Origin of the sequence: Streptosporangium sp. NPDC049046 (assembly GCF_040649155.1) — a bacterium.
GTDB lineage: Bacteria > Actinomycetota > Actinomycetes > Streptosporangiales > Streptosporangiaceae > Streptosporangium.
This window is the reverse complement of the sequence record NZ_JBEZEZ010000002.1, coordinates 342736-453070: the sequence shown is the minus strand read 5'-3', so window position 1 is coordinate 453070 and position 110335 is coordinate 342736. Positions and strand designations below refer to the sequence as shown.

Annotated in this window: 92 protein-coding genes and 1 pseudogene (1 of these 93 cut by a window edge); 26 read left to right on the top strand and 67 right to left on the bottom strand. The window is 70.2% G+C overall.

Annotated features, from left to right (window positions below):
• The first annotated feature begins 712 nt into the window (after positions 1–712).
• Positions 713–3871: a M14 family zinc carboxypeptidase gene (locus AB0B96_RS04400; protein ID WP_362896412.1), complete on the top strand. Its 3159-nt coding sequence runs from the start codon at positions 713–715 to the stop codon at positions 3869–3871.
• Between the two features lie 155 nt (positions 3872–4026).
• Positions 4027–5085 (top strand): DUF916 domain-containing protein, encoded by a 1059-nt coding sequence (locus AB0B96_RS04395; protein WP_350946483.1) that lies wholly within the window; start codon positions 4027–4029, stop codon positions 5083–5085.
• 86 nt (positions 5086–5171) lie between these two features.
• Here the strand turns inward: AB0B96_RS04395 and AB0B96_RS04390 are convergent, their stop codons facing one another.
• Positions 5172–6434, bottom strand: coding sequence for an adenosylhomocysteinase (locus AB0B96_RS04390; RefSeq protein WP_362896410.1), 1263 nt, complete (start codon positions 6432–6434; stop codon positions 5172–5174).
• Positions 6435–6508: 74 nt separating this feature from the next.
• Positions 6509–7936 carry an adenosylhomocysteinase gene (ahcY, locus tag AB0B96_RS04385; RefSeq protein WP_362896408.1) on the bottom strand — a complete coding sequence of 476 codons (1428 nt, stop codon included), beginning with the start codon at positions 7934–7936 and terminating at the stop codon, positions 6509–6511.
• Between the two features lie 219 nt (positions 7937–8155).
• Here ahcY and AB0B96_RS04380 point away from each other — a divergent pair, with 219 nt between their 5' ends.
• Positions 8156–8497 carry a MerR family transcriptional regulator gene (locus tag AB0B96_RS04380; protein ID WP_350946480.1) on the top strand — a complete coding sequence of 114 codons (342 nt, stop codon included), beginning with the start codon at positions 8156–8158 and terminating at the stop codon, positions 8495–8497.
• 67 nt (positions 8498–8564) lie between these two features.
• On the opposite strand, the gene AB0B96_RS04375 is transcribed toward AB0B96_RS04380, so the two are convergent.
• From AB0B96_RS04375 to AB0B96_RS04355, 5 genes are read right to left on the bottom strand one after another with little or no spacing between them, the layout of a single operon-like run.
• Positions 8565–9494: a cation diffusion facilitator family transporter gene (locus tag AB0B96_RS04375; RefSeq protein WP_362896429.1), complete on the bottom strand. Its 930-nt coding sequence runs from the start codon at positions 9492–9494 to the stop codon at positions 8565–8567.
• A gap of 48 nt (positions 9495–9542) precedes the next feature.
• Positions 9543–10649: an SIS domain-containing protein gene (locus AB0B96_RS04370; protein WP_362896406.1), complete on the bottom strand. Its 1107-nt coding sequence runs from the start codon at positions 10647–10649 to the stop codon at positions 9543–9545.
• Positions 10646–10819: a Trm112 family protein gene (locus AB0B96_RS04365; RefSeq protein ID WP_350946478.1), complete on the bottom strand. Its 174-nt coding sequence runs from the start codon at positions 10817–10819 to the stop codon at positions 10646–10648. The genes AB0B96_RS04370 and AB0B96_RS04365 overlap by 4 nt, the downstream gene beginning before the upstream one ends.
• A 4-nt stretch (positions 10820–10823) precedes the next feature.
• A complete protein-coding gene (locus AB0B96_RS04360) occupies positions 10824–12179 on the bottom strand; it encodes a phosphomannomutase/phosphoglucomutase (protein WP_362896404.1) in 1356 nt (451 codons plus the stop codon).
• 47 nt (positions 12180–12226) lie between these two features.
• The gene (locus AB0B96_RS04355) at positions 12227–12595 is read right to left on the bottom strand and encodes a DUF3499 domain-containing protein (RefSeq protein ID WP_362896402.1); all 369 of its coding nucleotides are present in this window, start codon (positions 12593–12595) and stop codon (positions 12227–12229) included.
• Positions 12596–13003: 408 nt separating this feature from the next.
• Here AB0B96_RS04355 and AB0B96_RS04350 point away from each other — a divergent pair, with 408 nt between their 5' ends.
• Entirely contained in the window at positions 13004–13459 is a 456-nt protein-coding gene (locus AB0B96_RS04350; RefSeq protein WP_350946475.1) for a metallopeptidase family protein, read from the top strand.
• A gap of 156 nt (positions 13460–13615) precedes the next feature.
• Here the strand turns inward: AB0B96_RS04350 and AB0B96_RS04345 are convergent, their stop codons facing one another.
• The 4 genes from AB0B96_RS04345 to AB0B96_RS04330 form a co-directional block, all read right to left on the bottom strand.
• Positions 13616–15031, bottom strand: coding sequence for a DUF5719 family protein (locus AB0B96_RS04345; RefSeq protein WP_350946474.1), 1416 nt, complete (start codon positions 15029–15031; stop codon positions 13616–13618).
• The gene (locus AB0B96_RS04340) at positions 15028–17910 is read right to left on the bottom strand and encodes a glycosyltransferase family 2 protein (RefSeq protein WP_362896400.1); all 2883 of its coding nucleotides are present in this window, start codon (positions 17908–17910) and stop codon (positions 15028–15030) included. The genes AB0B96_RS04345 and AB0B96_RS04340 overlap by 4 nt, the downstream gene beginning before the upstream one ends.
• A 338-nt stretch (positions 17911–18248) precedes the next feature.
• A complete protein-coding gene (locus AB0B96_RS04335; RefSeq protein WP_037969494.1) occupies positions 18249–18509 on the bottom strand; it encodes a WhiB family transcriptional regulator in 261 nt (86 codons plus the stop codon).
• 228 nt (positions 18510–18737) lie between these two features.
• Positions 18738–21146 carry a hypothetical protein gene (locus AB0B96_RS04330; protein ID WP_362896398.1) on the bottom strand — a complete coding sequence of 803 codons (2409 nt, stop codon included), beginning with the start codon at positions 21144–21146 and terminating at the stop codon, positions 18738–18740.
• 251 nt (positions 21147–21397) lie between these two features.
• Here AB0B96_RS04330 and cofD point away from each other — a divergent pair, with 251 nt between their 5' ends.
• Both cofD and AB0B96_RS04320 read left to right on the top strand, forming a co-directional pair.
• On the top strand, positions 21398–22420 hold the full coding sequence (gene cofD, locus AB0B96_RS04325; protein ID WP_362896396.1) for a 2-phospho-L-lactate transferase: 1023 nt from the start codon (positions 21398–21400) through the stop codon (positions 22418–22420).
• Positions 22420–23739 (top strand): coenzyme F420-0:L-glutamate ligase, encoded by a 1320-nt coding sequence (locus tag AB0B96_RS04320; RefSeq protein WP_362896394.1) that lies wholly within the window; start codon positions 22420–22422, stop codon positions 23737–23739. The genes cofD and AB0B96_RS04320 overlap by 1 nt, the downstream gene beginning before the upstream one ends.
• A gap of 227 nt (positions 23740–23966) precedes the next feature.
• Here the strand turns inward: AB0B96_RS04320 and AB0B96_RS04315 are convergent, their stop codons facing one another.
• From AB0B96_RS04315 to AB0B96_RS04290, 6 genes are all read right to left on the bottom strand, one after another.
• Positions 23967–26576, bottom strand: a complete 2610-nt coding sequence (locus AB0B96_RS04315; protein ID WP_362896392.1) for a bifunctional FO biosynthesis protein CofGH — start codon at positions 26574–26576, stop codon at positions 23967–23969.
• A gap of 504 nt (positions 26577–27080) precedes the next feature.
• Positions 27081–27977: a DNA-3-methyladenine glycosylase 2 family protein gene (locus tag AB0B96_RS04310; protein WP_362896390.1), complete on the bottom strand. Its 897-nt coding sequence runs from the start codon at positions 27975–27977 to the stop codon at positions 27081–27083.
• A 23-nt stretch (positions 27978–28000) separates the two neighbouring features.
• Positions 28001–29095: an NDP-sugar synthase gene (locus tag AB0B96_RS04305; protein WP_362896388.1), complete on the bottom strand. Its 1095-nt coding sequence runs from the start codon at positions 29093–29095 to the stop codon at positions 28001–28003.
• A gap of 17 nt (positions 29096–29112) precedes the next feature.
• Positions 29113–30234, bottom strand: a complete 1122-nt coding sequence (locus AB0B96_RS04300) for a glycosyltransferase family 1 protein (protein WP_362896386.1) — start codon at positions 30232–30234, stop codon at positions 29113–29115.
• A 92-nt stretch (positions 30235–30326) separates the two neighbouring features.
• The gene (locus AB0B96_RS04295) at positions 30327–31244 is read right to left on the bottom strand and encodes a lysylphosphatidylglycerol synthase transmembrane domain-containing protein (RefSeq protein ID WP_350946466.1); all 918 of its coding nucleotides are present in this window, start codon (positions 31242–31244) and stop codon (positions 30327–30329) included.
• 109 nt (positions 31245–31353) lie between these two features.
• Complete coding sequence (locus AB0B96_RS04290; RefSeq protein ID WP_362896384.1) at positions 31354–32193, bottom strand: class I SAM-dependent methyltransferase; 840 nt, start codon at positions 32191–32193, stop codon at positions 31354–31356.
• A 123-nt stretch (positions 32194–32316) separates the two neighbouring features.
• Between AB0B96_RS04290 and AB0B96_RS04285 the strand changes: the two genes are divergently transcribed.
• Positions 32317–33441, top strand: coding sequence for a lysylphosphatidylglycerol synthase transmembrane domain-containing protein (locus AB0B96_RS04285; protein WP_362896382.1), 1125 nt, complete (start codon positions 32317–32319; stop codon positions 33439–33441).
• On the opposite strand, the pseudogene AB0B96_RS04280 reads toward AB0B96_RS04285, so the two are convergent.
• The 4 genes and pseudogenes from AB0B96_RS04280 to AB0B96_RS04265 all read right to left on the bottom strand — a co-directional run.
• Positions 33420–34502, bottom strand: a pseudogene (locus AB0B96_RS04280) (glycosyltransferase family 4 protein); the annotation flags it as partial. The gene AB0B96_RS04285 and the pseudogene AB0B96_RS04280 sit on opposite strands and share 22 nt — an antisense overlap.
• Positions 34503–35396 (bottom strand): glycosyltransferase family 2 protein, encoded by an 894-nt coding sequence (locus AB0B96_RS04275; RefSeq protein ID WP_350946463.1) that lies wholly within the window; start codon positions 35394–35396, stop codon positions 34503–34505.
• Positions 35397–35495: 99 nt separating this feature from the next.
• Positions 35496–36407, bottom strand: a complete 912-nt coding sequence (locus tag AB0B96_RS04270; RefSeq protein ID WP_362896380.1) for a permease-like cell division protein FtsX — start codon at positions 36405–36407, stop codon at positions 35496–35498.
• A 248-nt stretch (positions 36408–36655) separates the two neighbouring features.
• The gene (locus tag AB0B96_RS04265; protein WP_362896378.1) at positions 36656–38965 is read right to left on the bottom strand and encodes a hypothetical protein; all 2310 of its coding nucleotides are present in this window, start codon (positions 38963–38965) and stop codon (positions 36656–36658) included.
• Positions 38966–39166: 201 nt separating this feature from the next.
• Between AB0B96_RS04265 and AB0B96_RS04260 the strand changes: the two genes are divergently transcribed.
• The 5 genes from AB0B96_RS04260 to AB0B96_RS04240 all read left to right on the top strand — a co-directional run bounded on the left by AB0B96_RS04260 (position 39167) and on the right by AB0B96_RS04240 (position 46712).
• Positions 39167–40624 (top strand): hypothetical protein, encoded by a 1458-nt coding sequence (locus AB0B96_RS04260; RefSeq protein ID WP_362896376.1) that lies wholly within the window; start codon positions 39167–39169, stop codon positions 40622–40624.
• A 156-nt stretch (positions 40625–40780) separates the two neighbouring features.
• Positions 40781–42397 (top strand): LCP family protein, encoded by a 1617-nt coding sequence (locus AB0B96_RS04255; RefSeq protein ID WP_362896374.1) that lies wholly within the window; start codon positions 40781–40783, stop codon positions 42395–42397.
• Positions 42398–42644: 247 nt separating this feature from the next.
• Complete coding sequence (locus tag AB0B96_RS04250) at positions 42645–44801, top strand: acyltransferase family protein (protein WP_362896372.1); 2157 nt, start codon at positions 42645–42647, stop codon at positions 44799–44801.
• Between the two features lie 100 nt (positions 44802–44901).
• Entirely contained in the window at positions 44902–45990 is a 1089-nt protein-coding gene (locus AB0B96_RS04245) for a glycosyltransferase (RefSeq protein WP_362896370.1), read from the top strand.
• The gene (locus tag AB0B96_RS04240; RefSeq protein WP_350946455.1) at positions 45975–46712 is read left to right on the top strand and encodes an acetoacetate decarboxylase family protein; all 738 of its coding nucleotides are present in this window, start codon (positions 45975–45977) and stop codon (positions 46710–46712) included. The genes AB0B96_RS04245 and AB0B96_RS04240 overlap by 16 nt, the downstream gene beginning before the upstream one ends.
• Positions 46713–46956: 244 nt before the next feature.
• Here the strand turns inward: AB0B96_RS04240 and AB0B96_RS04235 are convergent, their stop codons facing one another.
• The 7 genes from AB0B96_RS04235 to AB0B96_RS04205 form a co-directional block, all read right to left on the bottom strand.
• Positions 46957–47832, bottom strand: a complete 876-nt coding sequence (locus tag AB0B96_RS04235; protein ID WP_362896368.1) for a sugar kinase — start codon at positions 47830–47832, stop codon at positions 46957–46959.
• Between the two features lie 13 nt (positions 47833–47845).
• Positions 47846–48727: a glycosyltransferase family 2 protein gene (locus AB0B96_RS04230; protein ID WP_362896427.1), complete on the bottom strand. Its 882-nt coding sequence runs from the start codon at positions 48725–48727 to the stop codon at positions 47846–47848.
• Positions 48728–48922: 195 nt separating this feature from the next.
• Positions 48923–49690, bottom strand: coding sequence for a CDP-alcohol phosphatidyltransferase family protein (locus AB0B96_RS04225; RefSeq protein ID WP_362896366.1), 768 nt, complete (start codon positions 49688–49690; stop codon positions 48923–48925).
• Entirely contained in the window at positions 49668–50708 is a 1041-nt protein-coding gene (locus AB0B96_RS04220) for an iron-containing alcohol dehydrogenase family protein (RefSeq protein WP_350946452.1), read from the bottom strand. The genes AB0B96_RS04225 and AB0B96_RS04220 overlap by 23 nt, the downstream gene beginning before the upstream one ends.
• 5 nt (positions 50709–50713) lie before the next feature.
• Positions 50714–51448 carry a phosphocholine cytidylyltransferase family protein gene (locus tag AB0B96_RS04215; protein ID WP_362896364.1) on the bottom strand — a complete coding sequence of 245 codons (735 nt, stop codon included), beginning with the start codon at positions 51446–51448 and terminating at the stop codon, positions 50714–50716.
• Positions 51449–51554: 106 nt separating this feature from the next.
• Entirely contained in the window at positions 51555–52178 is a 624-nt protein-coding gene (locus AB0B96_RS04210) for a DUF5941 domain-containing protein (RefSeq protein WP_362896362.1), read from the bottom strand.
• 171 nt (positions 52179–52349) lie between these two features.
• Complete coding sequence (locus tag AB0B96_RS04205) at positions 52350–53894, bottom strand: CDP-alcohol phosphatidyltransferase family protein (protein WP_362896360.1); 1545 nt, start codon at positions 53892–53894, stop codon at positions 52350–52352.
• 155 nt (positions 53895–54049) lie between these two features.
• On the opposite strand from AB0B96_RS04205, the gene AB0B96_RS04200 reads away from it, so the two are divergent.
• Complete coding sequence (locus AB0B96_RS04200) at positions 54050–55429, top strand: bifunctional cytidylyltransferase/SDR family oxidoreductase (RefSeq protein WP_362896358.1); 1380 nt, start codon at positions 54050–54052, stop codon at positions 55427–55429.
• Here the strand turns inward: AB0B96_RS04200 and AB0B96_RS04195 are convergent, their stop codons facing one another.
• A complete protein-coding gene (locus tag AB0B96_RS04195; protein ID WP_362896425.1) occupies positions 55430–56461 on the bottom strand; it encodes a glycosyltransferase family 2 protein in 1032 nt (343 codons plus the stop codon). It lies immediately after the preceding gene.
• A 66-nt stretch (positions 56462–56527) separates the two neighbouring features.
• On the opposite strand from AB0B96_RS04195, the gene AB0B96_RS04190 reads away from it, so the two are divergent.
• From AB0B96_RS04190 to AB0B96_RS04180, 3 genes are all read left to right on the top strand, one after another.
• A complete protein-coding gene (locus tag AB0B96_RS04190; RefSeq protein WP_350946447.1) occupies positions 56528–58021 on the top strand; it encodes an LCP family protein in 1494 nt (497 codons plus the stop codon).
• A gap of 57 nt (positions 58022–58078) precedes the next feature.
• Positions 58079–58447 (top strand): STAS domain-containing protein, encoded by a 369-nt coding sequence (locus AB0B96_RS04185; RefSeq protein WP_350946446.1) that lies wholly within the window; start codon positions 58079–58081, stop codon positions 58445–58447.
• A gap of 331 nt (positions 58448–58778) precedes the next feature.
• Positions 58779–59174: an STAS domain-containing protein gene (locus tag AB0B96_RS04180; RefSeq protein ID WP_362896355.1), complete on the top strand. Its 396-nt coding sequence runs from the start codon at positions 58779–58781 to the stop codon at positions 59172–59174.
• A gap of 160 nt (positions 59175–59334) precedes the next feature.
• Here the strand turns inward: AB0B96_RS04180 and AB0B96_RS04175 are convergent, their stop codons facing one another.
• From AB0B96_RS04175 to AB0B96_RS04150, 6 genes are all read right to left on the bottom strand, one after another.
• The gene (locus AB0B96_RS04175; RefSeq protein WP_362896353.1) at positions 59335–60309 is read right to left on the bottom strand and encodes a class I mannose-6-phosphate isomerase; all 975 of its coding nucleotides are present in this window, start codon (positions 60307–60309) and stop codon (positions 59335–59337) included.
• 182 nt (positions 60310–60491) lie between these two features.
• Positions 60492–61697 carry an ADP-dependent glucokinase/phosphofructokinase gene (locus AB0B96_RS04170; protein WP_362896351.1) on the bottom strand — a complete coding sequence of 402 codons (1206 nt, stop codon included), beginning with the start codon at positions 61695–61697 and terminating at the stop codon, positions 60492–60494.
• A 1-nt stretch (position 61698) separates the two neighbouring features.
• Complete coding sequence (locus AB0B96_RS04165; RefSeq protein WP_362896349.1) at positions 61699–62559, bottom strand: ketose-bisphosphate aldolase; 861 nt, start codon at positions 62557–62559, stop codon at positions 61699–61701.
• Between the two features lie 67 nt (positions 62560–62626).
• A complete protein-coding gene (locus AB0B96_RS04160) occupies positions 62627–63493 on the bottom strand; it encodes a carbohydrate ABC transporter permease (protein WP_362896347.1) in 867 nt (288 codons plus the stop codon).
• 1 nt (position 63494) lies between these two features.
• Positions 63495–64448 (bottom strand): sugar ABC transporter permease, encoded by a 954-nt coding sequence (locus AB0B96_RS04155; protein WP_350946440.1) that lies wholly within the window; start codon positions 64446–64448, stop codon positions 63495–63497.
• 55 nt (positions 64449–64503) lie between these two features.
• A complete protein-coding gene (locus tag AB0B96_RS04150; protein WP_362896344.1) occupies positions 64504–65802 on the bottom strand; it encodes a sugar ABC transporter substrate-binding protein in 1299 nt (432 codons plus the stop codon).
• 294 nt (positions 65803–66096) lie between these two features.
• On the opposite strand from AB0B96_RS04150, the gene AB0B96_RS04145 reads away from it, so the two are divergent.
• Positions 66097–66936, top strand: coding sequence for a DeoR/GlpR family DNA-binding transcription regulator (locus AB0B96_RS04145; RefSeq protein WP_362896342.1), 840 nt, complete (start codon positions 66097–66099; stop codon positions 66934–66936).
• A 29-nt stretch (positions 66937–66965) separates the two neighbouring features.
• Complete coding sequence (locus tag AB0B96_RS04140) at positions 66966–67310, top strand: hypothetical protein (protein WP_362896340.1); 345 nt, start codon at positions 66966–66968, stop codon at positions 67308–67310.
• Positions 67311–67379: 69 nt separating this feature from the next.
• Here the strand turns inward: AB0B96_RS04140 and AB0B96_RS04135 are convergent, their stop codons facing one another.
• The 5 genes from AB0B96_RS04135 to AB0B96_RS04115 all read right to left on the bottom strand — a co-directional run bounded on the left by AB0B96_RS04135 (position 67380) and on the right by AB0B96_RS04115 (position 75094).
• Entirely contained in the window at positions 67380–67793 is a 414-nt protein-coding gene (locus tag AB0B96_RS04135) for a YchJ family metal-binding protein (protein ID WP_362896338.1), read from the bottom strand.
• 213 nt (positions 67794–68006) lie between these two features.
• Positions 68007–70697 carry a ricin-type beta-trefoil lectin domain protein gene (locus AB0B96_RS04130; RefSeq protein WP_362896336.1) on the bottom strand — a complete coding sequence of 897 codons (2691 nt, stop codon included), beginning with the start codon at positions 70695–70697 and terminating at the stop codon, positions 68007–68009.
• 1152 nt (positions 70698–71849) lie between these two features.
• Positions 71850–72722, bottom strand: a complete 873-nt coding sequence (locus AB0B96_RS04125; RefSeq protein ID WP_362896334.1) for a DUF3037 domain-containing protein — start codon at positions 72720–72722, stop codon at positions 71850–71852.
• 4 nt (positions 72723–72726) lie between these two features.
• Positions 72727–73530 (bottom strand): HipA family kinase, encoded by an 804-nt coding sequence (locus AB0B96_RS04120; protein ID WP_362896332.1) that lies wholly within the window; start codon positions 73528–73530, stop codon positions 72727–72729.
• A gap of 400 nt (positions 73531–73930) precedes the next feature.
• Positions 73931–75094 carry an acyl-CoA dehydrogenase family protein gene (locus AB0B96_RS04115; protein WP_350946428.1) on the bottom strand — a complete coding sequence of 388 codons (1164 nt, stop codon included), beginning with the start codon at positions 75092–75094 and terminating at the stop codon, positions 73931–73933.
• Between the two features lie 162 nt (positions 75095–75256).
• Here AB0B96_RS04115 and AB0B96_RS04110 point away from each other — a divergent pair, with 162 nt between their 5' ends.
• A complete protein-coding gene (locus tag AB0B96_RS04110) occupies positions 75257–76558 on the top strand; it encodes a UDP-glucose/GDP-mannose dehydrogenase family protein (protein WP_362896423.1) in 1302 nt (433 codons plus the stop codon).
• A gap of 799 nt (positions 76559–77357) precedes the next feature.
• Here the strand turns inward: AB0B96_RS04110 and AB0B96_RS04105 are convergent.
• From AB0B96_RS04105 to AB0B96_RS04085, 5 genes are all read right to left on the bottom strand, one after another.
• Positions 77358–77594, bottom strand: coding sequence for a DUF397 domain-containing protein (locus AB0B96_RS04105; RefSeq protein ID WP_350946427.1), 237 nt, complete (start codon positions 77592–77594; stop codon positions 77358–77360).
• A 225-nt stretch (positions 77595–77819) separates the two neighbouring features.
• The gene (locus AB0B96_RS04100) at positions 77820–77945 is read right to left on the bottom strand and encodes a hypothetical protein (RefSeq protein ID WP_362502443.1); all 126 of its coding nucleotides are present in this window, start codon (positions 77943–77945) and stop codon (positions 77820–77822) included.
• Positions 77946–78040: 95 nt separating this feature from the next.
• Complete coding sequence (gene purE / locus AB0B96_RS04095; RefSeq protein ID WP_350946425.1) at positions 78041–78544, bottom strand: 5-(carboxyamino)imidazole ribonucleotide mutase; 504 nt, start codon at positions 78542–78544, stop codon at positions 78041–78043.
• Between the two features lie 231 nt (positions 78545–78775).
• Complete coding sequence (locus AB0B96_RS04090) at positions 78776–79933, bottom strand: 5-(carboxyamino)imidazole ribonucleotide synthase (protein ID WP_362896329.1); 1158 nt, start codon at positions 79931–79933, stop codon at positions 78776–78778.
• A gap of 95 nt (positions 79934–80028) precedes the next feature.
• Positions 80029–80976: a hypothetical protein gene (locus AB0B96_RS04085; RefSeq protein ID WP_362896327.1), complete on the bottom strand. Its 948-nt coding sequence runs from the start codon at positions 80974–80976 to the stop codon at positions 80029–80031.
• Positions 80977–81270: 294 nt separating this feature from the next.
• On the opposite strand from AB0B96_RS04085, the gene AB0B96_RS04080 reads away from it, so the two are divergent.
• Complete coding sequence (locus AB0B96_RS04080; protein ID WP_362896325.1) at positions 81271–81849, top strand: GtrA family protein; 579 nt, start codon at positions 81271–81273, stop codon at positions 81847–81849.
• Between the two features lie 114 nt (positions 81850–81963).
• On the opposite strand, the gene AB0B96_RS04075 is transcribed toward AB0B96_RS04080, so the two are convergent.
• The 9 genes from AB0B96_RS04075 to AB0B96_RS04035 form a co-directional block, all read right to left on the bottom strand.
• Positions 81964–83241: an ATP-binding protein gene (locus AB0B96_RS04075; RefSeq protein WP_362896323.1), complete on the bottom strand. Its 1278-nt coding sequence runs from the start codon at positions 83239–83241 to the stop codon at positions 81964–81966.
• 3 nt (positions 83242–83244) lie between these two features.
• Entirely contained in the window at positions 83245–83913 is a 669-nt protein-coding gene (locus AB0B96_RS04070; protein WP_012888073.1) for a response regulator transcription factor, read from the bottom strand.
• A gap of 250 nt (positions 83914–84163) precedes the next feature.
• Positions 84164–84646, bottom strand: a complete 483-nt coding sequence (gene bfr, locus AB0B96_RS04065; RefSeq protein WP_350946420.1) for a bacterioferritin — start codon at positions 84644–84646, stop codon at positions 84164–84166.
• Between the two features lie 15 nt (positions 84647–84661).
• The gene (locus tag AB0B96_RS04060; protein ID WP_350946419.1) at positions 84662–84841 is read right to left on the bottom strand and encodes a (2Fe-2S)-binding protein; all 180 of its coding nucleotides are present in this window, start codon (positions 84839–84841) and stop codon (positions 84662–84664) included.
• 322 nt (positions 84842–85163) lie between these two features.
• A complete protein-coding gene (locus AB0B96_RS04055; protein WP_362896321.1) occupies positions 85164–85781 on the bottom strand; it encodes an MBL fold metallo-hydrolase in 618 nt (205 codons plus the stop codon).
• Positions 85778–86863: an S-(hydroxymethyl)mycothiol dehydrogenase gene (locus AB0B96_RS04050; RefSeq protein ID WP_362896421.1), complete on the bottom strand. Its 1086-nt coding sequence runs from the start codon at positions 86861–86863 to the stop codon at positions 85778–85780. Before AB0B96_RS04050 ends, AB0B96_RS04055 begins: the two co-directional genes overlap by 4 nt.
• 76 nt (positions 86864–86939) lie before the next feature.
• Complete coding sequence (locus tag AB0B96_RS04045) at positions 86940–88067, bottom strand: adenylate/guanylate cyclase domain-containing protein (RefSeq protein WP_362896319.1); 1128 nt, start codon at positions 88065–88067, stop codon at positions 86940–86942.
• Positions 88068–88070: 3 nt separating this feature from the next.
• On the bottom strand, positions 88071–88586 hold the full coding sequence (locus AB0B96_RS04040; RefSeq protein ID WP_362896317.1) for a PH domain-containing protein: 516 nt from the start codon (positions 88584–88586) through the stop codon (positions 88071–88073).
• A 33-nt stretch (positions 88587–88619) separates the two neighbouring features.
• Positions 88620–89444 carry a biotin--[acetyl-CoA-carboxylase] ligase gene (locus AB0B96_RS04035; RefSeq protein ID WP_362896315.1) on the bottom strand — a complete coding sequence of 275 codons (825 nt, stop codon included), beginning with the start codon at positions 89442–89444 and terminating at the stop codon, positions 88620–88622.
• 153 nt (positions 89445–89597) lie between these two features.
• On the opposite strand from AB0B96_RS04035, the gene fdhD reads away from it, so the two are divergent.
• Positions 89598–90509: a formate dehydrogenase accessory sulfurtransferase FdhD gene (gene fdhD, locus AB0B96_RS04030; protein ID WP_362896313.1), complete on the top strand. Its 912-nt coding sequence runs from the start codon at positions 89598–89600 to the stop codon at positions 90507–90509.
• Between the two features lie 15 nt (positions 90510–90524).
• Here fdhD and AB0B96_RS04025 read toward each other — a convergent pair whose 3' ends face one another.
• The 3 genes from AB0B96_RS04025 to AB0B96_RS04015 form a co-directional block, all read right to left on the bottom strand.
• Positions 90525–93161, bottom strand: a complete 2637-nt coding sequence (locus tag AB0B96_RS04025; protein ID WP_350946413.1) for a phosphoenolpyruvate carboxylase — start codon at positions 93159–93161, stop codon at positions 90525–90527.
• Positions 93162–93359: 198 nt separating this feature from the next.
• Complete coding sequence (locus AB0B96_RS04020; protein ID WP_362896311.1) at positions 93360–94967, bottom strand: hypothetical protein; 1608 nt, start codon at positions 94965–94967, stop codon at positions 93360–93362.
• A complete protein-coding gene (locus AB0B96_RS04015; protein WP_362896309.1) occupies positions 94943–95728 on the bottom strand; it encodes an ABC transporter ATP-binding protein in 786 nt (261 codons plus the stop codon). Before AB0B96_RS04015 ends, AB0B96_RS04020 begins: the two co-directional genes overlap by 25 nt.
• Positions 95729–95842: 114 nt before the next feature.
• Here AB0B96_RS04015 and AB0B96_RS04010 point away from each other — a divergent pair, with 114 nt between their 5' ends.
• The 5 genes from AB0B96_RS04010 (at position 95843) to AB0B96_RS03990 (ending at position 100795) form a co-directional block, all read left to right on the top strand.
• On the top strand, positions 95843–97447 hold the full coding sequence (locus tag AB0B96_RS04010) for an acyl-CoA carboxylase subunit beta (protein ID WP_350946410.1): 1605 nt from the start codon (positions 95843–95845) through the stop codon (positions 97445–97447).
• On the top strand, positions 97444–97650 hold the full coding sequence (locus tag AB0B96_RS04005; protein WP_362896307.1) for an acyl-CoA carboxylase subunit epsilon: 207 nt from the start codon (positions 97444–97446) through the stop codon (positions 97648–97650). Before AB0B96_RS04010 ends, AB0B96_RS04005 begins: the two co-directional genes overlap by 4 nt.
• A gap of 101 nt (positions 97651–97751) precedes the next feature.
• Positions 97752–98693: an NYN domain-containing protein gene (locus AB0B96_RS04000; RefSeq protein ID WP_350946408.1), complete on the top strand. Its 942-nt coding sequence runs from the start codon at positions 97752–97754 to the stop codon at positions 98691–98693.
• A 159-nt stretch (positions 98694–98852) separates the two neighbouring features.
• A complete protein-coding gene (locus AB0B96_RS03995; protein ID WP_362896305.1) occupies positions 98853–100262 on the top strand; it encodes an AlkA N-terminal domain-containing protein in 1410 nt (469 codons plus the stop codon).
• Positions 100259–100795, top strand: a complete 537-nt coding sequence (locus AB0B96_RS03990) for a methylated-DNA--[protein]-cysteine S-methyltransferase (protein WP_362896303.1) — start codon at positions 100259–100261, stop codon at positions 100793–100795. The genes AB0B96_RS03995 and AB0B96_RS03990 overlap by 4 nt, the downstream gene beginning before the upstream one ends.
• Before the next feature lie 133 nt (positions 100796–100928).
• Here the strand turns inward: AB0B96_RS03990 and AB0B96_RS03985 are convergent, their stop codons facing one another.
• From AB0B96_RS03985 to AB0B96_RS03940, 10 genes are all read right to left on the bottom strand, one after another.
• Positions 100929–101852 carry a hypothetical protein gene (locus tag AB0B96_RS03985; RefSeq protein ID WP_350946405.1) on the bottom strand — a complete coding sequence of 308 codons (924 nt, stop codon included), beginning with the start codon at positions 101850–101852 and terminating at the stop codon, positions 100929–100931.
• Positions 101849–102478: a hypothetical protein gene (locus tag AB0B96_RS03980; protein ID WP_350946404.1), complete on the bottom strand. Its 630-nt coding sequence runs from the start codon at positions 102476–102478 to the stop codon at positions 101849–101851. Before AB0B96_RS03980 ends, AB0B96_RS03985 begins: the two co-directional genes overlap by 4 nt.
• Before the next feature lie 188 nt (positions 102479–102666).
• Positions 102667–105597, bottom strand: a complete 2931-nt coding sequence (locus AB0B96_RS03975; RefSeq protein WP_362896300.1) for a BTAD domain-containing putative transcriptional regulator — start codon at positions 105595–105597, stop codon at positions 102667–102669.
• 52 nt (positions 105598–105649) lie between these two features.
• On the bottom strand, positions 105650–106108 hold the full coding sequence (locus AB0B96_RS03970; RefSeq protein WP_350946402.1) for a flp pilus-assembly TadE/G-like family protein: 459 nt from the start codon (positions 106106–106108) through the stop codon (positions 105650–105652).
• On the bottom strand, positions 106105–106518 hold the full coding sequence (locus AB0B96_RS03965; protein WP_350946401.1) for a TadE/TadG family type IV pilus assembly protein: 414 nt from the start codon (positions 106516–106518) through the stop codon (positions 106105–106107). Before AB0B96_RS03965 ends, AB0B96_RS03970 begins: the two co-directional genes overlap by 4 nt.
• Entirely contained in the window at positions 106515–107045 is a 531-nt protein-coding gene (locus tag AB0B96_RS03960; RefSeq protein ID WP_362896297.1) for a TadE family protein, read from the bottom strand. The genes AB0B96_RS03965 and AB0B96_RS03960 overlap by 4 nt, the downstream gene beginning before the upstream one ends.
• Positions 107032–107280: a hypothetical protein gene (locus AB0B96_RS03955; RefSeq protein ID WP_350946399.1), complete on the bottom strand. Its 249-nt coding sequence runs from the start codon at positions 107278–107280 to the stop codon at positions 107032–107034. Before AB0B96_RS03955 ends, AB0B96_RS03960 begins: the two co-directional genes overlap by 14 nt.
• A gap of 2 nt (positions 107281–107282) precedes the next feature.
• Entirely contained in the window at positions 107283–108218 is a 936-nt protein-coding gene (locus tag AB0B96_RS03950; RefSeq protein ID WP_362896295.1) for a type II secretion system protein, read from the bottom strand.
• Complete coding sequence (locus AB0B96_RS03945; RefSeq protein ID WP_350946397.1) at positions 108211–109098, bottom strand: type II secretion system F family protein; 888 nt, start codon at positions 109096–109098, stop codon at positions 108211–108213. The genes AB0B96_RS03950 and AB0B96_RS03945 overlap by 8 nt, the downstream gene beginning before the upstream one ends.
• Positions 109095–110335, bottom strand: partial view of an ATPase, T2SS/T4P/T4SS family gene (locus AB0B96_RS03940; protein WP_362896293.1) — the 3' portion only. It continues 61 nt past the right edge of the window; only the last 1241 of its 1302 coding nucleotides appear in the window; its start codon lies beyond the right edge, outside the window — the gene reads right to left on this strand; the stop codon is at positions 109095–109097. Before AB0B96_RS03940 ends, AB0B96_RS03945 begins: the two co-directional genes overlap by 4 nt.

The following is a 110335-nucleotide window of genomic DNA, read 5'->3' as shown; positions in this document are numbered from 1 at the left end:
AGGTCAACGCCGACCTCGCCCTGCGCACCCCCGTCGACGTCACCGCCGGCGAGTACAACTCCACCCTCACGCTCTCGCTGTTCAACCAGTCCTGAGCCAACGGGTAGACGTTTCCGCCCGCCGCGACAAGATCACGTCCACTGTCGTGACGAGTCATGAGAGGGGAATCCGGCACCTGCTCCCACACCCGCCGGCACACCGTCACATGACGACCGACGACGACCGACGCGATACCCGCCGCCCTTCCTTCCGGCGGGTACGACACCGCTGGACGGGCGTGTCACGACTCGGCGCCGGTGGAACCCCCCGGTTCCACCGGCGCCACCGCCTTCCCTGACACCTGACCGTCCGCACCCCGGGTGCGCTCCACAGTCACCAGCCGGGGTCACCGGCCAGGGGCACCGTTCGATCCCCCATGTCCACGGGGGTTCGTGCGGCACCATCGACACGGCCTTAGGGCGCTATATACCGAAAAATCCTTAGAAACCATACCGTTATCTAAAAGTCCAAATTCGGGCTATATGACCGCTTGACGAAAAACGGAACGTTGCAAAAGACTGCCTTCGACTTGCGTGCGCCCCGCCAGGCCGACCCCCTACCTGGCAGCACGCCAGATGGAGGATCAGTGAGAGGCGCTGCCTACAGCAGACGAGTTCGACGTTCCCTCGTCTTACTCGCACTACCCATAGCGATCACTGTCAGCTCGCTCCCGGTGCTCGCCGATCCGGGCCCGCCGGTGAGCGACGTCGCTCCTGATCGGCTGCCCGCCACCGAGCAGAACGGCGTCGCCCTGATCAGGATCGTCGTGCCCGACCAGTCCGATGTGGACCGGCTGACCGACATGGGGGTGGACCTGGCCGAATACAAGAAGCCTCTGGACGACGGCATCGAGGTGCACGCCGTCCTCAGCCCCGAGGAGGCCGACAGCCTCAGGGACCAGGGCTTCGATCTTCGCGGCGTCATCTCCGACGAGAGCGACTTCGCCGCCAACAAGGTCGAGCGGTCCAAGGCTCTCGCCAAGAGCACCGCGGCCGAGGCCGCGGAGGACACTCTCACGGTCCTGCGCGCGGAGTGGTTCACCAGTGTGGACAACCAGCGCTTCCTGTCGGTCGAGGTGAAGTCGAGCGCGACCGACGCGCAGACCGTCCTCACCACCACCTGGGACAGCGGCAAGAACACCGCCCCCGACTCGGGCGGCACGGCGACGATGTCCCGCTTCACCGACGCCGGCCAGTACATGTACCACCGGTTCACCTCGCCGCTCGCGATCGACAAGGAGCCGTCCCAGGTCACGGTCACCAGCAACCGCGGCGGTTCGGTGACGGCGAAGGTGACCAAGTGGCTGGGGGCCACGCGCAAGGCACCGAAGCCGCACTACGTCTCCGACTTCGTCGACCGCTACATGGACCCGACCGAGATCACCGATCGGATCGTCGGTCTCGCCGCCGAGTTCCCGAAGATCTCGGAGATCGTCGATCTGCCGTACAAGACGAACGGCTACCGCCGGTCCGCCCAGGCGCAGTTCGGCACGGCCACGGCCTCCATCGTCTACCTGAACTCCAAGAGCTACGGCAGCGAGGGCGGCAACGACATCACCGCGGCGCTCGTCAACCCGAACACCGCGAACTCCCCGCTCTCGGTCACGGTCAACGGCAAGGACATCGTGGTCAACCTGGCCACGGACGCCTCCGGCACGATCACCAGCACCGCCAAGCAGGTGGTGGACGCCGTCAACGCCAACTCGGCGGCATCCGCTCTGGTGACGGCGAACACCTACCGCGGCAACGCGGGCGCGGGCGTGGTCGCCGCCGCGGCGGCCGTACGGCTCACCGACTTCCTCACGGCGCCGACGAGCGTGTCACGCGACCCGTTCCAGATGAAGGTCCTTCGCATCGGCAAGCAGCGGGACCGTTCCAAGACCGGCGTGTTCCTCTACTGCCAGGAGCACGCTCGTGAGTGGGTCACCCCGATCACCTGTCTGGAGGCCGCCGAGCGACTGCTGCGCAACTACGCGCAGGACAGAGAGACCAAGAAGCTCGTGGACGACCTCGACATCTTCGTGCTGCCGACCACCAACCCCGACGGTTCGCACTACTCGATGTACGACTACAACATGCAGCGCAGGAACATGACCAACCACTGCGCCGACAACGCGTCCGACCCCGCGCGCCGCAACTCCTGGGGGGTGGACCTGAACCGCAACTTCTCGGTCGGCGCCTTCTCCGACGGATACAACGGCGCCTCGGCGACCTGCACCAGCGACACCTACGCCGGCCCCGCCAAGCTCTCGGAGCCGGAGGCCCGCAACGAGGTGTGGCTCACCAACGAGTACCCGAACATCAAGTTCGCGATGAACACGCACTCCTACGGCGGCTACTTCATGTGGCCTCCCGGTGCCTACAAGACCGCCGGACGCGAGGTGCTGCCGCGGGTCGACTTCGGTACCGAGAACTACTTCTGGTCCGCTTCCGACCACATCCTGTCCGCGGTGCAGACCCACCGCGGCACGGCGATCTGGCCGGGCCGCACCGGTCCCGTCACCGACGTCCTCTACTCGGCGGCCGGCAACAGCGCCGACGAGCACTGGTACAACCGGGGCATCATCGGCTGGGACTTCGAGGTCGGCGCGGACATCTACGACCCGGCCACCCAGCGCTTCACCGCGGTCGGTTTCCAGCCGCCCTTCAGCGAGGGGCACCAGGAGGCGATGGAGTTCGCCAACGGTCAGATCGCCATCCTGGAGGTCGCCCGTGCCTTCGCCGAGGACCAGAAGCGCCCCACCTCCAGCCTGAAGATCACCGATAGGACCGAAGGCTCCACCACGTTCACCTTCGAGGTGAACGAGCCAGCCAACGTGTACTACACGCTGGACGGCACGCGGCCGACGTTCGACTCGCTCAAACTGCGGGCGGCGGGCATGCGTGAGGCGGCCCAGAAGATCACGGTCGACAAGACCACCGAGGTGTCCTGGTTCTCCGTCGACATCGCCGACAACGTCGAGAGGAACTACAAGCCGGAAGGCAACGGCGCGAACTACGGCAAGCAGACCGTGAAGGTCACCAACAAGGCGCCGGTGACGACCGCGACGGTCGCCCCGGCCCAGCCGGCCGGGGGCTGGTTCACCGGTCCGGTGTCGGTGACGCTGTCCGCGACCCCCGGGAAGGACGGGAAGCAGGTCGACCGTACCGAGTACCAGCTCGACGGCGGCGCCTGGACCACGTACACCGCGCCGGTCGCCATCACCGGCGACGGCTCGCACACGCTGGCCTACCGCTCCGTCGACAAGGGGGGCAACGTCGAGGCGACCATGACGCTCACCGTCAAGATCGACGCGACGGCGCCGACGACGACCTCGACGGTCGGCTCGCAGGACAACGGCGGTGTGCCGGTCACCCTCTCCGCGACGGACGAGACGTCCGGCGTGGAGAAGATCGAGTACTCCCTGGACGGCGGCGCCTGGACGACGTACACCGGGACGGTCATCGTCTCGGGGCAGGGGCAGCACGAGGTGCGGTACCGCGCCGTCGACAAGGCCGGGAACGTCGAGGAGATCAAGGCCGTCGAGGTGCCGGTCGCCCCGACGCTCCCGCTCACCGTGACGGCGGAGTCCCGTTGCGTGGGTACGACGGCGCACCTGGCGGTCACGGCCGTCAACAACGGAACCGCACCCGCCACCATCACCCTGTCGACCCCCTACGGCTCCAGGACCGTCGCCGACGTCGCCCCGGGCAAGCAGGCCTACCAGTCCTTCAACACCCGGACCGGGCAACTCGCCGCCGGTACCGTGACCGTCACGGGCGCCGCGACCATCAACGGCCAGCCGGCCACCTCCACCTACGACACCACCTACAACACGCTCAGCTGCGGCTGACCCGATCCCGACGCCGACCAGTGAACGCCATCTTGTTCAACCGGTCCTGAACCAATCGCGGGGCAGAACGCCACCCCCCGCTGTGCGTGTCCGGGACGTGTGCGAACCTAACCCACACGTCCCGGATGTTCACCATGAAACAGGAGATACCACCGTTGTTCACGAGCAGTTCGCGGAGGGCACTCGCCCTCTTCTCCGCCCTCTGCGCTGTCGGCGCGACCACCTTGACGGGATACGCCCTCCCGGCCGCCGCCGCGGGCCCGGGGGACATCACCTGGTCGGTCGCGCCGGCCGACGCCAAGGGCCCCGACGGCCGCAGCGCCATCGACATCGAGCTCGCCGGTGGGCAGGAGGTGACCGAGCACATCGCGGTCACCAATCGCTCCACCAAGGAGGTCGCCTTCGCGATCGACGCCAACGACGGCTACCTGACCGCCAAGGGACTGTTCGACATGCGGCCCTCGGACGCCACGCCGACCGACGGCGGGGCATGGATCAAGATTCCCGAGCGGGTGACGATTCCCGCCGGTGGCACCGCCGTCGTGCCGGTCAAGGTCTCGGTGCCGAAGAACGCGACGCCGGGTGATCACCCCGCGGGGGTCACGGCGTCCGTGGACACGATCTCCGGCCAGGTCAGGGTCCAGAACCGGGTGGGGGTCCGGATGAACCTCCGGGTGACCGGCGACTACGTGGCCAAGGTCGCCGTGACCGGCCTGCGGGCCGAGTACAAGGGATCGTGGAACCCGTTCTCCTCGGGGTCCATCGACATGACCTACACCGTCACCAACGAAGGCAATGTCCGGGTGGCCGCGGACACGAATGTCCAGACGTCCGGATTCGTCGGCGAAAGCGGATGGAAGGACACCTCCGACGCCAAGACCAGGGAGGTCATGCCGGGCGGCAGGCGCGAGTTCACCGTACAGGTGACCGGCGTCTGGCCGCTGGGACCGATCACCTCGCAGGTCGTGGCGACCCCCACGGTCGTGGGTGAGTCGATCCAGGGCGTCGCCGCCCAGCAGACCACGGTCGACACCTCGCTCTGGGCGTTGCCGTGGCCGCAGCTCGTCTTCCTCGTCCTCCTCGTTCTCGCCTTCCTCGTCGCCCGGACGCTGCTTTCCCGGCGCCGCAAGCGCCGCGAGCAGCAGGCCGCGATCCTGCGCGAGGCGAGCGAACTGATCGCCCAGTACGGCAACAAGCCGGAGAAGTCATCGTGACATCGTGACAGCGTCGTGGCAGGGGGTTCTCCCCGGCCCGAGGCCGCGTGCGCGGCGTATCCCGTCTGTGACCGAGGGAAAGGAGGTCAGGAACCGAGCCGCCAGGAGTGGAGGTATTCCTCCTGGTCAACGGTGAGATCGTCCATCTCGATCCCGGCCGCGGCCAGCTTGAGCCGCGCCACCTCCACGTCGACCTCTCCCGGCACGTCGTAGACCCCCGGCTCCAGCCGCGCCCGCTCGCGGACCAGCCACGCCACCGAGAGCACCTGCGCGGAGAAGGACATGTCCATGACGGCGGCGGGATGCCCTTCGGCGGCGGTGAGGTTCACCAGGCGGCCTTCGGCGAGCAACAGGAGCCTGCGGCCGTCGGCGAGCACGTACTCGTCGGTGTTGGGGCGGACCCCCCGGTGGACGGCGTGCGCCAGGTCGTCCAGGGCGCGGACGTCGATCTCGACGTCGAAGTGCCCGGCGTTGGCCAGGATCGCCCCGTCCTTCATCTCCGCCAGGTGCTCACCCCTGATCACGTCGCGGTTGCCGGTGACCGTGACGAACACGTCCCCGGCCCGGGCCGCGGCCGCCATCGACCGTACGTCGTAGCCCTGCAGTAAGGCGTCCAGCGCCTTGACCGGGTCGATCTCGGTCACCACGACCCGCGCCCCCAGGCCCCTCGCCCGCTCGGCGACGCCCCGGCCGCAGTAGCCGAATCCGGCGACCACCACGGTCTTGCCCGCGAGCAGGGTGTTCGTGGCGCGCATGATCCCGTCGATGGTCGACTGACCGGTGCCGTAGCGGTTGTCGAACATTCGCTTGGTCCGCGTGTCGTTGACCGCCACCACGGGAAACCTGAGCGCCTTCTCCGCGGCCATCCGCCGGAGCCTGATGATCCCGGTGGTGGTCTCCTCACACCCCCCGGAGACCGTCTCCAGCAGCTCGGTCCGCTCGGTGTGCAGGATGTTGACGAGGTCACAGCCGTCGTCCAGGACGATGTCCGGCACGATGTCGAGCGCCTGGTGGATGTGGCGGTAGTAGGCGTCCATGGTCACCCCGGCCCGCGCGTGCACGACGACGCCGTAGTCACGGAGCGCCTCGGCGACGTCGTCCTGGGTGGACAGGGGGTTCGACGCGGCCAGCGCGATCTCGGCCCCGCCCGCCTTGAGGGTGCCCATGAGCACGGCGGTCTCGGCGGTGACGTGCAGGCACGCGGCGATCCGCAGCCCGTCGAAGGGCCGCTCCGCGGCGAACCGCTCGCCAAGGGCGGTGAGCACGGGCATCGCCCGCGCCGCCCACCCGATCCTCAGCTCCCCCGCGGCCCCCAGGGCGCGCTCAGCGCTGTCCACATCTCTCCCCATATCTACCCGAACCCCGAAATCGCCGGAAGGCCCCCGCGAAGCGGCGGGGGCCCGGCGAAACTCGACCGTGGGTGTCAGTAACGGTAGTGGTCGGACTTGTAGGGGCCCTCGACGTCCACGCCGATGTATTCGGCCTGGGCCTTGGTGAGCGTGGTGAGCTTCACGCCCAGGGCGTCGAGGTGGAGGCGCGCGACCTTCTCGTCCAGGTGCTTGGGCAGCACGTAGACGCCGACCGGGTAGTCGTCCGTCTTGGTGAACAGCTCGATCTGCGCGATCACCTGGTTGGTGAAGGAGTTGGACATGACGAACGAGGGGTGGCCGGTGGCGCAGCCCAGGTTCATCAGACGGCCCTCGGCGAGCACGATGATCTGCTTGCCGTCGGGGAAGCGCCAGGTGTGGACCTGCGGCTTGACCTCGGTCTTCTCGATGCCGGGGATCCGGGCCAGGCCGGTCATGTCGATCTCGTTGTCGAAGTGACCGATGTTGGACACGATCGCGTTGTGCTTCATCCGGGCCATGTGGTCGGCCGTGATGATGTCGAAGTTACCGGTCGTCGTGACGAAGATGTCGGCGATGCCGACGACCTCCTCCAGGGTGGTGACCTGGAAGCCGTCCATCGCGGCCTGCAGCGCGCAGATCGGGTCGATCTCGGTGATGATGACGCGGGCGCCCTGGCCCTTGAGCGCGTCGGCGCAGCCCTTGCCGACGTCGCCGTATCCGGCGACGACCGCCACCTTGCCGCCGATCAGCACGTCGGTGGCGCGGTTGAGGCCGTCGATCACCGAGTGGCGGCAGCCGTACTTGTTGTCGAACTTGGACTTGGTCACCGAGTCGTTGACGTTGATCGCCGGGAAGAGCAGCGTGCCGTTCCTGAACATCTCGTACAGGCGGTGCACACCGGTGGTGGTCTCCTCGGTGACGCCCTTGATGCGCGAGGCGACCTTGGTCCAGCGCTTCTCGTCGGTGACCGTGCGGCGGAGCAGGTCGAGGATGACGCTCCACTCCTCGGGGTCGTTCTCGTCGGCGCTGGGGACGGCACCGGCCTTCTCGTACTCGGCCCCCCTGTGGACGAGCAGGGTGGCGTCGCCACCGTCGTCGAGGATCATGTTGGGGCCGTCGTCACCGGGCCACGTCAGAGCCTGCTCGGTGCACCACCAGTACTCCTCCAGGGTCTCGCCCTTCCAGGCGAAGACCGGGACGCCCCGCGGGTTCTCCACGGTGCCCTCGGGACCGACGACCACGGCGGCGGCGGCGTGGTCCTGGGTGGAGAAGATGTTGCAGCTCACCCAGCGGACCTCGGCGCCGAGCGCGACCAGGGTCTCGATGAGCACGGCGGTCTGGATGGTCATGTGCAGCGAGCCCATGATCTTCGCACCGGCCAGCGGCTGGGCCGCGGCGTATTCCTTGCGGATGGCCATCAGGCCCGGCATCTCGTGCTCGGCGAGCTGGATCTCCCGGCGGCCGAAGGCCGCGAGAGAAAGGTCGGCGACCTTGAAGTCCATGTGGTTACCCCTCTGGTTGATGGGCGGCGTTCGCCTCACACCCTCGCCCGTCGCGCTCGTCTCGCGATCGTGCTTCGCTCTGGGGCCGGGCCCGCCGTTCCATCGGAACAGTCGATGTCTGGGAGTTTAGGCGGCCGGAACGGCTCCGCGCACCCTCTGAGCGGGTAACCTGACACAAGAATGTAAGCTTTTCTGGGAAATCACCGGAAAGAGGGCACCATGCGGATCACCGAGGCCGCCAGAAAGCTGGGCATGTCCCCCCGGATGCTCCGCTACCGCGAGGCACTCGGACTGCTGCCCCCGATCAGGGACCGGGGCGCGCACCGGCGGTTCGGCCCGGAGGAGCTCTCGGCCGTCGCCCAGAGCGTCGAGCTGGAGAAGCGGTTCGACGTCTCCCCCGCCGAGCTCGCCTTCGCACTGCGCACACTGAGCGAACCCGCGGTCGCACAGGCCGTACGGGACCTGGGGCTGCGGATCGGCCGCCTGCAGGCACCTCGCAGGGCACTGGACTTCGAGAAGGAGAAGGCGCTGCGCCTGCTCCAGCGCCGCACCCAGCGGTGACACCGCGAATCCCGGACGACTCCCACGGGTCCGGAGCCTGTCACGGCCCCGGACCGTCCGGTGGGACTCAGACGCGGTCGGCGACGCCGGCCCTGTCGAGATCGGGCTCCAGATAGATGACGCGCGCCTCGGGAACGGCGGCGCGGATGCGCTGCTCGGCCTCGTCGATGCCGCGGGCCACCTCGGCGGCCGTGTCGTCGTGGTCCACCGCGATCTTGGCGGCGACCAGGATCTCCTCGGGCCCCAGGTGGAGCGTGCGCATGTGGATGACCCGGGTCACCTCGGGCGCGCTCTCCAGGGCGTCCGCGATGCGGGTCTCGACCTCGGGCCCCGCGCTCTCGCCGATCAGCAGCGACTTGGTCTCGATCGCCAGGATCACCGCGATCACCGCGAGCAGGGCGCCGATCATCATGGTGCCGATGCCGTCCCAGACGGGGTTGCCGGTCACCACGGCCATCGTCACGCCGAAGAGCGCGAAGATCAGGCCGAGCAGCGCGCCCAGGTCCTCCAGCACGATGACCGGCAGCTCGGGCGACTTGGAGCGGCGGATGAACTGCACCCACGACTGCTTTCCACGGACGTGGTTGGACTCGATGATCGCCGTCCTGAACGAGAACCCCTCGGCGATGATCGCGAAGATCAGCACGCCGAAGGCCCACTGGGGCGACGTGAGCTCCTCGGGGGCGTGGATCTTGTGCCAGCCCTCGTAGAGCGAGAACACCGCGCCGATGGTGAACAGCACCACCGCCACCACGAACGCGTAGAAGTAACGCTCCCTGCCGTATCCGAAGGGATGCTGGGGCGTACGCGCCCGCTGCGCGCGCTTGCCGCCCAGGAGCAGCAGCGCCTGGTTGCCCGAGTCGGCCACCGAGTGAACCGACTCGGCGATCATCGATGACGAGCCCGTGAAGAGAAACGCCACGAATTTGGCCACGGCGATCGCCAGGTTGGCCGCCAACGCCGCGATGATTGCCTTAGTACCGCCGCCCGCGCTCACGGCAGCCTCCACTCAGCTGGTTGGTAGGGAAAGACAAGACAAGGGATCCTATTGCGAAACCCTGGCCTTGAGTCCTGTGATGGCCGACACAGTTGCCGGGTCGATCCCGTACCCGAGCGCGAGGTACGTACTCGCGAAATCTCCAAGCGCGATCAGTGTCGCGAGCCGCTCCAGCGGATGCGTCCCCTCCGCGGCGATCTGCGTGACCGGGACGCCGCGATCCTCCGCCAGCCGCACCGACGCCTCCCGCTGCCGTACGACCCGGGGGTGCTCCTCCACGTCGCGGAGCACGAACAGCCGGAGCGATCTGCCGCTCTCGTCGGCGAAGATGTCCCGCTGGGCGAGCGGGCCGTCGAGGACGGCCACCTGGTCGTGACCGGCCCCGGGCAGTTCGCCGTACATCGCCGGGTACTTACCGTTCGTATTGAGCGCACCGGCCCACCGGCGGGCCGCGACGGCGGCCAGCGGGGAGGATCCCCAGATCATCGGCACGGTCTCGGCGAACTCCATCGCGAGCGACTTGCCGGGATTGATGAACGACTCGCTCGCCGGGCGGCAGCGGTGGGCGAGGTCCTCAAGGCGCGTGGCCACCTCCTCGAACACCTCCTCCCCGGCTTCGGCCAGGCCGAGCCGGGCGGCGGCGACGATCAGCGGGACCGACGTCGCCCACACCGCGGCGCGCGCCTGCCCGCCGCCCGCGACGGGCACGAACGGCGCTCCCGCCTGCCTGGCGATCGCGTGCAGCGGCGAGTCGGGCCCGCCGACGGCGAGCAGGCGGCAGCCTCTGCGTACGGCCTCGGCGGCGACCGCGAGCGTCTCCTCGGTCCTGCCGGAACGCGACACCGCGATCACCAGGTCGGTCGCGCCGATCCAGCCGGGCAGCCGGTAGGACCTGACGGTCAGGATCGGCAGCGGGGCGCCGTGGCCGCACACCACGTCGAGGATGTCACCGGCGATGCCCGAGGGGCCCATACCGGCGACCACGACCGCCCGGGGCCTGCCGTCCTCGGCGAGCGAGGACAGGCCCGACTCCAGGGCGGCCCTGCGGGAGGTGCGGACCTGCGCGGCCGAGTCGGCCACCGCCCGTAACATGCCCGCCGGGTCGCCCTCGATCAGCCATTTCTGGTCGTCGAGCCGATCGGGCTCCCAGTTCACGACTTCCGGGCCTCGTCGACCAGCAGGACCGGGATGTCGTCCCGTACCGGATAGACCAGGCCGCACGAGGCGGAGGTGCAGGACAGCTCGTCCACCTTGGGATCGGCCCTCAGGGGGGACTTGCAGTTGGGGCAGGCAAGGATCTCCAGCAGCCAGTCGTCGATCTTCACTCGTTCAGCTCCTCACGACAGCAAGGACCTCGTCCCTGATCGCTGCCATCTGAATCTCGTCGGCCGCCTCGGCGTTCAGCCTGAGCAGCGGCTCTGTGTTGGAAGGACGGAGGTTGAACCACCATCCGGGGCCGGAGACGGTCAGGCCGTCCAGCTCGTCGAAGGTGACGCCTGCACGGGCGGCGAAGATCTCGCGGACCCGCTTCGTCGCCGCATCCTGGTCGGCGACCGTGCTGTTGATCTCCTCGGAGGCCGCGTACCGAGTGTATTCGGCGAGGATCTCCGAGAGAGGTTTCTCCTGCTCGCCCAGCGCGGCCAGCACGTGCAGCGCGGCCAGCATGCCGGAGTCGGCGAACCAGAAGTCCCTGAAGTAGTAGTGGGCGGAGTGCTCGCCGCCGAAGACCGCGCCGGTCGCGGCCATCTCGGCCTTGATGAACGAGTGACCCACGCGGGTGCGGACCGGACGGCCGCCGTGCTCGGCGACGATCTCCGGAACACCCCTGGAGGTGATCAGGTTGTGGATGATCGCGGCCCCGGGGTGCCTGCCCAGCTCGCGGACCGCGACCAGCGCGGTGATCGTCGACGGGGAGACGGACTCGCCGCGCTCGTCGACGACCCAGCAGCGGTCGGCGTCCCCGTCGAAGGCGAGCCCGATGTCGGCGCCCACGTCGAGCACGGCCTTCTGCAGGTCGCGCAGGTTGTCGGGCTCGATGGGGTTCGCCTCGTGGTTGGGGAAGGTGCCGTCGAGCTCGAAGTAGAGGGACGTCAGCTCGACGGGCAGCCCCTCGAACACCGTCGGGACCGTGTGCCCGCCCATCCCGTTGCCCGCGTCGACCACCACCCGCAGCGGCCGGATGCCCGACAGGTCGACCAGGGTGCGCAGGTGGTCGGCGTAGCCGCGCAGCAGATCGCGCTCTGAGACCTTCCCGCCCCCCTCGCCGCCGAGGGTGCCCGAGGCCAGGATCGCGGCGGCCCGCTCGCGGATCTCGACGAGCCCGGTGGCGCCACCGATCGGCACGGCGCCCGCCCTGCACATCTTCATGCCGTTGTAGCGGGCCGGGTTGTGGCTCGCGGTGAACATCACCCCGGGCAGGCCGAGGCTGCCACTCGCGTAGTAGAGCAGGTCCGTGGAGCCCAGGCCCGCGTTGATCACATCGGCCCCCCGCGAGGTCGCCCCCCGGGTGAAGGCCGCGGCCAGCGGCACCGACGACTCGCGCATGTCGTACGCCACCACGGCGGTCTTCGCCCCGGTCACCTCCACGAAGGCCGCGCCGACCGCCTCCGCGGTCTCCTCGTCGAGCTCGTCCGGCACGACGCCACGGACGTCGTACGCCTTGAAGATCTTGGCGAGGTCGCCCACTCCAGCTCCACCCCTTGCGTCGTGTCTCGTGCCCCAGCCTAGTAGGGTCAGCGGTCGCGCTGGGGCTGTGCGGAGCGAAGCACTCGCAGGTGACCTCGGCGGCCGACCTCGACCCCCTGGCCGACCGGCTCGGTGCCGCCGTTAGGCGTGGGCCTGGCCGCCTCGCGGACCGCGTTCGCGAGGGCCTCCAGGTCGTCCGTGCTCGGCGGCGCGCCATCGGTCGGCAGGCGCACCACCTCCCAGCCTCGGGGGGCGGTGAGCCGCTCGGCGTGCTCGGCACACAGGTCGTAACAGTGCGGCTCGGCGTACGTCGCCAAGGGTCCGAGAACAGCGGTCGAATCGGCGTAGACGTACGTGAGCGTGAAAACGGCAGGCTGACTGCACGCGGTGCGGGAACAGCGGCGGACGGGGCTCACGGTGGGACCGTATCCGGTAAGCGTCCGAGGCGCCACTATCTGAGCGCTCTTAACGAGCGTGTCGCCACAATTCGGACACGTGTCCCGGGTTCCACCTGCCTGTACGGCTTACAACCGTTCGCCGATTCTCGGTGTTTCTCCGGGAGGACCAACGAGCCGCCGCGGGCGGCGTTCCCCCGACGGGGTTCTCGTCTCACCGCCGTGCGCCTGACGCGAACGACAGGATCTCCCGCACGTCCCCTCCCTCCCGCGCCCTCCCCCTGCCGCTCCGCCACATCACTCCTGTCGTCCGCGCGCCTCTCCTCGGCATCCCCCGTCACCCGCGCCCCCACCGTCACCCCTTCCGTCCACCCGCACTCCGGTCACGGCACCTCCCGCCCTTGTCCGCGTCACGTCTAAGCTGGGGCCGTGAGCCCGGCACCCGGCAGACCCCGCCCTCCCCGCAGGCGCGACAGGCATGGTCGCGGCCTGCGCGGCCCGCTGGCGCCCTCGCACGTGCCGATCGCCAAGGCCCGCAGCGAGCGGTTCGACGATCTTGTCCTGGACGCCGTCGACCGGCTCAAGCCCCGGTGGGCCAAGCAGTTGTCCGCCGTGGAGTTCGCGGTCGAGGAGGTCCCGCCGATCAGCGAGCTGGGCGACGGTCCCGGACTGCTGAACGGCGACCCCATCCCCTTCGGACGCTCGGAGCCCGCCGCGGGGAGCCGCCCGGCCGTTGTGATCATCTACCGTCGCCCGCTGGAGAGCAGGGCGCGCGACCGCGACCACCTGGGCGCGATGGTGCACGAGACGGTGGTCGAGCAGGTCGCGGGCCTGTTCGGGCTCTCCCCGGAGTCGGTCGATCCCGGCTTCGACGATCACGACTGACCCGCCGCGCCGGAGAGGGCCGTCCCCGCCGCGTCCCGAGGCGGCCACGACCGACCCGGCACGACACGGGAGACCACGACGGTCCCGTGGCCTTCCCGCGCAGGACCCCGTTCAGGACAGGACGGTTCAGGGCAGGACGGTTCAGGGCAGGACGGTTCAGGGCAGGACGGTCGCGGCGGACTCGGCGATCGGCGGGACCAGCGCCCACAGGCGGGCAGGGGCGAGCGGCTGCACGGTCAGCGCGGGCCCGCCCTTGAGCCGTTCCTCCAGGACACGCCCCCCGTAGACCGGTCCCGACCCGGGCAGCGGTTGCACGACCACCGCGAAGGGCCCTTTCACCTTGGTGAGCGCGACCTGCTTGGTCCGCTCGGCGGGGATCTCCACCTGGAACGGCTCGCCCGGCTCGCCCTCGCGCGGGACCACCTGCACGCTCACCAGGCCCGCCGTGTCCGGCGCGGTCAGCAGCAGCCGGGAGCTCACCTTGCCGCCCGTACGGTTGTCGGCGACGACGCTGCCCAGGTCGATGGGGGCCGCCCCCGCCGTGAAGGCCACATCGGTCTTCGAACCGGTGCCGGTGGCGACGAGCCCGGCGACGATCGGGGTGTCCGAGGTGAGCACCAGCGCGGACGGCTGGCCGCCGATCCCGCCGGACAGGTCGAGGCTCGTCACGGAACCCGCGGGCACCTCGACGAGTTCGCGGCCCTGGAGCGCGTACGTCCCTTCGGGGGTGAGTGCCTTGACCTCCACCAGGGTGTCGAACTCCTCGGCGGAGGCGACGATCAGCTCGCGTTTCCCGCCGCCGCCGGGAATGCCCGGCACGACGACGCGGGTGGCGGGGGGCGCGGAGGCGGGCAGCCAGTCCACGCCCCGCCCGTCGTTCATGATCGCCCGTGCCGCGGCGGTGACCCGCCCCGCGCTGGTACGGACCTGGATCGCCACGACGAGCGCCGAGGGGGCGATGTCCACGACCTTGATCGAACGGCTCTGGCCCGGCTTGAGGGTGAACACGCCGCCCGAGTCGTCGAACACCGGCCCCTCGCCCGTGTAGACCATGATCTCCGCGATGGCCGGGGCGAGATCGGCGTTGGTCAGGTACAGCGTGACGTCCGCCGCGGCCGGCCCCGGCCCGACCAGCCAGGTGCTCGCCGTCGGCTCCGTGCAGCGTGTCCCCGCCAGTCCTCGCTGCTCGCCCGACTTCTCCCTGCGGGTCTGCGAGATCTCCAGACCGGCGGCCATGCTCCCGGTGGCCGCGACGACGAGGGGCGGCGACGAGGCCGGCACCTCGTCGTGCCAGAGACGTCCGGGGACGTCGACGGTGGCGAGGCTCTTGTCGCCCGTGACGAGCGTCGCGGAGCCCGGCTCCCGGCTGCCCGGCGGGACGACCACCCCGACGGAGGTGTCTCCGGGCGCCGGGCAGACGGCCGTCACCGAGGCGACGGGCACCTTCTCGAACCCCGGGGCGGTGACGACGACGGCCTGCGGCTGGGTGGCGTAGGCCACCCCGTACAGGGCGAGGAGGGCCACCAGGACCAGCACCAGCAGGCTGAACCGGTTCTCGATCAGGGATTTCACCGGGCGGCCAGCTCTCTGCGAGGTTCGGGCAGGTTCTGAGGGAGCGCGGGCTCGTCGGACTCGGTACGCGCCCCGGGTGCGGCCAGGACCAGGACGACCAGCACCAGCACGGCCTGGGCCCAGAGCCAGCGGCCGTGCCAGGGGTCTCCCGGCGGGGGCACCGGAAGGGCGATCGGCTGGGTGAGCCGCCACACGCCGACCGAGCGGGACAGGCTCATCCTCGCCAGCGAGGGCTGCGAGTCGAGCGCGTGGCTGATCTCCGGATCGACGGGCGCGGTCACCACGACGAACCGCACGCCGTGGGCCGCGAGGACCCGGGCGTCGTCACCGCCCCTGCCGGACACCAGCCCCGCCGCGGCGAGCCGGACCAGCTCCCTGGGCCCTTCGGGGACGGGGATGTCGGCCTCGCCGACCACCGGGGTGCGCCCGCGCAGCACGGTGAAGAGCAGACCGCCTGTCGAGGAGCGCAGCAGCAGGGTCCGCTCGCCGCCCGAGGAGTTGTTCGCGGCGAGGGCCGGCATGACGTCGCGTACGGTCCCTCGGAGCGGGCCGTCCACGCCCTTCACGATCCACATGCCCGCCGCGAGCAGCGGCGTGGAGAACGCGACCAGCACGACACCGAGCGCGGCGAGCCTGCGCACTCCCCCCGCGGCCCGGAACTCCACGATCCTGTCGGCGGTGAGCGCGGCCACCACGAGCATGCCGGTGGCGGCGAAGGCGAGCGGCACCCCCGGCCACGCGGGGGCCTCGACGTCGCCGTTGATCGAGGTGACGGTGGTCCTGCTGACCAGGATCGCCACCAGCACCCCGAAGAGCGCGACGCCCCAGCCGACCGCGATCACCATCCGGTTGCGGCGCATCAGCAGCGCGAGCAGGCAGGCGGCGAGGAGACCGCCGGTCACCCAGAGCGGCGGCATGCCGGGACCGCCGGGGCTGAGCAACAGCAGCGACCCGGCGGGCAGCGCGGGATCGACCAGCTCCGGCTGGTGCAGCCCGGCCTCCAGCAGCAGCTGCCCGGGATCGGCGACCACCTGGAGGAGCCAGGGGAACAGCAGGGCCACGGGGACGGCGAACGCCACGAGCATCGAGACCGCGACGCCCCTGCGCGGGAAGGCGAGCGCCGCCAGCGCGCCGAGGATCGCGGTCAGCGGGTAGACCAGCGGGGCGAAGGCCGTGCCGACGGCGAGGAGAAGTCCCAGGCCCCAGGCGGCGCGGCGGGCGCGACGGCGCTCCGCGGTGAGGACGGCGGTGGCGAGCGCCGCGTAGACGGGCAGCAGCACGAAGACCACCGCGGTGCCGAGCCGTCCCGCGGCGACCGCGCCGGTGGCGACAGGCAGGAGGGCGTACGAGGAGGCGAGCCAGACCCTGGTCCAGCGGCCGGGGATCATCGACCGGGTGGCCGCGTACGCGGAGATCCCCGCCAGCGGCACGCAGCCGAGCAGCAGCAGCGACACCGCGAGCCACGTCTTGCCGAACAGCAGCGTGGAGAGCACGGCCAGCACCGCCACGTACGGCGGGGCCCACGCGTCGGTGCCCAGTCCCACCTGGTGGTAGCTCGCGCGGTAGAGGTCCCACAGGTCGGAGGCCCCGCCGATCACCGGGACGAGCGCGCCGCCGCCCAGCCTGGCCCCGCCGGTCACCGCGCGCTCGGCGACCAGCGTCACCAGGACGAGCGCCAGGAAGAGCAGGACGCCGGGGTTTCCGAAGACGCGCTGCATCACCCCGGCGTCGGTGAGCAGCTCCTCGCCGTCCTCCTGCGCGTGCGGCGAGGCCGCCATGGCGTGGTGGCGTCCCGCGGACTCCACGAACCCGCCCCCGGCCAGGTAGCTCCGTGCCCTGTCGGCGAGCCGGCGGTAACCGGCGCCCGGCTGGGTGAGGAGCCGGCTCACCGCCGCGTACCCCTGCCTGCGGCCCTTCGCCCGCACCCGCCTTGCCTTGATCATCCGGATGGGGTGACCGAACACCGAGCCGAACGCGAGAAACTCGTCCAGCGCGTTGGCGGGCTGCTTGGCCACCAGGAACAGCACCGTACGGAAGATCGACCCGAAGGCGTTGCGTACCAGTGCCCACAGCAGCGGGCGCAGGGGCAGGTTCGCCATGACGACGAAGAGCGCGTTACGGCGGTCCAGGCGGCGGGGGTGGTCCCCGCTCGCGGTGATGCGGCGTCGCCGCCGGGTGGCCGCCTCCGCGTGCCAGGCGACCGCCCCCGTGACGTTCCGCACGCGGTGTCCGGCGTTCCTGACGCGCCAGCACAGGTCGAGGTCGTCGCGGAACAGCGGCAGGGCGGGATCGAGCCCGCCGACCTCCTCCCAGACGTCCCTGCGGACCAGCATGCCCGCGGTGGAGACCGAGAGCACGTCCCTGGTCCCGTCGTACTGCCCCTGGTCGAACTCGCGGGCCTCCAGCCCGGTGTCCCTGCGGCCGGTACGGTCGACGGTGACGCCGACCTCGAGCAGGAGTCGCCGGTCGAGCCAGTCGCGGAGCTTGGGCCCGAGCACCGCCGCCTTGGGGTCCTCGTCCGCGGCCTCCAGCAGGAGCCGCAGGGCGTGGACGTCCGGGGCGCAGTCGTCGTGCAGCAGCCAGATCCACTCCTGTCCGCCACCGGGACCGAGCCGGTCGAGGACCTCGGCGACGGCCTCGCCGAAACCGGTCGAGCGCGGCAGGGTGAGCACCGCCCTGGAGCCGAGGGCCGCGGTGAGCAGCGCGGCGCTGCCGTCCCTGCTGCCGTTGTCGACCCCGACGACCCGGTCCACCGGGCGGGTCTGTTTGAGCAGGGCTTCCAGGGTCTCCCCCAGCCAGCGGGAACCGTCGTGGGAGACGACGATCGCGGTGACGGTGTGGTGGGGGCGCTGGGGGTGCGGGGGGTCGGTGATGGACATATGTCCCGTGTTCAGGAGTGGCGGGAATCGGCGCGCTAACGATACGGCACCCTCTGTCGGACTATGTCTTACACCTGGTCGCGGGCATGAAAAAAGGGTCACGTGACCGACGGTCACGTGACCCCGTGGACATATTCGTCAAACGCCTCCGAGAGGCGTCATGCACTTCCGCCAGACCGATCAAGCCTCTTCGCCACCGCTTCGGCGCCTCGGTCTCGATCGGTTTTCATGGTGTTCATGGTGTTTGTCGTGTTCATAGTGTTCGTCGGTGCCCGGACGTCCAGAGCGTCCGGACGCCAGAGCGCTCAAGCCTTCCGGCCACCCGGTCTCCGGACGGCTCAGACCGCCTCACGCTTGATGCGGCGGCGTTCACGCTCCGACAACCCACCCCAGATTCCAAACCGCTCGTCGTGTTCGAGTGCGTACTCAAGACACTCGGCACGCACCTCGCAGGAGCGGCAAACCTTCTTGGCCTCGCGGGTGGACCCTCCCTTCTCCGGGAAGAACGCCTCCGGGTCGGTCTGCGCGCACAAGGCGCGCTCCTGCCAGCCAAGCTGCTCTTCAGCGATGCTCTCCTGTGCGATGACCAGGTCGGCCACTGCACACCTCCCTGCCGCAAGCCCGCAAAATTGGAGCCCCCCTATGAACGCCTCCCCCTTACCCACCCAGAGGAAGGCGTAACAACACGTGTGTAATTACACGCGTGTGCTCGGTGTGGCGTCAAGCGGCATGCTGGTATCCGGGGAAAGACCTGCTCTCCCCGGTTGTGGGTCGTGTGCCTGCCACGACGGCAATTGCACCAGGTGATCGCTTCGACCGCCAGGGGCTCAGTGCTCTCGGCGGTCGGAACCGTACCAGGACATGTTCTGATCCTGACCGGGGCCCACCCTCTCTCTATCCGCGGTTTCCTCATCCGTGACCTGACCTGGGCGTTGTTCGGGCTTGTAGATCGCCGTGGGGTCTATCGGCTGCGAGTCCCACGTCCTGGCCGCGGGCGAGGGACCGCTCAGCGGGTCTCCCTGGTAGGCGCTCGGGTCGAACCGGACCGTCGTCTCCGACTGGGGGTCCCACTGGTGGGACCCGTACGGCGCCTGGGAGTCCTGCGGAGCCTGAGGGGTCTGTGAGGGCTGGGGACTCTGCGGGGGTCGCGGGGCCTCAGGGGTCTGCGGGTGCCCGAACGGGCCCTCGTACCCCGGGGAACCGTACTCGGGAACGCGCAGCTGCGGCTCGGTGCCGCCCTGCTGGGCCTGCTGCTGGTAGCTCTCCGCCTGCTGGTACGCCTGGGCCATCTGCTGGGACCTGAGGTCCACCGGGTCGGGCGCCGGGTATGCCTGGCCCTGCTCCCCCTGACGGCCGAACTCGGCGCCGGAGTAACCGGTGAACGGCTGGCCGTAGTTCTCCGGCGGCTGCGGGAAGGACTGCGGCGGGCCGTCGAACGGCGGGTGCTGCCGGCTGTCCGCCGTCCGGCCCTGGTGCCCCTCGGCCTGCTGCTCGGGCTGGTGCCCGTAGCCGGGCGACTGCGGCTCCGGCTGCGGGTAGGACTGCGACTCCCGGTGCCCGCCGAAGCCCGGGACCTCGGACCGCTGGTAGCCCTGCGAGTCGGCGTGCGGGTATCCCTGCGGATCGGGCTGCGAGTAGCTCGGCTGCTCGGGTTGCGGGTAGCCCGGCTGCCGCGGCTCCTGATCGTACGCGGGAGAAACCGGCGAGACCGGGGACGTCGGAGGCTCGCCCTGGCGGCCGAAGAGCGGGTCGGACTGTCCGGAAGGAGCGGTCTGCCCATAGTCGGACCGCAGCGGGTCCGACTGATGACCGTACGCGGACGAGTCGGCCTGCCTGCCGAAGTCCTGCGTCCCCTGACCGTACGACGAGGACGGCGAGGGCTCTGAGTACTGGGAGTAGCTCGGCAGCCGAGGGCTGGAGTGCCGCCCGGATCCCGACGGCTGCGCCTCCTGGCCGTACGCGGGGGGAACCGGCGAGGCCGGGGACTCCGGGAACGCCGGGGACGCCGGGGATTCAGCCTGCCTGCCGAAGTCCTGCGACTCCTGACCGTACGACGAGGAGTCGGGGAACTGCGGGTAGCTCGGCAGACGGGGTTCCGTCTGGGCGTGCGGCTCCACCGGGGCGGCGTAGATCGGCGGGTCGTAGGCCGCGGCCGGGGGGTCGTACGGCTTGGCCGGGGTCGAGGGCTGGACGTCCGCCGCGACGTACGGGTTCGGGGTGTAGCTCTCCACAGGCGAGGCGGGCTGCGGGTGGTTCTGCTCCTGCTGCGCGTACCCCTGCGGCTCCTGCTGCTGGGACGGCTGAGCGTAGGGGCCGGGCTGGGCGGCGTAGGACTGGTTCTCGGCGGGCGGCGGGTAGGGGGCCTGGGAGTATCCCTCACCGGCCTGCGGCGCGGGGGACGCCTCCGGCCGGCCGTATCCCTCCTGGGCTCCGGTGGAACTGTGCGCGGGCGCCGGCGGGAGCGCGGGGCGCTCGTACGGGGGCTGCGGAGCCGGGACGGGCGGGGCCTCCTGCGGGTATCCCTGGCCGCCCTGCGGCCCCTGGCCCTGCGGATGGCCCTGACCCCCCTGCGGCCCCTGGCCCTGCGGGGGCATCTGCCCCTGGGGACCGTGGGGAGGGGGGCCGCCCTGGGCCTGGGGGTACCCGCCCTGCGGAACGCCCTGTCCCGGAACGCCCTGGGGGCCCTGAGGGCCCGGGAAGGGCGCCTGCTGCCCGGGGACGGGCGGCCGGCCGTAGGCGTACCCCTCCTGCGGGTCCGGGGAGTGGCCGAAGCCGCCACCGGCGCGGAAGGGGTCCTCGCGCGGGCCCGGCGGGATCGCCTTCGGCAGCACGTACAGCAGCGCGACCACGGTCAACGCGAGGGCGGGCAGGTTGACGAGGAAGAACTCGACCTTCCCCAGAAAGCCTTCCACGCCCCCGAACAGGCCGCCGAACAGGCCGATCAGGCTGAACAGCGCGGAGAGCCCGAGCGTGCCGGCCACGACGAGGGCCATCACCTTCAGCCGCTCGATCACCGGGCCGAAGTTGGTCGCCAGCAGCACGGCGCCCACGAGCAACGCGGACGCGACCGGCGAGGTGAACTGCCCCGTGAAGGCCGACGAGCGCTCGGCGAAGGAGGACGACGGCCCACCCCCGAAAAGCAGGCGTTCGATGCCGACGAGAACGCTCGCGGACCCGAAGGCGACCATGAGCCACGCGGCCGGTTCCCGGAGCCGACCTGCCTCGACATTGATCACAACTACCCCCAGAGGGTCTTTAGGTAAACCCGGGTCAGTTTTGCACATGGCTGACTTTGCTGCCGGTGGTCCCGGGAAGCCCACCAACCCCACAAGTACTTTGTTGACACCCTATAAGCCCACATTTCGGGCGTCCTACCAGGCGATCCGGCAGGGCGGGCACCCCGCATAACGATCATGAAAAGAGTAGTGTGAATCGCCCGCCGGTACCCCGACAACGGGTCAGGTGACCTAGTGGAACACTGGACGGCATGCGCATCGTCTCCCTCGCCGGCGGAATCGGCGGCGCCCGTTTCCTGCGCGGCCTGCTCACCGCGGCCCCCGATTCCGAGATCACCGTCATCGGCAACACCGGTGACGACATCAGCCTCTACGGCCTGCGGGTCTGCCCCGACCTCGACACCGTGATGTACACGCTGGGCGGCGGCATCGACGAGGAGCAGGGGTGGGGACGGCGGTCCGAGTCGCACGTCGTCAAGGAGGAACTCGCCGCCTACGGCGTCGAGCCGCAGTGGTTCGGCCTCGGCGACCGTGACTTCGCCACCCACATCGTGCGCACCCAGATGCTCGACGCCGGATACCCCCTGTCCGCGGTCACCGAGGCGCTGTGCGCGCGCTGGCAGCCGGGCGTACGCCTGATCCCGATGAGCGACGACAGGACCGAGACCCACGTCGTCGTCTCCGACGAGCGGGGCCGTCGCGCCATCCACTTCCAGGAGTGGTGGGTGCGGCTGCGCGCCTCGGTCCCCGCCGAGCAGATCATCCTGGTCGGCGCGGACGACGCCTCCCCCGCCCCCGGAGTGCTGGAGTCCATCGCCGCCGCGGACGCGGTCGTCCTCCCGCCGTCCAACCCGGTCGTCAGCATCGGCACGATCCTGCAGATCAAGGGCATCCGCGAGGCCCTTGAGGGCAAGACCGTCGTCGGCGTCTCGCCCATCGTCGGCGGCGCCCCCGTCCGGGGCATGGCCGACGCCTGCCTGACCGCGATCGGCGTGGAGACCACCGCGCAGGCCGTCCTCGAACTGTACGGATCACCGCTGGTGGACGGCTGGCTGGTCGCGGAGGAGGACGCCGGGGTCGCCCTCGACGGCGTCGACGTCGAGGCCCGCCCGCTGATCATGCACGACGTCGAGTCCGCCGCGGCCATCGCCCGTGCCGCCCTGGACATGGCCGTACGGCTCGCGGGCCGGCGCGCCGCCCCTCCGGCGCCCTACGAGGGTTCTCCCGCCGCGAACGGATCCGGCGCGTCCGCGACCCCCGAGGAAGGTGTGTGATGAGCCGGTTCAGGCGCGGGCAGGAGGAGTCCTCGGACGTCAAGGTGGAGGTCTTCGCGGTTCCCGGCATGCCCGAGGTGCGCGAGGGCGACGACGTCGGCGAGCTGATCGCCACGGCCCTGCCCGACCTGCGCGACGGCGACATCCTCGTGGTCACCTCGAAGATCTCCAGCAAGGCCGAGGGCCGGGTGCTGCACGACGCGACCCGTGCCGAGGCCGTCGAGGCGGAGACGCGGCGGGTGGTCGCCCGCAGGGGTGAGACCGTGATCGCCGAGACGGCGCACGGGTTCGTGATGGCCGCCGCCGGGGTCGACGCCTCCAACACCCGTCCCGGCACGGTCGTCCTGCTGCCCACCGACCCGGACGCCTCCGCCTCGGCCGTCAGGGCGCGCGTCAGGGAGCTGCTCGGTGTGTCGGTCGGCGTGGTCATCTCCGACACCTTCGGCCGCCCGTGGCGTAACGGCCAGACCGACCTCGCCGTCGGCCTTGCGGGGGTGACGCCCGCGCTCGACTACCGGGGCATGTCCGACGACCACGGCAACCCGCTCGAGGTCACCCTGACCGCCGTCGCCGACGAGTTCGCGGCGGCCGGGGACCTGGTCAAGGGGAAGGTCTCGCAGACCCCGGTGGCGGTGATCAGAGGTCTGGCGGAGTACACCACGGAGGAGGACGGTCCGGGAGTCGGCGAGCTGCTCCGCCCGTCCGCCGAGGACATGTTCCGGTACGGTTCGCGCGACGTGGTCTTCGCCCGCAGGACCGTCCGCGAGTTCTCCGCCGACCCCGTGGACGGCGCCAAGGTCCGCAGGGCGGTCGAGGCCGCGATCGCCGCACCCGCCCCGCACCACACGACCCCGTGGCGGTTCGTCCTGCTGGAGTCGGCGGAGACCCGCGAGAAGCTGCTCGACGCGATGCGGGAGGCCTGGATCACCGACCTGCGCGGTGACGGATTCTCCGAGGAGTCGATCGCCAAGCGGGTGAGGCGGGGCGACGTGTTGCGCGCGGCCCCCTATCTGGCGGTGCCCTGCCTGGTGATGGACGGCTCGCACACCTACGGCGACGCCCGGCGCGATGCGGCCGAGCGGGAGATGTTCGTGGTCGCGACCGGCGCGGGGGTGCAGAACTTCCTGGTCCAGCTCGCGGTGGAGGGCCTGGGATCCGCCTGGGTGTCGTCCACCATGTTCTGCCGCGACGTGGTCAGGCAGGTCCTCGACCTGCCCCTGGACTGGGACCCGATGGGCGCCGTCGCCATCGGCCATCCCGCCGCCCCGCCGAGGGACCGCGCCCCCAGGCTCGCGTCCGACTTCGTCGTCGTCCGCTGACGGGAGCCACCGGGTCGGCCGTTCGGGCGGACCCGGCGACGCGACCGCCGCCGGCGACAGACGTACGCGTGCCTGACGCCGGCGGCACGTCGGCGGCGCTCGACGTCGGCTGCCGCGCGGTGTCCGCCGGATGACGACAAACCGGGACCTCTCCCTACATATGCCTACAGAGGGAGTGCCGATTGCGCCGACGAACCTTCCGCGAAGACGGCCAGACGTAGAACTTGTCAAGGCTTCGCCGAGGGCTCCAGGGAGAGCAGCGGAAGCGCGTTGGGGCGGACGCTGCGGCAGACACCGTCACTCGCCCTCGCCGCGGCCACCCGCTCGGCGTCCGGCACACCGTAGGAGGTGGTCCGCTGCCGGAGCGGCCTCCCGGTCGGGGCGACCATCGCCTCGATCTCACCGATGGTCTTGAAGGAGCCGTTCTCCGACCCGGCCATCCTGCTGATCGTCTCCTCCATCAGCGTGCCGCCGAGATCGTTGACCCCGCCGAGCAGCACCTCGCGGCAGAGCTCGTCCTGGAGCTTCACCCACGAGCACTGGACATTGGCGATCGCGCCGTGCAGCAGGACGCGCGCCAGCGCGTGCACGGCCCGGTTCTCCCGCGCCGTCGGCCCCGGACGGGCGATCCCCGCCAGGTAGATGGGCGCGCTGTGGTGGACGAACGGCAACGGCACGAACTCGGTGAACCCGCCGGTCTCCTCCTGGATACGGCGGATCAGCCGGATGTGCCGCACCCAGTGCCCGTGGTTGTCGACGTGGCCGTACATCATCGTGGAGGTCGTCGGAATGCCGACCCGGTGCGCGGTGGAGATGACCTCGACCCACTCCCTGGTGGGAAGCTTGCCCTTGGTCAGCACCCAGCGGACGTCGTCGTCGAGGATCTCCGCCGCGGTGCCCGGGAGCGAGTCGACGCCCGCCTCCTTCGCGGCGACCAGCCAGTCCTCGACGGACAGGTTGGTACGGCTGGCACCGTTGATCACCTCCATCGGCGAGAACGCGTGGACGTGCATCTCCGGCACCCTGGCCTTGACCGCCCTCGCGATGTCGAAGTACGCGGTGCCGGGCATGTCGGGGTGGATGCCGCCTTGCATGCACACCTCGGTCGCCCCGGCCTGCCAGCCCTCCCAGGCGCGGTCGGCGACCTGCTCCAGGGAGAGGGTGTAGGCGTCGGCGTCGGTACGGCGCTGCGCGAAGGCGCAGAAGCGGCAGCCGGTGTAGCAGACGTTGGTGAAGTTGATGTTCCGGTTCACCACGTAGGTGACCTCGTCGCCGACGGCCTCCCGGCGCAGGCCGTCGGCGATCCGGCAGAGCTCGTCCAGCGCGGCGTCGTCGGCGCCCACCCCGTTCTGGTCTCCCGCGAGGTCCAGCAGGACGAGCGCCTGGGCGTCGCTCAGGCCCGCCGGGTCGCTCTCGGCCCGGTTCAGGGCCTCCCGCACGTCGCCCCGCACGGCCGAGGTGGCCGCGGGCAGACGCTCCCTGAGCGCCTCCCAGTCGCCGTACACGCTGTCGAAGTCGTCGCGGCGGTCGGCGCCGCGCCCCTCGGTGTCGACCGCCGTGTGCAGGTCGACGCGGCCCAGGGAGACGAAACCGCCGTCGGGCTCCTGCCAGGGGCGGCCGGTCAGGACCGCGTCCTCGCGGGCGAGCCCGGTCTCGGGGTCTGCCAGGGCTGCGACGTGCGCGTTGAGCCTCGGGTCGAGCCAGGGCTCCCCGGCCAGCACGAACTCGGGGTAGATGGTGAGCCGCTCGCGCAGCGCGAACCCGGCCGCGGCCGTACGGGCGGCGAGGTCGTCGATCTGCGGCCAGGGCCGCTCGGGGTTGACGTGGTCGGGCGTGAGCGGCGAGACGCCGCCCCAGTCGTCGATACCCGCCCTGATCATCAGCTCGTACTCGGAGTCGACGAGGTTCGGCGGGGCCTGCACCCTCATCTTCGGTCCGAGCACGAGCCGGGTCACCGCGATCGTCGCGGCCAGCTCCTGCAGGTCGGCGTCCGGCATGCCGCGCATCGCGGTGTCCGGCTTGGCGCGGAAGTTCTGGACGATGATCTCCTGGATGCCGCCGTACTCACGCGCCACCCTGCGCAGCGCGAACAGCGACTCGGCGCGGTCGGCGACCGTCTCCCCGATGCCGATGAGGATGCCGCTGGTGAACGGCACGTTCGTCCGCCCGGCGTCCTCGAGCACGCGCAGCCGTACGGCGGGATCCTTGTCGGGCGAGCCGTGGTGCGCCTGCCCCTTCTCCTCGAAGAGCCGCCGTGAGGTCGTCTCCAGCATCATGCCCATGGAGGGCGCGACCGGCTTGAGCCGCTGCAGGTCCCGCCAGGTCATGACGCCCGGGTTCAGGTGCGGCAGCAGCCCGGTCTCCTCGAGCACCCGCACGGCCATCGCGCGGACGTAGGACAGCGTGTCGTCGTAGCCGTGCGCGTCCAGCCACTCGCGGGCCTGGTGCCAGCGGTCCTCGGGCCGGTCGCCCAGGGTGAACAGCGCCTCCTTGCACCCCATCGCCGCGCCCTGCCTCGCGATCTCCAGCACCTCGTCGGGGCTCAGGAACATGCTTTCCAGCTTGTGCGGGGCGGCGGCGAACGTGCAGTAACCGCAGCGGTCGCGGCACAGGCGTGTCAGGGGGATGAAGACCTTGCGGCTGTAGGTGATGATCCCTTGCCGGCCGACCGCCTCAAGGCCGGCGTCCCGCACCCTCCCCGCGTGGTCGAGGAGGGTCTCCAGATGTTCGTCCCGCGCGTGCAGCAGGACGGTGGCTTCGCTGATGTCGAGAGCTTTGCCGTCGCGGGCCCTGGCCAGAGCCCGGCGCATCGCGTTGTCGGTGGGGTTGGCGCTCATGACCGCACAGTACGACGCGAGACGAGAACGCGGGGCGGCGGGTACCCGCTCACGGCCCCCGGACTCCCAGTACAGGCCCCGGGCCCGATGCCCGCCCCACTCGAATGCCCGGACGCCGGACGCCGGCGCAGGCCCCGTCCGGGCGCCAGGACACCGCCCGCACCGGACGACGGCGAAGGCCGGACACTTCAGCGCTTCTAAAGCATGCCGTCAAGCAAGTCTCGATAGACGTAAATACTTGCAGATGCATAAATTAGAGACGTCAACCGGAACCCCGCCCCCGCGGGAAACCCGCCCCGATCCTCCGTGGGACCCCCTCGGACCTCACCCGACAGGAGCCGACAATGCTCTGGTTTCTCCTCGCCCTCGCCGCCGTCGCCGCCCTCGCCCCGCTGATCGGAGCCGACACGCGCGACAGCCTCGACTGGCAACGCGGCGAACCCTTCCCCGACGAGGGAACCCGCAGAACGACCGGTGATCGCGCACCGGCATCCGAGGGAGCGCTCAGAACGACCGGTAGTCGCGCACGGGCATCCTCGGCCCGCGAGCGGGTGGCCGCACACCGCCCAACCCCAGCAGCCGGCTGACCCGGTGCCGGTGCCCCCGGTAGGGAGCGAGCAGCCGCAACATCCGCGCGTCGTCCACCCGCTCACCGCTGAGCGACCAGCCGACCAGCGCGGGCAGGTGGAAGTCGCCCACCGAGATCGCGTCCGCGTCACCGTGCGAGCGCTGGCGCACCTCGGCGGACGTCCACACCCCGATCCCGGGCAGCGCCCTCAGCAGCCGATCCGCGTCGGCGCTGCCCCCGACCGCCTCCAGCCTCCCCGCGTACCGGGCGGCGTTCGCGATCGTCCGGGCCCGCACCGCCTCCGCCCCCGCGCGGTGCCAGTCCCACGAAGGAATCGACCACCACACCTCGGGTGGCGGGAAGACCCTCATCCCATCGGGCGCGGGACCCGGCGCGGGCTCGCCGTAGCGGCCCAGCAGCCACCGCCACGCCCGCCGCGCCTCGGTGGACACCACCTTCTGCTCCAGCACGGCCGGGACCAGCGCCTCGAGCACCCGTGAGGTCCTGCCGATCCTCAGCCCCGGATGGCGTCTCGCCGCGTCACGCAGCACCTCGTGCCCGGGAACGAACCCCGAGACGTCGTCACCGTCGCCCAGCAGCGCGGGGAGCGTCTCCAGCATCCACTCCGCCCCGGGCCCCCACGCCGAGGCCGCCACCCGGCCGCCCGTGAGGGCCACCCGTAGCGTCCCCGGCCCGTCGGGCGTGCGCGAGGTCCGCCAGAAGGCCCCGCCGGGCACCGACCTCAGGGTGGGGTCGCCGCTTCCGCGCCGGTGCGGGTCGAGTGAGAGCGCCAGGTCGACCGGCCAGGGCGGGCACCACTCGCGTTCCCTCACGAAGGTCCACGCGCCCCGGACGCTCAGATGTCGCTGGAGAAACGGATCGCGAACTCGGGAAGCACGACGCCGGGCCAGACCCGGCTGCCCGCGAGCAGTTCGTTCCCCGAGCCGACCACGGCGCCGTCGCCGAGGACGACGTCCCTCAGGACCGCTCCAGAGTTGACGCGCGCGCCGATGCCGACCACCGAGTCGACCACGACCGCGCCCGAGTGAACGACGCAGTCGTCCCCGAGCACACTGCCGCTGATCTGCGCTCCCGACTCCACGATCGCGCGGGCGCCGATCACGGAACCGCCGGAGACCTTCGCCTCCGGCGAGATCATGGCGCCGGGCAGGGCGAGGAAGTCACCGGTGGGTCCCGGCAGGGCGGGCGAGGCGAGACGGCCGAGCACCAGGTCGCGGGAGCCCTTCACGAAGGCCGCGGGCGTGCCCACGTCGAGCCAGTAGGAGGCGTCGGCGTAGCCGAGCACCAGGGCGCCGTCCTCGATCAGGCCGGGGAAGGTCTCACGCTCGACCGAGACGACCTCGCCCTCGGGGATCGTGTCGATCACCGAGCGGGTGAAGACGTAACATCCGGCGTTGATCCGGTTCGTCACCGGGTTGGGGGTCTTCTCCAGGAAAGCGGTCACCCGCCCTTCCTCGTCGGTGGGCACGCACCCGAAGCGTGAGGGATCCTCCACCTCGGTCAGGTGCAGGGTGACGGCGGCCCTCCTCGCCACGTGCGTCGCGATCTGGTCGCCGATGTCGTGACCGGACAGGATGTCACCGTTGAGCACGAGCACCGGGTCGTCGGGACCGCAGGTGAGCGCCTCGGCGGCGTTGCGGATGGCTCCGCCGGTGCCGAGCGGGACCTCCTCCGTCATGTATTCGAGCGCGAGGCCGAACGCCTCGCCGCCTCCGAACGCCTCGGAGAACATCTCCGCCCGGTAGGAGGTCGCGAACACGATGCGCCGCACCCCGAAAGCCCTCGCCCTGGCGAGTTGGTGGGCGAGGAAGGGCACCCCTGCCGTGGGCAACAGGGGTTTCGGTGTGCCGAGCGTCATCGGACGCAGGCGTGTCCCTCGTCCACCGACAAGGAGAATCGCCTCTAGATCGGGCAAGGGGGTCTCCATCATGCCGAGAGGTTAACCCACTACTCGATCGCGCGCTGATAGGAGAGCAGGTGCGCCTCCGCCGAGGCCTCCCAGGTGAACTCCTTGGCGCGGGCGATCCCGGCGACGGACAGCGCCTCCCTGCGCTCGGGCGAGGAGAGCAGCGTGCGCAGCGCCTCGGCGATGCTCTCGGCGTCCGGCTCGGTGTAGGCGACCGCGTCGCCCCCCACCTCGGGCAACGAGGTGCGGTGGGTGGTGAGCACCGGCGCGCCGCAGGCCATCGCCTCGAGCACCGGCAGCCCGAAACCCTCGCCCCGAGAGGGGAAGGCCGCGACCACCGCACCGCCGAGAAAGCCGCACAGGTCGGAGAACGACAGGAAGCCCGGACGCAGCACCCGCACGGTCGAGGGGACCTTCTCCACCGCGGCGTCCACCTCGGCGTCGCGGATGCCCCCCGCGAGCACCAGGGCGGGCGGGTCGGGGATGTTCTCGACGGCCCGCACGAAGCCGCGGATCAGGTTCGGCACGTTCTTACGCGGCTCCAGCGGGCCGAGGAAGGCGACGTACGGGGTGCCGTGCAGGCCGAGCCGGTCGGAGGCGTGGGTGATCTCCCGCTCGGACGGCGGGTGGAACAGCGCGGGATCGACGCCGTGGTAGGCGACGTCGATGCGGGTCGGGTCGGCGGAGAGGATCCTGATCAGCTCGTCCCTGGTCGCCTTGGAAGGCACGATCACCCGGGCGGCGTGCCGGACCGCCGTGCGGGTCGCGGCCCGGAAGAACGCCGCCTTGACCGCGTCGTGCTGCAGGGGCTCGGTGAAGCAGGTGAGGTCGTGCACGGTCGCCACGGTGGGCAGGCCGGGACTCAGCGGGATCGAGTAGTAAGGGGCGTGGATGACCTGGGCGCCGACCTGCCGGGCCAGAAACGGCAGACCCGTCTGCTCCCATGTCAGGCGGGCGGCCCGGTTGGTGATCCCGTGAGGCCCGGGCACAATCCGCGCGGAGGGTGCCAACCCGGCGTATCGGGCGGCGTCGGCGCGCTGGCAGACGACCGCGAGATCAGCGCCCGCTCTGTCCAGTGCGGCGACGAGCCCATCGACATACCTGATCAGCGCACCGCGATCGGCCGGAACCGCGGCCGCGTCGACGAGCACTCTCGGCGTCAAGAAGGATCGCCCCCCTCATGATCCACAGCGGGACGACCGTCCCCTTCCTCTTGTTTACTCTATTGCCAGAGTCGCTGAAACCGTGGGGGAAATCACACTGCTTTTCCCGAAGCGCGGTCCTTTCGGGATCCCTCGGCGCGGCGCGCGGTCAGGCCGGCGAGACCCGCGCAGAGAAGGTCTCCGAGGATGATCACGATCCGGGAGCAGAGCGCCACCGTGATCGCCGATCCCCGGTCCAGGACCGGCGCCAGCACGGCCACCATCGCCACCTCGCGCACCCCCGCCCCCGCCGGGACGACGAACGTCATGATCCCCAGACACCACGAGAGCGCGAACGCGCCGATCGAGAACAGGACCGCGGAAAGGCCGGAGGACCCGAGGTCGTGGACGATCGCCGCCAGGTGCAGCCCGTAGGCGATCCAGCCGAGCAGCGCCCAGCCCAGCGCGGTGAGCATGCCCCCGCGGGTGAGCGGGCGCTCCAGCGGCTCGCGCCCCAGCTTCCGCAGCCCGAACCCGAGGACCGCGTTCACCACCCTCGGCTCGAAGGCCACCGCGAGCACCGGGATGAGCAGGAACGCCCACGCGTACGGCGCCGCGGCCCCCGGCATCGCCGCCAGCAGGGTCACCCCCGAGACCACGAGCCCGCTGCCGAGCTGCACCGGCAGCGTCAGGAAGAACGCCGCCGCGCTCCGCGACCTGGGCACTCCCAGCTCCTTGCCCATCTCCATCTGGGCGATCACCGGCCACAGCGAGCCGGGAATGTACTTGCCCAGCTGGCCCACGAAGAAGACCTTCGCCCCCGCGCGCAGGGGCAACGGCGAGCCCAGGTCGGCCAGCAGCGCCCGCCACGTCATCATCCCGCCGCACAGCGCGGCGAGCACCGCGACGAGCGACAGCGCGAGGGACGTCCACGACAGCCGGGCGAACCCCGCGCGGATCTCCTCCCACTGGTCCACCACCACCCACGCGCCGAACCCGAGCGCGACGAGCAGGAACGCGACACGGGCCACCCGCCTCAGGGTGGACCTGCCGGATCCGGCACCCGCGGTCACGAGAGCCCCGCCGAGGTCACCGCGGCGGCACGCCCCGGGAAGGAGATGCGGCGGGCCCGCGAGGAGCTCACAGGGGGCGTACCGGCTCGGGCGGCCGGCGCAGGGAGGCCCCGGCCGGGCGGCGGTCGCCCCTGGTCGCCACCCACAGGTAGGTGGGCACCACCGGCAGCAGCGCCCGCAGCACCGGGCGGGGCAGCCGCGACAGCACCCCGCCCGCGACCCGTCCCACCACGCCGGGGAAGAGCTCGTTCCCGGCGAACGCGGCCGGGGTGACGAGCACGGGGAAGGTGTAGTCCCACACCCGCAGGCCGCGCACCATCTTCCGCAGGCCCCTTCTGGTGCGGTAGCGCTCGTAGTAGCTGTCGGCCCGGCCGAAGAGCCGCACGTAGCGGTCGGCGAGCGCGGGCGGCAGATAGGACAGGAACGGCAGCTTGTAGTGCGGCTCCATCACCCCGAGCCGGTTGCCCAGCCCCAGGTAGAGGACGCCGTCCTCGGAGAGCACCCGGCGCATCTCGGCCATGATCGCGTCAGGGTCGACCACGTGCTCGTAGATGTGGTTGAAGACCAGCACGTCGATCGAGCCGTCGGGGAAGGGCAGCGCGGTGCCGTCCGCGCACACGAACTCGACCCGCTCGCCGAACCTCTGGGACGCCCTGCGCAGGCCCGGAACGTCGATGTCGACGCCGAACGTGTGGCTCGCGCCCGCCGAGGCCAGCTCGTCGGCGATGAAGCCCGCCGAACAGCCGATGTCGGCGACCGTCAGACCGGCGAGGACGTCGGTGTCCCTGCCGAGGAAGTGCCCGAGCACAGCGACGATCTTCGCGGCCTTCCTGCGGCGCTTCTCCTCGTCCAGCATCGCCGCCTGGAACTCGGAGTACTCAAGCTGGGCGACCCGCTCGGCGCTCATCACTCGCTCACCGCTCCTCTTCTTCCCCTCCACGCGACTCCGCGACTTCGCACGACGCCGCCCAAGAGTACCGGTGACCCGCGACCCTACCGTCGGGTAAGCAGGCCGTCGTACCCTTGGCGGATGCTCAGCCGACTGCGGTCAAGCCGCCTCCTCCGGGTGCTGCTCGCGCTGGTCGCGGTGGGCTTCCTCGGGTACGGCCTGGTCAGGAACCGCGAGGAGACGACGGCCGCGATCTCCCAGCTGTCGTGGTGGTCCCTCGGCGGCTCCTACCTCTCGGTGATGGCCGGGATCGGCTTCATGGTGCTGGCCTGGCGGACGGTGCTGGCCGGGATGGGCTCGCCGCTCCCCCTCGGAAGCACCGCGAGGGTGTTCTTCGTCGGCCAGCTCGGCAAGTACGTGCCGGGCAGCGTCTGGGCGTACGCCGCGATGATGGAGCTCGGCCGCGACCACGACGTCCCGCCCCGGCGCATGTTCGGCTCCGTCTCCCTCGCCCTGCTGATCTCCCTGGGCTGCGCGCTCCTCGTCGCGGCGGTCACCCTGCGCGAGACCATGACCCAGGCGTGGTATCTGCTGGCACTGATCCCGGTGATCGCCGTCTGCCTGCACCCGGCCGTGCTCACGTTCGGGCTCAACCTGGCCCTGCGGATCGCCCGCCAGGAGCCCCTCGGCCAGGGCCGGCTGCTCAGCGGCGGGGCGGTGCTCCTCGCGGTCGCCCTCACGGTCACCGGCTGGCTGGTGTACGGCGCCCACCTGCTGCTCCCCATGGCCGACCTGGGCGCCTGGGGCGACTCCCTCTATCCGGTGGCGGTCGGCGCCTACGCGCTCGCCTGGGCGACGGGCATCGTCACGGTGATCGTCCCCGCCGGGATCGGCGTCCGCGAGGGGGCGCTGGTGCTCGCCCTGGCACCGGTGCTCGACTCCCCCAGGGCGCTGGTGGCCGCGGTGGTGTCGAGGGTGATGTTCACCCTCGCCGACCTGAGCTGGGCCGGGATCGGCTTCCTGTGGGGACGTCTCTCCCGTCCCGGGGGTCAGCGCGAGGAACCCGGGCCCGCCTCCGAGACCGGACCGGGCTCCGGATCCGGGCCGTCAGCCGGGGCCGAGACCGGGTCAGGGCCGGGAGCCGGATCCGGCTCGGGGACCGGGACCGCGTCCGGGCTCGGGTCAGGACCGGCCTCCGTGCCGGGAGTCGGGGCCGCCTCCGAGACCGCGTCCGGAACGGCGTCCGAGACCAGCGCCTCGACGTAGGAGGCCCAGTAAGGCTCGGGGTCGACGGCCTTGACCCCCGCGCGGAGCCGCTCGGGCTCACCAGGCCGGTAGAACGCGGTCAGCGCGGCACGCAGGCCCTCCACCGAGCCCGGTTCGACCAGCAGCCCGTCCACCCCGTCGGTGACGTGGTCGCCGAGCGTGCCCACCCTGCTGGCGATGACCGGCACCCCGTGCTCGTGGCCGAGCCACACCTGCTGGCTCGCCGTCCCGCTCCGGTAGGGCAGGACGAGCGCGTCCACGTCCGCGAACAGCCCCGGCAGGTCGGCCGAGGCCACGTATCCCGGCCGCAGCTCCACCCGCCCGTCCAGCCCCAGCTCGGCGGCGAGCGCCCGGGTCGTCTCCTCAAGGCCGCCCCAGAACTCACCGGCGACCCGCAGCGACACCCCGTCGGGCAGCGCGCGGACCAGCAGGTCAAGCCCCTTGTACGGCCTGACGAGCCCGAAGAACAGCAGCCTGTCGTACACGCCCTCGGCCGGCCTGTGTCCGCTGTGCCCGCCGTGCCGGTCGGCCCCCGACGGGAGGTGCGGCGCCATCTCGGCCACCCGCACCGGCGTGGCCGCCAGCTCGCGGGCCTTGCCCGCCTGCCCCTCCGAGTGGACGAGCACCGTGTCCACCCGGCGCAGCAGCGCCTTCATCAGCGGCGTGTCGTACGGCTTGCGCTCGTGCGGCAGGACGTTGTGGCAGAGCGCCACGACCCGGGTCCTGCGGCCCAGGCCGTACAGGATGCCCAGGTAGGGCGGGACCTGCACCGGGCTGAGGACGACGAGGACGACGAGGTCGGCGCTCCTGAGCCGCCGCCCGGCGCGGACCCAGCCGTCCGGACGGCGCCAGTCGAGGTCGCGCAGGACGTTCGGGAACGGCTCGCCGTCGGGCGTGTCGACGGTCTGCCGCCCCGGATACAGGAAGGAGGGGTACTGCGCCCGCCACGACTCGATCACCACGTCGTGCCCCGCGGCCCGCAGCCGGTGTGCCAGCTCGGTGGTGTGCGCGGCCCCGCCGCCCTTGTAGGGGTACGTCGGCCCGATGACGGCGATCCGCATCTACTCGCTCCTGGAGCGCACGATGAGGTCGGCCAGCAGCGCCAGCGAACCGATGAGCAGGCCGGACAGGAAGATCACGATGGTGTTGCTGGTCAGGTAGAACCCGTAGCGGACGATGTCGACGACGCCCTTGACCAGGCCGATGCCGACCAGCCAGAGTGCGGGCGGCATGAGGACCTTGAGCGGGTTGAAGTACATCACCATCCGCAGCACCTGCAGGATGTAGCGGTAGGCGTCGGAGACGAAGCTGAACTTGGACTTGCCGGCCCGCTTGCTGTAGCCGATCGGCAGGTAGTAGACGTCGTGCTGGTTCGACAGGAACGACAGCGTGATCGTCGTGACGCAGGAGAAGCCGGGGGGCAGCAGCCGCAGATAGGGCTTGGCGACCGACTTGCGGAACGCCCGCAGCCCGCTGTTGAGGTCGGGGATCTTCTGCCCGGCCAGCCGCTCGGCCACCTTGCGGATGAACCACTTGGCCGGGACCCGCAGAAACTTGTGCGAGCCCTCCTCGCTGGTCCGCGCGCCCACGACCTGGTCGATCGTCGGGTCCTTCTCCAGGATCTGGACGAGCTCGGGGATCCGCTCGTTCGGGTACGTCATGTCGGCGTCGGTCCACACGACGATCTCGCCGCGCGCCTCCTGCGTGCCGATCCTGCGCACCGTGCCGGAGCCGCCGTTGCGGTGGAAGGCCCTGATCCGCATGTTCGGGAACCTGGGCGCGGCCTCCTTCAGCCTGGCCAGGGTCTCGTCGGTGGAGAAGTCGTCGACGGCGACGAGCTCGTAGGTGTATCCGCTGTGGTCCATCGCCTCGCAGATGCGCTCGACCTCGGCGATGACGTGGTCCTGCTCGTTGTAACACGGCAGGACGATGGTCACGTACGGCGTTGCGTCCACGGCTGATCCACTCTCGGGCTCTCGGGCATGCTCTCGACGGGCGAGGATACTCTGCCCGGACAGGCCCCGAGCGCACATCGCCTTCTCAGACGGCTTCCCCTAGCATTCGTCGGCGACTCCCAACCAGAAACATCCTTCGTCCAGGCGCCCGGCCGATCCGACGCCCGCCATTCCCTTGACGGCGCCCACGACCTCCGGAGCGGTCCCCGGATCCGCGAGCCTGACATAGTAACTTTCGGGAAGGGGAGACTTGTCGGACTTGCTCCCCCACACGTACGCAAACGCCCGGCGGGCGTGGGCGACGTCCTCGAAGTAGACGCTCTCGCTCTGCCTGAGGGCGAGGAGTCTGTCTCCGACGGCCTTCCGCTCCTTGGCCGTGACCGGCCCCCGCCCCTTGCAGGCGAAGATCGTCCCCTTGCGTCCGCACAACGAGACGAAGACGTCGGCCTTGTCCTTCCAGAAGAACTTTCCGAAGGTGATGACGTTGGCGACGCCGCGCATCCTGTTCATCGCGGATCGGAACGGCGCGATGTCGCGCCACCGGTGGAGTTCGCCCCTGAACGACTCCGGCATGTCCTCCTGCTGCAAGGCGGAGAGCAGGAGCTTGTTGTCGGCGTTCTCTTTCGTGAAGTTCGCGTACGCCTCCTCCTGGGATTCGAACTCCACCTCCGCCACCTCAGGCATCGCCCGCAGTTTCGCCTCAAGCGCACGTTTCTGCCCCGCCGTGATCGCCCGATTCCGGCACTGCTTGAAAGGGTCCTCTTCATGACAGATGAAAACACTGAATGTGACGCTCTGGGGCCAGTCGTCCGGCGGCGGTGACACCGTCTTGTTGCCGGGCCACGGCCCGCCGGGGGACATGGCCCCCTGGGCGGTGCCCTCCATGAGAGGTGAGCCGACACTTCCCCCCGCCCCCAGCACCACGGCGGCGGCCACCACCCCGGCCAACAGGCCACGACGAACTCCGGCCCATGCCCTGGCGGGCGCCTTTCCGGCTTCGAGAGGCGTCATGCCGGAAGGCACGTGGCCAGAATCTCGCGCTCCGCTGCTCACAGCGCTCCCATCATCCGAACCGGCCAGGTTTGCCGCATTCACGCTGTCGCCCACAGCGATAACTCGATATTCAGCTCAATATCCTGACAGAGATGACCATCTTTTGATCATCATCTTTGGATATTCCAGGTCGTGGCGGACATCCATTCGGAGCAGGACGAGCCCGCGCTCCGGCTCCCCACAGGACGACTCGTCGACTCCGTCGCTCACGTGTCGGTGTTCGCACGCGGGACGGCCATCCAGACGTCGGCGGCGAGGGACCAGGTGCCGTTGGGCGGGGTGACGAGGGAACGGTCGTCCTGGCGGGTGCGGAGGTTCATGATGTGGACGGGGGCGCCGTATTGGGAGAGCTGGCGGGACTCGGCGGCGAGCAGGACCGGGGTGCGGCCGACGGAGCGGATCCGGGCGGCCAGGCGGGCGACGTCGGCGGCCTTGGGAAGGTCGGAGCGATAGATGGTGAGCCTGGCTGCGGGAAGGCCGCAGACGCCCCGGACGACCTGGGTGAAGCGGGCGGCGGTGACGCGCTCGACGACGAGCACCGAGGCGCGGGGCGGGAGGGCCGCGCACATGGCCTCGACCGCGGCGAGCTCGTCGCGGTCGACCGGGCTGAACGCCGTCCCCCCCGAGGTGATCACCGGCGGGACGAGGAAGAGGACCGCGCCGACCGCGACGAGGCCCCTGCGCACGCCCTGGCCGTACCCCGACCTCCGGACCCTGTCACGCGTCCAGCCCAGGCCCCAGACGGCGAGCAGGATCAGGCCGGGGATGACGACGGGGACGAGCCGCCGGGCGGCCCACGGGTGGTCGGGGGTGATGCCCGGCCGGTAGAGCGTGGTGACCGTGGTCCAGCCGATCACGGCGAGCGGCAGCAGCCAGCCGGGCGCCGTCCCCTTGACGAGCCTGCGCGCGAGCACCGCCGCGGCGAGGGTGGCCATGATCGCCACGGGGAGTCCGACGTACCAGATCACCCAGTGCGCCGAGTTCTCGTAGTAGAGCCGGGAACCGTCGAGCGGCAGGCGCTCGACCCGCTGGACCCCCTCGATGAACTGCGCGGTCATCCGGTCGCCCGAGGTGACGGGGGGCCGGATCACGGTCTCCAGCCACGGCCGGGCGGCGAAGGCCGCCGCGACCAGCACCACCAGTCCGGCGGCGATCTCGGGCAGTCTCCCGATCCCGGCCATCCGCCGCGACGGCGCCGCGAGCCACGGGGCGAGCACCGCCGCCACCACGGTGAGCACCACGACCGCGCCGCAGACGGCGAGCAACGGGATCAGCGAGTCCGACAGGTACTTCAGGTACGGCCTGGACAGCAGGTATGCGGCGGCCAGACCCAGTCCGGTCCCCACCGCGAGCCCGCCGAGCAGCGGCATGCCCAGCCGTCCCCCGTCGCGGTTCCCCGCCCGGCTCAGGGCGATGAGCAGCCCGGCGTAGACGAGCACCGGGAGCACGTCGCGCAGCCCGTCGATCCTGATCAGGATGGCCAGCCCGAACACCAGCCCCGCCAGGGCTGCGCCCGTCCGGGCGCCCGTTCGCGCCATGCCCTCGCCGGGGCCGAGACCAGGGCCGGGACCGGGACCGGGGTTGAGGCCGGAGGCGAGGCCGAGGTCGGAGGCGGGGGCGAGGTCGGAGGCGGAGACGGGGGTGGGGGTGGGGCTGAGGGCGGGGGCGAGGTCGGAGGCGGAGACGGGGGTGGGGGTGGGGCTGAGGGCGGGGGCGGGGGCGGGGGGCATGTGCGGCGGGGCGCCGGCGCCGACGGTGTGGGAGCGGAGCCTCACCTCGGCGTCGTACAGCAGCGCGAGACCGCCGAAGAGCAGGACGAGGGACGGGATCTCGCTGAAGGTCGTCCGCGAGGTGTAGAGGATCGGCAGGCAGACGGCGAAGACCAGCGCGGCGAGAGGTGCCCAGCGAGCCCCGGCGAGCCGGGCGACGACCCCCGCGAGGACGAGCACGGCCGCCGCTCCCAGCACCGGCGGTACCAGCAGCAACCCCGCGATGTCCCCCAGCCAGGCGCCCACCACGTGCAGCATCGGCGCGCCCGGCATGAACTGCGGTACGACCGCGCCGCCGGAGACGTAGAAGCCCACGCTGTCGAAGTGGAGCGCCGGGTCGGTGCCGCCGAAGGCCCAGTCCTGGAAGGGGATCGGCAGCGAGCCGTGCCTGGCCAGCCAGATGCCGTACTGCGCGTAGGTTGCGGGGTCGCGACGGACGATCAGCTGTTCGCCGTGGAGCAGGCCGTTGAAGATCCCGGAGGCGAGGGCGACGGCGACCACCCCGGTCACCTGCCAGGCGGTCGCCTCGACGATCTCCGGCAGGCGGCGCAGGCCGTACCGGCACAGCAGCGCGATGGCCACCAGCCCCAGCGGGACCGCGACGAGCGGCCGGAACCAGCCGAGCAGCAGCAGCGGCAGTCCTGCCAGCAGCCAGCCCGCCAGGACGAGCACGGGCACGACGGAGACCACGGCGAGCACCCTGCCCGCCGAGGGCCTGTGTGTACGGTCCAGCCAGCCGATGGTCATGACCGAACCGAGCGTAGTGCCACCTCCCGCCCGCACCGGGCACGCCGGGCCCGGCCGGACACGCGTCCGGGCGGGCACCGGGTTTCCGGCGAGGCCCGACCGGGGCCGGGCGGGCACCGGAGCGCGGACACGAGGGCCGGTGCGAGCACGGAGCCGAGGGAGAGCCGGTAGCGTACGCGCAGCGTGCGAGGAGGGGGACGAGTGATCGGGTGGGTGCGGGGTGGTCGCGGGGGCGCGGGCGGTCGCGGGTTTCCTGAGCGCCGCGGGCTCCCCGGTCGCCGCCGGCTCACCGACCACCGCTGGTTCCTGGCCGTGCTCGGCGCGGGGATCGCGCTGCGGGTGATCACCATGCTCGGCTACCGGCCCGCGCTCTGGTTCCCCGACTCCTACACGTACGTCGTCACCGCGCTGAAACCCCGGCCCGACCTGGTCCGTCCCGCCGGATACCCGATGTTCATGCGACTGCTCGAACCGTTCCACGAGTTCGCCGTCGTCGTGGCGGCCCAGCACCTGCTGGGGCTGCTCATCGGCGTGCTGGTCTATCTCACCGCGCGGCGGCTGCGGGCGCCGGGCTGGGCCGCGACGCTCGCGGCGGTCCCCTCCCTCCTGGACGCCTACCAGATCCAGCTGGAGCACCTGCTGGTCTCCGACACCCTGTTCGCGGTCCTGGTCGTGTCGGCGGCCTGCCTCGCCGTGCGTGACTCCGTCGGATGGCGTACGGCGTGCGGGATCGGACTGCTGCTCGCGGCGGCGACGCTGACGAGGACCGTCGGGCTGCCGCTGGTGGCACTCTTCGCCGCCTGGCTGATCTTCAGGGAGCGGGGGCGGGTGCTCGCGGCCGGCGTGATGATCGCCGCCGCGACGGTGCCGATCGTGGGGTACGGGGCCTGGTTCTACGCGACGTACCAGCGGATCGGCATCGTGGGCGCGAACGGCGTCTTCCTGTACGGCAAGACGATGACCTTCGCCGACTGCGACGTGATGCGCCCGCCGCCCGACCTGGCGGTGCTCTGCGATCCCCGCCCGCCGCACCTGCGGCCTCCCGCGCAGGAGTACGTGTGGGCGCAGGACTCCCCGCTGGTCAAACTGCCAGGCATCACCTTCACCCGGACGAACGACACGCTGGCCGGGCGGTTCGCGTCACTGGCGATCATGAGCCAGCCGCTGGACTATCTCGGTTCGGTCGCCTCGGAACTGGCCCGCTCGTTCACCGTGGGCCGCCCGGTCTACCCGGATCAGGAGATCTACGACTACTACCGGTTCCCCGCGACACCGCCCGCGCCGCCGGGGCGCTATCCGGCGACGGTGGGCGCCGAGGCCGCGAAGCGCTACGAGCGGGGACCGATCTCCACCCGGATCGTCGAACCGTACGCGGGCTGGATCCGTACCTATCAGGGAGTCGCAGGACTGCCTGGCGCGGCTGTCCTGGTGATTCTCCTGCTGCCGCCCGCGGCGGCGTGTGTCCGGCGCTTCCGCCCGGAGTCCACGGCGTGGGCGCTGCCCTGGTCGGTGGCGGTGGTGCTGCTGGTGCTGCCGCCGGCGGTGGCGGAGTTCGACTACCGGTACGTCCTGCCGGCCGTGCCTGCCGCCTGCCTGGCAGCGGCACTTGCCGTACGTAAACCTAATTTCAGTAACATTCCTACTAATGTCCGTATTTGAGTATGCTGGCCGCCGGATCCAAACATGGCGGTTGTCAGGGGGCGGTCTTGGCCAAGTTCGCATCATCATGTCTCCTGGCGCGCATCTCGTGATCTACCCTTTGGGCTCGATGACCGAGCATGAGCACCGGACGACGCCGCCGAGCGGAAGGATCGCATGAGCGACCACCGGCAGGCGGCCGTCAGAGACCGCCGGAGCGAACCGACCTCCCCCGGCCACCGCGGACCGCGGCGCTCAAGAGGGGACGCCCCGCCCCAGGGCCCGCCGGGAGACCTCCCGCCGCCTCCGCAGGAGAAAGCACCGAAGGGCCGGGGCCGCAAGCAGCGGCGGCTCAGTATCGGCGCCTGGGCCGGCATCGCGGCGACCGGAGTGCTGGTGCTCAGCACCCTCGGCGGCTACAAGGTCTACCGCGACACCCTCGGCGAGTTCCAGACCGTCGACCTCAGCGGCAAACTCGGCCAGAACCGGCCGGCTGCCGTGAAGGGCGCCCTCAACGTGCTGATCGTGGGCTCCGACACCCGCGAGGGCGACAACCTGAAGTACGGCCAGAAGATGGCCGACGCGGGCAAGCGCACCGACACGATCATCCTCATGCACGTCTCCCCCGACCGCGACAAGGCGACCTTCATCAGCTTCCCCCGCGACTCGGTCGTCGAGATGCCCCCCTGCAAGTCGGAGACCGGCGCACCGGTCGCGGCCCGCACCGAAATGATCAATGCCGCCTACAACGAGGGCGGCATCACCTGCACGATCACCACGATCGAGGCGCTCACCGACATCCGCATCGACCACTTCGTCGAGGTCGACTTCACCGGCTTCAAGAACATCGTGAACGCTCTCGGCGGCGTCAGGATCTGCCTGACCAAGCCGGTCGACGACAAGAAGTCCAAGCTCACCCTCCCCGCGGGCTGGCACCTCCTCGCGGGCGAGAAGGCGCTGGGCTACGTCCGGCTGCGCAACTACGGCGACGGCAGCGACATCGGCCGCATCAAGCGCCAGCAGGTCTTCCTCAGCCAGGTGGTGAAGAAGGCGACCAGCAGCGAGCTGCTGACCGACCCCGCCAAGATGCTGAACTTCATCACCACCGCCGCCAAGTCCGTCCGGATGGACGAGGAACTGGCCAAGGACACCAACACCCTGCTCCAGATCGGGCAGAGCGCCCAGAAGCTGACCGCGAGCGGCGTCAAGCTGATCACCGTCCCGTGGGGCCCCCACCCCGACGACCCGAACCGGGTCGCCTGGGTGCAGCCGTACGCGAACCAGCTGTTCGCCGCGATCAAGAACGACACCGAGGTCACCCCGCCCCCCGACCCCAAGGCCAAGCCGGCCGTCAAGCGCGAGCAGGTCAGGCTCCAGGTCTTCAACGGCACGGACACGCCGAACAGGGCGAGGGAGGTCGCCGCCGAGCTGGCCGACCAGGGGTTCGTGGTCACCCATGTCGGCAACGCCCGCCCGGCGACCGCCAACGTGCCCACCACCACGGTGCGCTACGCCAAGAAGGACGCCGCCGACGGCGCCTCGTACGGCGACGCGGTGGCCGCCAGGCTCTCCGGCGACAAACGGACCCCTGTCGCGGGCAAGATCAAGCCGGTCACCACCGAGAAGTACGTCCCGGCCGTGGCGCCCCCGCCCACCCCGGAGGGCAAGGCTCCGACCGGGCCGGTCATCCAGCTCGTCATCGGCGCCGACTGGCCGGGCGTCCGCGCCCTCCCGAAGATCCCCGACGCCCTCACGGACAAGGTCGTCGACAGCAAGACCAACCCCTGCAGCTGAGACGCCTCCCCTCACCCCCGGCCGCCCCGCGGACACGGCCGGGCCCGTGACCCCGTGGACAGTCACGATTACCCGAGAACCGTCCGAATCAAAGTGCATGCGTGCGACAGAGGGCGCACAGTCGGTTTAGGGTTGGTCAAGGCGGCGAGGCGAACACCTGCCCGCGTCCCCGACCCTTCCCCTGGGCGCCCCGCCGATCTGCCCGACACTTCCCCCGGTCTCCGACAGATAGCTGAGCCTCCCCCTCGTGAGCGACATCCGACCCTTCCAGGTGCCTGCCCCCCAGGACGACGGCGGTTCCGACCCCGGCTCCGATGGGGCCAACGGCGGGCAGGGCAGGAGGTCCGCTCCGTGGCCCACGCCCGGCCAGGCGCAGGCGTCCGGTGGATCCCAGCCCTCGTGGCCGGAGCCACCGGGACCGGTCACCTCCGGCGGGGCGTCCCGGCGCGACGCCGGGGACGGCCGCGAGGAGAGCCCCGGCGAGGTCACCGAGTGGGGGGGCTACCCGGCGTATCGCGAGCCCCACCCCGGCGGGACCCGTGCCGGCGGACCCTCCGCCGGCGAATCCCACCCCGGCGGACCCCACTTCGGCGAGACCCACCCCGGCGAGCCTCGTCCCGGCGGGTCCCCCTTCGGTGAACCCCGGCCCGGCGGATCCCCGTTCGGCGAGTCCTACTTCGGCGAGCGTCCCGGCGGCCCCTCGTTCGGCGGGGCCCACGGCTCCCACGACCCGCTCGACCTGTCGAAGCCCCTCGCGCCCGAGCCGGTCGTCCAGGACCCCTCGTGGGACCGCGAGGAGCCCGGCTGGGCACAGGACGGCCCGTCGTGGACGCGGGAGTCACCGTGGGCACAGGAGACGCCGTCGTGGGCGGAGGGGCCCACCCCTCCGCAGGGCGCCCCCCGTGCGCCGTCCCCCCGGCCCGACTGGGCCCCGCCACCCATGACACCGCGCGTCCCCGCGCCGGCCTCCCCACCGCCAGGAGCCGCGCACCCTCAGGATCCCGGCTGGACGCCCGCTCCGGGGCGGCCCCGGTTCCCCGAGGAACCTGAGCTCTCCGGGCTTCCCGGACGTCCCAGGCTCCCCGGGGAGCCCCAGGCTCCCGTGCGGTTCCCGGACGCGGAGACCCCGAGACCTCGGCAGGAGCCGCGACCGTCCGGTGAACGCCCCTTCTCGTACTGGGAGAACACCGCCAGGGACGGCGGCCCCTCGTACTGGGAGAACACCACGAGGGACGGCGGTCCCTCGTTCTGGAACCAGGGACCGCGGGCCGAGCAGGAGCTGCGGGCGGAGCGTGAGCGCGAGACGGTCGCCGAGGAGGAGCCCCCGGCCCCTCCGGTCAAGAAGAAGCGCGAGCCGTACCTCGACAACGTGAAGTTCGTCCTGATCGCCCTGGTGGTGATGGGCCACTCGCTCGTCCCCACTCTGAAGGCGCACTCGTCGGAGGCCGCGTACCTGTTCATCTACACGTTCCACATGCCGGCGTTCGTGCTGATCAGCGGTTATCTGGGACGCAACTTCTGGAACTCCAACGCGAAGATCAACAAGCTGGTCGACACCCTGTTGATCCCGTACATCGTCGTGGAGATCGGTTACGCGCTGCTCCGCTACGGGCTTGGCCAGAAGTGGACGCTGACGATCATTGATCCGGCCTGGCTCAACTGGTACTTGGTCGCCCTTGTCCTCTGGCGGATCTCCACGCCCATCTGGACGCGGATGCGACAGCCCCTGCTGGTCGCGGTCGTCATCTACCTGGTCGCGGGCTTCTCGGAGATCTCCGGTGACTTCAGCATCGACCGCTTCTTCGGCCTGCTGCCGTTCTACGTGCTCGGCCTGCTGCTCAAGCCGGAGCACTTCGACCTGCTCAAGCCCCTCTGGGTCAAGATCACCTCAGCGGTCGTCCTCATCGGCGCCGCCGGGGTGGCGATCCTCATCGCGCCCCACGTCCCGCGCGCGCCGATCTACTTCCGCTACAGCTTCAAGGCGATGGACATGTCCTGGTGGGTGGGCCTCGGCGTGCGAGGCGCCCTGCTGATCGCGGCACTCGCCATGACGGTGGCGCTGCTCGCGCTGATCCCCCGGGGTGAGACCTGGTTCTCCGACCTCGGCACCCGCACCCTGTACGCCTACCTGCTCCACGGCGTCGTGGTGGTCATCGCCAAGGACCAGGGCTGGCTGAGCTTCCCCTGGCTGTACGGCCCGCTGGGCGTGGCGGCGATCGCGTCGAGCTCGCTCGCCCTCGCCATCGTGCTGTGCCTGCCCGAGACCCGCAAGCTCTTCAAGTGGATGCTCGAACCCCGGCTCGTATGGCTCTACCGCCGGCCGTCCCCTCCCCCCGCCGCTACCACCGCACCAGCCGAGGGCGCACCCGCCGCCAAGGAGAGTTCAGCCTCAGTTCCCCGCTAATTAACGCAACACATCCGGTGATGACGGAACGAACACTCAACATCGGGACATGCGGGTATGCGTCGCGACGATCGCTCATCACCCAGAGGACGCCAGGATCATGCATCGGCAGATCCGGGCGCTCCTCGACGCCGGGCATGAGATCACCTATGTCGCCCCCTTCACCGACTGCAACGTCACCCCGGATCCCGGTATCCGCGCGATCGACGTACCCCGGGCGATCCCCAACCGCCGCAGACGCGCGCTGAAGGCCGCGCGGGGGGCTCTCAAGCGCGGGGTGGAGGGCGCGGACCTGCTGGTCGTGCACGACAGGGAGCTGCTGTTCCGCCTGCCCAGGCACCGTCCCGTCACCGTCTGGGACGTGCGCGGGGAGATCGGGGACGGCTGGGGCGCGACCGCCGCGCTCGGCCTCACCCTCCCCGGCCACCTGAGCCGCGCCCTGCCCGCGCTCGCGCGCCGGATCGGGGCCTCCCCGGAGCACCGCCTGCACCTGATCCTGGCCGAGGAGTCCCACCGGGAACGGCTCTCCGGCCCCCACCAGGTCGTTCCCGACACCGCCTACGTCTCCCCGCGCCCGCCCGCGCCGCCCGGCAGAAGCCGGGTGGTCCACGTGGGCCACCTCTCCAGGGCCGGAGGCGTGGGCGAGCTGATCGAAGCGGCGAGGCGGCTGCTCCCGCACGGGATCAGGCTCGACCTGATCGGCTCCGCCGACGTCCGCGTCAGGCCGCTGCTGCGGGACGCGCAGCGGGAGGGCCTGCTCGACTGGTACGGCTACGTGCCCAACCGGCACGCGCTGCGGATGGCCGAGGGGGCGATCGCCGGCCTGTCGCTCCCGCACGACGCACCCGGCACCCGGCCCGTACCCGCCAAGATCATCGACTACATGTCCAGGGGAGTCCCCGTCGTCACCACCCCCCTGCCCGCCGCCGCGTCCATGGTCGAGAAGGTCGGGTGCGGCGTCGTCGTACCCTTCGGGGACGCCGAGGCGACGGTACGCGCGGTGCTGGCGCTGCGGGACGACCGGGAAGGGGCGGCCGAGATGGGAGCGCGCGGCCACGCCGAGGCCCTCGCCCGCCACAACTGGCCGGATCACGCGGGCGCCTTCGTCGGGCGGCTTGAGGAATGGGCCGGCAAACCAGTGACGTCCGGCCGGGAGATTGGTGTACTGGAGGCATGGCACGCCATCTGATCCAGGGGCGCGAGGTCACCATGCCGGTCCGCGTCCGCGACGTCATGGTCTGCAGCGCGTCCTACCTGGTCCGGGCGGACGCCGCGCGGGCCGTGATCGCCTACTCGCACCTGGACGTCGCCGAGGTGTTACCCCGCAAGGCCCTGTGCACGCTGGTGTTCGCCGACTACCGCGACGGTGATCTGGGCCGCTACCACGAGTTCGGCGTCGCCTTCCTGGCGAGGCCGCCCGGCGCGGGCCACGTTCCCGGCGGGGGGCTGCGCGCGAACCTGTCCGAGCTGCGCCGCACCGGCGCCGGGGCGTTCGTCCACTGGCTCCCGGTCGACCAGGACTTCACCTTGGAGGCGGGCCGCGCCATCTGGGGCTTCCCCAAGGAGCTGGCCGACATCGACCTGCGGATCTCCTCCCCCTACAAGCGGTGCGTACTGCGCAAGGACGGCCGCCTGGTGCTGGACCTGCTGATCAAACCCGGCGTCCCGGTGCCGGGCACCGGGATGATGACCGCCCTCGACGCCTACAGCCACCTGGACGGCGTCACCCGCCGCATCCCGTGGTCGCTCTCTCCCCGCGGGGTCCGCACGCGTCCCGGGGGCGCTCTCATCCGCCTGGGCAACCATCCGATCGCCAAGGAGCTGAGCGAGCTCGGTCTGCCCAAACGCGCCCTGATGACGAGCACGATCTCCCACCTGGCCATGACCCTCGGTGAGGCCAAGGAGCCCTGAGGCTCCTCGTGAGAGGCCCGGCCGGACAAGGCAAGGCCCGTCCCGGCCCGGCGGAGCGCTCGGAGACCCTCGCCCGGCGAGGAATCGGGCACCGGAGCAGGCACCGGGCCTCGAAAAGGCCCTGACCCGCCCGCGCACGGCGAGAAGCCGCGCGGATCGGCGGGTCAGATCCTGTCAAGGACCCCGCGGTCGGTCAGAGGTTGGGTCAGACCCCGCCCGGAGGCGCTCACCCACATCCTCACCGTCAGGTGTCGAGCTCCAGGAGGGGCAGTTCGGCCCTCGTCGGCAGGCCCTGCCAGTCACTCGGCCCCGACGAGGCGAAGGCCGCGAGCAGGCCGCCCCTGCGCAGCCGGTCGGCCGGGTGAAGACCTTCGAGCAGCGCGCTGAGATAGCCCGCGACGAAGGCGTCCCCCGCGCCGTTGGGGTCGACCACGGGCGCGGAGAGGCTCGCGGCGTCGTGGCGTACTCCGTCGACCCGCACGCTCGCCCCTCGGGCACCGCGCGTCACGATGACCTCGCGATCCCCGGTGAGCGCGGGCTTGACCAGGTCGAGCTCGCTCTGCCGGACGAACAGCACGTCGGCGGAGCAGGCCAGCACGCTGAGGATCTCCTCCGCCTCGCGCAGGTCGGGCCAGAGCTGGTCGTGGTAGTCGATCGCCACCGAGACCGCGACCCCGGCGGTCCGCGCGGCGCGTACGGCCGCGTGCATGGCGTCGCGCGCGCTCAGCGCGGCGGTGATCCCGCTCACGTGCAGGATGCGCGAGGCCGCGATCCGGTCCACGGGAACGTTCCCCTGGGCCAGCCTGACGCCGGTGCGGTAGTAGGTGACCCTCGCCGCCTGGCCGAGCCTCGACTCCTTCAGCAGGATCCCGGTCGGGGACCCCTCGTCCACCCTGGCGTCGGAGACGTCCACGCCCTCGCCGCGCAGCACGGTGAGGATCCTCGCTCCCAGCTCGTCGCCGCCGACCTTGCCCAGCCAGCCCACCCGGTGGCCGAGCCTGGACAGCCCGACCGCGACGGTGAACTCGGCCCCGGCGACGTCCAGCCTGGCCTCGTGCTCGTGGCGGATCCGGCCGCTGGTGACGACGCCGAACGCCTCGCCGAGGGTGTATACGTCCACTGCTGATCGGAGGTCAGACGATCGGTGGACGGCCGAGGCGGAGCATCCGCCAGGCGGTGTTCCAGCCCATGGGGCGACGCTCTCCCGCGGGCTCGCGGAGCCCTTCCGTGAAGCCCTTGAACCAGGCGCGCAGGGCGGGCCTGGAGCGCTCGCGGACGAGGGTGAGCACCATCCAGTTGAGGAGGTAGAGCCCGGCCAGCGGCCATGGAAGGTTGCGCCGGGCGAGCCAGACCCGGTTGCGGGCGTTGAGGCGGTAGAAGTCGGTGTGCCGGGTCGGGGGGACCTGCGGGTGGTACATGACCGTCTCGGCGTCGTACTCGATGCGGTATCCCTCGCCGAGGAGCCTCCACGCCAGGTCGGTCTCCTCGTGGGCGTAGAAGAAACGCTCGGGGAGCCCGCCGACCTGGAGGAAGGCCGAACGGCGGATGGCGCACGCGCCGCCCAGGAAGGTGGTGACCGGAGAGGACCGCTCGGGGTCGCCCGCGCGCAGGCGGGGAACGTGACGGCGCTGGCCGATGCCGCCCTCGGGGTCCTTCACCCGGAAGGAGACGACCGCGAGGTCGTGCTCGGTGGAGAAGCGCTCCCGCAGGTGGGAGACGAGCCCGGTGTCGGCGTACCAGCCGTCGTCGTCGAGGAAGAGGACGACGTCGCCGGAACACTCCTCGACGCCTCGGTTACGGCCCGCGGGAATGCCCGCGTTGTGGTTCAGCCGCACGCTCCTGATCGAGGCCGAGGACCCCGCGGGCACGGTGGCCGAGAGTTCGGGGACGTCCGCGCCGTTGCCGACGATGACCACCTCGACGTCACCGTCGACCTGGTTCAGCGCGGACTCGACCGCGCGGTCCAGCTCGGGGACACGGTTGCCCATGGTGAGGATGACGCACGAGATCTTCAACGGGTCATCGTCCTGACGCGTCGAGAGCACGTACGGAGCATACTTTCATGATCACCGAGTCTGCTGGGTCGGGAATTCTGGCAGGGCTGGAGTTTCCTGGTATACCGGGGCACAAGCGTATCGGAACCGCCGACGAACACCCGCCAAACAGCGGTGTGTTCGCACCTACGACGCGCCCGGACGCCATCCGGTTCCTCATGAAAGCCGCCTGGACGCCAGAATGCTGATCAGATGCAGGATCATCTGCAGCACTGCGACGATCACGCAGGCCACCACGAGGATCCTCGTCGCCGCCAGCCCTCCGTTGATCGCGTCCCAGATCGCGGCGACCACGATGAGGAGTGACAGCTCGACCGCCTGCACGATCCGGTGGAACTTCAGCGCCGCGGCCGCCTTGCGCGCCATGCCCAGCCCGCGCGACCGGAAGTGCTCGGCCGAGGCCTCGGTCGCCGCGACCAGCCCGGAGCGGGCGCGTGCCACGTCGACCAGGTCGGTCTCCGCCTTGATCAGAATCGCGCCGAGCGCGGCGGCGAACCCCGTCACGGTGTACCAGTCGGGCAGGACCTCCGACGCCCGGAAGCCCAGCCCGATGAGGATCGCGGCCTCGGCGAAGTAGTGGCCGACCCGGTCGAGGTAGACGCCCGTGATGGAGGTGCGCCCGGTCCAGCGGGCCAGCTCGCCGTCGGAGCAGTCGAGCAGCAGGTAGAGCTGGACCAGCAGGGCCGCGAGGACGGCCGCCCAGAGTCCGGGCAGCGCGAGCACGGCTCCGGCCAGCAGGCCGGTGAAGATCATCAGCCAGGTGGTCTGGTTGGGTGTGATCGGCGTCTTGGCGAGGAACCAGGTGACGTAGATCGACAGCTTGCGCATGTAGAGAGCGCCGGCCCAGTGCTCGCCGCTGTTGCGGTCCATGGTCGTGTGCGGCTGGGCCACCGCACGGAGCTCAGCGACCGACGGCCCGGACATAATCCTCCACCCGATCGCGAATCTCCGGCTCCGACAGGCGCAGGTGCTCAAGAATCGTGTAGCGGCCGGGACGCGTGGCCGGGGCCAGCGCGACCGCCTCGGTGAACTCGGCCGGGGACAGCCCCACATCGGCGGGGGTGACCGGCAGCTCGTGCCCGCGCAGGCAGTCGACGACCTGATTGAGCCTCCGTGAGTCCTCGCGGAGGAAGAAACAGAACGCGGCACCTATCCCGGCGAGCTCGCCGTGGTTGGAGGTGCCGGGAAAAAGCTGATCCACGGCATGCAGGATCTCATGATCTCCGCCACTCGAAGGACGTGAGGAGCCGGCGACCACCATCGACATGCCCGACAGGATAAGCGCCTCGGCCAGCACGGTCAGGAACGCGTCGGACTCGATCGAGTCGGATCTGCCGATCACCGCCTCCGCCGCGGTGCGGGCCATCGCGCAGGCCAGGCCGTCGATCGGCTCCCCGCGCTCGCCCGCGCCGAGCTGCCAGTCCTCGATCGCCGAGAGGTTGCTGACCACGTCACCGACCCCGGACCTGACCAGCGAGGCGGGCGCGTCGTGCACGAAATCGAGATCGACCATGATGGCGAGCGGCATGGGGACGCCGAAGGAGCCCTTGCCTCCGTCGTGCGTGAGCGAGGCCACCGGCGAGCAGATCCCGTCGTGCGACAGGTTGGTGGCCACCGCCACCATCGGGATCCCGGCCAGCGACGCGGCGTACTTGGTCACGTCGATGGTCTTGCCGCCGCCGATGCCCACGACCGCCTCGTACGCCCCCTTGCGCAGGTCGGCGCCGAGCGAGATCGCCGCGTCGACCGATCCGTCGGGCACCCGGAAGACCTGGGCCTGGCCGAGCGAGGGAGTGATCACCGAGGCGATCCTGTCTCCCTGGCCCGCGCCCACGGCCACCGCCACCCGACCGGAGGTCGCCACCCTGCTGTCGGCCAGCAACGTGCCGAGCTGGGCGACGGCGCCCCGGCGCACCTCCATGGACAGGGGCGCCGGGAGCATCCTGGCTAGTATCGGCACGCGATCTCCCGCGCCTTGGCGAGGTCGTCGTGGTTGTCTACCTCGACCCACGGGACGTCGCCGATCGGAGCGACGGCGATCTTCTCACCGCGGGCGACGAGCTCCTGGTAGCCGTCCTCGTAGTAGAGCTGCGGGTCGCGCTCGAAGGTGGCCTGGAGGGCGTCGGCGAGGCGGTCGCCGATGCCGGAGCGGATGAGCGTGGCGCCGATGTACTCACCGGCGGCGGCGGCCGGGTCCATCAACTTGGTGATCAGCCGCAGGTGGCGGTCGTCGTCGAGGGTCACCTTCATCTCCTCGTCGGCGAGCTTCTTGACGTCGTCGACCGCGAGCAGGATGTCGCTGGTCACCGGCGCGGAGAGCAGCGTCTCCTCCACCGAGACGGGGTGCACCGTGTCACCGTTGACCAGGAGCACGCCCTGGTCGAAGTAGTCGCGCGCGCACCACAGGGAGTAGGCGTTGTTCCACTCCTCGGCCTTGTCGTTGTGCACGAGGGTGAGCTTCACACCGTGCCGCCGCTCCAGCTCGGCCTTGCGCTCGTGTACCGCCTGCGCCTGGTAGCCGACGATGACCACGACGTCACGAAGATCGGCCGCCGCGAGGTTGCGCAGCGAGATGTCCATGATCGTGGTGTCGCCGTCGACCGGCACGAGCGCCTTGGGCAGCGTGTCCGTGTACGGCCGCAGGCGTCGTCCGGCCCCGGCGGCCAGCACCATTCCCAGCAACGTGCACTCCTCATTCGGGTGAGAGCCTCCCGGCGGGCACTCCTAGGCCCCAAAGATTAGTTGCCTTCACGCCCTGATCGTGTAATCGGGCATTTGCCGGGCGTTCTCAATCGTGGGCGCCGAGGTCGGCCGCGTCCACCCCGAACCTCGGGGCGGCCAGCCAGCAGGTGACACTTTCCCAGGAGAAGAGGCACCACAGGTAGAGCGAGAGCAGGGCGAACATCAGCGTGACCTGCCCGGCGAGCCCGCCGAGGGCGATGAGCAGCATCCGGCCGTCCCAGCCGAGGCCGGATGTGGCCAGCCAGGCGGGCGGGTAGACCCGCTGCCTCAGCCGATAGACGACGTCGTAGTGGTGGAAGGCCATCGCGCCGAGCAACATGAAGATCAGCCACGGCGGCACGTCGTGCGCGAAGCCCACCGAGGCCACGAAGCCGTACTCGGTGAGGCGCAGGATCGGCGGCACCAGCCAGTCGAACCGGCCGTCGTGCGGATGGGAGCTGCCGGGACCGGCCAGCAGCAGCGCCACCGCCGGGGCGAACACCGCGGGTCCTTCGGTGCCGGCCACGCCGACGAGGAGCAGCACCCCGGTGACGAACATCCCGACGATCGCGGGCGGCAGCGGCGGGAGTTGCCCGGCCACCATGGCGCCCATGCCCCTCGACAGCACCCCGTCGTCCCGGTAGGCGACCACGGCGCTCCGCGGCACCGGCGCCATATGCACAGAAATCATGATCGCACCTGCTTCTTCCACTTACCTGAGGGTCGCCTGACGGGAGATCCGTCCGGGTGAGGAGAGACCCGAGGCGAGATTCGTCCCGGGTGAGGAGAGACCCGAGGACGGATTCGTCCCTCGTCCGGCGGGACATCCGTCCCCGCCGGTCATCGCGCCCGCGGCCTCCGGTCATCGGCTGAGCGATCTGCCGGTCCGGCCGAAGAGGACGTAGAGGGCCGCGATCCCACCCCAGACCAGCAGCGCGACGAAGGTCACCCGGGCGTTGAAGAAGGCCGCGGTCACCGCGATCAGGGCCATCCGTTCCCCGATGGGCAATACGATGATCTTCTTGAACCAGCGGGTGGGCGACGCCTTCTCCATGGTCCGCGAGAGCCACAGGATCGGGTTGCCGCCTCCTGTCCAGGCATCGTCCGCGGCGGCCGCCCTGCTCAGCGAGTCCGTCCTCCCCAGCGAGCCCGCCGCCCTGGTCCAGGCCGCGCCCACCCGGCTCGCGTCGGCCCGCGCGCCCGCGTACGAGAAGTCGATCATATGGCGGAGCATCTGCAGGATCATCGCGGCCACCGCGAGCGCCCAGATGCCGTCAGGGCCGCCACCCGCGACGTCCGCCCCCGCCGCGTATCCGACGGCGAGGCCCAGGTAGACGGCGTACTCCTTGACACGGTCGAAGGTGGCGTCCAGCCACGCCCCGAGCGGCGAGAAGGTGCGGGTGTAGCGGGCGAGCTGCCCGTCGACGCAGTCGAGCACGAACGACAGGTAGAGCAGGACCGCCCCCGCGATCAGCCCCGGCCTGGTGCCCTCGGAGAACCAGACCGCCGCGAGCGCGGCGAGACCGACGGATATGCCGGTGACCGCGTTCGGGGTCAGGCCGAGCCCGGCGATCGGCTTCAGCAGGTGCCTGGACCAGGAGCTCACCGCGTACGTGGCGAAGAAGCCGTCGTCGCTCTTGACCGCGGCGTCCAGCCTGGCCTCGTTCTCGTCGACCTCGGCCAGCCGGGGCACGGCCACGTCGGCGTCCGCCTGCACGGTCATCCGGTCGGCGTGGAGGCGGCCGAGTCTCGCCGCGCGCACCTGGACGCCGGAGCGGACGAGGCCGACCAGGAGCAGGCCGGGGACCTCGCCGCCGTCCATCGGGCCGAAGCCGCCCGCCTCGGCGAGCTCGGCGAGCGTCTCGGTGGTCTCGGCGAAGCCCGCGAGGTCGGGCACGCCGACCTGGAGCGCGCCCCTGAAGGTGCCGTTGGTCTCGCCCACCTCGTGGAAGGAGGTGCCGGCGGCCACCACCGACCTGCCCTCGATCCTGACCGGCGGTCGCGTCGGCCCCGGCGGCTCGTCCTTTCCGCCCACCAGCGCGCAGGTGTCGCGGGCCGGGTGCTCCACGAGCATGGCGAGCGCCTCGGTGTGCGCCACCAGGTCACCGGCGACCACCAGCACCGGCCCGACGGACGAGCGGGCCGCCTTCGCGACCCTGCGCAGGTCGTCGGCGAGCCCTTTCGGCCCCTCCGTCCCGATCATGTGGGTGCCGCCCGGCACGTGGATGATGTCACTGGAACGGGCCATCACGTGCACATCCCGTACGGGAAGCGTGGCGAGCTGGCCGGTCAGCCTGTCGAGGAGCGTCCCGGCGGAACATCGCAGGTCGGACGCCTCGGTGGTGGCGAGCACGACCGCGACCGCCTGCGAGGCGTCGGACGAGACGGTGGCGCGAGAGTCAGGCAATCCGGGCTCCTTCGTATCCGACGGGATCACCGTACGAATCGGGGAGTGCGCACTCAGCGTAGCTAGATCTTGACGGGATAGCACGGGAGCACGCCGGACGATCAGGGACACACCCATTACGCTCGCCATACCCGAACTGTCAAAGGAATCCGATCGTGGCCGAACGTGAACCGCGTCCCCGAACCGTCGGTGTGGTCCTGGCGGGCGGCGTCGGCCGACGCGTCGGCCACGACACCCCCAAACAACTGCTGGAGATAGCGGGCAGGACGATCCTCGAACACACCCTCGCCCTGTTCCAGGAGGCACCGGAGATCGACGAGATCATCGTCCTGATGGCGCCCGGCTTCACCGGCGAGGTGGAGCGAATCGTCGAGCGCAACGGCTTCACGAAGGTCGGCAGGATCCTGGAGGGCGGCGCGAGCCGCCCGGAGACCACCTGGCGAGCGCTGCAGGCCCTGGGTGCACAGGAGTGCCACGTGCTGCTGCACGACGCCGTACGGCCGCTGGCGGACAGAAGGATCATCGCCGACTGCGTCGAGGCGCTGAGGACCTTCTCGGCGGTCGAGGTGGCGATCCCGAGTTCCGACACGATCGTGGTGACCTCGCCGGGGCCGCACGGGGAGATCGTCAGTGACGTCCCCGACCGTGCCCGCCTGCGCCGCGTCCAGACCCCGCAGTGTTTTCGGCTCTCGGTGATCCGCGAGGCGTACGAGCGTGCCTTCGCCGATCCCGGCTTCGGCGACCGGCCGGCCACCGACGACTGCGGCGTGGTGCTGCGCTACCTGCCCGACGTGCCGATCCACGTGGTGCCGGGCAGCGAGCGGAACATGAAGGTCACGCACCCGGTGGACCTCTTCGTCGCCGACAGGCTCCTCAGGCTCGCCGCGAGCGAGGTTCCCTCCCGCTCGGACACCGCCCTGCGCGAGGCGCTGGAGGGCAGGACCGTGGTGGTCTTCCGCGCGGACGACGGCGCCGGCGCCGAGGTGGCGCGACTCGCCGGAGAGTACGGCGCCCGGGTGTTCCCCTTCCCCGGATCACCGGCCCCCGGCGAAGTGCGCGTGGACGACCCCCAGGCGGTGGCCGACGCGCTCGCCCGGGTCGTCAAGGAGACGGGCGGTATCGACTACGTGATCAGCGCGGCGGGCACGCCACCACAGGGCAGGCTCGACGCGGTGGACGACGCCACGATCGCCGGGACCGTGAACGCGGACCACCTCGGTCCCGTCACCGTCGCCAGGGCGGCGCTCCCCCGTCTCCGCGAGACGCGGGGACAGTTGCTGTTCCACTCCCCCTCTCCCGGTGGGGACGGGGCGGGCGAGGGCCTGCGCTCCTTCGCGGGAGCCGCCGTGGCCGGGCTGACCCTCGCTCTCGCCAGGGAGTGGACGGAGTACGGGATTCGGGTCAACTGCGTGGAACCCGGACGGGCCGGAGCCGCGACGCCGACGGGCCCGTTCTCCTCGCACACCGTCGCCCGCACCTCGCTGGACGTGCTCGCCTCCGGCGTCACCGGTCAGGTGATCGACTCCCGTCCTTGATCAGCCGCCCGCGTGGTCGGGCTTTCCCAGCCTTCTCGGGCTGGTGAGAAAACCCCAGCCCCACGACATGTGCATGGTGACGTAGACCAGCGGCAGCCGGACGAGCGCCGGGGTGGGCAGGCCGCTGCCGGTGATCGCGGAACCGGCGAGGATCGCCGCCAGGTAGCCGCCGGGGATCAACAGCCCCGGCCAGAAGAACGGGGAGACCACCAGGCCCGCCAGGATGGCGAGCACGGCGAGCGGAGGCGCCAGGTAACGCAGGTTGATCGTGCCCTCGTGGGTGCGGGCGACCACCCTGCGCCAGCGGCCGTAGTGGAAGTACTGCTTGGCGAGGGCCCTGAGGTTGGGCCTCGGGCGGTAGGAGACGCGCATCCGGGGCTGGAACCAGACCAGGCCGCCCGACTCGCGGATGCGGTGGTTCATCTCCCAGTCCTGGGCGCGCTGGAAGTGTTCGTCGTAGCCGCCGACCCGCTCCAGCGCGGCGCGGCGGAACACACCGAGGTAGACCGTGTCGGCCGGGCCGGCGGTGCCGCCGGTGTGGAACCGGGCGCCGCCGACACCGATCTTGGACGTCATCGCGCGGGCCACGGCCTGCTCGAAGGGAGTGACGCCCTCGGCCGCCATCACGCCGCCCACGTTGTCGGCGCCGGTCTCCTCAAGGGTCTCCACCGCGACCTGGAGGTAGTCCTCGGGGAGCATCGCGTGGCCGTCCACCCTCGCGATGATCGAGTTACCGGACGCGGCGATCGCCGCGTTGAGCGCGTTGGGAGTGCGGCCGGTCGGGTTGGGAACGACGATCACCCGAGGGTCGGCGGCGGCGATTTCGTCGGCGACTTCCTGGGTACGGTCGTGGGAGGGGCCGATCGCGAGCACGACCTCGATCGGTCCCGCGTATCGCTGCGACAGCACCTGACGCACCGCCTCCCTCAGATGGCGCTCCTCGTTCAGCACCGGGATGACGATGGAGATGGGGGGCCAGACACGTGTCTCGGAAGACGACGCCGGCGAGGGCGAGTCGGGGAACTGCTTCATGGCGTCGCTCACGCTACTGTACGAACGGGTACCTCATCGACCCAGCTGGAGCCTAGGGGGCCATGCATGCGCGACCCGGAGGAGGATTCGGGTGTGCACGTGGGCGGTGACGCCTACGGAAGCGTCCGGGTGGACCCGAGGCGTGTTCGCAGGTCGGCGAGGGGCGCCCGCACCAGGCGGCGCGGCCTGGTGATCGCCGGCGCGCTCTCCTGCCTGGTCCTGGGCAGTTCTGGAGTGACCTGGGCGTTGACCAACTACGCCACGAAGAAGATCGAGGCGGTCGACGCCGGGGTCCAGGGATCGCGGTCGAGCACCGGCGCGATGAACATCCTGGTGGTCGGGGTCGACAAGCGTGACAACCTCACCCGCAAACAGCAGAACCAGCTCAAGCTGGGCCGCGAGACCGGCGAGCGCACCGACACCATGATGGTGATCCACGTGTCGGAGGACCACCGCAAGGTCACCGTGGTCAGCCTCCCCCGCGACACCTGGACGGCGATTCCCGGCAACGGCGAGCACAAGATCAACGCCGCCTACCAGTTCGGCGGCCCGAAGCTCACGACGCGCACGGTGCAGGCCGTCACCGGCCTGACCATCCATCACTACGTCGAGGTCAACGTGCTGGGGTTCATCGAGGTGGTCGACGCCCTCGGCGGCATCTCGGTCTGCACCCCGGTCCCGATCAACGACCCGAAGACCGCGCTCAACCTGCAGCCGGGCACATACTCCTTCGACGGCGTCAAGGCGCTCGCCTACGCCCGCACCCGCGCCACCGCCCGCTCCGACCTCGACCGCATCGACCGCCAGCAGCAGGTGATCTCCGCGTTGCTGAACCAGGCGCTCAGCGGTGAGACGCTGACCAACCCGGTCAGGCTCGCCTCGTTCGTCGACACGGCTCTCGACACGATCCGGGTGGACGACGCGCTCCGCGGGGACCTGCTCGGCCTGGCCGACCAGCTCAAGGACGTCTCCACCGACGACGTGACCTTCGCCACGGTCCCGCTCGCGGACGTCGACTACAAGACGCCGACCGGTGAGTCCGCCGTCCTCTGGGACAAAGCGGCGGCCAAGGAGTTGTTCCGCAGGATCGCCGCCGACGAGACGCTCGTCAAGCCCTCCAAGCCCCCTAAGGCCACGCCCACCCCGACGGCCTCCCCCTCGGCTCCCGCGCTGACCGTCGCGCCCTCGCGGATCGCCCTCACCGTGCTCAACGGCACCACGATCACGGGGCTGGGCGCGCAGACCAGGGCGGACCTGCAGAGGGTGGGCTTCCTGGTGCCCGAGATCCCCGGCAACACCCCGCAGAAGGACTTCGACAAGACCGTCATCCGGTACGGCCCCGGCCGCGAGGACTCGGCACACACCGTCGCCGCCGCGCTGCCCGGAGCGGACCTGCGCCCGGTGGAGAGCCTCGGTGACAAGATCGAGGTGGTCGTCGGCCGGAAACACGAGCGGGCGAAGAAGGTCACCGTGCAGGAGACCGCCGCGCCTACAGCGGTCGCCACCCCTACCGCGACCCCGACGGCAAGAACAGCGACCGACAATATCTGCAAAAAGTGAGCTACGTGCATAACAACCTTCTGCCAGGGAAGCTGAGAAGGCACGGAGGTGATGATCGTGATCTCGACATTCGACGTTCAGACGTGGCGCAGTGGCACCTGTGTGGTCGTACAGGCGGCGGGCGAGCTCGACATGGCCGTGGCTCCGCGGTTGCGCGCGGAGATCGACCACGCCCTGGAGGACGCCGGAACCCCGAACCTGGTGCTGGACCTGACGGGCGTGCCGTTCTGCGACTCGGTGGGGCTGGGGGTCATCGTGGGCACGCTCACCCGGATCAAGGAGGCCCACGGTCACCTCATGCTGGTGGTGAGCCCCGGCATGATCACACACCTGTTGACGATCACGAATCTCGACAGGCACTTCGAGACGCGAGCCACCCTGCGCGACGCGCTCGACGCCATGGCCCCGAGCCATTCCGCGGGCTGACTCCGCCCAGCTCAGGCCCGCTTTCCCACCCGGCGCAGGACCCTCTCCCGCCACTCGGGAACCGCCCTGACGACCCTTCGGGGACACGGCTACAAAGCTGTTTCCTTGAATAGCTGGCACATATCCAGGTTGGCATCTACACTTCGCTTCGAAGCTACACGATCACGGAAAGCGATGGTTCGCACCGTTAGGGAGTATCGTGGCTTCAGATCGTCCATCCCCTCCGCGCCCGCACGACGCGGCCAGGGAGGCGGCGAGCTGAGGCCAGGCGTCCGAGCGACACCCCCTGGCCGGATACGTACATTCACGTCAGCCTGCAGGGAAGTGGGCGATGAACGCACTGCAACTCACGAGCGAGCACGCCGATGGCTTCGTGGTCATCACGGTGGCCGGTGAGCTCGACCTCGCCACCAGGCCGAAACTGTCGGTCTTCACCCAGGACGTCATCGACGCCCGCCCCGGTACGGTCATCATCGACCTGTCAGGCGTCACCTTCATCGACGCCTGCGGCCTGAGCGCGCTGATCGCCATCAGGCGGCACGCGCGCGAACGGGACACACCTCTGCTCCTGGCCGGAGCCCCGCCCGTGGTTCTCAAGCTCCTGAAGCTCACGAACCTCGACGCGTCCTTCACCGTGGTCTCCCGCTCGGGAGCGATGAGCCCTCCGCCGGGCTGTCCCGAGGCCGCCTCACATCCTCAGGCGGCCTCCCCTCTCGCCGACCGGTAGAAGCCGGCCCACACCGCCGCCCAACCGGAGAGGTTTTCCGCCCGGGATCGACTACTCCTCCCGGGTCGGGCGACTCTCCGTTCACCAGGGCCGGATCGAAGATCCGCGAGGTCCGCGGATGGTCAGGGCACTCGATGTGGGTCGGCCCGCGGTCATGTCCTCAGCCCGACGGCGGACGGCGGGGAGCGGTGGGCGCCGACATGTGGATCACCTCGATCTCGCCGTCCAGGAGAAGCGGGCCGGCCACGTACGGAACCAGCAGCGTGTCCCCCCTCCTGAGCGACAGGTCGTCCTTCCCGCCGGTCAGCCTTCCCACGCCCGACACCGCGACCAGGACGCCGAACCCCTGGTCCAGGCGGTCGCCGCCGCGCACGCGGCGTGCGGAGAAGAACTCGTCGGCGGCCTCGGGCAGCAGTCGCGCCGGAGTGCCCCGAAGCCCGTCCAGGCGCGACGGCGTCCACGCGCCGCGGTCGACGCAGCCCAGGGCGAGGTCGTAGTCGAGGCCGAGGTGGCCGTCCGACAGGCCGAAGCCCTCGTACTCCAGCAGTACGGAGAAGTCGGTCGGCTCCTGGATCTCGACCAGCAGGATGCCGTCGCCGATCGCGTGCGGCAGTCCTGCCGGGCAGAGGATCGCGTCACCGGCCGCGACCGGGACCTTGTTGGTGGCGGCGAGCATCCGCTCGGTCTCCTGGCCCGCCACCCAACCGGCCAGTTCGCCGGCCTCCACGTCCCGGGCGAAACCCAGGTGGACGTACGCGTCGGGCCGCGCGGAGACGATCACCCATGCCTCGGTCTTCCCGTAGGGCGAGGCCAGGTGCGCGTTCGCGAAACGGCGGTCGGGGTGCACGTGCAACGGCAGCCGCTGCCCGGCGTCGAGCAGCTTCACCAGCACGCCGGTGTCGGTGCGCCCGGGACCGAGCCACCAGGCGGGGTCGGCGGCGATCGCCTCGGCCAGCACCCGGCCGTCCCGCAGGGTGGACAGCCCGGAAGGGGCGAGCCCGAACCTGCTGGTCACCGAGCCCACCCAGTCCTCGGGGCGATCGGGCAGCGCCGGTGCACCGCGGAACTCCGCGATCCGGCCTGCGCCGCGGTAGAACGTCTCCGGCTGGTTGGCGGACAGTATCTCGATGGTCATCGGGCCTCCTTACGAGCCGACGCGCCGGGAGACGGTCATCGGTTTTCCATACGCGCCGGCGCGGCGAGAGATCGTCGGTTCTCCGTGCGCGCCAGCGCGGCGAGAGGCCGTCGGTTCTCCGTGCGCGCCAGCGCGGCGAGAGGCCGTCGGTTCTCCGTGCGCGCCGACGCGGCGAGCGATGGTCATCGGCGCTCCTCGCGGGCCAGCGCGGCGAGAAAGCCCCCGACGAACGTGTCCCCCAGCCCGACGGTCGTGGGGTTCTGGACGTCGAGCGAGAATCCCGGGACGCAGTGGACGGTGTCGCCCATCCGCTCGTGCAACGCCCTCGCGAAGGCGACGGACTCGATCCTTCGCGGTCGTCGGCGCAGCCGGTCGACGTCCTCGCCGGTGAAGTCGTCACCGTGGCAGTAGCGGGTCGCGGCCATCACGGTGCCGGTGTCGAGGGCGTCGGCGTACTCGCCCGCGCCTTCCCCGAACGCCGCCGCCCAGTACTTCGTGTGCAGCACCAGCGTCGGCACCGGGATGAGCGCGCGGACCGCCGTGAGCGCGGCTGCGACGTCCTCCGCCGAGAGCAGGTCGACCTGGCGTCCGAGGTACGACTGCATCTCGTCCTCGTTCAGCCCGTACACGTCGATCTCGTCGAGCAGCGCGTCCCTGACCCGGTGGCTGAAGGCGGGCTCGTGGTACGCCGCGTCCTCGAAGTAGGTCACCGCCCCCGGCGGCAGCCGCCGCATGTGCGAGCGCAGCTCGACAAGCCGCCGGTCGAGCTCCGCCTCGTCCTGCATCGCGTTGAGGCCCGAGATGAGAAAAACCTCCGCCTTGGCGAGCCGGTCGCCCAGGTCGTCGGTGAGCAGCATGTCGCCGTTGGCCGGGTCGTTGACGTAGATCAGCCGGTTCGGGAACGGCGCGGTGATGTCGAGGTCACCGCTCCGGATTCGCAGGCCCTGGTCGTACTGGACGATCAGGTGGGGGTAGAAGGTGTCCTCGACGCCGCTGGAGACGTAGTCGCCGTCCGCCGGCAGCAGCCGCCGGATCGTGTCGTTCACGCTGACCAGGTGGAGCGTCGACGGCACGCCCAGCCGGCTCATCAGGATCCCGGCCCGCACCGAGGTGCCGCCCAGGGTCGCCCGGTAGGGGAAACGGGCGGCGAAGGCCTCGAGCGCCGGGGCGGAGGCGACGAAGTGCTCGCCACCACGGCCCCGGGCCACGTATCCGAGAATGGACACCACGAGGTCCCGCTCGCCGGTCACGGTGGCCGGCGGCGACGCCGGTTCGGCGGCGGCGATGCCGTAGTCGGCGACCAGCCGCTCCAGGACGCCGGCGGTGAGCGTCAACTCGTAGTCGACGCAACCGCCAAGGCCGAGAACCACACGGGAGGCGTCGGCCATGTCAGTAGAGCGAGCCCTTGCCGGCGGCGCCGAACAGGTCGATCTTGTGGGCGGCGACCACCTTCATCGCCTCGACGCACGCGGGCTGGATGCTGTTCGGCTCGCGCAGCTTTCCGTCGGCGAGCATCTCGCGCATCTTGTCGTGGTACGCGACCTTGATGTCACTGGAGATGTTGATCTTGTTGATGCCGATCCGCGCGGCCTCGGCGATCTCGTCGTCCGGGTTGCCGGAGCCGCCGTGCAGCACGAGCGGAATCGGCAGCCGGCTCTTGATCTCCTTGAGCAGGTCGAGCTTCAGCTCGGGCTTCAGGTGCGCCGGGTAGATGCCGTGGTAGGTGCCGATCGCGATGGCGAGACTGTCCGCGCCGGTGACCTCGACGAAGGTGACCGCGTCGTCCGGGTCGGTGTAGATGATCGTGTCGGCGCCCTCCTCGGCCTCGCCGTCGGTCGCGCCGATCGTGCCGAGTTCGGCCTCCACGGAGATGCCGAGGGCGTGCGCGGAGTCGGCGACCCGCTTGGAGATGGCGATGTTCTCGTCGAACGGCTTCAGCGAGGCGTCGATCATCACGGAGGTGAAGCCGTACTGGATCGCCCGCAGGATCTGCTCGTAGGTGGCGCCGTGGTCCCAGTGGATCGCGACCGGGACGCTCGCGTTGTGCGAGCGCTCGATGATGCCGGTGATCATCTCGCGGCCGATGTGCCGCGCCTCGTCGGGGTGGATCCCGACGATCAGCGGCGCGTTCTTCTCCTCGCTGATCTCCACGATGCCCTTGAACATCGCCCAGTCGCTGATGTTGAACGCGGGCACGGCGAAACTGTGCTCGTTGGCGACGTCCAGAATCGCCTTGCCGGTCGTCAGCATTTCGGTATTTCTCCTTATAAATGGGGGTGTGTCTGGTTACTGGGGGGTGTTCAGCGGCCCGGAGGGATCAGGCCTTGACGGCGCCGGCGGTGAGCCCGCCGATGAACCGCCGCTGGAAGAGAAGGAAGAGGATGAGAACGGGGATGGAGCCGAGGATGCTCATCGCCATCATCTGGTTCCACTCGTAGGAGTGCTGGCCCATGAGCAGCTGGATGCCGATCGGCACCGTGCGCATGTCGTTGGTGCGGGTCAGCGTGAGCGCGAACAGATACTCGTTCCACGAGATCATGAACGTGTAGATCCCGACCGCGATCAGACCCGGCACCGAGACCGGCACCAGGATCCGCCACAGCGCGGTCCAGCCGGTACCGCCGTCCACCTTGACCGACTCGTCCAGCTCTCGCGGCAGCGTGTTCAGGTACGCGGTGATCATGATGATCGCGTACGGGAGGGTGAACACCATGTGCGTGAGGATGAGGCCGGGATAGGTGTTGTACAGGCCGAGCCCGACGACGAGCCCGAAGTACGGGATGACGAGCGTGATCGGCGGCACCGCCTGGACGCTGACGATCACGGCGTTGATGGTCCGCTGGAACGGGAACGTGAAGCGGCTGAACGCGTACCCGGCCAGGATCGCCACCAGGAGCGTGAGGACCGTCACCGCGAGGGCGACGATGTAGCTGTTGAGGAAGAACCGCAGCTGCTCGCCGTTGCCCAGGATCTCGCGGTAGGCGTCCAGCGAGAAACCCTCGGTGATCAGCTGCGGCGGGCTCTGGAAGACCTCTCCGTTCCCCTTGAACGAGGTGGAGAGCATCCACAGGACCGGCAGGACGGCGAACAGCGCGCCGAGGACGAGTCCCGTGACGACCCCGGCCTTCGCGAGGGTGTGCCGCGTCTTGACGGTCATCCTGACGCTGCTCTTGACGCTGGCCATCTCACCGCTCCCTTTGCTGGCGTACGTAGAAGAAGGCCAGGACCATCGTGAGCAGCAGTACGACCACGGCGGCCGCGGACGCGGTCGCGAACTCGTACTCGCTGAAGGCCTGCTTGTAGGTGTAGGTGCTGAGCATCTCGGTGGTGTTCAGCGGCCCGCCGCCGGTCATCATCCAGATCAGCGCGAACTGCTGGGACGTCCAGATCAGGTCGAGCACCGCCATGCCGATGATCACCGGCCGCAGCTGCGGGAGCGTCACGTTCAGGAAGCGCCGGAGCGGGTTCGCCCCGTCCACCGCGGCCGCCTCGTACAGGTCGGCGGGGATGCCCTGCAACCCGGCGAGCAGGCTGATCATGAAGAACGGATAGCCGGACCAGATGTTGACGAAGGTGACCGCCCAGAGCGCCGTGCTCGGGTCACCGAGCCAGTTCACACCCTCCTGGATGAGGCCCAGCGTCTGCAGCACATAGTTGACCACGCCGGCCGGGTCGAGCAGCAGCCGCCAGATGACCGCGATCACCGCGATCGTGAACAACCAGGGCAGGATGTAGACGATCCGGAAGACGGCCTTCGCGACCCCGCCCAGCAGCCGCGTGTTGAGCATCATCGCGAAGGCGAGGCCGAGGACGAGGTGGGCCACGGTGCTGACCGAGATGAAGATCGCGGTGTTCTTCAGCGCGGCCAGGAAGTCCGGGTCGGTGAGCACCTTGGCGTAGTTGGCGAACCCGGCGAACACCGAGTTCTCCTGGATGATCACGTTGTCCCGGAACGAGTAGCCGACCACCATGACGATGGGGACCACCATCAGGAGCACGATCAGCAGGATCGTGGGGGACAGATAGCCGTACGGGACCAGGCGCCGGGCCGGGGTGGAGCGGTCGCGGCCGGGGGCGGCCCGCCCCGGCGGCGGCGCGCTCTCCGGCGCGGTCATGGGTTCGACTTGCGCCGATGTCATCGCTGTCTCCTTGGTCAGGCGCCGCGCCGGCGGAGCGGCGCGGCGCCCGGGCGGACTACTCGATCACCGAGGACCAGGACTCCTGGGACTTCTGGAGGGCCTCGTCGACGCTCGTCTTGCCGGTCAGCACGAGCTGGAGCTGCTCGTCGAAGCTGCGCATCAGGTCCTCGGCCTTGGGCAGGCCGACGAACTCGTTGGCCGGGTAGCCCTGCTGGTAGATCTCGAAAGCGGTCTTGAACATCGGGTCACCGCCGCTGAAGTCGGGCTCCGCGTTCTTGTTGCCGGGGAAGCCGTTCGCGATCGTGCTGAGCTTCGCGTTCGCCTCCTGGCTCATCAGGTAGGACACGAACTTGAACGCCTCGGCCTTGTGCTCGGTGGAGTCGGAGATGCCGATGCCCCATGACGCGTAGGGGATGCCGCGCTTGCCGGTGTAGCCGTCCTCGGCGGGCAGGGCCGCGATCTCGAACTTCAGGTCCGGCTTGTTCTTCTTGATCAGGTTGATGTGCGCGAGCGAGTCGATCATCATGCCGACCTGGCCGTTGGTGAACTTCTCGACCTTGTCCTGCTCTTTCATGGTGAGCGAGCCCGGCGCGATGGCGTCGGCGTCGTTCAGGCTCTTCACGAACTCGACCACGCCCTTGACCTCGGGGCTGGTCAGGTTCGGCTTGCCGTCCTGCAGCATGCTGCCGCCCGAGGCCCACAGCCAGGACATGACGTCGTTCTGGATGCCGTTGGGCACCGCGGTGTCGAGCGGGAGCGCCCAGCCCTTGGCGTTGCCGCCGGTCGCACTGATCTTCTTGGCCGCGTCCAGGAACTCGGAGCGCGTACCGGGCACCTTCTCGATGCCCGCCTTGGTGAGCAGGTCCTTGTTGACGAAGAGCGGGTAGACGAAGTTGACCACCGGGATCATGTACGTCTTGCCGTCGAGCTGCACCTGGCTGGCGAGCTGGCTGTCGTCGTAGCCCGCCTCGGTCATCAGCTTGGACATGTCGGTGATCGCGCCCTGCTTGGCGAAGTCGTTCACCCAGGCGCCGTCGAGACCGACCACGTCGGGCAGGGTCTTGGACGCCGCACCGGTGAGCAGCTGCTGCTTGGTCGAGGCGTACGGCGCACTCAGCAGCTTGATCTTGATGTTCGGGTTCTGGGCCGTGAAGTCATTGATGATCTTGTCGAAATCCTCGGCCGGAAGCTCGGCCCCCCACCACTGCGCGAACTCCAGCGTCACGGTGCTGTCCGCACCGGCGTCAGCCGAGTCGCTTGTGCTGCCCGAGCCGCACGCCGCAACGAACGCGACCATCGCGGCCGCTGTCACCGCCCCTGTCAGTCGCCTCAGCCGGGCTGCGCGAATCGTCATGGCCAGCTCCTTCCACATCTAGATCTTTCTGTTTTCTGCTGTGTGGCGGTCACGTTAGCAGCGCATTACGAACGTAAACAAGAGAAGAACAGCAGAAAGCTGCGCACTATGGCAAAGTCTCGCGCCGCACGGCGAGGCATGTGTCTCGGCCACCTTCTTCGACCTGGAGATGAACAGGGAGATGCACGGCTTCGAGGACCCCGCCCACCCTTGCAGGTTTTCGCTGTTCTATGCTGCGATGCACGCGAGCGGGGTGCGTTTGTGGCATACTGCCGCACTACCGAAGGGAGATCAGTGAGCGGCGACAGGGACGATCGGCAGCGCCACCTACCTGCCGGACGCAAGGCCCAACTGGCCGCGTACGTCTCCGACACCGGGCAGGTCACGGTGAGCGAGCTGGCAGAGCGCTTCGGCGTCTCCATCGACACCGTGCGACGCGACCTCGACCAGCTGAGCGCCGACGGCATCCTCGTGCGCACGTACGGCGGCGCCGTCAGCCTGTCCACGATCTCCCGCACCGACCGCGCCGTCGACCAGCGACTCAACGAGCAGGAGAAGGAGAAGGAGAAGATCGCGGCACTGGCCGCGGCACTCGTCCAGGACGGCTCGACCATCATGATCAACGGCGGGACGACCACCCTCGCGTTCGCCCGCAGTCTGCGCCAGCACCGCGACCTCACGGTGGCGACGAACAACCTGCTGGTGCCCGGCGCGCTGCCGCCGACGGCGATCCGCGACATCTACATCTTCGGCGGCGCGGTGCGCTCGCTCACCCTCGCCACGATCGGCCCGGTCAGCTTCCGCACCAACACCGGCACCGAGCTGGACGTCAGCTGCGACCTGGCACTCATCGGCGTCGGCGCCGTCTCCGCGGACGCCGGCTACACGACGAGCAACCTCGCCGAGGCCGCGATGATGCAGGAGATGCTCGCCCGCGCGGCCCGCGTGGCGATCCTCGCCGACTCCTCCAAGTTCGGACGCCGGCTGTTCGCCCAGGTGTCGGAGCTCGGCGCCGCCGACTACCTCATCACCGACACCATGCCGCCGCCCGACCTGAGAGACGCCCTCGCCGCGAACGAGGTGGAGCTGATCACCCCCGCGGCTCCACCGAGGCCACGAGAGGCCAGGAGCTAGCCCGTTTCCCCCATGCGAAGGAGTAACGAATGGCACGTCCGGTGTCCGCCGGTTGGACCGGAGCGGTTCTCGCCGCTCTCCTGCTGACCGGTTGCTCCTCCGACCAGTTGGGCGATCGCGGCGGCAAGGAGAACGCGGCGCCGGACAAGGTGGGCGACGTCGACTACGTCGAGGTCTTCCGCAACGCCGACAATTTCCCCAACGTCGCCCGGATCTGCGTCGAGGGCCTCGCCTTCGCCAGCACGTCGAGCGGGGCACGCGGCGAGAGCGGTGTCGCCAACCCTGCGCTGCTCCGCATCCCCGAATGGGACACCACGTGCGCAAAGCACTCGAAAACCCCGCCGGCCCCCAGGACGAGCCCTTCTCCGGGCTGACCCGGGATCTGTGACTTCCTCGGCGGGAGTTCCGATCTCGAAGCACCTCGACGCCGGGGAACGAGGCTTTCAGATCGCCCCGACGTACACCCAGTCTCCCCTGTGCCGGACGAAGCGGCTGTGCTCCTCCAGGTGGCCCTCTTCGCCGTGCTCGACGTAGTGGGCGCGGAAGCGGACGGTGCCCTCGGTGTGGAAGGCGCTGCCGCCGGTCGTCTCCGTCACCTCCAGTCGCGTCCACCGCAGCCCGCCACCGAGGTCGACGGCGGGCGGGCGCATCGACGGGTGCCAGGTGCGCAGGAGGTAGCCGGCGTCGCCGACGCTGAAGGCGCTGAACCTCGACCGCATCAACGCCTCGGCCGTCGTCGCTGACGCCTCCCCGCGGTGCAACCGCCCGCAGCAGTCCCCGTACGGCGCGGGCAGCCCGCACGGACACGAGGCGGTGGGCGCGAAACGGACTCGGGACCGTGGATCACGTCGTGGCACGCCCTCCAGTATGCCCGCGCCCTCCACCAGGCCGGTTCCCGACGCCGGAAACCGGCCGGATCCGTTCCGCGGGCATGCCGCGTCCCGTTTCCCCGACCTGCTCCGACGGGTCGTATCGCCAACGCGGCATCGGCCTCGGAGAAGATCCCGAACGTCGCCACAGTGGGCCGCGGGCGGCGCGTACGACCGCCCGCGGCCCGGTGGGAGCTCACGTCAGTTGCGCAGGCTCCACTGCTGGTTCGTGCCGCCGTTGCACGCCCACAGAATCATCCTCGTACCGTTGGCGGTGCCGGCACCGTTGGCGTCCAGGCACAACCCGGACTGCACACCGGTGATGGTGCCGTTGGAGTTGACGTTCCACTGCTGGTTGGTCTGTCCGTTGCAGTCCCAGATCACGACCTGAGTGCCGTTCGAGGTGCCCTGGCCGTAGGCGTCCAGGCACTTGTTGCCGAACACCTGCAGCTGCTTGCCCGAGGTGTACGTCCACCGCTGGCCGGTGCCGCCGTTGCAGTCCCACAGCTGCGCCTGAGCGCCGTTGGTCGCCGTGCCGCCGTTGATGTCCACGCATCGACCCGACTGACCGCCCACGATCGTGCCGTTCTGCTGGTTGCTTCCGCCGCTTCCCTGCCTGACGAGCGATTTCGACTCGGCCGACCGGTTCCCCTGGGCGTCCACGATGTAGAGCCGATATTCACCGTTCGACGTCGGAACGGCGATGGAGGTCGCGGTTCCGCTCGCCCTGGTCATCGTGTTGCCGGCGGCGAAGGACGTCGTACCCAGGGGGGCGAGCCAGACCGACTTGCTCGCGTCGCCGGCGCTGCGGATGGGAATCGACGTCGCACCGGCGCTGACGACGGTGCTGGCGGGCAGGACGTAATCCGGCAGGGAAAGATTGCTCTGCGGAATGATGTTTCGGTACGCGTCCTCAAGTCCGGAATTCACCGCGATGCTGTACGCCTGCGACGGCCAGACGTAGTCGGAGGACACGAGGATGTCGTGGACCGTGCTGTTCGGCAGGTTCTTGTTGGAGACCTTGTTGATGGGGCCGTACGTCTGCGTGATGCTCAGATCGTGCTTGCGCCCGAAGTCGTCGGAGTTGATGAGCCACGTGATGTTCTTGTCCACGCTCAGGAGGTTGTCGCGGAAAACCATGTTCCCCGAGCCCTCGTCCGGGTGGAGTCCGTACTTGTGGCCGGACGGGACGCCCTGCATGTAGTTGTTGGTGATCGTGGTTCCCGGCTGGTTGCCCAGCGTGTAGACGGGAGCCGTGTCGCTCAGGCGCTGCACCGTGTCGATGAAGTGGTTGTAGCTGATGGTGTTGTTCTTCGCCGTGGTGGTCGGCCGGTTGGGCGCGATCGAGCCTGACGATCCGTCGAAGTTCCACCATCCCCAGCCGAGCGTCACACCGGACCACGGGGTCTTCTCGATGCGGTTGCGCTGGATGGACAGGCCGTCGGCGAAGTACGCCGAGATGGGGCTGTGCCCGTTGAACAACACGGCGCTGTCGTAGATGTAGTTGTTCTTGATCTCGATGTTCTTGGGTGCGCCTTCGACCTGGGCGGGATACTTCTCGCGGTTCGTCGAGGTGTGGTCCCCGATGTACACGTGCTGGGGATGGCCCACGGCGATGGCGGATCCGGCGATGTCGTTCGTGTAGTTTCCGATCAGCTTCGTGTTCACCACGTCGTTGACCATGTTGATTCCGTCGACGCCGGTGTGCTGCACCCGGTTGTTCTGCAGGACGAGCCCGTCGGCGTTCTCGATCTGGATGATGCCGGGCGCCATGTCGACGTTGCGGTAGTAGTAGACGTGGAAGTTCTGCCTGGCGTACGCCTGCGCGCCGAGGTTGCCCTGCTGGGCCTGCTTGAGCACCGAGCCGGCCACGTTGAACAGGTTCCAGTCGGAGTGCTGGACCGTGAGGCCGGAGAAGGTGATGTTCCGGGCGCGACTGCTCGTGGAGGCGCCGGCGACCCTGAGGAGGGTGGACACGTTGTTCGGCGCGAAAACCGTCGCGGTGGTCATGTTCTCGGAGCTCGCCTTGTAGTAGTACAGCGTCCGGCTCGTCTTGTCGAAGAAGAACTCGCCCGGCGCGTCCAGGAACTCGTAGGCGTTCATGACCTTGTGGCTGCCGTTGATCTGGGCGTTGCCGTTGAAGGCCCCCTGGGCGATGGCCGCTCCCGGCTGCTGGAACTGGACGATCCGGTTCGCCCCGTCAGAGGTGACCTGCCGGGCTCCCACGATGGCCGTGGTCCAGGTCGTCCCCGTCTCGATTTCGATGTCGTCCTGATTGGCGGCGACGGCGGGAAAATCATTCAGGTTGTACTTCACTCCCGCGCACTGCGAACCCGATTCCCACGCCCAGGACGCCTGCCCTGCCGTGATGCTGTAGGTGCCGTAGCATCCCGCGGAGTTCATCGTCTTCGAAGCCATGAACGCTCGCTTGTCGTTGACGTAGAGCGCGCGAAGCTTGTTGCTGCGATTCAGCGGGGCTTTCCAGATGTTGCCGCTGTGCTGCGTCCATCCGGTCACCTGAACGCCTCCGCTGAGGATCGGCGTCTCGTTCTGGTACGCGGCGTATATGACCCGGTAACCATTCGTGCCGGAGTCGGCCGACGTGAAGTCGACGGTGCTGCCGATCGAGTAGTTGCCCCCGCGGAGATACACGTAGATGTCGTCCGTCATGTTGGCGTTCACCGTACGGACGACGTCCCGCGCGCGCTGCAGGGTTCTGAACGGCGACGTGATGGTTCCGGGGTTGGCGTCGTTGCCGTCGGGGGCGACGTAGTAGGTCGCCTGGGCCGCCGCCGAGGCCGAGGTATTACCCACGAAGGTCGGCAGCACCGCGGCGGCGAACACCGCGAGCGCTGCTAACACCTTCCCAGTGGTGGACGAGGCTGACTTCACGCTCTGTTCCTTTCGCTGATTCCGAGCAGAGTGGTCGCCGCGTGATCACCCGTCGCCGTAGAACTCATCGGGGTGTGCCGTCGCGCGGATGTGACGCCTGTCTTGCGGTTGAGGGCATCGATCGGAGGGCTGTGCACCTTTCCGGCCCGAGGGTCGGCCCGCCCGCACGCCATGCGCGGCGATCGCCGGCAGAGCGTGGGACTCGGCAGGCTCGTCGTCGGCGAGGCCGAATGTCCTTGTCGCGGGATGAGCGGTGCCCGCCGTCTCGTGGCATCGAGCATTCGCCCCAGGCGGCTCACGGGCTCTCCGGTACGCGAAGGACGATCTCGTCGGCGCCGAAGGAACCCTGGTCGCCCACCCCGGCGCCGCGCTGACGAGGGTCATCGCCGCCGGGGCGCGAGAGCTCTCCTCATAGCGCGCCCCAAGAATCCGTGGCAGACGCAGCGTTACTATTTCGTAACGTATGACGTATGCCGACTGATGTCTGGGTGTAATGTCCCATTAACAGGGATGTCTCGCAATAGTCCACGGAGCGGGTGAGGCGCACCTTTGTCCATCCCGGCGCCACGACATCAGATGATCTTCCACGACACGGTGGACCTCTCGCGGGGCGCGGCAGAGGCCTGTCGCTCATGCGCACGATGCGACCCGGCGGACAGTGAGTCCGATCTTGCAGGTCAGGAGCCGATGTCTCCGTCGTCGCGCCGGTCGCCGACGGCTGGGCGCAGTCCTCCACACGGCGCTCGCGACGCACCGGATCCCTGCCGGATCAGCCCGCGCTCCGGGCAGAGCGGGGGAGGAAATCACTTACTTCGGCAGTGGTGAATCACCGTCGCCGATGTAACTTTCATCGGCGACGGCGATCACGTCCGCCGGTTCGCTCAATCTTGCGGTAGGTGCCGAAGGCCACCCCACACCGACCAGACCGAAACCCGGAGGCACACGCGAAACCCGGTCCATGGGCATGGTTCGGACCGGGTTTCCGCTGGTCGACGGTCTACTTGAAGAGCTGGCGGGCCATCACCATGCGCTGGATCTGGTTGGTGCCCTCGTAGATCTGGGTGTTCTCCGCTGCACACTCAGACAACCAGGGCGTGGGGCCTTCCTAGGAGGACGGCCCGCGCCGGACTTCAGCCAATCGGTTCTGCGCCATCACTTCGCCGCCAGCAAGGCTGCGGCGCGGGCAGGGACCGCATCGACGTCGTCAAGCGTGTGCACCGCCGCGTCAAGACCAATGAAGACTTGCTCTGCCTCTTCATACGCGAACTCTTGCTGTGCCGTCTCTGGGGGCACTACGACAATCTGGAGATCCACGTCGGAGGCTACCTCGCTGACCGAGTCCTGCGCGTCGATCAGGCGGGCCTCGTCGCCTCGCCGGAGTCGCTCTATGGCGTAACCCCATGCCTTGACCCGGGTGGAGAGGTCATCGATCGAGCTGATTTGGAAGGACCATGCTTGCGTGAGCTGAATTGCGGAGCCGTTGGCGACGGCGATGTCGATGAGAGAGTTCAGCCGATCCCCGATGTAGATCCGACATTTCGGCTTCAGTAGCGATCCTGGGATCTCCGCCCGATTGTAGGCGTCTTTCAGGTCCTGGACTGCCCTGATCCTGCTTATCGACTGCTGGCGCGGAGGCAAGGCGGGATCGATCATCATACTGTCGAAGATCATCGCTAGCGCCTCTTCGGCCCGTCTCGCGATGACGGGAGCGGGCGCGCTGAGTTGAACGGTATTGCGATGGTCTCGGCAGAGTCGATCAAGCCACGCTTCCCCGAGTGGTTCTCCCCTGTCCGCCTCCACCGCAGCCCTGGCGTCGGCGATCTCGCCTGTCACGCGGGCCATGAAGCGTTCAGATACCTCTAGAACCGGCTGCGGAGCAAACCTGCGGATCCGCTCGATGTTGGACAGGCGGCGAACGGCCCAGTCCCCGGTGACCGGATCCCCAGCGATGACCCCGACGTTCACAAATTCACCTGTCTGCGGATCGGGGAGACAGCGGATGATCGAGTACAGGTAGCGGCTCATCGATCTAACCCTCCCTCCGGATCAGGTTGCGCACCCGGCCCGCTACGACTGGAGCGCGGTATTCGAGGAACCAGCCCAGTGTGGCCAGTTCTTCATCGGTTGCTGGCCATGATGCTGGCACGCCGCACATGATGTTGACGAGAACTTCGCGGTCAATTTTCTCAAGGGCATCCGCTACCAGAGCAACCGCCTCCGCGTTTAGCCCATTCCGGACGTCTGGCAACTCGTTTGGCTCGTCCTTCGCGTCACGCAGGACCTGAGGCGAGATCTCTCCCGTGTTCGGCGGGAGATAAAGACCGTGATCATGAGAGTAGACGGTGTAGTCGTCTTCCAAGTCGTGTAGCCATTGCGGATCATCCCCGTAGCACCAGTCATAGAGCGCGTAGAGACCGACGTGCCGGCTGCGGTTGTCGTCACGCCGCCTGTGGCCGAGTCTGTCCCGCACTTCGTCGGCGTGCCGGATGGTTCGGCTCGCATGTCCTATCCCCGGAGTGAGTTCGACACCTCTGGCAATCCCATGCCCACGGAGCTCCTCCGGGATCCGGATGAGACTGCTCTGGCACACGGGTGCGCCGATGAGGGCTCCCACGCGGCTGACGACATACTCGGCCACGAGAGCGCCACGTGCCCAGTTCCGAGTGCAGCCCTCAAGGACCTTGACGAAGTAGTCGTGCCCGTCACCGGCCCTTACCTGAAAGGGTGAGCCCCACGAGGCCCGGCCGGGCTCCAGGACGGCGACAACCTGGAGTTCGTCGAAGTCGTCGTTGCGCCCGCCGACTCGTCCCGCCCAATCACTCTCGCCGACCACTTGGTCACCTTCCGCACGCAACCCAAAACCGTGAGTGAGAGTACAGGCGGGACGGACGTTTGCTTGTGGATTGGCGAACCTGCAATGGAAAATGTGACTCTCCGCACGTCACCGCGGCCTCCGATCACAAACCGGGGCTATCAAATGGCAGGTCGGCCGTCTCGATCAAGGCACTGGCCGAGCACCTCGGCTACGCCGATCCGGGGTTCGCTCTCCGTGTCCGCGCACACATGGTGCCGGCCTCACACGACCGCGCCCGCCAGGCCATCGACGACCCGTTGTCCTGGCCGCAGTTCCTCTCTCATGAAACAGGAAGGAACGGTGATCGTTCAGGGTGCGAAATCGGACGCCGGAAACCCCGTCACCGAACTCCGGTGGGCGGGGTTTCCGGCGTCGACAACTACTTCAACAGCTGGCGGGCCATCACCATGCGCTGGATCTGGTTGGTGCCCTCGTAGATCTGGGTGATCTTCGCGTCGCGCATCATGCGCTCGACCGGGTAGTCGCTGGTGTAGCCGTACCCGCCCAGGAGCTGGACCGCGTCGGTGGTGATCTCCATCGCGGCGTCGGAGGCGGCGCACTTGGCGGCGCTGGAGAGGAAGGTGAGGTCCTTCTGCGGTTCGCCGTGCATGGCGAGTTCCGACTTGGCGGCGGCGGCGTAGGTGAGCTGGCGTGCGGCCTCCAGCTTCATCGCCATGTCGGCGACCATGAACTGCACGCCCTGGAAGTCGGCGACGGCCTTGCCGAACTGCCTGCGCTCCTTGACGTAGCCGATCGCGTAGTCCAGCGCGCCCTGGGCGATGCCGAGCGCCTGGGCGGCGATGGTGACGCGGGTGTGGTCCAGGGTGGCGAGGGCGGTCTTGAAACCGGTGCCCGGCTCGCCGATCATCCGGGACGCGGGGATCCGCACGTTCTCCAGGATGACCTGGCGGGTCGGGGAGCCCTTGATGCCGAGCTTGCGCTCCTTCGCCCCGAAGCTGACGCCCTCGTCGCCCTTCTCCACGACGAACGCGGAGATGCCCTTCGCGCCGACGCCCGGCTCGGTGACGGCCATCACCGTGTAGTACTCCGACACCCCGGCGTTGGTGATCCACATCTTGGCGCCGTTGAGCACGTAGTGGTCGCCGTCGAGGACCGCGCGGGTCTTCATGGCGGCGGCGTCGCTGCCCGCCTCGGCCTCCGAGAGGGCGTACGAGAACATCGCGTCACCCCGCGCGACCGGCGGGAGATAGTCCCGCTTGAGCTCCTCGGAGGCCGCGAGCATCAGCGGAACGGTGCCGAGCTTGTTGACGGCGGGAATCAGCGAGGACGAGGCGCAGGCCCGCGCCACCTCCTCGATGACGATCACCGCCGCGAGGGCGTCGGCGCCGGCGCCCCCGTACTCCTCGGGGACATGCACGGCGTGCAGGTCCGCCGCGACGAGCGCCTTGTAGACGTCCCAGGGAAACTCCCCGGTCTCGTCGGCCTCGGCGGCGCGAGGGGCGATCTTCTCGTCGGCGAGAGCGCGGACCGTCTCGCGGAGCATCTCGTGCTCCTCGGGCAGTGCGTAGAGAGGGTAGCTCATGGGAAAATACTAGGACGTCCAACAAAACATGGAGCGCTCCACCCCATGTGGTATGCCCTGCGGCGTTTGCGCAGGTGGCAAAGTGGGACCACAAGGTGCCGATACCCTGTCGGCAAAGAATTGGGCAGAACGAAGGGAGCACCAGTGGCCTACCGCCTCACGATGGTGGGAACCGGATATCTCGGTGCGACGACTTCCGCGTGCATGGCCGAGTTGGGCTTCGAAGTCCTCAGCCTCGACGTTGACGCGGAGAAGATCGACCGCCTGCGGGCCGGCGATCTGCCCATCTACGAACCGGGCCTGCAGGAGATCCTGCGACGCAACCTGGCCAACGGCCGACTGCGCTTCACCACCTCGTACGAGGAGGCCGCGGCCTTCGGCGACGTGCACTTCCTGTGCCTGGGCACGCCGCAGAAACCGGGAGAGTACGCCGCGGACGTGTCCTATCTGGACGCCGCGATCGAGTCGCTCGCCCCCCACCTGGACCGAGAGTGCCTGATCGTCGGCAAGTCGACCGTCCCGGTCGGCACCGCGCAGCGCCTCGCCGGCAAGCTGGCCCGGCTCGCCCCCATCGGCGCGGGCGCCGAGCTCGCGTGGAACCCCGAGTTCCTTCGTGAGGGCTTCGCGGTGAAGGACACCCTCCACCCCGACAGGATCGTGCTCGGTGTCGCCTCCGACCGGGCCGAGAAGGTCATGCGGGAGGTGTACGCCTCCATGCTGGAGATGGGCACCCCGATGGTGATCACCGACTACCCCACGGCGGAGCTGGTCAAGGTGGCCGCCAACGCCTTCCTCGCCACGAAGATCTCCTTCATCAACGCGATGGCCGAGGTCTGCGAGGCCGCCCACGCCGACGTCAAGCAGCTCTCCCTCGCGCTGTCCTTCGACGACCGCATCGGCGGCAAGTTCCTCAACCCCGGTCTCGGCTTCGGCGGCGGCTGCCTGCCCAAGGACATCCGCGCCTTCATGGCCCGGGCCGGTGAGCTCGGCGCCGACCAGGCACTGACCTTCCTGCGGGAGGTCGACGCGATCAACATGCGCCGCCGCGCCCGCATGGTCGACCTCGCCCGCGAGCTGGCCGGAGGCTCCTTCCGCGGCTGTACGGTCGCGGTGCTCGGCGCCGCGTTCAAGCCCAACTCCGACGACATCCGCGACTCGCCCGCACTGGACGTCGCCGTCAAGATCAGCGAGCAGGGTGGCCGGGTCACCGTCTACGATCCCGTCGCCCAGGAGAACGCCCGCAAGGCCCACCCCGGACTCGCCTACGGCACCTCGGCCCTGGACGCGGCCAAAAACGCCCACGTCGTGCTGTTGCTGACCGAGTGGCAGGAGTTCGTCGCGATGGATCCCGAGGAGCTGGGTTCCGTGGTGATCTCCCGCAAGATCGTTGATGGTCGTAACGCCCTCGACGCCGAGACCTGGCGGGCCTCCGGCTGGCACTACCGCGCTCTGGGCCGCCCCTGAGCACAGCCCGTCATCCCGCGCGGCCGTCCCTTTCCGCCCCTCCCCTCGTCAGGGTCGTTCCGAGGCGACCCTGACGACACGGCCGGGCGTACATCCCTTTGCCGCATCTCTCCCGGGTCGAGGCATGTCGCCCTGAAGCGAACCCGCCGGTCTCGCCAGAACGGCGTGGACGTCGCGAGGTCCGCTCACCTGGCAGGCGGAGCGGACACGTCGGCGGGTTCCCGGTTCGTGCCGGATACGGGCCGGATGGTCGTCGACTTCTCGGATATCGCGTCGGTCGCCACTGTCTCTCAGGTCACCAGTTCCAACCGCCCCAGTGATACCTACGATGCCAGCGCCTGCGGCGATGGTAGTGACGGTGATGGTGGTAGTGCCAGTGCGGGTCGTGAGCCGGCCAAGCACCCCCCGGGAACATCGTGATACCCATCGGGACACCTCTCTCGTAGTAATCCCTCGGACATGACAATTACTACGATATTCGGCATTTCATGGCAAAAAACACCAAATCGCCCCCAAGTTATCCATATAACGCTTTTGGCAGCGATTACGGCGAAGTCGCTCGCACTGCAGCAGGGCGAGCCGCCTCACAGAACCAGCTCTTCCTTTTCTTTCGACAAAAGGGTTTTTACCCTCACCGGAGAGCGGTGGCCGAAGCGTGAACCCCGAGGGTGGCGCACCTTTCACCGGGTCGAACCGGCGGGCGATCCGATCGCGGCGACGAGAGAGAAGCCCTGGAAGCGCGCAGCAAGAAGGCCCCCGTCACCGACGAGGGCCTTTTGTCCGTCCCGATCCCGTCGGGTCAGTTGTCGAACTCGCCGAGTTTCACGCCCCCGACGAAGGCGTCCCACTCCGAACGGGTGAAGAACAGCTTCGGTCCGTCGGGATTCTTGGAATCGCGCAATACGTAAAGAGAACCCGACCCGGCCTTGTGGCCCTCCTCGGGAGCGTCGACAACGGCCACCTCGACGCAGGGACCGCTGTCGTCCCCCTCCGGGGCCGCCTTGCGCCAGACGGCGTTGCTGAGGTCTGCTTCCACGTCGTCATCACCCTCGCTATGTCGGCGGTCGCCCACAACGGGCGCGGTCATTCGCGCGGATCGCCCCCGCAACGCCGACAAGCCTCCGTCACGTCCCGAGGATGATCTCAGTGACGTGCCCTCCTGTGACGGCTCCGCGAACGGGTGGCGGGCTCCACGCACACAGTATCCGGGCCGTCCGAGACACCCGCAACGACGAAGAGACCAAGCCGGAGCACCAGGAAGTCAGCGCGTCGAGACGGAACTCACGGCGGAGTCGGTGGTCTTCTGACTCTCACCCATGCCCAGGCTTCCGAACACCGCCAGCACCGCCACCGTGAGCCCGAGGACGGCGCGGATAGCGTTCCTCATGATCCCCACCTCCAAAATCCGTGGAGATCTGCTCCTTCCCTCCGAGTCCTCATATATCCGTATTGTTGTCAAGCTATTGGCCAAAAGCGGCCGTATCAGGCGCCGAGCTGGGCGGCTTCGGCGCGAAGCTTCGCGCCCTTGGCATGGGCTTGGTCCTTGAGGGCGACCTGGAACGCCTCCATCTTCGCCCGCAGCCCCTCGTCGGCGGCGGCGAGGATCCGTACGGCCAGCAGGCCCGCGTTGCGGGCACCCCCGACGGCGACCGTCGCGACCGGGACCCCGGCGGGCATCTGGACGATCGAGAGCAGGGAGTCCATACCGTCGAGATACTTCAGCGGGACGGGGACGCCGATCACCGGCAGGGGGGTCACCGAGGCGAGCATGCCCGGCAGGTGGGCGGCTCCCCCGGCACCCGCGATGATCACCTTCAGACCGCGCCCGGCCGCCTCCGCGCCGTACGCGATCATCTCCTCGGGCATGCGGTGCGCGGAGACCACGTCGGCCTCGAACGCCACCCCGAACTCGGCGAGCGCCTCGGCGGCGAGTCTCATCACCGGCCAGTCGGAGTCGCTGCCCATGACGATGCCGACGGTGGTCATGCTTTCTCCCTGTGCCTCGTCGCGACCGGCCGGCCGCGCGTTCGCGTTGGTGTCCTGCCCCGCGGAGGGGGCAGCGGTCTTCTGTGTCGCCGAAACCTTCAACCGCCCGGGTCTTCCGGCGTTCGGGACCTCGGTGGTGCCGGGGTGTTCCGCCGGCACCACCCCGACGGCCCCCGACGGCCCCCGACTGCCGCCGACTGCCGCCGACGACAAGGTGTCCCGGAAGCGAGCTCAGGTGTATCTTCCCTCGGCGAGATAGACCGCGGCGTGCCTGGCACGCGCCCGGACCTCGTCAAGATCGGTCCCCATGGCGGTGACGTGGCCGATCTTGCGCCCCGGCCGCACCTCCTTGCCGTAGAAGTGGACCTTGATCCCCGGGTCGTGGGCCATCACGTGCTCGTACCGGGAGAAGATGTCGGGGTCGTCGCCGCCCAGGAGGTTCGCCATCACCACCACGGGGGCGGTCGGCGCGGGCGACCCGAGCGGAAGGTCGAGGACCGCACGCAGGTGCTGCTCGTACTGTGAGGTGCGGGCCCCGTCGATCGTCCAGTGGCCGCTGTTGTGCGGGCGCATCGCCAGCTCGTTCACCACCAGCCCCGAGGGGGTGGCGAACATCTCCACGGCGAGCAGCCCGGTCACGCCCAGCTCCTTGGCGATGGTCAGGGCGATCCGCTGGGCCACCGCGGCCCACTCGGGGTCGAGGCCGGGAGCCGGGGCGAGCACCTCGACGCAGATGCCGTCGCGCTGGACGGTCTCCACCACCGGGTAGCTGACCCCCTGCCCGTGCGGCGACCTGGCGACCAGCACGGCGAGCTCCCGCTCGAACGGCACGAACCCCTCGGCCATCAGCGGTACGCCGGAGGCGAGGACCTCGGTCGTCTCGCCCGCCGAGTGGCAGACCCAGACCCCGCGCCCGTCGTAGCCGCCCCTGACCGCCTTGAGCACGACCGGCCAGCCGTTCTCCGCGGCGAACTCCTCGACGTCGGCGACCGTCTCGACCCGCCGCCACGGCGGACAGGGAACGCCGATCGCGGTCAGCCGCTCGCGCATCACGGCCTTGTCCTGGGCGTGGACGAGCGCCTCCGCGCCGGGACGCACGGCGAAGCCGTCCTCGGCCAGGGCGCGGACGTGCTCGGTGGGCACGTGCTCGTGGTCGAACGTGACCGCGTCACACCCCTTGGCGAGATCGCGCAGGTCCGCCAGCGACCGGTAGTCGCCCAGGCGCACGTCGGCGATCACACGGGCGGCGCTCTCGTCGGGCGAGTTGGCCAGGACCCGCAGCTCGATGCCGAGGGCGATCGCCGCCTGCTGCGTCATCCGGGCCAGCTGGCCCGCTCCGATCACGCCGACGACGGGTCCGATGGGACTGGCCAAAGAAGGGCTGCTCACAGCGGTTAAGTTTACCGTCGCACGATGCGCGGCCAGGCGTCGGGCGGACGGCAGGTGGCCGGCGGACGTTGTGGCAGGGTCGTGACGGGGTGAGGTCAGTCCGCCGTGAGGGTGGCGAGGCCGCGGCGCAGGCCGGTGGTGGCGAGTTCGGCACCCTTGCCCATGATCTCGGTGGCGACGAGCACGACCTCGGTCCCGGTCAGCCTGGCGGTTCTGGTCCTGCCGGTGAAACCGCGCAGGTCGGCCTTGCCGTAGAGGGGGCGGGCCAGGGCGGAGCGCCCCTCACGGGCCCTCTGCCGGTGTTCGATCTCCAGGGCGTGGATGACCAGGGCACCGCCGCCGGGCAGCAGCAGCGCGCGCTGGGGGCCGACGAGCAGGCGGACCTCGGTGGTGAGACGGTCGGGCCGCACGCTCTGCGGGCGCCTGACCAGATCACCGAAGAGATCACGGGCCGGGTCGCCCTTGGGGAAGGTCACCCCGCTCACCCCCGCCGGGTCGGTCAGGTAGGCCAGGTAGCGCTGCGGCACAAGGCGGGCCTTCACCCCCACCGACGGGTCGTCGGCGGGCACCGCGCCCTCGGTCGGCTCGCGGACCTCGCCCCTGATCGGGATGGGGCCGGCGCCGAGCCGCCACTCGCCGCCCTCCTGGACGAAGAGGAAGTAGGCCGGGTCGGGCTCTCGGGCCAGGGCGACGAACCAGCGGTCCTCGCCGACGGTGCCCGGCAGGTACAACTCCGCCACGCTGTAGGACTTCCTGGCGGGGGCTGGGCGGCCGTTCCGGGTCGCCTCACAGGCACGACCGCCCAGCGCTCTCTCCGCCCAGGTGGTGAGCCTCTCGACCGTCGCGCAGTCCTTGTCGCGCCAGGCGTCGTCGAGCCTGCTCAGCAGCGCGAGGGCGTCGGTCGCCTCGCCGAGCTCCACCTCGGTGGACGCCTCGCGCGACGGGCCGCCGGCCTCGGGGGTGGTGACCCGCGTCTCGCTCCTCGCACCGCAGGCGGTCGTCATCGACAGGCCCAGGATCAAGGCGAGGAGTCGGCGGCGCAAGGGTGGATCCCCGGGGTAGTGGCCGTCGCGTACGGCAGTCCGTCTGGACCGACCACGGGAGGCGGAGCTGCCGAGGGCTTCCCGTGATCTACCGGGTCAGCGTAACGTCACCGCCCTCATTTATCCCGTGTTATGAGACATTTGTTGAAAAGGCACTTGCTGACGGATATCTACACCGACGAGTCAACCTCGCGCGGATCATGCCCCCTCACCGGTAACCTGACCCGAAGAGTGTTCGAGATCCTCCGAAGCGGCGGATCGGCGGCCGACCCCCGAAAGGACCGTGCAGGAAACGTGGAGTTTCTCCGACACGCCTACCGGCGGCTCGCCGACCTGGCGCGCGAGCTGGCGAAGTTCGGGACGATCGGCGCGATCGCCTTCGTGGTCGACACCGGCGGCACCAACCTGCTCAGGTTCGGTCTCGGCTGGGGACCGCTCACCTCCAAGGTGATCGCCACGATCGTCGCGGCGACCCTGGCCTACCTGGGAAACCGCTACTGGACGTTCAGGCACCGCGAGCAGAGCGGTCTCGCCCGCGAGTACTTCCTGTTCTTCGTCCTCAACGGCATCGGCCTGCTGATCTCGCTGCTGGTGATCGGCTTCGTGACCTACACCCTGGGCCTGCAGGACGTGCTGAGTTACAACATCGCCCTGCTCACCGGTACCGCCCTCGGGACCCTGTTCAGGTTCTGGTCGTACAAGAAGTGGGTCTTCCTGCCGATCTCGCCGCCCGTGGGGCAGGCGGAGCCCGTGCCCGGTAGGCCGCCCAACCGGTCGGCGGCGCCGAACAGCCAGGTCAACGGCCACATGTATCTCCTGGGCAAGTCGGCGGAAGAGAACACGCCCCCCACCGGCCCGCGCCAGTCCGGCTGATCCGCGCGTTCCCTCGCCCCGGGGTGATCGTCCGCCGCACCGGATCGGACGGCCACGAGATGGCACCCGCGGAAACGAGTCCTGCTTCGATCGGGGCGCGCCGGCCGGCCGCGGTCAGGCGGGCCCGCGGACGACGCGGTTCCTGACGGTCTCGCCCACCTGACGCAGGAAGAGCGCGAACGTCGCGGGACGCGCCTTCACGAGCTCCAGACGTCCGCCGTCCGCCGCGGCCTGTGCCCTGGCGAGGGGCAGGCCGAGCCCGGTGCCGCCGCCCCCGCTCACGTTCCGCTCGAAGACCCGCGGAACCAGGTCGTCGGTGATGCCCCTGCCCTCGTCGGCCACCTCGATCACGACGGACCTCTCCTTGGTGCAGGTGGTCACGGTCACCGTGCCGCCTCCGTGCTTCAGCGAGTTCTCCAGCAGGGTGGAGATCACCTGGCCGATGCCGCCACCGGTGCCCAGCGCCTGGAGCCCGCGCGTACCGGCCAGGCTGAGCCGCCGCCCGGCCCTGCGAAACGCGGGGCCCCACTCGATGAACTGCTGGTCGAGCAGCGTGTCGAGCTCGACGACCTCGGACTGTGCCTGACGCTGCCTTCTGGCGGTGGCCAGCAGCTCGTCGATCACGGCGGTGAGCCGTTCGGCCTGCACGATCGCGGCCTCGCCCTCCTCCTTGACGATGCCCGGCTCGTCGGCGGCGGCGACGATCTCCTCAAGTCTCATGGTCAGGCCGGTGAGCGGGGTGCGCAGCTGGTGGGAGGCGTCGGTGGCGAACTCCCGCTCCCTGGACAGGAGGTCGGAGATGCGGGTCGCGCTGCGGTCGAGCACCTCGGCCACCCGATCGAGCTCCTGGATGCCGTAGCGGTGCTTGCTCGGTCTGGCGTCGCCGGAACCGAGCCGCTCAGCGATCATCGCAAGGTCGCTGAGCGGTAAGCTCAGGCGGCGCGACTGCACTATGGCGAGCCCCACCGCGACCGCGAGGGCAGCCGCGGCGAGTCCCAGGATGAGGAACAACCACGCGCGGACCTCGCGCTCCACTCCCGTCCTGTCCCGGCTGACCGCGACGTACACGCCGTTCTCCGACTGCGCGTCCTCGGTCATCTTCTGGTTCTCGGGGGGCTCGGTGCCCACCGTTATCACCTGGGGCGGCGTCCCTTTCGCGTAAATCTGAATGTAGAGATCGGAATACTTGCGCTGCAGCTGGTGCTCGTCGACGGGCTGATCCTGGATCCGGGCGTACTCGACCTCCCCCAGCAGGCTTCTGGCGTGCGAGGAGAGCTCCTGGGTCGCCTCCTCCTCGATGAGCCGGTTGACCGCCACACCGAGGGGGATGCCGAGCAGCAACACCCCGATGACCGCGACGAGGAGGGTTGAGGAGAGCAGGCGGCGACGCATCCCCTACTCGCGCTCGAACCTGAAGCCGACTCCTCGAACGGTCGTGATGTATCGGGGCTTGGCGGCGTCGTCACCGAGTTTCCGGCGGAGCCACGAGATGTGCATGTCCAGGGTCTTGGTCGACCCCCACCAGTTGGTGTCCCACACCTCGCGCATGATCTGCTCGCGGGTGACCACCTTTCCCGCGTCCCGGACCAGGACCCTCAGCAGATCGAACTCCTTGGTGGTCAGATGCAACTCCTTGTCTCCCATCCACGCGCGACGTGAGTCGGCGTCGATGCGCACGCCCTGGACCACGGGCGTCTCGGACGTGCCGCGCCGCAGGAGCGCGCGGACGCGCGCCAGCAGCTCGGCGAGGCGGAAAGGCTTGGTGACATAGTCGTCGGCCCCGGCGTCGAGGCCCACCACCGTGTCGACCTCGTCGACACGGGCGGTGAGGATCAGCACGGGAGTCCCGTGGCCCTCGGCGCGAATGCGCCTGGCCACCTCCAGGCCGTCCATCTCGGGCAGGCCCAGATCGAGAACGATCAGGTCTATGCCACCCGACAGAGCCCGCTCCAGAGCCTGCGGGCCATCAGGGCTCACCTCTACTTGATAACCCTCGCGGCGCAGAGCTCGCGCCAGTGGCTCGGAAATCGAGGTGTCATCCTCGGCGAGTAGTACACAGGTCATGTTGCGATCGTAGGACCTTAGAGGATCGTTTCCCGGGTACAGCGCGCGGTTTGACTCGTCGTTGACCTATCCATTGACCTGGGCAAACACTGATAAATCCCGGATAGTCATCCCGCAACGGCCGAGGGCCACGGAGTAGGTCTCCCGCATTGGAAGTGCCTGGAAAGCACAGCGCCCCAAAAGGGTGCGGCGACAAAACAGAACACGCCCACCAGAGGGGATCTGGTGGGCGTGTTCATGCTTTATTACCTCAAGACGCCGAGGGCGGCTCTGCGTAGCGGGCGAGGTAGAGCTGCTCCCCGAGGCTCCCGATGAGACCCAGCTCGGTCTCCAGGTAGTCGATGTGGTGCTCCTCGTCCTCCAGGATCTCCTCGAAGAGCCGGGCCGAGGTGGTGTCGCCCTTCTCGCGCATCAGGATGATGGCGGGCTTCAGCCGGTTGACGACCTCAAGCTCGACGTCCAGGTCGGCGCGGAGCTGCTCGGCGACGGTCTGGCCGATGTGGAGGGTGCCCAGCTTCTGGTAGTTGGGCAGTCCTTCAAGGAAGAGGATGCGGTCGGTGAGCTTCTCCGCGTGGCGCATCTCGTCGATGGACTCTTCGCGGGTGTATTTGGCCAACCGGGTATACCCCCAGTTCTCCTGCATCTTGGCGTGCAGGAAGTACTGGTTGATCGCGGTCAGCTCCGCGGTCAGCTGCTCGTTGAGCAGTTCGATGATTTTCTTGTCGCCCTGCATGGCGGGCTCCTCGTGCTATGCGGTCGGCATCAAATCTTCAGACCGCTTCAGGATCGCACAGATTTTTCGCACGCAAGAAGCACAGTCGCCGCCGGCGCCCGTGGCATCGCGGATCTGGCGCGCGCTTCTGGCCCCTGCCGAGATGCAGTCGTGCACCTCGTTCTCGGTCACCGCGCGGCAGAGGCATACGTACACGGGAGTGCGACCTTTCTGGAGGCTACCATAGGTTAGGCACACCTAAACTAGCTCATTTGGTAAGCCTTGCCTATGTGAACTAGGGCACACGACCTTAATCTCTCTGTCATCGGTCCGAAGTTCCCACCCGGGCGGCAACCGGTCGACGTGCGGAAAACCTCACGACCTCAGGGCCACCTGGCGGGCGATCATCGGAAAAGGTCCGCCGGAAACCCGGGAAGGGGACCCGTGGACACGCCACCGGGACAGGGGGGCGGGAAACGCGAACGCGCCCCGGCGAAGGCCGGGACGCGTGAGCGGATCGAGTGCGGAAAGACGCGGGTCAGTGGCCCCTGGCGAGCCATTCCTCCAGGTGCCCGACCTCCGCGCCGATGGAGGTGGACTCGCCGTGACCGGTGTGCACGGCCGTCCCCGGCGGCAGGGTGAGCAGCTTCGCCGTGATCGATTCGATGATCGTGTCGAAGGAGGAGAAGGACCTCCCCGTCGCGCCGGGGCCCCCGTTGAACAGGGTGTCGCCGGTGAAGACCGCGCCGATCTCCGCCCCGTACAGGCAGACCGCACCCGGAGCGTGGCCGGGCGTGTGCAGCACGGTCAGCTCGACTCCGCCGGCCGAGAGCACCTGCCCGTCCTTGAGCGGGGTGTACGGCAGGTCGGTGTAGACCATCTCCCACAGCACCTGGTCGGCCGGGTGGAGCAGGATCGGCGCGCCCGTCCGCTCGGCGAGGTCGGCCGCCGCGTCGATGTGGTCGTTGTGCGCGTGGGTGCAGACGATGGCCTTGACCTCGCGGCCACCCACCCTCTCGGCGATCGCGGCGGCGTCGTGGGCGGCGTCGACGATCAGCACCTCGCTCGCCGAGCCGACGATCCAGACGTTGTTGTCGACGTCCCACGTCCCGCCGTCCAGCGAGAACGTTCCCGAGGTGACGACCTTGTCGATCACAGGATCACCACCGAACGCAGGACCTCGCCGCGGTGCATCTTCGCGAAGGCGTCCTCGATGTCGCCGAGACCGATCGTCTCGGAGACGAAGCGGTCGAGGTCGAGCCGCCCCTGGAGGTAGAGGTCGATGAGCATGGGGAAGTCGCGGCTGGGCAGGCAGTCGCCGTACCAGGAGGACTTCAGCGCGCCACCTCGGCCGAAGACGTCGAGCAGCGGCAGCTCCAGCGTCATGTCCGGGGTGGGCACCCCGACCAGGACGACGGTCCCGGCCAGGTCGCGGGCGTAGAAGGCCTGCCGGTACGTCTCCGGGCGGCCGACCGCCTCGATGACCACGTCCGCGCCGTTGCCGCCGGTGAGCTCCTTGACCGTCTCGACCACGTCGGAGGTGCGGGAGTTGACCGTGTGGGTGGCGCCGAACTCCTTGGCCCAGACGAGTTTGCGGTCGTCCACGTCCACCGCGATGATCTTCGAGGCGCCCGCCAGGGCGGCGCCGAGAACGGCCGCGTCGCCGACGCCGCCGCATCCGATGACCGCCACGCTGTCACCGCGGGTCACGCCGCCGGTGTTGATCGCCGCGCCGATGCCCGCCATCACGCCGCAGCCCAGCAGCCCGGCCACCTGCGCCGGTGCCGCAGGGTCGACCTTGGTGCACTGCCCGGCCGCGACCAGGGTCTTCTCGATGAAGGCGCCGATGCCCAGGGCGGGGCTGAGCGGCGTGCCGTCCTCCAGGGTCATCTTCTGGGTGGCGTTGTGGGTGTTGAAGCAGTACCAGGGACGGCCTCGCAGGCACGCCCGACACTCGCCGCAGACGGCCCGCCAGTTCAGGATCACGAAGTCACCGGGGGCCACCTCGGTGACGCCCTCGCCGACGGCCTCGACCACTCCCGCGGCCTCGTGGCCGAGCAGGAACGGGAACTCGTCGTTGATGCCGCCCTCGCGGTAGTGCAGGTCCGTGTGGCAGACACCACAGGCCTGGACCGTCACCACGGCCTCGCCAGGGCCGGGATCCGGCACGATAACGGTCTCCAGCGAGACGGGCTCGCCCTTGCCACGCGCGACCACGCCTTGCACGGTGTACGGCATGTCCTGCACCTCATCTGTCATGGTTTCGACCTTCACGGGGCCGCTTACCGATTGAACGGACTTGGGCACCCGGCAGTCAATGATTACCAGCCCGGCGCAACACGTAGGGCTGCACCACCCCCAGGCCACGGGCCGGCCGCTGGCGGATGCGGCCGATCTCGACACCGGGCGCGCCCTTCAGCGCCTCGGCCAGCCTGTCGTCGACGACGACCGTGCCGGGGCGGGCGATGGCGGTGAGCCTGGCCGCCAGGTTGACCGTCGTACCGAAGACGTCGCCCATGATCGGCAGTACCGGACCGTACGCGAGCCCGATCCGCACCTCGGGCCCGTACCTGCGAATCGCGCCGACCAGGTCCAGGGCGATCACCGCGGCCTTCCTCGGGTCGGCCGCCGTGAAGAACACCTCGTCCCCGAGCGTCTTGACCATCCGTCCCCCGTGCTCGGCGACCACGTCCGAGGCCCGTGACTCGAAACCCTCGACCAGCTCGGCCAGGCCCCGCTCGTCCAGCTCGCGCGAGACCCGGGTGAAGGAGACCAGGTCGGCGAAGCCCACCGCGAGGGTGAGCCTGTCCGGCACGATCTCGTCGGTGATGTCGGCGAGCGTGAGCAGGCGGGTCCCCGCGGCGGCGAGCTGGGCGCGCCAGATGTGGACCAGTATCTGCTCGAAGTCGGGGAGCAGCCGACGCGAGGTCTCCATGACCGCCGCCAGGTCCTCGTCGGTGGGGCGGCGGCCCGGGTCGAGCATCGCGCCGATCATGATCTCGGCCTGCCACTGCGCGAGCCTCGCCGTCGTCTGGCCGAGCGCCCTCGCCATCCGGATGACGGTCTGGTCGTCCAGCAGGTCGCCCTCCATCATCGCCCGGACCCGCTCCAGCACGGCCACGTCCGCGTCGGTGAAGGCCACGGCGTCGTCCGGAAGCGTGGCGAACCCCAGCGCGCGCCAGATCCGCTCGGTGAGCTCCTGCGGCACCCGGGCGAGGCTCGCCACCTGGATCCGGGTGTAGCGAGGAGACGCGCCGACGAAGAGGCGCTCGATCTGCTCGGCCGTCGGGCGTTCGGCGTGAGCCTGCGCGGCCTCCGGACGCCCGGCGCGGGCCTGCGCGGCCTCCGGACGCCCGGCGTGGGCCTGCTCGGCCGCCGGACGTCCGACGGGGACCTCCCTCTCCTCGCCGACCTCCCCCGGTTCTGGGAGATCACGCCCCACGGGTCACCGTCCGGGTTCCGAGGGCTCCCCGTCGAGCGCGTCGTCGAGCGCGCGGAACAGCTCGGCCCGGACCTCCTGGATGTGGGGGATGTCCCGCAGCGTGATCCGGCCCTGCTCGCTCGCCGACTCGACGACCAGCGTGCCGCAGCCCAGGAGCCTCTCCATGAAGGTCTGGTCGGCGCTGACCGAGTTCACCTTGACCATCGGGATGTCGTCGATGGACTTGTTCAGCACCCCGGTGCTGATGGTGAACCGGTGCGAGGTGAGGATGTAGACGGCGTTCTTCCAGCGCAGGTACGGAATGAACGACCACACCGTCAGCAGGCCGACGGCGATCACCGCCACCGCGACGCTCGCGTAGAGCCGGTACTCGAAGTCGGGCATGAAGTAAAGGGCGGCGCCGGATCCCACGCTGATCAGGATCAGCATGAGGAACGGGCCGGTGAGTCGCTTCCAGTGAGGGTGGAACGACGTGATCCGTCGCTCCCCCTCCGTCATGTGGTGATCGGGTAGACCCATGGGGCAAATCGTGACACGTGCGCATGCCCTGCGTCACGAGGTGTGAGGCCGAACATGCACGACGTCACCCGCGCTGAGCGTGTGCTCCTCCCCCTTGGAGCTGACGAGCAGGTGCCCGGCGCGGTCGACGCCGGTGGCGGTGCCGGTCAGCACCCGCTCGCCCGGCAGTTCCACCCTCACCTCCCGCCCGACCGTGGCGCTGACCGCGAGATAGGCGGCCCGCAGGCCGCACGCCTCGACGTCGCCGTCCGCCTCCGACCACTCGCGGTAGTGGGTCTCGATCTCCCGCAGCACCGCGCGCAGGATCGGGTCGCGGTCGACGCAGACGGCCTTCTCGACGGCGAGGGAGGTCGCGGTCTCCACCGGCAGTTCCTCCGGGCGCACGCTCACGTTGAGGCCGACCCCCACGATCACCGCGCTGTCGATCCGCTCGGCGAGCACCCCGGCGAGCTTGCGTTCGCCGATCAGCAGGTCGTTGGGCCACTTGAGCCGTACGTCGACCTCCGCGACCTTCCGGACGGCCGACGCGACCGCCAGGCCGACGAGCAGGGGCAGCCACCCCTGGGTGGACATGGGCGGGTCGGGCCGCAGGAGCACCGAGAACGTCAGGCCGGAACGCGGCGGAGCGCTCCAGACACGGCCGAGCCTGCCGCGCCCGGCGAACTGGGACTCGGCGACGACGACGGCTCCCTGCCGCGCGCCGTCGCGGACGGCGTGCGCGAGGTCGGCGTTGGTCGATCCGGTCCTGTCGACCACGGTGATGCCGGACCAGAGGCCCCCGGGACGGACCAGGGCGCGGGTGAGCGCCGCCTGGGAGAGCGGCGGGCGGTCAAGATCGGTGAAGGGCGAGTCGAGCACTTAGCCATCTTGCCTCCACTAACGACCCCCTGTTACCGAATTAATCCAATGACCAGGGAATACTGTTACCGAAGTCTGGGTCGGCGGGCAAGGTCAGGCCTTTGACCGGGTCGGGAAACCGTGCGGAAGGTCGCGAAAAGAAATGATGAACGCATGAGCAAACATCTCGGCGCACGGAACGCCACCGGCACGAGGGACGATCCGGGCTTCGAGGCGGTGGAGGCGGCGCGGAGACCGGGGCCCACCACCAGGGCGCGGGTCGGGCAGATGCGGGCGGGGACCCTACACGAGCGCCGGGACGACCTCGCCACCGAGGAGCCGATGGAGATCCGCATCCAGGCGGGCGAGGAGCGTCGCACGGTCGCGATCACCATGCGCACCCCCGGGCACGACTTCGAGCTGGCTGCCGGATTCCTGTACGGCGAGGGGGTCGCGGCACCGGCGGACGTCGCGTCCATCGCCTACTGCACCGACGAGGACGTGCCGCAGGAGGCGCGCTACAACACGGTGACCGTACGGCTGCACGGTCGCGTGCTGCCCGACCTGCCCTCGCTCGACCGGCACTTCGTGACGTCGAGCGCGTGCGGCGTCTGCGGCACCGCCGGCCTCGACGCCCTGCGCGGCCGCTGCTCACCGCTGCCCGACCAGGAGGACCTGCTCGTCTCCCCCGAGGTCCTGTACGACCTCCCCGACCGGCTGAGGAGCGCCCAGGGGGTCTTCGGCAAGACCGGAGGGCTGCACGCGGCCGGCCTGTTCACCCCCGACGGTGAGCTGCTCGCGGTCCGCGAGGACGTGGGGCGGCACAACGCGCTGGACAAGCTGGTCGGCTGGGCCATGATGGGCGGAAGACTGCCGCTGGGCGGGCACGTGCTCATGGTGAGCGGGCGGACCAGCTACGAGATCATGCAGAAGGCCCTCACCGCGGGCCTGCCGGTCGTCTGCGCGGTCTCCGCGCCGTCCTCCCTCGCCGTCGACCTGGCGAGGGAGTTCGGGATGACGTTGGTCGGCTTCCTGCGCGAGGAACGCTTCAACGTCTACGCGGGAGCCCACCGCATCGGCCGCTGAACCGTCCGCCCGCGCTCAGCCGGTGTTCTGCAGGCCGGCGGCGACGCCGTTGACCGACAGGAGCAGCAGCGTGGACAAGCGCTCGCGCTCGCCCTCCGACAGCCCCTCGTCCGCGCGGAGCGTGGACAGGGCGCGCAACTGCAGGTGGGAGAGGGCGTCCACGTACGGGTCGCGGAGCTGCACCGCGCGGGACAGCACCTTGCGGTCCTCCAGCAGGCGGGTGTGGCCGGTGATCTCCAGGACCAGGCGGCGCGTCAGGTCGTACTCGGTCAGGACCTGCTCGACGAAGTCGTCCCTCGCGCCGAGCGCGAGGTAGCGGGCGGCGATGTCACGGTCGGTCTTGGCGAGCGACATCTCCACGTTGTCCAGCAGCGAGGCGAACAGCGGCCACTCGCGGTAGGCGGCGCGCAGCTCGTCCAGGCCCGCCTCGGAGATCACCGCCTCCAGGCCGCTGCCCAGGCCGTACCAGCCCGGCAGGTTGACCCGGGTCTGTGCCCAGGCGAACACCCACGGGATGGCCCGCAGGTCGTCCAGGGACCTGGGCGCGCCGAGACCGCGCCGGGCCGGGCGGGACCCCAGGCGCAGCGAGCCGATCTCCTCCAGCGGGCTGACCAGGGAGAACCACTCGGGAAAGCCGGGCGCCTCGGTCAGCAGCCGGTACGCCTTCTCCGAGGCGGAGGCGACCCGTTCGGCCACACCGCGGAAGCGCCCCGCCGCCTCGGCCGTCCGGGCCTCGATGGACGGGGTGGAGGCGAGCAGCACCGCCGAGGTGACCTGCTCCATGTGGCGGCGGGCGATGGCGTCGTGGCCGTAGCGGGCGAAGATGACCTCGCCCTGCTCGGTGACCTTGAACCTGCCGCCGACCGAGCCTGGGGCCTGCGCGAGCACGGCCCTGTTGGCCGGGCCGCCGCCTCGGCCCAGGGCGCCGCCCCGGCCGTGGAACAGCGTGAGCGGCACGTCGTGCTCGGCCGACCAGGTGGCGAGCGCCTCCTGGGCCTCGTAGAGCTTCAGGGTCGCGGCGGCCGGGCCGAGTTCCTTGGCGGAGTCGGAGTAGCCGAGCATGACCTCCAGGCGCCGCTCCTCGGCGAGCCTGGCCTGTACGGCCGGGATCTGGAGCATCCCCGACAGGACGGCCGGGGCGGCGGCCAGGTCGGCGCCCGACTCGAACAGCGGGACGACGTCGAGCCTGGGTGCCCGGTCGCCCATCGCGTGCGCGGCCAGCGCGTGGACGGCGGCGATGTCGTCGGCCGAGCGGGTGAAGGAGACGACGTAGCGGCGGCAGGCGGTCACCCCGAACCGCTCCTGGATCCAGGCGATCGTGCGGATCGTGGCCAGGACCTCCTCGGTCCGCTCGGAGGTGCGCCCGGCGGCGATGTCCTCCAGTGCGGCGGCGTGGACCTGCGAGTGCTGGCGGACCTCCAGCTCGGCCAGGTGGAAGCCGAACGTCTCCACCTGCCAGATGAGGTGCTGCAGCTCTCCGTACGCCTGCCGGTTCGCCCCGGCCTCGACCAGCGAGTCCTGGGCCGTGCGCAGGTCGGCGAGCAGCTGCTCGGGCGAGCGGTAGGCCAGGTCGAGGCCGCGCTGGCGGGTGGCCGCGATGCGGGCGGCGACGAACATCAGCCACTGCCGGTGCGGCTCCCTCGGGGAGCGGGTCGCCATCTCCGAGACCACGTCGGGGTGGTCGTTCACCGCGCTCGACAGCGCGGCCCTCAGCCCCGCCGAGGCGGGGGTGTAGTCGGCGGTGAGGGTGAGCGAACGGCCGATCCTGAGCGTGGCGTTCTCCAGGGCGATCAGCACGTGCTCGGCCTGGATGAGCACCGCGTCCCTGGTCACCTTGGAGGTGACGTTCGGGTTGCCGTCGCGGTCGCCGCCGATCCAGCTGCCGTACCTGATGAAGGCGCGGGCCCGGGGCTTGGCGGTGCCGCCTCCGCCGCCGAGCGCGGCGTCCAGGGCGCGGTAGACCTGCGGGACCACCCGGAAGAGGGTCTCGTCGAAGGCCGCCATCGCGGTGCGCACCTCGTCCAGCGGGTCGAGCTTGGTGGACCTGAGCTGGGCGGTACGCCACAGCAGGTCGATCTCCTCCAGCAGCCGCCGCCGGGTCTCCGCCCGCTCGGCCGCGCCCCTGTCCGAGCTGTTGTAGGCGGTGAGCTGGCCGCTGATGCGCTGGATCGCGGTGACCACGGCGCGCCTGCGGGCCTCGGTGGGGTGCGCGGTCAGCACGGGGTGCAGGCGCAGTCCCTCGACGAGTTCGGCGACCTTGCCGTCACCGAGCTCCTGCACGGCCTGCGCCAGGGACTCGGGCAGCGGCTCCTCGCCGGTGTCGCGAACCCTGAGCGTGCGGATCCTGAAGTGCTCCTCGGCGAGGTTCGCCAGGTGGAAGTAACAGGTGAACGCGCGGGCGATCTGCACCGCGCGGTCGATCGGCCACTCGGCCACCATCGCGGTGATCTCGTCGACCGACACCTGCTTTCTGCGGGCCCCGATGACGGCCTTGCGTAGCCGTTCGACATCGGCGAGCAGGTCATCGCCGCCATGCTCGGCGATGACCTGCCCCAGGAGCTCGCCGAGCAGTCGCACGTCCGCGCGCAGCTCGTCGGGCATCTCGGTGACAGCGGAGGAACGCTCTGCCTGATGGGACACGGTGGCGGGCATGCTCGCCAGCGTACCCAGTCCGTTTTGTCGAACGGAGACCGGTCTCACCCATTGGACTAGACCACTGAGGAGGCTGCTCCCCGGCCGTTACCGGGGCCGTGCGTGACAGCCGCCGAGGACCGTTCTTCACCGTTCCGGCAGCCGTCGGGCCGCTCCCCTCCGGGCCCGCGTACGGCCCGGAGGGGAAGCGCGGGGGCGTCAGGTGGCGACGGAGGTCGCCTCCAGGAGCGCCGGATACCTGGCGAAAGCGATCTTTCCCGCGATCCTGCGGCCGCCCCAGGAGAGCAGCAGCCCGTACGGCACCGCGAGCGCGCTGACCCAGGTGAGGCCGAGCAGGACCGGCAGGACGATCGGCAGCGCGAGCAGGCCGGTGCAGATCAGCGCGCCGAACGACGCCACGAAGGCGATGCCGCCCTGGCCGGGGGCCGCGCCGGTGAAGGCGTTCAGGCGCTCGGGCACGGTGTAGGGCACCAGCACGCTGGTCAGCGCGCCCACGCCGAGCCCGGCCCCCAGCACGCCCCAGGCGGTGAGCGCGGCGGGGACCACCCACCCGACGTCCCCGGCGAGCAGCGCCGCGACCGCGGCGAGCAGGAGCAGCAGCGGGACCGCGATCGTCGCCACGGCGAGGTGCCTCCCGGCGATGTCGGTACGCCAGTCGCGGTCGCTGCCGTAGGCGACGGCGTTCATCCACAGGGAACGGCCGTCGATACCGAAGGCGTTGCACCACTGGATGCTGATCATCACCGCGCCGATGCAGGCGGGCGCGATCGCGAGGACGCCCCCGGCCGCGCCCTCGCCGTCCCCGTACATGGAGAAGGCCATCACGCCGGTGACCGCGATGGCGGCGAACCAGCCGACCCTGCCTCGCGGGTCGCGCCTGGCGTACCTGAACTCCTTGCCCACGACCGCGGCGAGCGGGCCGTCGGGCAGGACCTTCGCCAGCAGGCCACGGGAGTTGCGCACCGACGCGCCCTGGGTGGAGGCGTCGGGGGTGACCAGGGCGCGGCGCAGCGCCGTGATCCACAGCCACCCCGCCCCGGCGATCAGGAGCGCGAGCAGGGCCGCCCCGGCGAGCGCCGTCAGGCCGCCGTCGGCGATGGAGCGGGCCGCGACACCGGAGGGGGTCCAGCTCAGCGCCGAGGCCAGGGCGTGCAGCACGGCCCTGGGATCGGCCGACACGCCGCCGTTGATCAGCAGGTTGGGCAGCTGGGCGGCCAGGACGATGAAGACCACCGAGACGGCGAGCACGTCGCGGCCCCTGCGGGTGCGCAGGATCCCCGACAGCGACGTGGTGACCAGCCGGGAGAGCATGACGCAGAGCGCGAAGTGGAGCAGCACCACGACCGCGCCCAGGAGCACCCCGCCGATCCCGGTGGCCAGACCGGCCACCGCCCCCGCCGTCACGGCGAGCGAGGCGAGCGGCCACACGCCGGTGATCGAGGCGGCGAACATGCCGGTGACGAGCTGGCCGGTCCGCAGCGGGAACAGGGCGAGGCGCGACGGGTCGAGCGTGTCGTCCACCCCGAACGCCAGCAGCGGCACGATCGCCCAGCTCACCAGGAAGACGGTGAACAGCACGGTCACGGTCTCCACGGCGACGTCGGCGGACGCGAGGCGCAGCGAGGACATCATCAGGAAGCCGACGGTGCCGAAGAGGAGCGCGGCGATCGTCGTGAAGACGAACCCCAGCAGGCGCTGGGTGCTGCCTCGCAGGTTTCCCGCGACGAGCCGCAGCTTGAGCCGCACGAACACCATGGGCCCCACCCGTACGGTCCCGGCGTTCACGAGGGGGTCGCGCCCAGCCACGACAGGCCCTCCCGTCCCGCCGGATCGCCGTCGCCCCTCGCCCCGACCAGGGCGAGGAACGCCTCGTTGAGACTGCGGCCCGCCCTCACCTCGTCCAGCGGCCCCTGGGCGACGATCCGCCCGCGGTCCATCACCGAGACCCAGTCGCACAGGCGCTCGACGAGCTCCATCACGTGGCTGGAGAAGACCACCGTCGAGCCGGAGGCGGTGTAGCGCCTGAGCACCTCGACGAGGGTATTGGCGCTGACCGGGTCGACGCCCTCGAACGGCTCGTCGAGGAAGAGCACGTCGGGGTTGTGCAGCAGCGCCGCGGCCAGGCCGATCTTCTTGCGCATGCCGGTGGAGTAGTCGACGACGAGCTTGTCCGCCGAGCCGGTGAGGGCCATGACGTTCAGCAACTCCTCCGCCCGCCGGTCCACCTCGGCCTTGGGGATGCCGCGGAGCTGGCCGTTGTAGGAGAGCAGCTCCCTGCCCGACAGGCGCTCGAACAGGCGTAATCCTTCGGGGAGCACCCCGATGCGGGCCTTGACCGCGACCTGGTCACGCCAGACGTCGGCGCCACCGATGTGGACCGAGCCGTCGTCGGGGCGGAGCAGGCCGGTGACCATGCTGAGGGTGGTGGTCTTCCCCGCCCCGTTGGGTCCGACAAGCCCGGCGAAACCGCCCTGTGGCACGATCAGGTCGACACCTCCCACGGCGACCTGCTGCCCGAATCTCTTGACCAGCCCCCGTGTTCTTACCGCCTCCGTGATATCTGCCATGGCGCCGCCCTTCCCCCAGCTTGACCGATCAGTCCACTTCGGTTCACTCGCAGGGAGGAAACGAACGATCGCCCCCGATGGTTCGCGATGTGAGCGGACGGTTACCCTGCTGGAATGAGCGAGCCCCTGAGCGCCGAACCGCTGGATTCCGGACCCGACATCCACACGACGGCCGGCAAGCTGGCCGATCTTGAGCGCCGCCTGGGTGAGGCGGCCCACGCGGGTTCGGCACGAGCCGTCGAGAAGCAGCACGCCGCCGGGAAGATGACCGCGAGGGAGCGGGTGCTCGCCCTCCTCGACGAGGGCAGCTTCGTGGAGTTCGACGAGCTGGCCAGGCACCGGTCCACCAGTTTCGGCCTGGAGCGCCAGCGGCCGTACGGTGACGGGGTCGTGACCGGGTACGGCACGGTCGACGACCGCCCGGTGGCGGTGTTCGCCCAGGACTTCACGGTCTTCGGCGGGTCCCTGGGCGAGGTCTTCGGAGAGAAGATCGTCAAGGTGATGGACCACGCGCTGAAGACCGGTTGCCCGGTGATCGGCATCAACGACTCCGGAGGGGCGCGCATCCAGGAGGGCGTCGTCTCGCTGGGCCTGTACGCCGAGATCTTCCGGCGCAACGTCCACGCCTCCGGGGTGATCCCGCAGATCTCGCTCGTCATGGGCCCCTGCGCGGGTGGCGCCGTCTACTCGCCCGCGCTCACCGACTTCGTGCTGATGGTGTCGGAGAAGTCGCACATGTTCATCACCGGCCCCGACGTGATCAGGACGGTCACCGGCGAGGAGGTGACGTTCGAGGAGCTCGGCGGGGCGCACACGCACAACTCCCGCTCGGGTGTGGCCCACTACGAGGCGTCCGACGAGGCCGACTGCCTGGATTTCGCCAGGGCGCTGCTGTCGTACCTGCCGTCCAACAACATGGACGAGGCACCGGCGTTCGACGCCGATCCGCCGCTGGAGACCACCGACTCCGACCGCGAGCTCGACACGCTCATCCCCGACTCGGCGAACCAGCCCTACGAAATGCGGACGGTTCTCGAACACGTCCTCGACGACGGCGAATTCCTTGAGGTGCACGCGCAATTCGCGCCGAACATCCTCGTGGGTTTCGGCAGGGTCGAGGGGCGTTCCGTGGGGATCGTCGCCAACCAGCCGATGAGTTTCGCCGGAACGCTGGACATCGCGGCCTCCGAGAAAGCCGCGAGATTCGTTCGTACTTGCGATGCCTTTAACATTCCCGTACTGACATTCGTCGACGTTCCCGGATTCCTGCCGGGCACCGACCAGGAATGGAACGGGATCATCCGGCGCGGCGCCAAGCTGCTCTACGCCTACGCGGAGGCGACCGTGCCCCTGGTCACGGTCATCACCAGGAAGGCGTACGGCGGGGCGTACGACGTCATGGGGTCCAAGCACCTGGGCGCCGACATCAACCTGGCCTGGCCGACCGCGCAGATCGCGGTGATGGGCGCGCAGGGCGCGGTCAACATCCTCTACCGGCGCGAGCTGGCCGCGGCCGAGGAGCCGGACGCCGCGCGGGCCAGGTTCGTGACCGAGTACGAAGACACTCTCGCCAACCCGTATCTCGCGGCCGAACGTGGGTATGTGGACGCCGTGATCCGCCCTTCAGACACCCGCGTCCAGATCGTCAAGGCGCTACGGGCCCTGCGTGGCAAGCGCGCGACCCTGCCCCCGAAGAAGCACGGGAACATCCCGCTATGAGACACCTGAAGATCATCAAGGGGGACGCGACCCCCGAGGAGATCGCCGCGGTGGTGATCGCCATCTCGGCGCGCGCCACACCGGCGAATCCGGTGCGAAAAACCCCGCAGACCTCGAAATCCTGGAGCAATCCCTCAGATCGCATGCGAAAAGCACTTCCTGTCGGACAAGGCGCATGGCGATCCAGCGCGCTGCCGAGATAGATCCAAGGAACGGGGTGTCAAGTTGCGCGAGAGTTGGGACCATCTAAGAAATGGGCGCATATAGTCAGCCGATCAGCTAGTTCCGAGGCCTGGAGGACGACATGAGCATCCTGGACCTCACATCACATCCCATCGCCGCGAAGTACGCCGTCCTGGTCGACGTCGGCTATCTGTACGCGGCGGCCGGGGAGGTGCTCCTGGGCGCCAAGGAGCGCAAGGAATACCGGGTGGCGGCGGACGAGCTGATCCAGGCGTTGCAGAAGCACGCCGAGGAGCGCATCCACGGCGAGCTGCTCCGGATCTACTGGTACGACGCCGCCCGCGACCGGGTGCCGACCGTCGACCAGCGGGTCATCGCCCAGCTCCCCTGGGTCAAGGTGCGCCTGGGCAACCTGAACGCGCGAGGCCAGCAGAAGGGCGTGGACGCGCAGATCAGGAGCGACCTGGAGGCGTTGGCCAGGCACCACGCGGTGAGCGACACGATACTGCTCGCCGGGGACGAGGACATGGTCCCCGCCGTCGAGGCCGCCCAGGCCTACGGGGTGCGGATCCACCTGTGGGGCGTGGAGCCCCCCTACGGCACCAACCAGGCGGAACGCCTGGTCTGGGAGTCCGACACCGTCGAGATCATCAGCGCCGACTTCCTGCGCTCCTACTTCAGCCGCGCCCCCGCGCCGGTCCCCGTGCCGGTGCCCCCGATCGCCCCCTCCCCCGCCCAGGTCTTCGCCGGACGCACCGCCGCCAAGCCCAAGGCCCCCGTGGGCCAGGTCACCAAGCTGGGGCCGAGCCGCCCGCGCGTCGAGGAGGTCGGCGAGCACGTCGCCCAGAAATGGATCCTCACCCGCGGCCGCGACAACATCCGCGACCTGCTGCCGGGACCGATCCTGCCCACGGTGATCGACACCGAGCTGCTCATCGAGGCGGAGAAGGAGCTGGGCCACTCCCTGCGCCCGTACCCCGAGGCGCGCGTCTGGCTCCGCGACGGATTCTGGGCCCGCGTCTACCGGGAGTTCGAGATCGGCGTCGGCGTCTCCTCCAAGTGACCTCCGCCGGACCGTCCGGTCCCCGGCCTGTGTCGCGACGACTGCCGCGGCCGGTTCCCGGCCCCCCGTGGACCGTCCCGGCCCCGACGCGACGGGCCGCCACGGCCAGGTCCGATTCCCGCCAGCCGTCCCCCCTGAGCCGCGGGTAGCGTCGTCACCGTGCCCGTGAGAGAGCTCGACTTCGACTCCTGTTACCGCGCGGTGGCCGCGAGGGACGCCCGGTTCGACGGGCGGTTCTACACGGCGGTCACCTCCACCAACATCTACTGCCGGCCGATCTGCCCGGCACGCACCCCCTCCACCCGCAACGTGCGGTTCTACCGCCACGCGGCCTCGGCCGAGGCGGCCGGGTTCCGGCCGTGCAAGCGGTGCCGGCCCGAGCTGAGCCCCGGCGATCCCGGCTGGGACCACCGGGGCGACCTGGTCGGCCGGGCGCTCCGGCTGATCGACGAGGGGGTGGCGGACGACGGCGGGATGACCCGGCTGGCCGGGCGGCTGCACATCACCGGACGGCACCTGCACCGGCTGTTCACCGCGGAGATCGGCGTGGGCCCGCTCGCCGTGGCCAGGACCAAGCGCCTGCTGCTGGCCAAGCAGCTGCTCACCGAGACCGGGCTGCCGATCGTCGACGTGGCGTTCGCCTCGGGTTTCGGCAGCGTACGGCAGTTCAACGCGACCATGAAGGACACCTACGGCTTCACCCCCGGCGAGCTGCGGGCGACGACCGGGGCGAGGCCGGAGATACGCGGCGACGCGCTCACCCTGCGGTTGCACCGCAGGGAGCCCTACGACGCCGAGACCCTGATGCGGTTCCTGGCGGCGAGGGCGATCCCGGGGCTGGAGCACGGGGACGGCACCTCCTACCGCCGGGCCGTCCCCGGCGGAACGATCACCCTCACCCCCGTGCCGGGCCACGTACGGCTGGAGGTGAGCGTCGACGACACCCGCCACCTGGCCAGGATCGTCGCCCGCTGCCGCCGCCTCCTCGACCTCGACGCGGACCCCGAGGCGATCTCCTCCGCCCTCGGCGAGACCTCGCTGGCTCCGCTCGTCGCCGCCCGCCCCGGGCTGCGCGTGCCCGGCGCCTGGGACGGTTTCGAGATGGCCGTCCGCGCCGTGGTCGGCCAGCAGATCTCCGTCGCCGGTGCCCGTACCATCCTGGGCCGCGTCGCGGCCAGGGCCGGGCGCGCAGGCGGCGACCATGGCCTGCCCCACCTGTTCCCGACCGCGGAGGAGCTCGCCGAGGCCGATCTCGCCGGGCTGGGCCTGACCGGGCGGCGAGTGGCGACGCTGAAGGCGCTCGCCACGCGGGTGGCGAGCGGCGAGATCGACCTGGACGGCGCGCAGGAGCCCGCGCGAGCGGTGGCCGCCCTGCTGGAGGTCCCCGGCATCGGGCCGTGGACCTGCGGTTACATCGCGCTGCGGGCACTGCGCGACCCGGACGCCTGGCCTGGCGGAGACCTCGGCCTGCGGCGGGCCATGGCCTGCCTCGGCATCCCTGAAGATCACATCGAGCGGTGGCGTCCCTGGCGGGCGTACGCCGCGCTGCACCTTTGGAGCTCGGAATGATAGAGGCACAGGTTCTCGACACCCCGGCAGGTCCGCTCGCCATGCTCGCCCGCGAGGGTGTGCTGCTGGCGGCGGGCTTCACCGCGGCGGGACCCGAGGAGATGTTCGCGCGGCTCTCCCCCGAGGTACGCGCAGAAGGGCTCGTTCTCAGCGACGACCTGGGCGGGCCGGCGCGGGCGGTACGCGACTATCTGGACGGCGACCTCGCCGCCCTCGACGCGGTTCCGGTGGAACAGCCGGGCACGCCCACCCGGCAGCGGCTGCTCGCCGCCCTGCGCCAGGTGCCCGCGGGCGTCACGATCAGCTACGCCGAGCTCGCCGAGCGGGCGGGGCTGCCCAGGACCGCGGCCAGGGCCGCGGGGTCCGCGTGCGCGCGGAACCTGATCGCGCCGTTCGTCCCCTGCCACCGCATCCTGCCGTCCACCGGCGGGTACGGCGGCTACTACTACGGCACCCCGGTGAAGCAGTGGCTGCTCACCCACGAGGGGGCACCGGCCGCCGAACGGCTCAGAACCCACGAGGAGGGCCGCTGACCCGGCTATCCCCGCCGTGCTCCGCGTCTCACCGGCCGACCACCGGTCCGTGACCGGTCCTCCTCGACGCACCCCGCGCCGGGTCCCGGGACGACCGACGGTCCTCCCGGGACCCGGTGATCGCCCCGGACGGTCAACCGGCCTTTCTCACCGTGCTCTGCACCTCGCCCACCGGGACGTCGCGGGTCACCCCCACCTCGATCGGGTCGTAGACGAAGGGCACCACGTCGTCCTCGACCTCGATGGGCCAGACCGAGGTGACCTCCAGCACGTAGACGTCACGCGGCTGGTCGATCGAGGAACGCAGATAGCGGACGCCGCAGGTGAATTCGGCGCCCTGCTGGTACGGCTTGCCGCCCGGACCGCACTCCTCCTTGACCTCCGCCCGGTCCGCGGTGGTACCCGCGTCGATCTGGATGTCCTGCAGGGTGGCGGTCACGGTGGCGCTCATGATCCCGGGCAGCGTCGCGGTCACGGACCTGGTGGTCTCGCCGACACCGCTCAGCCAGACCCAGGTCGGCAGGTTGACGTAGCTCTTGGCGTCCGGGTTGAGCTCGATCTTCGGCTCGGGGACGGTGAGCGCGGCGCGGGCGATGTCGACCAGTTCGGCCATGGTGATCCCCGCGGGCGGGGTCGTGTTGGGCGGTACGAACACGTAGGTGTCCAGCCCCATCTGGCAGCTCACCCCGTTGGGATCGGACGAGTCGTGGGCGACCGTCCACCAGCGCCCCTCCTCGCCGAGCTTCTCCACGAAAGGCTTGAGTGCCTCCTGCCGGGTCTGCGGCGCGCCCGGGTCCACCCGGGTGGTCCGCTGCTGGAAGTCCAGCATCTCTGAGGCGTTCTGGGCGGGTTCGTACCAGCATGGCCGCTTGAGCCGGTAGCCGTCGCTTTTTCCCCCGCGGCCGTTCCCGCTGATGATGATCTGGGAGTTCTTGAGACTGACCCCCGCCGTGTTCCCGTCCTGGTTGCCTCGGACCTGAACATCGGAGCCACCACCGCCGCCACCGGGATTCGGACCGAGCAGCAGCAGCCCCGCGACCACCACATTCATGATCATCGATGACATCCCTTCGAGGCGTCACTGAAAGGTTTGGCGTGCTGGAGCAGCTTGATCCGCCAGACCCCGTCGTCACCCCGCCGGAGGCCGGCGACCTGGAGGAAGGGGCGCCTGGCCCAGTCGGGCTGCTTGCGGACCGCCTTCCCGGTCTCCGCGTCCAGCAGTCGCATCCCGGTCTCGTCCACGCACGCGTTCAACTCGGCTCCCCTGCCGGTGACCGAGACGACGTTCAGCGCGTACAGCCGGGAGACCCCGCGCACCGAACGGCGCTGGTCCAGGAACGCCTTCACCCACGCGTACGCGTCCATGCTCGCCCCCTCCTGGACCGTCTCGTAGTACGCGGTGTCCTCACCTCCGGTGACGACCGAACGGAAGGACCCGGCACGGTAGTCGCGGAAAGTGTTGATCATCGCGATGGTGTCCTCGTCGGTCGTGACCGGCCACTCCACCACCACCTGGACGTCGGCGGAGACCTGGACCGTCTCCACCCTCGGCGCCGTCGGCGCCGTCGCGGCGGAGCCCGGCGCGGAGGTCTCGGCGGGAAGGTCGACGGGAGTGAACCGCTCGGCCTCCGACGGGGCGCAGGCCGTCGACAGGAGTACGACCAGCGCGATCGCGACACGCACACCGATCACGCTAGGAGCGCCCGACCACCGAAACCACTGATATGCGCGATTCGGCATGACTCTCTCCTCGTCCTCCTCGCGGCCCCCCTCACGACGACCCGTCACACCTCCCGCCCGAAGGTCGCCGGGCGCGGCACCCGCCCGCCACCGCGTGACGTCCGGCGCACGGGCCGGGTCCGCCCGGCCCGTCATGCGGTCGGGGCCGAGCGCATCCGCCACGAGGGCAGCAGCTCGTCGATGAGGGCCTCGGTCTCGGGAGCCATCCCGCCGCCGTAGGGATGGGACTCGGCCCTGCGGTGCAGGGCGTCGACCACGGCGCGCAGGCGGACGGGGTCGGCGGTGAGGTGGGTGGCCCGCAGCAGGTCACGCCAGAGCCCCTCGTCGTCCGCGGCCAGCAGCAGCCCGGCACGCACCGCCGCGACGGCCTCGTCGGTCTCGCCTCGGGCCAGGCGCGCCTCGCAGAGCCGATGCGCGGCGTCCGCGACGCCCGCGGTCACGTTGTACTCCAGGTCGTCGGCGGCGAGCCAGGCGTAGCGACCACGGGGACGGCCGTTCAGCAGCGGGCCCCGTACCAGGCCGAGTGCCCGGTCAAGGAGCTCGGGACGCCCGGCGGGGCCGGCGTGCGACCGGCGGACGAGGTCGCGGAAGAGCATCCAGTCGGTGCGCACCTCGGGACCGAGCTTGAGCCGCCCTGACTCGTCGGCGTAGAGGTTGGGCCGCCCCTGGCTGTCGGTGCCCAGCCAGGCGACGACCCTCGCGATCGTGGCGTCCCGCACCACCGACTGCACGCCCCTCGGCCAGAGGATGCCGCCGAGCACGACGGGGTGGACGCCACCGGGGTGCGTCGCCAGGTAGACGGCGAGCTCGACGGCGATCACGGCCCGTCCCTCCTCCATCGGCGGGGGGCCGACGACCTCGGCCGGACCGAGGATGCGCACCTCGACCGAGGGAGTGTGCGGTACGGGCTCCGGCTCGTCGGAAAGCGGCTCGCCCTCCAGCCGCTCGGTCGCGAGGAACAGGTCGATCAGCGCCCGGTACTGGCGCCGGGGCAGCAGCTGCGCGGCCACGTCGAAGCCGAGCGCGTCGATCTCGGCGCGGCCCCCCTCGGTGATCGTCCAGTTCCAGGTGGCGTGCGGCACGTCACCCGCGATCACGTACCCGGCCGCGGTCCGTACGCCCTTCCTCGCGAGCAGGGCGAGGCGGCGGCCCTCCTCGGGGGTCGGGGCGATCGCGGACAGCAGGTAGTGCGGCGTGGCGACCGGGTCGCCGGCGCGCCCGTGGATCCGGCCGGTGAGCACCTCACCGGCGTGATCGCGCTTACCGGCCCCCGCCTCCAGCTCGGGCAGGACCTCCGCCAGGGCGCCCACGTATCTGATCCGATCGGAGGCGATCACGGTCAGCTCCTCGCCGAAGCCGACCAGCGTGAGGCGCATCCGGTCCGACCAGCGGTTGGTGGCCAGCTCCACGGCGAGCGCGGCCAGGGCCTCGGTGGTCCGCGGGCCGTTGATGCCGATCGGCCCGTGTGCGGCCTCCAGGTCGACGAGCACCCTGCCCTCACCGCCCTCGCCGTTGGAGCCGATCGAGACCAGTCCCGGGTAGGGGGCGGGCGCGTCGGCGAGCGTCCGCTCGTCGATCATCCGGCCCTCGTGCGCGGGAAGCCGCCAGACCTGGCCGCCGTCGTGGGAGGTCCAGGGCGCGGGCGCGTCGGAGTCCGGCGGGTGGATCCACAGGTCGAGAGTCTGCGGCGACAGGTGGGCGGCGTAGATCGTGGGCGGGACGCGGTTCTGGGCGGCGAGGGACCTGCCGAGGAGCCGGAGTCCTACGTCGAGCATCCGGCTGCCGGGGGCGTCGGCACCGAGCCTGAGCGCGAGTTCGGCCTGGGCGGCGTCGTCCCTGGGCCGGGTGATCCGGCGCCCGAACGCGCGGTGCCAGAGCTGCTGCCTGCGCCTGCGTCCGAGCGCGGCGAGCAGTCCCGCCGCCGCCAGCGAGGCCCCCGCCAGGTAGTCGAGCATCCCCAGGGCGGTCTCCTGCCCGGCGTTCTGCCCGATGTCAGGGGGTTCGGCCACCGCCGCCGGGTCTCGCCGCTCCACCTGCCCGGGGTCCTGCCGCCCGCTGTCGGCCGCCGTATCGGGCACGGTGCGGGCATTGTCACGGGCGCTGTCGCGAGCACTGTCACGAGCGCCGTCCCCGCGTTCCTGCGCCGGGCCGACCTCCCGCCTCCCTTCGGCCCCGATCCTGTCCCCGGCCCTTTCTCGGGGGTCGGAGACCTCGGGCGCGGGCTCCGCGGGAAGGTCGGCGCGGCCGGGGGTGATGGTCTGGGTACGGCCGTCCAGCTCCGTCGGCTTGTCCGGATGGTCCTTGAGGGTGTCGTCACGCGGCTGGGAGGCCGGGACGATGTGGATGTTGCGCGCGTCGTCCGGCATGTCCAGGACCCAGCCGGGCCTGATCAGGTCGGCCATGTGCAGGCGGCTGCCGTCGGGCTGTTCCTTGTGCTGGTTGAGCCGGTAGATCTCCGGATACCTGCGCCCGTCGCCGAGGCACTTCTCCGCGATCTCCCACAGGCTCTCGTGGTGGCGCCCGTGCGGCGGCTGCACCACGTAGACCTTCTTCGCCTTGCGTGCGGGCGCCAGCTCGGCCCGCTCGTCGGCGGCCGGAGCGGACGGCGACGACAGGCCGGTGGAGACGATGCCGGGAGCGGTGGGCGGCAGGCTGGTCATCTTCGCGATCGGCAGGGCCACCGCCGAGACGGTGAACAGCAGCATGGCCGCCGAGACCAGCCGGTTGGCGAACATCTGCGTGCCGCCCGACAGCGGCACCCTGGCCGGCATGCCGACCCGGCGCAGCCCCGCGTAGATCTCGACCAGCACACAGACCACCAGCTGCAGCCAGGCGAGCCAGACCAGCAGCACGAGGATCGCGACGATCGTGCTCGTACCCACCTGGCTGGTCAGCAGGTCGAGGTTGAGCAGCTCGGGCGGGAGCGGCGGCCCGGCCAGCCGGAGCAGGGCGTAGGGGACCCCCGCGATGAGCGCGACCAGGACGACGAGCGCGCCGAGGCCGGCCAGCAGGTCTCCCGGTGTGCGCCTGGCCTTGATGCGCACGGGCTGTCGTGTGGGCATTCGTCTCCCTCCCCGTTCTGATTCGTCCTCGGTCAACCGGTGGGCCGGCGATTCACGGCAACTGCTCTTCCCCGACGTCCGGTCCGGCCGTGGCCTCGGCCTCCATCTCCGAACCGGGGAAGCCGAAGGCGGCCAGGAAGAACGCCTTCCAGGTGACGGAGACGCTCACGGTGACCTCACCCTGGCCGCCGCCGAGGGTGCATTCCGTGAGCTGTACGTCGCCGCCGCCGTGAGCGGAGACGATCTCCTCGGCCTGCCCGCAGGACTCCCCCTCCCCCAGCAGCCGGGCCTGGCCGGTGGAGCGCAGGTGCTCGACGTCGATCTGGTCAGCGGCGGCCCTGGCGGCCTGTTCGGCGACGTCGGCCGCCCGCAGCCGGGCGTTGATGGCGGCCCCGCCGTCGACGAGCAGCCCGGCCAGCAGGAACACCACCACCGAGAAGATCACCGTGAAGATCGACATCGACCCCCGCTCGCCGGGCGCGGCGGGAGGAGACGGGTGTGCGGGGTTCACTCCTCGACCCTCCTGAACTGCTCCAGCGGGACCACCGAGTCGCCCTTGATGTCCTTGGCCGCCCCGAAGCCCAGGAAGTCCAGGTCCAGGGAGCAGGTCACCTCGGCGTGGACCTGGCCGCCCTCCTCCCAGGTCGTACCGGACAGGCTGACCTGCGGCTCGCACTCGCCCGACAGTGCTCCGCGGGCCGCCTCGTCCGCGGCGGCCTCGGCGTCGGCCAGGGTGCGCTCGACGGAGGCGGCCCTGGCGGCGTCCCTGGCGGCGCCGTTGACCTCGCCCTGGGCCTCGACCACCCTTCCCGCACCCACCAGGAAGAGCAGGAACAGCAGGAAGACCGGGGCGAGCAGCACCGTCTCGGTGCTGAGCGACCCGCGCTCGTTCCTGTCCCCGCCGGACGTCAAGGGGATCACTCGCATCCTTCGCTCCCGTCGTCGGGACGGAAGCACTCGATGGGACCGCCGAAGCGCGCGGTGACGGTGAACGTGGTGGACGGCAGCAGCGGGACGACCTGGACCGCCGAGGCACTCACCTCGACACCCCGCTGGTCGCCCTCCTCCCAGGCGGTGACCGTGGCGCCTTCGAGGAGTTTCGGGCCGATGGTGCGGATCAGCTCCTGGGCGCGGGACTCGGCGTCCTGCTGCCAGGACTCGGAGTCGACCCTGGCGAGCCGCGCTCCCTCCCTCGCCGCGGCGTCGGCGATCTGGCGTCCGTGGAACCACAGCGCGGACTGCACGATGAGCAGGACGACGACCAGCACCACCGGCATGATGATCGCCAGTTCGACGACCGTGGCGCCGCGCTCGCCGGCACGGTCCCCGGCGCCGGGGCGCGCGCTGCCCTCCCGGTCGCGCTCGCCGTCCCTGTCCCGGGCATCCCGGTCTCCTCGGGCTCCTCGGGCTCCTCGGGTGCGGCGTCGCGCGCGCTCACGGGTCTCCAAGTTCGCCGCCCCCGCCCCCGCCGCCCCCGCCGCCGAACTGGTTGGAGATCTCGGCCTGCTTGCCCTCGACGAGGCCCTTGATGAGGGTCGCGAGTCCGAGCGCCACCCCGGCGATGATGGCCGTGATGATGACCCATTCGACGGCGGAGGCGCCCCGGGTGGGGGCGCTGCGCGCCTTCTCGATCCGGACGCTCAGAACGGCGACCGCGTAGACGATCCACGGATGGCTCAGCATGGTCAGGACCCCAACATCTTCATAGCGGCCGGAAAACTCAGAAAGATCACAAAACCCGCGCAGAGCAGGAGCTGGGCGACGAGCATCGACTGGGAACGCTCGCCCGCCTGCCCCTCGATCTCGGCGAGCTCCCGGCGCCGCATGGTCGCGGCGCGGGCGGTGAGGGAGGCGCGGACCTTGGCGCCGTCGTCGGCGACCAGCCCGAGGGCGGCGGACAGGTCGCGCAGCTCGTCCACGTTGATCTCGTCACCGAGCTGGCCGAGGGCCTGCCAGGGGGTGATGCCGACGATCCTGGCGTTGCCGAGTGCCTCGCGGATGCGGGACATCGCCCAGTTGGCCCCGTCCTCGTCGGGGCCGGGGCTGCCCACCGAGACCGCCATCATCAACGCCTCGGGTACCCCTCGCCCGCCCGCCAGGTTCATCGCGACGAGGTCGAGGAAGGAACCGACGACGTGCCGGAAGTCGCGGCGCATCCGCGCGGCGTCCCGCTTGACCTGCAGGTCGGGCAGGACGAAGAAGACTCCGGCGACCAAGAGCGCCGCCCACAGCGGGACGGTGAGGGACAGACCCCACCCCATCAGCACCAGCCAGCCCGCCAGCAGCGGGAACGCGAGCAGCCCGGAGACCGCGAGCAGCACCTTGGTGGCGAGGAAGCCCTCGAACGACCTGCCGAGCAGCGCGAGGTCGGCTCTCGCCGAGCGGGCCTCCCAGCCCCGCGCGGCGTAGAAGCGGGCCATCCGCTCCCCCAGGCCGCGCCGGAACGCGCTCACCTCCTCGTCGGGCAGGATGAGCCGCGCGCGGGGCGCGTCGGTGCCCTCCCTGGCGGCGTCGAGCGCCATCAGGCGCGTCACCAGCCCGGGACGGGCCGGAAACAGCGCCCGCAGCAGCAGGAACAGGCCCATCCCGAGCACCGATCCCGCGAGCAGCGCCTCAGTCATCGCGCACCTCGCCTCCGGAGGGCAGGCCGAGCAGGCGTGCGGGCTTGTCGAAGCGGGCCAGGCGGCGCATCCAGGCGAACCCGGCGCCGAAGAATCCCGCGACCACCACGAGCACCGCCTGGCCGAGCGTGTTGTCGTACTCCTCGACGTAGGAGGGGTTGAACACGACGAGCATGACGGCGAAGGCGAGGGCCGTACCGACCACGATCTGCACGCTGCGACGGGTGGAGCGGCGCTCGGCCTCGACCCGGCGGCGCATGTCGAGCTCCTCGCGGGCCGACACGGCCAGCGCGCCGAGCACGTCGCGCAGGCCGGGGCCGCGCAGCTTGGAGTTGAGGATGAGGGCGGCCACGACCAGGTCGGCCGAGGGGTCGTCGAGCTCGTCGGCGAAGAGCCTGAGCGCGTCGGGCAGCGCCATCCTGGTATGCAGGCGGTCGACCATGGACCGCAGGTGCGGGCGCAGGGTGGGGGCGGCCGCCCGGATCGAGGACGGGATCGCCTGTTCCAGTCCGGACGCCCCGGCGATGGTGTCGCGGAGCGACTCGGTCCAGGCGGCCAGGGCCTCCAGCCGCCGCATCGCGGTCCGTTCCTCCGCGGCGCCGCCGGACAGGCCGCGCCAGGCCAGCGCGAGGAGCACGGCCCCCACCGCCATGACCGGCCACCCGGTCACCACGAGCACGAGCACCCCGGCGATGACCCCCACCGCCGACCGGGTGGACAGCGCGCGCAGGAACTCGCGCCTGCCCGCCGACCTGCCGGGGGTGGCCGGCCGGACGGGCACCCCGTACAGGGAGAGGAAGAGCAGGAAGAGCCCGGCGCCGAGCGCGAGGCCGGAGAGCAGCACCAGCGGGTCGAACAGGCCCGGAGGCAGGGAGGTCATGTCCAGCCTCCCGGGTCGTAGCCGAAGTGGGCGAGCTCCTCCAGGCACGACAGCGGAGCGTGCGGTATCACCCGGCCGTCGGGCGCCGTCGCGAACACCTCGGAGGAGAGCACCCGCCCGTCCACCCCGGCCACCTCGCGCACGCTCGACACGAAGCGGCGCAGCCTGCCGCCCACCGCGTAGTCGTTGCGCTTCTCGATGAACACCACGAAGTCGATCGCCCCGGCGATGAGCATGTGGGTGGCCTCGATCGGCAGGCGCTCCGAGGCCTGGAGGGCGTAGGTGGCGATGCGGTTGAAGACCTCCATCGAGGAGTTGGCGTGGATGGTCGACAGCGAGCCGTCGTTGCCCTGGGTCATCGCGTTGAGCATGGTGACGATCTCGTCGCCGAGGACCTCACCGACGATCACCCTGGACGGGTTCATGCGCAGGGAGCGGCGGACCAGCTCCGCCATGCTGATCTCGCCCTGGCCCTCGGAGTTGGGGAGCCTTTGCTCGAAGGCGACCACGTTGGGGTGCAGCTCGGGAAACTGGTCGAGGCCGAGTTCCAGCGCGCGTTCGACGGTGATGAGGCGCTCGGACGGCGGGATCTCGTTGGCGAGCGCGCGCAACAGGGTCGTCTTCCCCGCGTTCGTCGAACCGGAGATCATGATGTTCTTCCTCGCCGCCACCGCGGCCGCGAGGAACCGTCCCAGCTCGGGGGTGAGGGTGCCGTTTCCCACGAGGTCGCTGAGGAACACCTTGCCCAGCCGGGATCGGCGGATGGAGATGGACGGGCGCACCGTCACGTCCATCACGGCCGAGAGCCGGGAGCCGTCGGGCAGGCGCAGGTCGAGCTGGGGGTTGGCGGTGTCGAACGGCCTGCTGGACAGACCGCTGTATGCGGCGAGGATCTGGATCAGCTCGACCAGCTCCTCGTCGGATTCGGCCACCGGCTCGCGCATGAGCTCCTGGCCGTCGGCGTAGCCGACGAACACCCGGTCGCAGCCGTTGATGTCGATGTTCTCGACCTCGGGGTCGTCGAGCAGCGGCTGGAGGCGGCCGACGCCGAACAGGGCCGCGTGGATCCCCGCGGCCAGCGCCTCCTCCTCCTCGGCGGTGGGCGGCGTCCTGCCGACGCCGATCTCGCCGCGGGCGAACTCCTCGAGGATCTGGGCGATCAGCGCGCGGGCGAACTGGCGCTCGTCCTCGCCGCTCATCGGTGGCAGGCCACTCGCCTGGTCGAGGCGGCGCTGGT

Excerpts from the sequence above, each read along its gene's own strand:
- AB0B96_RS04390 (WP_362896410.1), bottom strand. The coding sequence starts at position 6,434 with ATGGGGAGAGATGTGGACAGCGCTGAGCGCGCCCTGGGGGCCGCGGGG.
- ahcY (WP_362896408.1), bottom strand. The coding sequence starts at position 7,936 with ATGGACTTCAAGGTCGCCGACCTTTCTCTCGCGGCCTTCGGCCGCCGG.
- AB0B96_RS04380 (WP_350946480.1), top strand. The coding sequence starts at position 8,156 with ATGCGGATCACCGAGGCCGCCAGAAAGCTGGGCATGTCCCCCCGGATG.
- AB0B96_RS04340 (WP_362896400.1), bottom strand. The coding sequence starts at position 17,910 with ATGTCCATCACCGACCCCCCGCACCCCCAGCGCCCCCACCACACCGTC.
- cofD (WP_362896396.1), top strand. The coding sequence starts at position 21,398 with ATGCGCATCGTCTCCCTCGCCGGCGGAATCGGCGGCGCCCGTTTCCTG.
- AB0B96_RS04320 (WP_362896394.1), top strand. The coding sequence starts at position 22,420 with ATGAGCCGGTTCAGGCGCGGGCAGGAGGAGTCCTCGGACGTCAAGGTG.
- AB0B96_RS04315 (WP_362896392.1), bottom strand. The coding sequence starts at position 26,576 with ATGAGCGCCAACCCCACCGACAACGCGATGCGCCGGGCTCTGGCCAGG.
- AB0B96_RS04305 (WP_362896388.1), bottom strand. The coding sequence starts at position 29,095 with ATGATGGAGACCCCCTTGCCCGATCTAGAGGCGATTCTCCTTGTCGGT.
- AB0B96_RS04290 (WP_362896384.1), bottom strand. The coding sequence starts at position 32,193 with ATGAGCGCCGAGCGGGTCGCCCAGCTTGAGTACTCCGAGTTCCAGGCG.
- AB0B96_RS04285 (WP_362896382.1), top strand. The coding sequence starts at position 32,317 with ATGCTCAGCCGACTGCGGTCAAGCCGCCTCCTCCGGGTGCTGCTCGCG.
- AB0B96_RS04270 (WP_362896380.1), bottom strand. The coding sequence starts at position 36,407 with ATGACGCCTCTCGAAGCCGGAAAGGCGCCCGCCAGGGCATGGGCCGGA.
- AB0B96_RS04265 (WP_362896378.1), bottom strand. The coding sequence starts at position 38,965 with ATGACCATCGGCTGGCTGGACCGTACACACAGGCCCTCGGCGGGCAGG.
- AB0B96_RS04255 (WP_362896374.1), top strand. The coding sequence starts at position 40,781 with ATGAGCGACCACCGGCAGGCGGCCGTCAGAGACCGCCGGAGCGAACCG.
- AB0B96_RS04245 (WP_362896370.1), top strand. The coding sequence starts at position 44,902 with ATGCATCGGCAGATCCGGGCGCTCCTCGACGCCGGGCATGAGATCACC.
- AB0B96_RS04240 (WP_350946455.1), top strand. The coding sequence starts at position 45,975 with ATGGCACGCCATCTGATCCAGGGGCGCGAGGTCACCATGCCGGTCCGC.
- AB0B96_RS04225 (WP_362896366.1), bottom strand. The coding sequence starts at position 49,690 with ATGTCCGGGCCGTCGGTCGCTGAGCTCCGTGCGGTGGCCCAGCCGCAC.
- AB0B96_RS04220 (WP_350946452.1), bottom strand. The coding sequence starts at position 50,708 with ATGCTCCCGGCGCCCCTGTCCATGGAGGTGCGCCGGGGCGCCGTCGCC.
- AB0B96_RS04210 (WP_362896362.1), bottom strand. The coding sequence starts at position 52,178 with ATGATTTCTGTGCATATGGCGCCGGTGCCGCGGAGCGCCGTGGTCGCC.
- AB0B96_RS04195 (WP_362896425.1), bottom strand. The coding sequence starts at position 56,461 with ATGAAGCAGTTCCCCGACTCGCCCTCGCCGGCGTCGTCTTCCGAGACA.
- AB0B96_RS04190 (WP_350946447.1), top strand. The coding sequence starts at position 56,528 with ATGCGCGACCCGGAGGAGGATTCGGGTGTGCACGTGGGCGGTGACGCC.
- AB0B96_RS04180 (WP_362896355.1), top strand. The coding sequence starts at position 58,779 with ATGAACGCACTGCAACTCACGAGCGAGCACGCCGATGGCTTCGTGGTC.
- AB0B96_RS04175 (WP_362896353.1), bottom strand. The coding sequence starts at position 60,309 with ATGACCATCGAGATACTGTCCGCCAACCAGCCGGAGACGTTCTACCGC.
- AB0B96_RS04170 (WP_362896351.1), bottom strand. The coding sequence starts at position 61,697 with ATGGCCGACGCCTCCCGTGTGGTTCTCGGCCTTGGCGGTTGCGTCGAC.
- AB0B96_RS04165 (WP_362896349.1), bottom strand. The coding sequence starts at position 62,559 with ATGCTGACGACCGGCAAGGCGATTCTGGACGTCGCCAACGAGCACAGT.
- AB0B96_RS04160 (WP_362896347.1), bottom strand. The coding sequence starts at position 63,493 with ATGGCCAGCGTCAAGAGCAGCGTCAGGATGACCGTCAAGACGCGGCAC.
- AB0B96_RS04155 (WP_350946440.1), bottom strand. The coding sequence starts at position 64,448 with ATGACATCGGCGCAAGTCGAACCCATGACCGCGCCGGAGAGCGCGCCG.
- AB0B96_RS04150 (WP_362896344.1), bottom strand. The coding sequence starts at position 65,802 with ATGACGATTCGCGCAGCCCGGCTGAGGCGACTGACAGGGGCGGTGACA.
- AB0B96_RS04140 (WP_362896340.1), top strand. The coding sequence starts at position 66,966 with ATGGCACGTCCGGTGTCCGCCGGTTGGACCGGAGCGGTTCTCGCCGCT.
- AB0B96_RS04125 (WP_362896334.1), bottom strand. The coding sequence starts at position 72,722 with ATGAGCCGCTACCTGTACTCGATCATCCGCTGTCTCCCCGATCCGCAG.
- AB0B96_RS04115 (WP_350946428.1), bottom strand. The coding sequence starts at position 75,094 with ATGAGCTACCCTCTCTACGCACTGCCCGAGGAGCACGAGATGCTCCGC.
- AB0B96_RS04110 (WP_362896423.1), top strand. The coding sequence starts at position 75,257 with ATGGTGGGAACCGGATATCTCGGTGCGACGACTTCCGCGTGCATGGCC.
- AB0B96_RS04100 (WP_362502443.1), bottom strand. The coding sequence starts at position 77,945 with ATGAGGAACGCTATCCGCGCCGTCCTCGGGCTCACGGTGGCGGTGCTG.
- purE (WP_350946425.1), bottom strand. The coding sequence starts at position 78,544 with ATGACCACCGTCGGCATCGTCATGGGCAGCGACTCCGACTGGCCGGTG.
- AB0B96_RS04075 (WP_362896323.1), bottom strand. The coding sequence starts at position 83,241 with ATGCGTCGCCGCCTGCTCTCCTCAACCCTCCTCGTCGCGGTCATCGGG.
- AB0B96_RS04070 (WP_012888073.1), bottom strand. The coding sequence starts at position 83,913 with ATGACCTGTGTACTACTCGCCGAGGATGACACCTCGATTTCCGAGCCA.
- bfr (WP_350946420.1), bottom strand. The coding sequence starts at position 84,646 with ATGCAGGGCGACAAGAAAATCATCGAACTGCTCAACGAGCAGCTGACC.
- AB0B96_RS04050 (WP_362896421.1), bottom strand. The coding sequence starts at position 86,863 with ATGCCGTACACCGTGCAAGGCGTGGTCGCGCGTGGCAAGGGCGAGCCC.
- AB0B96_RS04040 (WP_362896317.1), bottom strand. The coding sequence starts at position 88,586 with ATGGGTCTACCCGATCACCACATGACGGAGGGGGAGCGACGGATCACG.
- fdhD (WP_362896313.1), top strand. The coding sequence starts at position 89,598 with ATGAGCAAACATCTCGGCGCACGGAACGCCACCGGCACGAGGGACGAT.
- AB0B96_RS04025 (WP_350946413.1), bottom strand. The coding sequence starts at position 93,161 with ATGCCCGCCACCGTGTCCCATCAGGCAGAGCGTTCCTCCGCTGTCACC.
- AB0B96_RS04015 (WP_362896309.1), bottom strand. The coding sequence starts at position 95,728 with ATGGCAGATATCACGGAGGCGGTAAGAACACGGGGGCTGGTCAAGAGA.
- AB0B96_RS04010 (WP_350946410.1), top strand. The coding sequence starts at position 95,843 with ATGAGCGAGCCCCTGAGCGCCGAACCGCTGGATTCCGGACCCGACATC.
- AB0B96_RS04005 (WP_362896307.1), top strand. The coding sequence starts at position 97,444 with ATGAGACACCTGAAGATCATCAAGGGGGACGCGACCCCCGAGGAGATC.
- AB0B96_RS04000 (WP_350946408.1), top strand. The coding sequence starts at position 97,752 with ATGAGCATCCTGGACCTCACATCACATCCCATCGCCGCGAAGTACGCC.
- AB0B96_RS03990 (WP_362896303.1), top strand. The coding sequence starts at position 100,259 with ATGATAGAGGCACAGGTTCTCGACACCCCGGCAGGTCCGCTCGCCATG.
- AB0B96_RS03985 (WP_350946405.1), bottom strand. The coding sequence starts at position 101,852 with ATGATCATGAATGTGGTGGTCGCGGGGCTGCTGCTGCTCGGTCCGAAT.
- AB0B96_RS03975 (WP_362896300.1), bottom strand. The coding sequence starts at position 105,597 with ATGCCCACACGACAGCCCGTGCGCATCAAGGCCAGGCGCACACCGGGA.
- AB0B96_RS03955 (WP_350946399.1), bottom strand. The coding sequence starts at position 107,280 with ATGCTGAGCCATCCGTGGATCGTCTACGCGGTCGCCGTTCTGAGCGTC.
- AB0B96_RS03950 (WP_362896295.1), bottom strand. The coding sequence starts at position 108,218 with ATGACTGAGGCGCTGCTCGCGGGATCGGTGCTCGGGATGGGCCTGTTC.
- AB0B96_RS03945 (WP_350946397.1), bottom strand. The coding sequence starts at position 109,098 with ATGACCTCCCTGCCTCCGGGCCTGTTCGACCCGCTGGTGCTGCTCTCC.